Raw genomic sequence first — 105770 nt, forward strand, 5'->3', positions numbered from 1 at the left:
CTCGTTTTGACAAATTGGCCAGGAACTTCTTGAGTTTTCTCTATCTCGTCAGTGCTCTCTTTTGGCTCAAATGAAAGATCAACACAACCTAGTGAGGAGGTGGTCTTGCTGTGGAGTCTTGCCGGTATGGCCCTCAGAGCCTCTAGAGCTACCCTGCGGTTGAGGGTGGGGGGAACCCAAACTCTGCCATTTCGTCTGGGCAACAGAGGTTCTGTCTGGGAGGGGATCCCTCCGCTGTTGCTGTTGTTACAACCTATGGATGCCTATGGATGCTGCCCTCAGCGACATCAGTGGCCAGCGCTGGTCCGTCTTGGTGAAGAACGTGCCTGTGCGGCCCGAAAAGCTCGCTGATGCGGATCTGGTGCTGCTCTGTCAGCAGGGATCCCAGCCCCATCGGGAGGCTTTTGCCGAGCTGATGCGTCGCCATCAGGCCCATGTGGACAAGGTGCTCTATCATCTTGCCCCGGACTGGCAGGACCGGCATGACTTGGCCCAGGAAGTTTGGATCCGGGCCTACCGCCACCTGAAACGCCTACAGGAGCCGGCAAAATTTCGCAGCTGGCTGGGGCGGATCGCCACCAACCTGTTTTACGACGAGCTGCGCAAGCGCAAACGACAGCAGCAGCCCCTTTCTCTGGATGCGCCGATTCAGATGCGGGATAGCGAGATGGAATGGGAGCTGCCCAGCGAGAGCCCCAGTCCCCATGAGCACCTCGCCACCTGCGAGTTCTACGAGCGATTGCACCAAGCCGTCCGCGACCTGCCGCAGGCCTTTCGCCAGACAATCCTGCTGCGGGAAATTCAGGGAATGGCTTATGAGGAAATTGCCGAGATCACAGGGGTGTCTTTGGGCACTGTTAAGTCTCGCATTGCCCGCGCCCGCGCCCGCCTACAATCCACCCTAAAACCCTACCTTAATGGTGAATGACCATGGTTCGCGGCAACCCCAACCCCGACCCCAGGGATCCCCAGCAAGAGCTGCCGGTGGTGGATGAGCGCTTTGAACAGTTGAGCGCCTACTTGGATGGGGAATTGTCGTCTCAAGAGGCGCGGCAGGTGGAAGATTGGCTGGCCAGCGATCCTCAGGCGCGGCAACTGTACAGCCAACTGGCAGCTCTGCAGGCCGGTTTGGCCAATCTCAAGGCCCCCACCTTGGATCCCATCCAGACGGAGCTGTTGATCAGCCGTGTGTTCGCTGAGCTGGATCGGCGGCCAATGCTCGACCTGGGCTGGCGGCAACGTAAGGGCACCCCTTGGGGACGGGTGGCAGCGGCTGTAGTGGCCTTGGCAGGGGCGGGCTGGGTGGGATGGCGTTGGTCTCATCCCCAGCCTTTGGTATCGCTGGAAGATCCGCCGGTGCGCGTGGCCATCGTGCCTGCCTCTGCTCGTGTTGCCCAACGCTATCTTTTCGAGCCGGGGCAAAAGCAAGATGCCTACTCGATTTTGTTTGAGACAATCCCCAACCGTGGATCTCGCCCCGCCAACGGGACCGGAGCCGTTCGCATCAACGGGACGGAGTCCTTGGTGGGCTGGGAATGACCTGAGCAGGCTTGAGAAAGACTGAGGAGCGCAGGGTGGAAAAAGCAGTTCGCTGGGCTTGTGGGCTAGGAGTCTGCCTTTGGCTATGCAGTCTGGGATCCCTGTCGGCCCAGGCAGATCCCAGCAGTAGCCATCTGGCAGCGCCGTCCGCGCCGGCGGGACGGAGTCCGAAGCAGTTGCACTCCTCTCCCAGTGGACAGGAGCCTGCCCCCCAGCCCACAAACCTGCCTTCGCCCGGATCCCGTCTCACCCGTCCGGTGGCTCGCCCTCAACCCCCCGCCCCCGATCAAACAGATCCATTGCTTTTTCCGGATTTCCCCCTCCTCAAGGAGTTGGATCCGTCCCCGCCAAGCTTGGCCGACCTGGGCATCCATTGGGATCGCTTGGCCCTGCTGCCGGATCCCGAGCTGGCAGAGGAAATGGATGTGGAGTTCAGCCGCCGTCTAGCCCGCCTAAACCGGCAAATTGCCAACCAACAAGAGCGCCTCTACCGCCTTTTGCAAACCTGGGACTCCGACGAGGCCGATATCCGCCAAATTCAGGCCCAACTGAGCCAGTTGCGGACAGAACGGGATCGCCTAGCTCTGGAACACCTGTTGATGCTGCGGCAGCTGCAAGAGAACTTCGCCCTACCTCTACCCGACCGCTCGGCTGCCAGCTCTCCCTGAGGATCCCTTGGGTTCAGGCTATGATTGAGCAAGGGCAGACGCAACCCCCAACGGAGCTGAGCGATGGCCAAAGTGCCCAGCAACCCAGAAATTGAGCAATTGGCCGCTGCCATTGGCAAGGAAGTTTACATCGATGTGGCCCGCTGGCATCTTTACCTGCGCGATGCCCACCTGCATACCCTTTTGGCGGAGCGACTGGCACCCCAGGTGATGGCAGGCAAGGTGGATGAGGACGCCGTCACGGAGATCTTGCAAGGGATCCCGGTGAAAGTGGGGGGTGGGCGCAAAGAATTGCCCCTGGCCGATCTCCTGCCGATGCAAAGCCTGCTTAACCTGCTGGATGTGCTGGAGGAGTTCAGCCGCAAATGGGCCCAATAGAGACCAATAGAGAAAGGTAGAGCGGTGCATCATCAGTCTAGACCTATGCGGCCTGGCCCCTGGCTCAAGCTCGGCAGCCTTATTCCGCTGCTCTGGCTGTTGTCGGCCTGTCAGGGAACCGAGTGGGGAGAACGGCTGGAGCGCGCTGTACGCCCAGTAGGTCTGCCCACAGCCCAACCTGAGCTGCCGGCATCTCCCTCGCCTCAACCTTTGCCGGGATCCATCCCGCCCTCTATCTCCGCTCCCCCTGCTCCCACCCCTTCCTCACCCCTGCCCAGCCCGGACAGCAGCCGCTTTGCAGACCTGGAGCCGGGATCTCTGGTGGCCCGTTCGGTGGGATACCTGGATCGGTTGGGAGTTTTTGCCGATATCCCCGGCAGCGAATTTCAGCCGCAGCGCAGCGTTCGTCGCGGAGAATTTGCCCGTTGGCTGGTGCTGGCCAACAACGCCATCCACGCCGACGAGCCCAGCCGGCAGATCCGCCTGGGATCCCCCTCGGAACGCCCCCTCTTTTTGGATGTGCCGGAAGAGGATCCCAACTTTCGCTACATTCAAGCCCTGGGAGCTGCCGGCATAATTGCCGGAGATGCCAATCGAGAGTTTCGCCCCAACAGCCTGCTGTCGCGGGCGGAGTTGATCCGCATGAAGGTGCCTCTGGACTTACCTCCCGGCCAGATCAAGGGATCCCGAGCGGAGCTGGAGGAGCGCTGGGGGTTCACCGATGCGGCGCAAATTCCTCCTGAAGCCATTCCTGCTCTGGTAGCCGATCGCAGCCTAGAGAATGCCTCCACCGTGCTGCGCACCTTTGGCCCCATCCGCACCTTCAACCCCTTCGAGCCGGTTAGCCGCGGGGAAGCCGCCATCGCCCTGTCGGCTTTTGGGGAACGAACGGCCCAAGACGCCCTACCCCAGCCGCCAGCCCTGCCAGACCCAACCCCTGAGCCTCAGCCTTCTCCCCCTGCCGCAGAACCGGAGCAGACGGCTTCTCCCGAGCCGGATCCCAACCCTGCCTCTCCCTCGAATGCCGTTGATGAGCCCTCTGCGCCGGCCCGCCCCCGTTCCTCGGAAGTTGCCCCAGGGGAGGGCAGGATCGTTACCCCACGCCAAACCCAACCCTGAGGTGAGAGGGATCCCATCGGCGTATACTGTCCAGGTTTTATCAGCAGATGGAACACCTCAGAGCTCCAGCAGGGATCCCTGCTACGGCTCTTACAAGGAGCAAAAGGAGCCATAACAATAAAAACTATCCCTAACTCCCTTCGGGAGAGGGGCTGTACAGCGCAGAGGACTTCCGCCCCCATTCCCCAGGCGGCTCTAGCTCTTGCCAGTCCCCTGAGCGCCCCTCTGCTGGGGAAAACCCTTGCCGCCCATAGCCTATAGAATGGGGGAAGCCAGCCTTGGAAAACCTGCAGGGATCCCAACTGTGTCCGCCATTGTTCCTGAAATCCGTTCTGCCGATCTGCTGCGCTACACCGTGATTGGGTCGCGGCGGCCCAGCGTGTACTTTTGGGCGGTGGCGCTGACGGGGGGAGGGCTGGGCTTTACCTTGGCCGGCCTTTCCAGCTATCTCCACCGCAATTTGCTCCCCTTTTCCGATCCCGCCAGCCTGGTGTTTATTCCCCAGGGCATTGCCATGCTCTTTTACGGGGTGCTGGGATCCCTGGCGGGGCTATACCAGTGGCTGAGTTTGTATTGGAACTTGGGAGGCGGCTACAACGAGTTCGACCGGCGCACGCAAAAGATAACGCTGGTGCGCCAGGGCTTTCCGGGCAAAAACCGTGAAGTCCGCCTGGAGTATGACTTTGCCGATGTGCAAAGCTTACGGGTGGAGCTGAGAGAGGGGCTTAACCCCCGCCGAGCCATCTACTTGCGGGTGAAAGGACGTGGCGACATCCCCCTCACCGGCGTAGGCCAGCCACCTCCCCTGACGGAGATCGAAAACCAGGCAGCCGAGATCGCCCGCTTTCTCAACGTCAGCCTAGAGGGCATTTGATTCCCTGCGGTGCCATTGCTTTGACCCCGCCCTGCTGGTCGCTTGAGCGAGACGGAATCCCATCCTTGGGCAACAGTGAAACCATTGAGGGGGATCCAGAACTGTGGAGTCGAATAGAGAGTTGTCGAGATTGTTTTCAATGTAGCGGGATCTCTTCGAGGAATGATCTACCCTTGATGCCAGCGCAGTTGTTGCCTGGGAGAAGCCTGTGATGGCCAACCTGAACCCCTTCATTCCCCTACAGGCCAAGAAGCTGGGGTCTATTCTGTTTCGCCTCTGGCTAACTCTTCTGCTCTCATTGGGCTTGGCCTTGCTCACGCTGCTGCTGACCTCCCATTCCGCCCATGCTGCTCGCGGGCCCCTGTATCGCTTGGGCCGCCCAGAGGGGGCGGTCTCGATTGTGGCCTGGGCAGGCTATATCGAACGGGGAGAAACGGATCCCGCCTATGACTGGGTGACCGAGTTTGAGAAAGAAACCGGCTGCCAAGTCAGCGTTAAGGTGGCGGCAACCTCCGATGAGATGGTAGCCCTGATGAATGAGGGCGGCTTTGATCTGGTGACGGCCTCCGGCGATGCCACCCTGCGACTGATCAAGGGGGAACGGGTGCAGCAGATTAACCCCCGCCTGATCCCCAGTTGGGAGACCATCGACCCGCGCCTGCAGGATGCTCCCTGGCATACTGTGGATGGCAAGCATTACGGCGTGCCCTACCAATGGGGATCCAATGTGTTGATGTACAACACAAAGGTTTTCCCGGAACCCCCCACCAGTTGGGATGTGGTGTTTGAAGAGAAAACCTTGGCAGATGGCAAATCCAACAAAGGCCGCATCCAAGCCTACGATGGCCCCATCTACATTGCCGATGCCGCCCTCTACCTGAAAGCCCACCGCCCAGAATTGGGCATCACGGATCCCTATGAGCTAACCCGTGAACAGTTTGATGCCGCCCTAGATCTGTTGCGACAGCAGCGGCAACTGATTGGACGCTACTGGCACGATGCGGCGGTGCAGGTGGATGACTTTGTCAACGAAGGAGTGGTGGCCTCCGGCTCTTGGCCCTTCCAGGTGAACCTGTTGCAGTACGAGGAACAGCCCATCGCCAGCGTGGTACCGGAAGAGGGAGCCACCGGCTGGTCTGATACCACCATGCTCAGCGCTACCGCCAAACACCCCAACTGTGCCTACCTGTGGATGGAACATTCCTTGAACCCGAAGGTGCAAGGGGATCTGGCGGCTTGGTTTGGGTCGGTGCCGGTGGTGCCAGCCGCTTGTCAGGCCAGTGAGCTGCTGGGGCCGGAAGGTTGCCAAACCAATGGCATCGACAATTTTGAGCGCATTTCCTTCTGGAAGACGCCGGTGGCCGATTGTGGGGATGGCCGGATGGATTGTGTGCCCTACTACGAATGGGTGACCAACTACATCGCTGTGATTGGCGGGCGCTAATGGAGCAACCTTAACGAGATCCTAGACTCTTCTTAAAAATTTATTAACTGTAATATGACATAAATACAAATGAATGAACCATCTCAATGAATTTGAGATGGTTTTTGCTTTTCAGGCAAGACTTCTAGGGCCTAGAGGAGGAATTTTTACCTCTTCTGGGTTCGTCAGATGCTCTTGTTGATTGCCATAGTTGGGAGCTTTTATTCATGATGACACTATCTTCTTTTGGAACTCGGATCCCGTTGGGAAAGCTGGTGATGGGAGCTGGATTGGCGGGAGCTGTCACCTTGGGGTTGGGCAGCAGCCTTTCTCAGGCTCGTCTAGACTGTCCCCGCCCTCCTCAAATGGATGCCCGCTACTGTGATCGGGTGGGGGATCTGGTTGCCGATTTGCCGGAGGATCCCTCGGAGTGGGTAGATCCGGAAGTGCTGTTGGTGTCTTATACCTCCTCAGAAGAGCCAGCTGTCTATGCCAATACCTGGGCTGAATTCACCGCTCACTTAGAGGAAGTCACCGGTAGACGGGTGCAATTTGTCCCTGCCGATTCTCAGGCTGCTCAGTACGAGGCAATGCGCGCTGGACGTCTACACATTATGGGTACCTGCACAGGCTGTACTCCTGTAGCCGTGAATGTTGCCGGCTTTGTGCCCTTTGCCATTTTCCAACAAGAAGATGGATCCATCGGCTACGAGATGGAAGTGATCACTCATGTGAATAGCGATATTCAAGCCCTCGATGATATTGCCGGTCGTCGTGTAGCTTTTACCCATCCTTCCTCCAACTCCGGTTATATCAGTGCTCGCATTTTGATCAAACAAGAGACAGGCTTGGATGATGAGGCAGGAGACTACATCGCCGAGTTTTCTGGCAGCCACCAAAACTCCATTTTGGGTGTGTTCAACGAAGACTACGATGCCGCCCCCATTGCCAACGATGTGCTTAATCGCATGTGCCTCAACGAGCAAGTGGATTGTAGCCAGTTCCGCAGCCTCTACAAATCGGAGACCTTCCCCAGCGGCTCTTTCGGCCATGCCCACAATCTCCACCCTGAGCTGGCAGAAAGGATCCGAGAAGCCTTCTTTACTTTTGAGTTTGAGGGCACAGCCATGCGACAAGCTTTTGACCGGGTAGCTTTTGCACCGATTACTTATCAAGAAAACTGGGAGATCATCCGTCGCATTCAGGAAGAAGAGGGCGTGGAATATACGCTTTAGGCAGTCCTCAGGGATCCCCTGCCCAGAGAGGATCCCTGATTTACATAGTTCTGAATCTAGAGCTGAATCTAGAGAAATCGCACTGGCTGGTTCCGTCCATACCCCATCTCGACGAGTATGTGATAACCCACTCTTAACTTCCTATTAAACCTGTCTTAACTCTACAGGGGTCAAACAGCGCTACTATATTATTAAGTTTCGTTAGGCGACGTGAGTTTTGCAGATCTTCTTTGGGTTCTGTAGCTTATGAATTCACATCAAGTCTCTTGATTAGCTGGATCTTCTCGCCCACTTTTGTGTTTTTTAGCTGATAACGGTTTGCTTCATCTTGCATTCGGGGGTTTTTGCAATGTTGGCGTTTTGCTCTGTGGCTCGTCTGTTATCCAAAAGCCTTGCCCTGGCTGGTTTGGTTGCTGTGCTAGTGGGTTATCAATCTGCTCAAGCTCAATCTTGCCCTCGTCCGGCAGGCATGGATGAGCGCTATTGTGATGCCGATGGGGATCTGGTGGCGGATACTCCGACGGATCCCGCTCAAATTGTCAATCCTGACACTTTGCTCATCTCCTACACTTCTTCCGAGGATCCCGCCGTTTATTCAGAAACCTGGCAGGAATTTACCGACTACCTCAAGCAAGTGACCGGTAAAGATGTGCAATTTGTGCCAGTTGATTCCGAGGCCGCCCAAACCGAGGCAATGCGGGCCGGACGTTTACACATCATGGGCACCTGCACCGGCTGTACCCCCCGCGCTGTGAACCAAGCAGGCTTTGTGCCTTTCGCCGTTTTTGCCAAGGAAGATGGTAGCTTTGGCTACGAAATGGAAGTGATCACTCGCATCGATAGTGGCTTGGAAAAACTAGAAGACATCAAAGGCCGCCGCATTGCTTTCACCCAGCCCTCCTCCAATTCCGGCTACATCAGCGCCCGTATTTTGATCGAGGCGGAAACTGGCTTTAAGGACGGTGTGGACTACGAAGCCACTTTCTCTGGGGGGCACGAAAACTCCATTTTGGGTGTGTTCAACGGAGACTACGATGCGGCCCCCATTGCCAACGATGTGCTCAACCGCATGTGCATCGCCGGACAAGTGCAGTGCGATCAGTTTCGTACCCTCTACAAATCGGCTACTTTCCCCAGCGGCCCATTTGGCTATGCTCACAATTTGGATCCACAGCTGCAGGAGAAAATCCGCGAGGCCTTCTATACCTTTGACTTTGCAGGCACTAAGTTGGCAGAAGCCTTTGACCGAGCTTCCTTTGCTCCCATCACCTACAAGGAAGATTGGGAAGTGATCCGGCTGATTCAAGAAAATGCCCCTCCCCAATAGGTGGGCTGAACAGAATCGGGATCCCTTGTTCAGGGCAAGCCATAGGGGATCCCTTCTGATTTCAAAATTCTCTCAAGATTGCAAACATCTGGTTCTAGAAGGCCCGCAATTGCAAATGTCCACTTCAAGTAGGTTATCAAGATGCTACGTATCGACTCCCTCAGCAAACGTTACCCCACAGGCGATATGGCCCTGAAAGGGGTGACCTTAGAAGTTCCCGATGGGCAGGTGATGGCCTTGATTGGTCCTTCGGGTGCTGGGAAAAGTACGCTGCTCCGTTGCATCAACCGCTTGGTGGAGCCGACCAGTGGCAGCATTTGGCTCAATGGAATCGACCTCACTCGCTTGAACACCCGGGAGTTGCGGCAAGCACGACGCAAAATCGGCATGATCTTTCAGGAATATGCCCTCGTGGAGCGCCTGACCGTGATGGAAAATATTCTTGCGGGTCAGTTGGGCTACGTCAATTTTTGGCAAAGCTGGTTCCGCAAGTTTCCCCAAGCCACCATCGACGAAGCCTTCCGCTTACTGGATCGAGTGGGATTGTCGGACTTTCCCGATAAGCGGGCAGATGCTTTGTCTGGGGGGCAACGGCAACGGGTGGGAATCGCCCGGGCTCTCCTGCAAAACCCAGAGCTGCTATTGGTGGATGAACCGACCGCCAGTTTGGACCCGAAAACCTCCCGCCAAATTATGCGCCTGATCAACGAGCTGGCTTCAGAGCGGGGCCTATCGGTGATCATCAGCATTCACGATGTGCCTCTAGCGCAAATGTTTGCCCAGCGGATCGTCGGTTTGCGGTTTGGGGAAGTGGTGTATGATGGCCCCCCCAATCGCCTCACCCCCAGCGTCTTAAACGAAATCTACGGCGAAGAAGATTGGAATGCTTCGATTGGAATGCTTCTGGCCCAGCCCAAGACTCCGAAGAAAACGAAGCCGTCTCGGCTGGAGTAGCCACCCACTAAGGGATCCCTTGCAGAAGTCAGTAGAAGTCAATAGAAGTCAGTAGTGCGGAGCACACCCATGGCACAGGCAACGACACTGAGCGGGCGCCAATGGTCGCCACCACCTTTGATTAAAAATCCTTGGGTTCGCTGGGGACTGATTCTTGGGGCGGTCATTTACCTGATCTTTGCGCTTTCTACTCTCAATTTCGATCCAGCCCGGGTAGCCCGCGGTATGCAGCGTAGTGGCCGTCTCTTGTTGGCCTTTTTGCATCCCGATTTCACCACCCGCGGCAACTTGATTTTCACCGGGATGCTGGAAAGTGTGACCATGGCCGCCATTTCCACCGTGGCAGGATTTATTGTCGCGGTTCCGGTGGGGTTTGGGGCCGCACGCAACTTGGTGCCAATGCCGGTCTACCTGGTTTGTCGTGGCCTGATTGCCCTGTCGCGCACCTTCCAAGAGGTGATCATCGCCATTTTGTTTGTGGTCATGTTTGGCTTTGGGCCTTTTGCTGGAGTGCTCACCCTCATCTTTGGGAGTTTGGGTTTTTTCAGCAAGCTTTTGGCAGAAGACATCGAAGAAATTGATGCAGTACAGGTGGAGGCGATTCGCTCCACGGGGGCTTCTTGGCTCCAAATGGTCAGCTACGCGGTGGTGCCGCAGGTGTTGCCCCGCATGATCGGCTTGACTCTGTATCGTTTCGACATCAACATTCGGGAGGCGGCCATTCTGGGGATTGTCGGTGCCGGTGGGATTGGCTCTACCCTGAACACCTCCTTACGTCGCTACGACTATGACACGGCCTCTGCCATCATCCTTGTGATTATCGCTCTGGTGATGGTGGTGGAATTGAGTTCTGGTTGGATTCGCAAGAGGGTGCAATAATGCCTGTTCTGGAAAGCAGTGGGATCAAGACCTGGCAGTGGCGCAATCAAAAGCAAACTTTGCTTGAGTATGCCTTCTGGTTGGCTCTGCTGTTACTGATGTTTGCCTGCGCTAAGTTCATTGCAGACCGTACCACCTGGGGCTTTGTGCTGGATGCACCGCGCCAGGGAAGAGAAATGCTCTCGCGGGGGGTACCGCCCCGTTGGGACTACATGTCACAGCTTTGGCGCCCCCTTTGGGATACCCTCACCATTGCCACATTGGGTACGGCCCTTTCCTTTGTGATTTCGGTGCCGGTGGCCTTTTTGGCAGCCCGCAACACCACTCCCAATTTGCTGGTGCGCTACATCGCCCTGTTCATCATCGTCGGCACCCGTTCGGTTAACTCCCTGATTTGGGCTTTGATCCTGGTGGTTGTTCTTGGGCCAGGGGTCTTGTCCGGAACCTTAGCCATTGCCCTACGCTCTGTCGGATTTATGGGCAAGCTGATCTATGAAGGCATCGAAGAGATTAACGAAGAACCAGTAGAAGCGATCCGTTCCACGGGGGCTAGCGGTGCCCAGGTACTGAGCTATGCCATTTGGCCGCAGGTGATCACCAACATCCTCGGGGTAACAATTTACCGTTGGGATATCAATTTGCGAGAGTCTACGGTGGTTGGATTGGTCGGTGCCGGTGGAATTGGCCTACAGCTAGATGCTTCCATCAACACCCTGCGCTGGAATCAGGTGAGCATGATCCTGCTTGTGATCTTCGTTTCTGTGTTCATCAGCGAGTGGATCTCCGCCAAGGCCCGGCAAGCCCTGACTTAGCCCAGGGATCCGGATAGGCTACGGTGAAGGGCAGTTTGCAACAGCACAACTGTATGACTCATGACGGAAGAACTGTTTCGGGCGGAGGCCTATCTCACCACCTGCCAGGCTCGGGTAATTGCCCTTGTGGATAACGGGATCCAGTTGGATCGGACGGTATTCTATCCCACCGGCGGTGGACAACCCGGCGATACGGGATCCCTGATTACATCGGACGGTCGTGTCATCCCGATTGTCGATACCCAAAAGGGGGAAATGGGCATCCTCCACATCCCGGCAGAGGGATCCCCACCCCTCAGTCTGGGAGAGTCAGTCAGCGCCAGCATCGACTGGGAACGTCGCTATCGGCACATGCGCATGCATACGGCTCTACACCTGCTCTGTGCAGTGGTAGAAGGTGGCGTTACGGGGGGTCAGGTGGGTGAAAGCAAAAGCCGATTGGACTTTAACATCCCTGGAGAAAAACCCGACAAAGAAACCCTGACGGGTGCGTCTCAATGCTTTGGTACAAGGTAACCACGCCGTGAACCCCCGCTGGGTTAGCGATGAAGAACTAAAAGCCAATCCCAGCCTGGTGCGCACCATGTCGGTCAAGCCCCCCACCGGACAGGGGCAAGTGCGCTTGCTGGAAATTGAGAATGTGGACTTGCAACCCTGCGGCGGCACTCATGTACGGGCGACAGGAGAAATTGGCAAGTTGGTGGTGAGCAAGATCGAAAGCAAAGGCAAGCAAAACCGACGCATTGTGGTCAGCTTGGTGGATCCCTGAAAAACTACAGACTACCCTTGGCTGGGCTGAGTCAATGAACCCAAAGATCCATCGACTGCCACCTGAAGACTCGCCGACTCTGGAATGGGCGCTTGTGCTGTCGGGAACCCTAAGAACGGGCTTTGCTCCACCGCCTGGATGGACAAGGTAAACAAGGGGTTGGAGAGAATCCCGGCAAAGATGGTGGCCACCAGAGTCAACACCATACCGACCCGCAGAGCAGGCATACCTTCTGCCTGCCAGTTGGTCTCGGGGTAATTTTGCACCGAAACCGACATCTCTTGCGGCTCTTTCACCACAATCGTTTTCACCACCCGCACGTAGTAGTAAATGGAGATAACACTGGTGACCAACCCCACCAACACCAGGGTATAGGCCCCCGCCTGCCAACCGGCCCAGAACAGATACAGCTTGCCGAAGAAGCCCGCCAGAGGCGGCAACCCACCCAAGGAGAGCAAACAAATGCTCAAGCACAGGGTGAGGAAGGGATCCTTCTGGTAAAGGCCGCTGTACTCGTTGATTTCGTCGGTGCCGGTCTTCAGGCTGAACAGGGTGATGCACAAAAAGGCCCCCAAGTTCATGGCCAAATAGACCATCAAGTAGAAGATCAAGCTGGCATAGCCGGCCTCAGTGCCCGCCACCAAGCCGATCAAAACAAAGCCCGCCTGTCCAATGGAAGAATAGGCCAGCAGCCGTTTGAGGCGGGTTTGGGCAATGGCCACCACATTCCCCAGCACCATGGTCAAAATGGCCAGCACCGAGAGCACCGCCCGCCACTCTTCCGTCATGGCCGGAAACACGGTGGCCAGAAAGCGCACCGCCAAGGCAAAGCCTGCTGCTTTGGATCCCACTGACAAAAAGGCCACCACCGGCGTTGGGGATCCCTCGTAGACATCAGGAGTCCACTGGTGAAAGGGCACTGCCGCCAACTTAAACCCGATACCACCAATGCAGAGGACCAAAGCGATGATCCCTGCCAAGCCGGCATCCCCCATAGAGGAGGCAATGGCTTCCAGCTTCGTTTGCCCACCCGAAAGGCCGTAGAGCAGCGACATGCCGTAGAGAAAAATGGCTGTGCTGCTGGCCCCGATCAAGAGATATTTCAGGGCTGCCTCGGAAGAACGCGGATCCCGCTTGGTGTAGCCGGCCATCAGGTAGCTGGCGATGCCCAGCGTTTCTAAAGATACAAACACTAGGATCAAGTCCGTCGCCCCGGAGAGGAACATGCCCCCCAAGGTGGCCGTGAGCAGCAACACATAAAACTCGCCTGTGGGGGCTCCCGACTGGGCGATGTAGCGTTCTGCCATCATCACCGTCAGCACCGCCGTCCCCACCACCAGGCCACGGAAGAGAATGCTGATGGGATCCGCCGCAAAGCTGCCCAAGAAGCTCTCCAACTGGGGCTGCTGCCACTGCAACACCAAGGTCACCAAAGCCCCAATCAAGCCAAAGATGGAGAGGGCCGGAAGACTTTTGCGCGCCGCCGAACCACCGACCAAATCCACCACCAAGACGAGCAAGAGGGTGAGGGTAACCACCACTTCCGGCCAAATGGCACCGGCATACAGGTTTCCGGTTGGGGCAAAGACATCCATAGGAGAAGACTATGAAGAGAGATTAAGGGGATCCACAGCCAGCATACCGCGATTTCCGGTCTCTCTTTCCGCTTCAGGCATCTCTTCTCCCAATCGTCTCCATCAGCGCTCTCAATCTACATGCTCAGTAGAGCTTGGCGCTGGAGGTGAGCACCAACTTCAGGCGGGCGTGGATCAGATCCAAGTCCGCCAGCCCCAGGTCGATCTCCCCATCGATGACGATGCCGGTGTGGATCAGGCGATCCAAGAGTTCCAGCACGGATCCCTCGCGGTGGGGTTGTCCAGGGTAGTAGTCCCCCTGGCGGGGCAGGAGGGTGCCCAGATCTCCGAGATCCAGGTTTAAATCCGCCGGGTCAATCTCCAACAGGCTGCAGATTTGTCGAATTTGCTCCCGCAAGGCTTGTAGGCTGCTGCCGGCCCGCTCAATCTGCTCTGCAGAAAGGCGCTCGGCCTCCATTTGCCGCACCACCTGCGCCTCCATCAACTGCCGCAACAGCTCCACCAAGGTCAGCACCAGAGAGGCCAAACCGGCTTCCGGGCGTTTCCGGCCAGGGGTGGGCCGAGCCTGGCTCAAGTCTTCCGAGCTGGCGGGACTGATCGAAAAGCGCGGCGGGGGAGAAGGGGCAATCCAACGGTCAAAGGGCTGGCAAAGCTGTTCCAGGCTGAGCAAATGGAGACGGGGATCCCGAGCGGCCTCTTCCCTTTCCTCTGGTAGGTTGTAGCCCCAGTCGGCCAAAAACAAGAGAACCTGCTCCAGCTCCGGCACCCTCTGCACCTGGCGCAGCGTTTGCAGGCGATCCTCCACAAACCACAGCTCCTCAGCCGGCAGTTGGGCGGCAGCCAGTAGCCGCTGTAAAGTGGTGGCCTTGGGGGCGCGCACTTCCTTGCCCAGAATGCGGTGGCGCGGCAGTTGGATCCCTGCTCGGCCCAAGAGCTGCTGGATGAACCGTCCCTCTTTGGTGCTGAGGATGGCCAAGCGCGGCTCCCCTGCAGCCTGAACCTGGCGTAGCCAAGCCGCCACCCCCGGATAAAACCGGTGCAGCCCCAGCCACCCCTGCAGATCCTCTGCAATCCAACGATCCCGCACCCGATCCAACGCTTGGATTAGAGAGAGGGCAGGGATCCCTGACTGCTGCAACAACCGCTGCCGCCAGCTGGGCCAGTCTTGGCGCAAGTCTTCCTCCCGGATCCCTTGCTGCAGCCCCCACAACAACAAAGGCATCTCCCAGCCGGTCTCAATCAGCGGGCGCAGACGGTCGAAGGCAGGACGCAGCGGCTCTAGCTGAGCAGGAGCCAGGCCCCACACCTGAGCACAAACGCGGCAGGAGGAAGCAAAATACTCCGCCCGCCCATCGCAGAGCACACCATCAAAATCCAGAGCCAGAATGCGGGGGGACATTCGCCGGGGCCTAGCGAACTCCATACCTGAGTCCCCCTGGGGGCAAGTTGCAAAAATGGGGCCAGAGGCCAAGTTAATTCAACCAAACTGTTCCACCCGATTGGCCCAACCTAATTGGACTCCGAGATACGAACGGACTGGATCTCCACTGGATTCAGCGGGCGATCCTGGGGGCCGGTGGGCGCAGTTGCAATTTTATCCAACACATCCTCTCCCTCGATCAATTGCCCGAAGATCGTGTAGTTGGGCGGCAGCGGATAGTCGGCGTGCATGATAAAAAACTGGCTGCCGTTGGTGTTGGGGCCAGCATTGGCCATCGCCAAAGTGCCGCGGCTGTAGGGACGTTGCACCGGCTCATCGGGAAAGCGGTACCCCGGCCCACCCCGCCCCGTGCCCGTGGGATCCCCGCCTTGGATCATGAAGCCCCGAATCACGCGGTGAAAGATGACACCATCGTAGAAGTGGTCGTTGGCCAAAAAGACGAAATTGTTGACGGCGAGGGGAGCTTCTTGCGGGAACAGCTCCAGAACCATTGTGCCGGCGGTGGTCTCCATCGTGGCCGTGTAGGACTTGGCCGGGTCGATCACCATCGGCGGGGGACTGTTGTAGGTTTTCACGGGTTTGCCCAATTGTTGTGCCAGGAGCAAATCGCGAGAAGAATGCGGGCGGGCCAAGACAGGGAGAGCACTCAGCCCCACCCAAAGCACCACCATCAGCACAGCTAACTTCACCAGGCTGGCCAACTCAGATCGCACACGCACGTTTCTTGCAGGAAAGCTCCACCCCTATCCTACCAGGATTCTGTCCTAGCCTAATTTTCCCCGGACTTGGATGGAGGCTTGGCTCGCCGCACCAGCCAATAACTCACCGAGAGGGCCAACGTTGCTGCCCCCAACCCGATGAGATCTAACCCCCCCAGCTTCTCGAAATCGAAAATGATGATCTTGCGGGCCACCGCGATCAAAGAGGTGACGATTACCAACTCCACCTGTACCACTTGCTTTTGCAAGTAGGCGGTGATGTTCTCTAGAATTTCCAGCGCAATCAGAATATTTAAAAAGAGGCCGAAGATCTCGATCAAAGTGGTGGAGAAAAACCCAGTTGGCTCCATCAACAAATCTGCCACCAAGAACCGGGCCAAGTCCACCACTGCTACTGTGATTAGCCCGATCATCAAAATTGACAGTAGCTTCGAGATCAGGCTTTCCAGGCGGGTGATGGCCCGCAAAAAGGGATCCTCCTCTTCTGTCTCGTGGGGATTGTGCAACAGCCACTTGAGAAACCGCATCGCCAACTCCGACGGGCCCAAACCCCTGTGTTCTGGTCTCAACGACAACATTATCCGTCCCAACCGTCTTGCCGGGAAGCAGGCAGGGATCCCTTGGGGCGATGATTGCGACACCGCTCAGAACAGTATTTCACCTCCGACCAACAGTCGGCCCACTTTTTGCGCCAGGTGAAGGGTCGCTGACAGGTGAGACAAATCTTGCTGGGCAAATCCGATTTCTTCCGTTGGCGTGGCATGGTGCACTGCAAAACAAGGTCAACTCTGTAGTCAGTTTAACAATCCTACCGGATGCTGACCGTTACCATCACGGAAGTGTTTAGTCTGCGCCCCACCTTAGCAAAAGCTGAAGTCTGAACCTAGAGAAATCGAGTAGCCTCTTGAAATCCGGCGAGATCTCTGCCCTGTGTCTGCAGGGATCCCTGAAGGAAGTTGGGTTTGCTGAAAGGTTAGCCGCCTCCATCCTGTACTGAGTAAAGTTCTTAACACCCGCTTGTGAACTTGAGCTTGAGTTTGTATGAAATCTCAACCAAATGGGACGAATGTAGCTGTTCAGAACTCTCCTCCTCCACTGAAGCGGGTTGAGGTACGGCTCAGCAAACCCGGCAACCGAGCGACCCAAGCCTCGCTTTCGGAAGACTCAGTGGGCGTATTTTTGCGGGAAATGGCTCGCTACCCACTCCTCAATGCCGAGCAGGAAGTGAAATTGGGACGGCTGATTGCAGAGGGGGGAGCCGCCGGGGAACGGGCGAAACGGGAATTGGTTAGGGCCAACCTGCGCCTGGTGGTCTCGATTGCCAAAAAGTACTTAAATCGCGGTGTGCCGTTTCTGGATCTGATTCAAGAAGGCACCATTGGCCTGATCCGAGCCGCAGAAAAATTTGAGTACGAACGCGGCTACAAGTTTTCCACCTACGCCTACTGGTGGATTCGCCAAGGGATCACCCGCGCCGTTGCCAATCAGGGGCGCCTGGTGCGGATCCCGGTGCACATGGTAGAAAAGCTCAACCAGGTGAAGCGGATCCGGCGAGATCTGACCGAAGCCCTAAACCGTCGCCCCACCCAAGCAGAGATTGCCAAAGCTCTGGAGATTTCCCCCGACAAGCTGGACGCTCTCTTAACCCTCTTGGAAGCCGGTCGCCAAACTCTTTCGCTGCATACTCCGGTCGGCAAAGAGGAAGATACGGAGCTGATGCAGCTTATCGAGGCCGCCAACGGCCCCACTCCCGAATCGCAAATGGACTTGCACCTGCTGTCTGCCCAACTGGAAGAAATGCTGGAGCAGCTCAGCCCCCGAGAGCAAGAAATCCTCAAGCTCCGCTATGGGCTGAAAGATGGCCACCTGCACACTCTCTCCGAAATTGGTCAGCTCTTCGGCCTGTCTCGAGAGCGCGTCCGACAAATTCAAGCACGAGCCATGCGCAAACTGCGCCATCCACGCCGACAGGAAATTTTGGCAGATTGGATGACCTCGTTTTAGGCAGTAGGCCACGGCTGCTCCACAGGCGAAACCCAGGATTCCGCAGCAGTTTATGTTCAGCAAAGCTCTGCAGAACCAGGACCAGAGGCGTGCCCCCACTTTTGGACAAGGGATCTGTCAACTAGCCCATCTTCTGCAACTGCAGGGGGTGAGGCTGAGGGCGGCTGCGCAGGGCAGCTTCGATCAACCCCAAAAAGAGGGGGTGGGGGCGGTTGGGGCGGGAGCGAAACTCCGGATGGAACTGGGTGGCGATGAAAAAGGGGTGGCTGGGCAGCTCGATAATCTCCACCAAGCGGTTATCCGGCGAGACTCCGCTGATGATATAACCAGAGTCCAGAAAAAGGCTGCGGTAGGCATTGTTAAACTCATAGCGATGGCGGTGCCGCTCGTAGATGATGGCCTCACCGTAGAGCTTGGCCGCTAGGGTATTGGGCATGATGCGACAGGGATAGAGGCCCAGCCGCAGGGTTCCCCCCAGATCCTCTACATCTTTCTGCTCCGGCAGCAGGCTGATGACAGGGTGGGGGGTATCGGGGTCAAACTCGTAGCTGTTGGCCCGCTCCAGGTGGGCAATGTGACATCCCCAGTCGATCACCGCGCACTGCATGCCCAGACACAGCCCTAGGAAGGGAATGCCTTGCTCGCGCACGTAGCGGATGGTAGCCACCTTGCCCTCGATGCCGCGATTGCCAAACCCCCCTGGCACCACCACTCCATCCACGCCGGAAAGCAATGCCTCTGGTCCCCGCTCTTCGATCTCCTCAGAAGAGATCCAGCGCAGCGTGACGCCGGCATTGAGGGCCAACCCGGCATGGCGCAGGGCCTCGGCCACCGAAAGATAGGCATCCGTAAGGCGCACGTATTTGCCGACAATGGCAATCTCCACCCGCTCTTGGGGGTGGTGCAGCCGCTTCACCAAGAGCTCCCACTCCCGCAGGTCGGGCTGCTGGGGATCCAGGTTGAGGATCTCCAAAACCCGCTGCGCCAACCCCTCCTGCTCGAGCACCAAAGGCACATCGTAGATACTGGGGGCATCCTGAGCCTGAATCACACATTCCACCGGCACATCGCAAAACTCGGAGATCTTCTCTTTGATGCTGCGGGGCAATGGCTGTTCGCAGCGGCACACCAACACATCTGGCTGGATGCCAATGGAGCGCAGCTCCTTGACCGAGTGCTGGGTAGGCTTGGTTTTCATCTCCCCTGCCGCCTTGATCAAAGGCACCAGGGTAACATGCACATAGGCCACGTTGGCCCGGCCCACGTCCTTGCGAAATTGGCGAATGGCCTCCAAAAAGGGCAGAGACTCGATATCCCCCACCGTGCCCCCCACCTCCACCAGCACCACGTCGGGGTTGGTCTCGCGGGCCACTCGCCGGATCCGCTCTTTGATCTCTTGGGTGACGTGGGGGATCACCTGCACCGTGCTGCCCTGGTAATCGCCGCGCCGCTCTTTGTGGATCACGGCCTGGTAGATGGAGCCGGTGGTGACGTTGTTGAGCTTAGACATGTTGGTGTCGGTGAAGCGCTCGTAGTGGCCCAAGTCCAGGTCGGTCTCGGCGCCGTCGTCGGTGACGAACACTTCTCCATGCTGGTAGGGACTCATGGTGCCGGGATCCACATTGATGTAGGGATCCAGCTTCAAAATCGACACCGTGTAGTTGCGGGATTTGAGGAGGCGACCCAAGCTGGCCGCTACAATGCCTTTGCCGATGCTGGAGACCACTCCACCGGTGACGAAGACAAACTTGGTCATGGCCTGGATCCCTTGCCTTTTTTTGATTATGCCAGGGATCCCTTAGCGCAGAGAGCGGATGGGGCCGTTGTAGAGGATGGTGGTTTGAAAGGTGCGCCTGTCTACCCGCACCTGGGTTTCGATGCTGGGCTGGACGAAGCCGGGCTCTCCCCCCCGGAAGGTGAAGATCCAAGCATCTTCAAACTCTTCAAACGGCGAGTCGATGGCTGCCCCGTGCATGGAAGCTTCGGCGCGATAGCGCTGTAGGCCCCCATTGGCGATCTCGGCAGCTTGACGGGCCAGGTTTTTGGCGCGGTTGAGATCCCGGAAGTAGCGGCTGATCTCCTCAAAACTCCCCCTGGGCAGCGGTCGCTGGGGAGCGGGGGTTGCCGGCACAGGCCGGGGATCCGGCACAATGGGCAGGGTGGGAATGTCCGGGCTGGGGGGCAAGGGTTCGACGGGGATGGGAGTTCCAGAGGGGAAAAGAGGGGTGATCACCTGCGCTTGGGCAGCCCTTCCAGCCAGAAGGGATCCCCACAGGAGAGCCATACCGACGGAGCTGACAGTAGAGACAAGAAAAGTGGGCTTCATGGAGCCATTCCTCGCAAAAGTTCTGGGTTGAGAGACGCTGCAGCTCTTGAATGGGATCCTATCGATTCAGTTCCTTACAACAGCAGAGTCAAAAGCCTCTCCTCTCCTTCCAACCCCGGTCACAGGCTTGGGTCGTTCACGCAACCTCGGCTGCTGTCAGCAATGTCTGCTAGATTTTTGGAGAGGATCCCTGGCCACAGTGGGAGGATCGGGGTTCAGCAGGAGCAGCCATGGAGTTCGTCACCCTCGCAGATGCAGGGCTAAGGTTGAGCCGGGTGGGCCTGGGCACTTGGGCGATGGGCGGCGGCTGGTGGGGCCCTTCCGACCGCCAGGAATCTTACACCACGATTCGCAAAGCCATTGATTTGGGCATAACCACCTTCGACACCGCTCCCATCTACGGACTGGGTGTTTCGGAGGAAGTGCTGGGGCAAGCGATCAAAGACTCAGGTTGCCGCGATCGGGTGGTTCTCGCCACCAAAGCGGGACTGGAGTGGACAAACAACAAAGTGGTGCGCAACTCCAGCCTGCCTCGCTTGGCCCAAGAACTGGAGGATTCTCTGCGCCGCTTGCAAACAGATGTGATCGATCTCTACCAAATTCATTGGCCGGATCCCTTGGAACCGATCGAAGAAACGGCGGCGTTTCTGGGGCAGTTGCTGCAGCAGGGCAAGATCCGCGCCATTGGGGTCAGCAACTTTTCCCCCGAACAGATGGATCGGTTTCGCCAGGTGGCTCCTCTGCACACCGCCCAGCCCCCCTACAACCTGTTCGAGCGGCAGATTGAAGCAGAGGTCTTGCCCTACTGTCGAGAGCACGGCATTCACACCTTGGTGTACAGCCCCCTCTGCCGAGGTCTGCTGAGCGGACGGATGACGCCACAAACCACCTTCCCTTCAGGGGATATGCGAGCCGGGATCGACCCCAAGTTTGTTGAACCGCGCTACTCCCAGTACCTAAAGGCGGCAGAGGCATTGAGCCGGTTTGCTCAGGATCGCTATGGCAAGACCTTGGCTCAGTTGGCGGTGCGCTGGCTGCTGGATCAACCAGGGGTGAGTGTGGCGCTGTGGGGGGCACGCAAGCCCTATCATCTGGAGGCAATATCCGGCCTTTGGGGCTGGTCGTTGGATGCGGAAGCGATGCAGACCATCGAGGATATTTTGCAAAGGTATGTTCCCGAGTCCATTCCCCCCAGCTTTATGTCCCCGCCTGCCCGCGCTGCCTAGTTGTTGCTTTCTGTTCCCTTGCCGTTTGCGTTAGCGGTGGGGAGCACTTTGTCGCCGGGATCCCAGTCCTACGATTGAGTTTGGCAAAAAATGGGATGTAGAGCCCTGTCCTACCGCAGCCAGTAGGGCCAGGAGTCTGTCAACCACGGGAGGACAAAGATGGCCATTACAGATGCAATTGCGTCAGCGGTGCGGAGCACTCTGACCCATAAGGCCCATAAGGCAGACAGGCCAAGGGATCCGGCTGACCAGAATGGGCCCACAGCGCCTTCTCAGGCGGGATCCCTGATTCTCCACGTGGGGGGCATGAGTTGTGCCGGCTGCGTTCGCACCGTTGAGCAGGCCCTGCTGAGACAGCCGGGGGTGGTTAAGGCCAGCGTTAACCTGGTTACCGAGTCGGCCCTTGTGGAGTTTGCCCCTGGGATCCGGCCCGACCCGCAGCACCTGGCCCAGATTTTGACAGAGGCAGGGTTTCCCAGCCGCTACAGTTCAGAGGGTGAGGCCCTCTCCGGCGGGAGTTCCGTTCGCGTCAGCGGTGCGGAGCACTCTCAAGATCCCTCTTCCCCTCCCGGTGGGTGGGAAGAAGCCTTGGATGTGCCTGCGGATCCCCTCTCTCGGCAGCGACAGCAGACCCGACACCACATTCGCCAAGCGCTCACCGCCGCTTTTTTGCTGCTGATTTCTGCCGCCGGACACTTGGATCTCTTCGCCCGTCTGGGCTTGCCCCTCCTTAATGATGTCTGGCTGCACTGGGGCTTGGCGACCTTGACTTTTGTCGGCCCAGCTCGCGGCATTGTCCTGGATGGTTGGAGAGGGGCGCGGCGGCTGGCCCCCAACATGAACACCTTGGTTACCTTGGGATCCGGATCGGCCTACCTGGCCAGTCTGGCGGGGTTGTTGGCCCCTCAGGTGGGCTGGGAGTGCTTTTTCGACGAGCCCGTCATGATGCTCAGCTTCATCCTGTTGGGACGGGCCTTGGAACAGCACAGCCGCCTGCGGGCGGCCAGCAGCCTGCAATCGCTGGTGAGCTTGTGTCCCAGTTTGGCTCGGCGGGTTCAGCCTGCAGAGAAGGCGGGATCTCTGGCTTCCAGCCCAGAGGGGAACCTGGATCTGGGATCCCAAACCGGAGAATGGTGCCCTGTCGAACAGGTGCGAGTGGGGGATTGGCTCCAAGTGCGGGCCGGCGAACAGATCCCGGTGGATGGAGAAGTCATTGCCGGCCAGGCCACGGTCAACGAGGGGATGCTGACAGGGGAACCCTTGCCGGTGCTGAAACAAGCGGGGGATCCCGTGGTGGCGGGAACGCTGAACCAATCGGGGTTGCTGCTGTGCCGGGCGACGCGCACCGGGAAAGACACCACCTTGGCCCAGGTCATTCGCCTGGTGGAAGAGGCCCAAGCTCGCAAGGCCCCCATCCAAGGGATAGCCGACCAGGTGGCGGGCTACTTCACCTATGGGGTGGTCACGCTGGCCATTCTCACCTTTGGGTTCTGGTACTGGATTGGGATCCCGCTTTGGGGGAGCGGCGGTGCGGAGCACTTCGTCCTGGCGGGGTTCAGCCTGCACGCCCATCTGCATCTGGGTGACCATCCCCCTCACCCCACACCCCTGCTCAGCAGCCTCAAGATGGCCATTGCCGTTTTGGTGGTGGCCTGCCCCTGTGCTTTGGGATTGGCTACGCCGATGGCCATCCTGGTGGGTACCGGGCTGGGAGCCGAGCGGGGCTTGCTCATCCGAGGGGGAGATGTTCTGGAGAAAGCCCATCGCTTGCAAACGGTGGTCTTCGACAAAACCGGCACCCTCACCCAAGGGGATCCCCACCTGACGGACTGTCTCAGCCTTGACCCCTCCCTGGATCCCAATCGCCTACTCCAACTGGCGGCCACAGTGGAAAGCGGCACTCGCCACCCTCTGGCGCAAGCCATTTTGCAAGCCGCCCGCACCCAGGGTTTGCCGTTGCTCTCCGCCGGCGAGTTTCAAACCCAGCCGGGGATAGGGGTTGCTGCCCAAGTGGAAGGGCAGGCAGTGGTATTGGGATCCCTGGATGGTCTGGCTGCTTTGGGGATCCCGCTGTCCCAGGAGACCCAGGCCCAGGCCGAGGCGCTATTGGCAGCCGGCAAAACAGTGGTGGGCGTGGCTGTAGAGGGATCCCTGGTGGGGCTGCTGGCAGCCCAGGATCCCTTGCGGCCCGATGCGCAGGCAACGCTGCAACAGCTCCGGAAAATGGGCCTGCAGGTGGTTTTGCTAACCGGCGATCGGGCGGAGGTGGCCCACCAGGTGGCTGAGGCTCTGCAAGTGCCAGGTCTCCGCGTTATTGCCCAGGTTCACCCGGCAGACAAAGCTCAAGTCATCCGAGATCTGCAGGCCCAGGGTCAGAGGGTGGCCATGGTGGGCGATGGCATCAACGACGCTCCGGCTTTGGCCCAAGCCGATGTGGGCATCGCCCTGCATTCCGCTACCGATGCCGCCCTTGAGACCGCCGATATCATTCTGATGCGCAACCACCTCTGGGATGTGGTGCAAGCCATCCGCCTCAGCCGCGCCACCTTCCGCAAGATCCAGCAGAACCTCCTCTGGGCCTTTGGCTACAACCTGGTGGGGATCCCAGTGGCAGCAGGCGTGCTCCTACCCCCCTTTGGCATTGGGCTTAGCCCGGCAATCGCTGGGGGTCTCATGGTCTTGAGTTCCCTCAGTGTAATCCTCAATTCACTCCTCTTGAGGCGAACTTTTGTACCCCGTAGATCTTCGAGTAGCCGCAGCTAAAAAAGTGTTAAAAATTACGAATGACTAAATATCGATCGTTAAGTCTTCCGAGGTTTTACCGAGCTTCTGACACAATTTCCGCTGCGTCCAAGCCAAAAATTCGGCAACTTCGTACATTTGACTATACATTTAATTAAAAAGATTAATCCGCTTTAACTTTTGAGGATTTGGTTGTAAGATTAGGCCGAAACCAAGCTGTAAGCGCATCTTCTGGTTTCTTGCTTAGCAAAGCAAAAACCGTGAAAATACTGAGAAAGCGCATCTTGCAGCGGTGAAGGGAGCAAAAGTATGGCGATGCTTGGAGATCTTCAGGAATTTTCCTTATGCGACCTGTTACATTTAATGGAAAAGGGTAAGAAAGCAGGGCAATTATCCATCTGGGCACCCAATGGCATTCAGCGGATTTGGTTTTACCAAGGTCGGGTGGTCGCCGCCCTCACCCCTGAAGAAAAGCATCGTTTGGAAAGCCTGCTGACGCGCTTTGGCTTGGTGGACGAGCAGGTGGTCAGCCAGTTGGTCGCTAGGGGCTTGGAGGAGCCTCTGGGGCGTTGCCTGCAGCGGCAAGGGTTGATCTCGCCCGTAGATTTGGCCAAGCTCTTTCGCCATCAACTGCAAACCGGCCTCTACAGCCTCTTCGCCCTCGAATCCGGCCAGTTCAGCTTTTTGCCCAATGTGCCGTTGCCGTATCAAGAGATGACTGGCTTAAGCAAGGAAGCTTCGGCTGTAGTTTTGGAAGGGCTGCAGCAGCTCAAGAGGGATCAACGTTGGGAAGAAAACTTGCCCCAGCCGGACAGCTACTTCTGTCGCACCAGCTTTGAGCTACCTCTGTACAAGCTTTCACCGCTGGAGTGGTCGATCTTGGAGCAGGTCTCCCCTTCCCGCAAGCTGGCCGACCTGGCACGGGCACTGGGGGCAGACCTGCTGGAGGTGCGCTATGCCTGCGCCCGTCTGGCGAAGCTGGGGTTGATCAGCCCTTGTGAGGGGCCAACGGTTCTGGCTCGGTCTGGTCACTTGGAGCTGTCCAAGTCGATTGCTGAGGAGGTGAATCCCGAGCCGGTGAGGGAGAGGCTGGGGGCAAGGGTGCCTGGTCTCCAGGATGAGGGCGGCCCCGTCAAGCCTTCTCTGGTCAGTCGATTGGCCACCCTCCTCAAGGGCATGCGCGAAAAGTGAGGTAAACCTAACGGAAAAAAACAATCTTCTGGCTTTGTAAAGAACTTGGAAGGGTCTATAACTTTTCTCTAACTTCCGCTCACAGAGAAAGCAAAAATAGGAGTTCTATCTTACGAAGCGACATGATCCAACACAAAGCTGAAACAAAGGAAACTAGAACTCTTCTGTGAAGGGCTTCCGAGTGCTGCCTAATTGTATTCCTTGATAGATTTTCCCGGATAGTAAGTGTAACTGCTGGCGCGCAGAGTACCTAGCTACAAAGAACACAGCCGTTGATACACGGTTGTTGTCCGAGAGTACATGTACAAGAATGGGGATGTCTGAAATGTTACTAAGGCATTGATTTCCACTTATCCCACCGAATCAGAGGCTCGAAAAAATCTTATGGCCATAGTTGGAGACCTCCAAGAATTTTCCTTGCCTGATTTGTTGCAACTGATCGAGAGGGGCAGCAAAACAGGACAGCTCTGTATTTGGGCGCCCAGAGGTATCTACAGGATCTGGTTTTACCAAGGTCGGGTCATTGCTGCCCTACCACCTCAGGAAGAACACCGCCTGGAGAGCTTGCTGGCCCATTCCGGCTTGGTGAGCGAGCGGGTGGTCGAGAAGCTGGCTTCCTTTTGCGGCTCGGAAGAGCCTCTGGGGCGTTGCTTGCAGCGGCAAGGGTTGATTACCCCAGCAGCCCTGGCCAAGCTCTTCCGCCATCAACTGCAAACCGGCCTCTACAGCCTCTTTGCCCTCGAATCCGGCCAGTTCAGCTTCCTGCCCAACGTGCCCATGCCCTACCGAGAAATGACCGGCCTGAGCAAAGGCGCCACCGCTGCTGTCCTGGAAGCCCTGCAGCAGCTCAAGCTAGACCAGCGCCCCGAAAAAGACCTGCCAGAGCCTGATAGCTGCTTTTGGCGTACCAGCACCGAACTGCCTCTGTTCAAGCTTTCTGCGCTGGAGTGGGGGATCCTGGAGCAGGTGTCGCCTTCTCGCAAGCTGACGGCTTTGGCTCAAGCACTGGGGGCAGACCTGCTGGAGGTGCGCTATGCCTGTGCCCGTCTGGCCAAGCTGGGGTTGATCAGTCCCTGTGAGGGGCCAACGGTTCTGGCTCGGTCTTCTTCGGCCAGTCGCTTAGAGCTGTCCAAGTCAGTGGCTGAGGGGGTGAATCCTGAGCAAGTGAGGGAGAGGCTGGGGGCAAGGGTGCCCGGTTTTCAGGATGAGAGCGGCCCGGTCAAGCCTTCTCTGGTCAGTCGATTGGCCACCCTCCTCAAGGGCATTCGCGAAAAGTAAAAGCATAAGGACATTTGCGGTCATGTTTTCGGTTTTCGGGTAGAAACATTAGAAATAGGGAATCAGCAGGGAGATATAGGATGGCTAATCTGTCCTCTTTGCAGGCGATCCTCCAGAGCTATGTTGCCAATACGCCAGAAGTCCAGGGAGCAGCAGTGGTCACCCCTGACGGGTTACCTTTGGCTTCCACATTGCCTGCGGGTATGGATGAAGAGAGAACCTCTGCTATGTCGGCTGCCATGCTTTCTTTGGGAGAACGGATTGGAAAAGAGCTGGGGCGCGGAGCCATAGAGAGGGTTTTTGTACAGGGAGAAAAAGGGTACGGGGTTTTGGCCAGTTGTGGCCCCGATGCTGTCTTGCTGACAATTGCCAGTCATGAAGTCAAGCAGGGCTTGCTTTTTTTGGAAATTAAGCGAGTCGCGGCAAGCATTGCAGAGGCGATGAAGTAAGAAAACCAAATGTGGAGGCTAAGTTTTTGATTCTGTACTGACGTTGAGGGAAGTATGGCCATTAAACCTTCTGAGCTGCTCCAAGTCCTGATCTCACGCACGCAATTCACAGATGATGACAAGAAAATTTTGCAGCAAAGCGCCGACTGGGGCAGCAGCATTGCTGCAGAAATGTCGGATACGTTTTACAACTACCTGGATCGCGATGCTGAGATGGCAGCTGTCATTGCCAAGCATAACCGGCAGCGGCTGGGCCAAACTTTTGCTGACTGGTTCAAGGAAATGTTCACGGGCATGGACAATTGGGGCCCCCAGTATGCGGATCGCCGCTGGAAAATCGGCATAGTTCATGTGCGCGTTGGCATCGGCCCCCAACATGTTGTACCTGCTATGGCCACAGTTGTGCAGGAGGTGAGTCGGCAGTTGGCGAAAGAAGGCAAGCCTGAACAGTTGCGCACCAGCTTGAGCAAGGTTTGCATGATTGACCTCTCTTTTATTGAGCAAGCTTACCTTGAGGTGGCCTATAACGCCGTGCAACAGGAAACAGGCATGAGCGAGGCTTTATTCAAACGGTTAATTGCCAATGGTGCCAACAGTTTAATTTGAGTTGTTTGAGTTAGAGTGGGCTCTTGCTTACTCTACTTGCTTAATTTCTCTACCTTCTTGGGCTGAGGTGCTTGAGTTTCTGGGATCCCTCTGGAGCAGAGCTGGCGTTGGTATCTTTTTTAGAAGATTATCTTAGAAGCAACCTGGAGATAGCTTTACCTCCCGTGCGGCACATCGGTGCACTCCCCCGAGTTTTATTCAGCTTTGTCGCTAGAGCTTAGTCTGAGGCCAGTTTATGGGAAATATCTTGCGAATTGTTGTAACAGGGCCGGTGGGAGCTGGAAAGTCTACCTTTATTCGCACGATTAGCGAGATTGAGGTAGTAGACACCGATTGCAAAGCAACGGACGAGGTGGCAGAGCTGAAGAAAACCACGACGGTAAGCATGGACTTCGGCCGCTTGAGAATTGGAGAGGAGGAAGAAGAGATGTGGCTGCATCTCTACGGCACTCCCGGCCAGTCTCGCTTTAACTTTATGTGGGATATTTTAATTAAGCGCGCCCACGGCTATGTTCTTCTGGTGCCCGCGCACCTGCCGGGTCAATTTCGCAATGCCCAAGCCATTCAATCTTTTATGAAGGCCAGGACGAGCGCCCCCTACGTGATTGGGATCACCCACGTCGATCAACCCAATGCCTGGGATCCAGAAGACATTTTGTTAATTTTGGGGAATCAAGATGGCGCGATTCCCCACACCACTTTGAATGCTCAAGAGCCGGCTTCTGTTGCCAACACGTTGCTTCTGTTGGTTGAGCAAATGATGCCCCAGGTGGTTGTTTGAACAGATTTTCAGGTATCCAGCAGGCTACAGCTTTTTTTAGCAACATCGACCCCAGCCAACACAGGCGTATCTTTTGTGGGACAGGGATCCCTCCCGCAAAGCCGGAAAAGGGGAGACTGGATTCTGTGGAGATTCGCCGGATAATAAAATGTCCTGAGTGCTCTTTCTGGCCAGCCATTGAACCAAGGGGATCCCTGCTGTGTTGCTGCTCGATTGCTCTCCCCTGACCCTTTCCCCAGAAGAAGCGCGGGAGAAACTGTTGTACCTCCTTGCCCAACTGGCCTACCGAGAAGGCTCCTTTACCCTCACTTCTGGACAGAAGAGCCCCTACTACATCAACTGCAAGCCGGTCACCCTCCATCCCCAAGGAGCTTATTGGGTGGGATCCCTGCTGCACCGACTGTTGCCGCCCGAAACCGAGGCAGTGGCCGGAATGACGCTGGGGGCAGATCCGCTGGTGACGGCGGTGAGTTTGGCCTCTCTTGGTGCTGAGCCTGCCAACCTCGCGGCCTTGATTGTGCGCAAAGAGCCCAAGGGGCACGGCACGCAAGCCTGGATCGAGGGGCCGGAGTTGCCGGCGGGCAGTCGGGTGTGGATCCTGGAAGATGTGGTGACCACCGGCAGTTCTGCCTTGAAGGCGGTAGAGCGGGTGCGGGCAGCCGGCTATCGGGCAGAAGGGATCCTGGCTTTGGTGGATCGGCTGGAAGGGGCAGAAGACCGCTGCCGCGAAGCAGGGATCGCCTTTCGTCGCCTATTCACCCTTCCAGAAGTGCAGGCTTGCCATCGGGCCTTGACCTCAGGAAAATCAAAGGACTAGCCTGCCCCCTTGGTGAGCATCAAAGCTTTGGAGAGCGGACATGCTGCCCCCTGCCTACTCAGCTCTGCCCAGCCGAAATCTGCCGAGCCTACCGGATCAGGCGCGAGTGGCCGTGTACGTGGTGATGAACATTGAGCACTTCACCTTTGGCAAGCTGGGCACAGCCATTCAACCCCATCTCACCAGCTCCCCTGAGATCGCCAACTACGGCTGGCGGGACTACGGCAACCGGGTGGGCATTTGGCGCCTGTTTGAGCTGTTTGCCGAGCTGGGGATCCCGGTGACGGCGGCCTTGAATGCGGAAATGGTGGATCTTTACCCCCCCATCATCGAAGGGATCCGCCAATACGGCTGGTCGGTGCTGGCCCACGGCTGGAACAACTCCACCGGCCACAGCGGCCTGGCCCGTGACGTCGAACAGGAGCTCATTGAGCGCAGTTTGTCCCTTTTGGAGAAGGTTTCCGGATCCCGACCCTGGGGCTGGCTGACGCCGGGGTTTTCCGTTAGCGAGAACACCTTTGACCTGCTCAAGGCTGCCGGGATCCGCTACACCACCGACTGGGTAAACGACGACCAACCCTACTGGCTGCAGACTGCCGCCGGCCCTCTCTTGGGGATCCCCTACACTCTAGAGGCCAACGACATCAGCCTTTGTCTGAGCGCCCGCCTGCCGGCAGAAGCCTTTGCCCAAGCCCTCATCGACCAGTTTGATCAACTGTGGCAAGATGGGGAACGCTCCCCCCGCGTCATGGCCATCGGCCTACATCCTTTCATTGTCGGGCAGCCTCTGCGGATGGGATCCCTGAAAAAAGCCTTGCAGCACATCCAATCTCGCCCTCATACTTGGCTCACCACCGGCGATGGCCTCTACGACTGGTATGCCCAAGCCTGCCCTGCTCCTGAGACGCCCTGACGGGATCCCCTGGCCAGAGGGAAAAGCGCGTCTTGGCCTTGGATCCTGCTCATTTTTTAACTTTGTTCTAATTTTGTCTTGTCTGGAGCTGTCCACCGTGGCTCCAGAAGTGACAGCATAGGCGGTGAAACCACCTAGGGCAAAAGGGCTTGGCCATGCGCATGGGCAGACTCAGCGGGATCCTCTTGCACCCCACCTCGCTACCGGGGCCATTTGGTATCGGCGATCTGGGGCCATCGGCTTATCGCTTTGTGGACTTTCTGGTGGAGAGCGGCCAACGCCTCTGGCAGGTTCTTCCTCTTGGGCCGACCGGCTGGGGCAACTCCCCCTACATGAGCTTTTCCTCCATTGCCGGCAACCCGCTTCTCATCAGCCCGGAGCTATTGGTGGGGGCCGGTTGGCTAGAGCCCGACAGTTGGCAGGACCTGCCCCAATGGCCAACGATCCAAGCCGGGTCTGCCGAGCGGGTGGACTACGAAACCGTGATCCCCTTCAAGCTGGGCCTGCTGCACCGCGCCTGGGCAACCTTCAAAGAAAAAGCGTCCGCCGCCGACTGGGAAGCCTTCCAAGCCTATTGTGCTGCCGAAGCCGATTGGTTGCCCGACTATGCCCTGTTCATGGCCCTCAAGGATGTGTACGGCGAGCAAGAGTGGAACCAATGGGATCCGGCCTTGGTGCGACGGGATCCGCCGGCTTTGCAAGAGGCTCGCGATCGCTATGCCGATGCCATTACCGAGCAGATGTTTTGGCAGTATCTGTTTGCCCAGCAGTGGGGATCCCTAAGGGAGTATGCTCATCGGCATCAAGTGCAGCTCATCGGGGATGTGCCCATCTACGTTGCCCCCAACAGTGCCGACGTGTGGGCCAACCGGGAGCTGTTTCACCTGGATGAACAGGGACGGCCTTTACAAGTAGCCGGTGTGCCGCCGGACTATTTCAGCCCCACCGGGCAGCGCTGGGGCAACCCCCTCTACAACTGGGAAGTGCTCAAGGCCCGTGGCTACGACTGGTGGATCAAACGCATGCAGGCCATTCTCAAGCAAGTGGATTGTGTGCGCATCGACCACTTTCGCGGCTTCGAGAGCTACTGGGCCATTCCGGGCGATGCGGAAACGGCTGTGGAAGGGGAGTGGCAAAAAGGGCCGGGAGCAGATTTCTTTCAGGCCCTGGCCGACAAGTTGGGGGAAATCCCGGTGATTGCCGAAGATCTGGGAAACATTACGCCGGAGGTGTTGCAACTGCGGGATCAATTTGGCTTGCCCGGCATGAAGGTGTTGCTCTTTGCCTTCGGCTCTGGGCCCGATAACCCCTATTTGCCCCATGCCTATGAGCGCAACTTTGTCGTTTACACCGGCACCCACGACAACAACACGGTGGTGGGTTGGTTTAATGACCCGGATCGCTCGGAGTGGGAAAAACAAAACCTGCTGCGCTATTTGGGCTGCCAGGGATCCGGGGGCATCCATTGGGATCTGATCCGCTTGGCCCTTTCTTCCGTAGCCGACCTGGCCATCATTCCCCTGCAGGATGTGATGGGGCTGGGGGCAGAGGCGCGCATGAACTTCCCCGGCACCACCGAGAACAACTGGGCCTGGCGCTACCGCGAGGAGATGCTGCGCCCAGAGCTGGCCCAGCGGCTGGCCGAGATGAGCGTGACCTATGGGCGCATCTCTCCTCAAGAGTTGGAACAACGGCGAGCAGCCCTAGCTGCTCTTCGGTGGCTTCTTCAGGCGTGAGTTCTCCCACCAGGTGGCCCTCATGGATCACCAAAATGCGATCCGACAAGCTGATCACCTCATTCAAATCCGCCGACACCAGCAGCACCCCCATGCCCTGATCCCGCGCCTGCAGGATGCGCCGATGAATGGCCTCGATGGCCCCCACATCCACCCCCCGCGTCGGTTGGGCAGCCACCAGCACCTTGGATCCACAGGAAAGCTCCCGCCCCACAACGATCTTCTGGGCATTGCCGCCAGAATAGCGGCGGGCCGTCAACACGGCCGTCGGCTGGCTTTTCTTTAGAAAGGGACATTCAGGCCCTTTCTTGAGCTCCCCGGCATCTGGGATCCTCAAGTTCTGAAAACTCCACTGCCCTCCATTGCCGCAACCGGCTAGTTGAGCGCCTGCACCTGATCCAGGAAGTCTGCCACCGTCAGGGATCCCAGCTCCTGTCCATGGCGCTGGCGCACGCTCACCGTTCCTGCCGCCTGTTCCTGTTCCCCCACGATCAGCATGAAGGGGATCCGGGCCTTCTCGGCATTGCGGATTTTCTTCGGCAAACGATCGCTGTCGGCATCGATGTGGACGCGGATCCCCTGCTCTCGCAGCTGATCCCGCACCTGGGTGGCGTAGCCCAGATACTGATCGGAAACGGGCAAAATGCGCACCTGTTCCGGGGCCAGCCAGAAGGGAAAATCCCCAGCGTATTCTTCGATGAGAATGCCGATGAGTCGTTCCAGCGAGCCAAAGGGAGCGCGGTGGATCATCACCGGGCGTTGCCGGGATCCGTCCTCAGCTACGTATTGCAGATCAAAGCGCTGTGGGTTTTGGTAATCCACCTGCACCGTGCCCAGTTGCCACTCCCGATCCAGGGCGTCGCGGAAAATAAAATCCAGCTTTGGCCCATAGAAGGCTGCTTCGCCGATCCCTTCAAAATGGGGCATCGAGAGCTTCTCTACAGCGCGACGGATGGCATTCTCGGCCCTGTCCCAGTCCTCAGGGGATCCCAGATATTTGTCCGACTTGGGATCCCGGAAGCTGAGGCGGGCGCGAAAATCTTTGAGTTTAAGCTTGTCGAAGACCACCAAAATGAGATCGACAACCTTAAGAAACTCCTCCTCCAGCTGATCGGGCCGGACAAACAGGTGGGCATCGTCCACCGTAAAGCCACGCACTCGCGTCAGACCTCCCAATTCCCCCGATTGCTCATAGCGATAGACGGTGCCGAATTCGGCATATCGTAGGGGCAAATCGCGGTAGGATCGCAGCTCGGATTTGTAGATTTGGATGTGAAAAGGACAGTTCATCGGCTTCATGACAAAGCCCTGTTCGGCTGCGCGATCCTGCTCATTCTCCGCCATCATGGGGAACATATCTTCCCGGTACTTTTGCCAGTGGCCGGAGATCTTGAACAAGTCCACACGGGCAATATGAGGGGTAACCACCGGCAGGTAGCCCCGCTTGAGCTGCTCCTGCTTGAGAAAATCCTCCAGCACCCAGCGTAGGGTAGTTCCTTTCGGAGTCCAAAGGGGCAAGCCCGGACCCACTTCATCGGAAAACAGGAAGAGACCCAGTTCTTTGCCCAGCTTGCGGTGATCCCGCCGTTTGGCCTCCTCCAGCCGCCGCTTGTATTCCTTCAGCTCCTCTGGAGTTTCCCAGGCGGTACCGTAGATGCGTTGGAGCTGCGGCTTGGTCTCGTCCCCCCGCCAATAGGCGCCGGCCACGCTGAGCAGATCGAAAGCTTTGGGGTTGAGCTCTTGGGTGTTTTCCACGTGGGGACCGGCACAGAGATCCCACCATTCATTCCCCAAGTGGTAAATGCTGATGACCTCCCCTTCGGGAATGCTGTCTAAGATCTCCAGCTTGTAGGGTTCTCCGAGGGCTTCGATGCGGCGCCTGGCCTCTTCACGGCTCACCTCCTCGCGGATCACCGGCAGGCCCTTTTTGATGATTGCCTGCATCTCTTTTTTGATGCGGTCGAGATCCTCAGGCGTAAAGGGTTCGGGATGGTCAAAATCGTAATAGAAGCCGTAGTCGGTGGTGGGGCCGATGGTCACCTGGGCCTTGGGAAACAGCTTTTGCACCGCCATAGCCAGGACATGGGAAGTGGTGTGGCGGATGCGCTCCAGTTTGGGAGACTCGTGAGTGCGCAGCAGTTTGAGGGTGCTGTTGGCCTTCTGAGGTGATTCGGCTGGCTGAGACATCGGAACCTGCTTCGACAACAAAGAAAGAACAGTGAAGAAATGGATATCCGTGTCCCTATCTTAGGCTGGGGCGAGAACGGCAGGGATCCCCAGCTAATCAATTCCCCTGTTTGCCGAGTCAACCGCGAACCTCACCTCACGACTCGGCCCGGAACAAGGGGGGAAAGTACACAGTATCCTAAAGGGGTTGACCCCCTTACCCGAGCCATGATCTCTTCGCCCACCAACTTCACGGAACGCTCTGTCACCTCTGCTTCCCCAGTTTCCGAAACCAGCCCGGCTTCTCGTTCTGAATCTTGGGCGGCCCCCGTTCTGGCGGCCATCGATGTGGGCAGCAACTCTCTCCACATGGTGGTGGTGCGCATCAATCCCCGTATCCCTAGCTTCACCATCATCTCCCGCGAAAAAGCCACCGTCCGGCTGGGGGAGTTTTGCAGCCAGACGGGCGCCCTCACGCCTGCAGCTATGGAACGGGCCCGGACGGCTCTGGAGCGGTTTTGCCGCATTGCTGAGAGCTTTCAGGTGCAGGATATTGTTGCCGTGGCTACCAGTGCTGTGCGCGAGGCCCCCAATGGGCTGGAGTTTTTGAAGCGGATTGAACGGGAGCTGGGCCTGCGGGTGGAGTTAATCTCGGGGCAGGAAGAGGCCCGCCGCATCTACCTGGGGGTGCTCTCGGCGATGGAGTTCCACAACCGGCTGCACGCGGTGGTGGATATTGGTGGCGGCTCCACCGAGCTGATTTTGGGCAATGGCCAAGAGCCGGAGTTTCTGCGCAGCGTCAAGGTAGGGGCAGTGCGTCTGACCCAGGCTTTTTTGCACCACGACCCGCCCACTTCTGCCGAACTGCAAGCCCTGCGCCAGCACATCCGCGGCATGCTGGAATCCCCCATCGAGCAGATGAAACGGATCGTCGCATCTTCACAACAACAGGGATCCCTGCCTTTGGTGGGCACCTCTGGCACCGTCGAGTGCCTGGCCCAGTTGGATGCCCGCCGTCGGTTGGGCGCTCTCCCCCATCGCCTGCAGGGGTATGAGTTCAGCCTGGAAGCCCTGCGCGGCTACATCAAAGAGCTGCGCTCCCTCACGGTGGCCGAACGGCAAAAGCTGACCGGCCTGGGGGAAAGGCGGGGGGAGATCATCCTAGCCGGGGCGGTCATCTTGGAAGAAGTGATGACCCTGCTGGGGGTGGAGCGGATCCAGTTTTGCGAACGGGCTCTGCGGGAAGGGCTGATCGTGGACTGGATGATCGGCCAAGGGCTGATTGAGGATCGGCTGCGCTACCACAGCTCGGTGCGGCGGCGCAGCGTCCTCAAGTTGGCGGAAAAATACCAGGTGGAGATCCCCTATGCCGAGCGGGTGGCCGAGTTTGCCCTCAGCCTTTTCGATCAAACCCGCGGCATCCTGCATGGCTGGGGATCCCGGGAGCGGGCTCTTCTCTGGGCGGCGGCCATGCTGCACAACTGCGGCCACTTCATCAGCCATGCCGCCCACCACAAGCACTCCTACTACCTGATCCGCCATGGAGAACTCTTGGGCTTCAACGAAGAAGAGGTGGAGGTGATCGCCAACTTGGCCCGCTACCACCGCAAGTCGCCCCCCAAGAAGAAGCACGAGAACTTCCAGCGCCTCAGCGACGAGCGGGATCGCCAAGTGGTGCTGGAACTGAGCCCCCTGCTGCGCATAGCCTGTGCTTTGGATCGCCGCCGCCTGCAGGCCATTCAAGCCCTGCACTGCCGTTTTCAGCTCCTGGGAGAAGGCCCCCGCCGCATGGAGTTGATTTTGGATCCCAGGCATCCCAAGGACGACTGTGCCCTAGAGTTGTGGAGCTTAAACGAGAAGAAAAAAGTCTTCGAGCAACAGTTCAACCTGCAGGTAATCCCCAAGCTCTCTACCCAGATCCAGCGCAGCGCCGATCCCTTTGAGGCAGCAGTTTAGCCTTCTCGGGGATCCTAGCTAAGGGGCGATGGTAATGGGCGAGGGGCTGGTTTGGGTGGTCTTTTGGCCCCCTCTTTGCAAAATCACCTCGATGATGCCGTTGTTGACCGGCTGCATGTTGAAGGGCAACTGCTGCTGGGTTTCGTATAGGCCCGGCGCCACCTCCCGCATTTCGACTTCCGGCGTTACCCCAACAATCCGAAAAGCAGCCCGCCCCCCCGGATCCCCTCGCATGGTGACTTTGAGAATTTCTCCCATGCGCAGATTGGTGCTGTTGGTGGTGACACTGAAAATCTGGGGCAGTCCCGTGGCGACGGGTGCGGAAACCGGCTGAATGGTGGAGCGGGTTCCTCTGGAGCCATCGATGGAAAAAGGAAAAATCTCCCGATGTTCCTGGCTGAGGCCGTCCTTGGTGAGCACAATCCTCAAGGTGGGATTGTTGGCCTGGTGGGTGGGGGCTACCACGTAGGTGCCTTCGTAGTGGTTGGGTCGTACCTCCCGCATCGGCTGGTTCAGGGCCAGATTCCCCAGATCAAACTGGGCGATCCCTCCAGATTCCCCCCAAATGGCAATGGTGAGAATGTCCCCTTCCACCAAGTCGCGCTGGGGATCCAAGCGAATGGCCTCAATGCGCGGATAGCGATTGCCGGCTGCAGTCAAAGGGGCAGGGGACGGCTGCGGCAGAGGAGCCGGGGGCGGAAACACCGACTCCACCGGCGGGGGAGCGACATTGCCCAAGGCCAGTTGAGGTAGCCGCCGTTGAACGCGGGTACTGACGCCATTGAGGGTCAATTGAATGCTGATGTCGGGGCTGAGGGCGCTGTCCTGAGGGCTAAGGCTGTAAACTGCGCGGTAATAGCCGGGCTGCACCTCTTGCATCGGCAGACCCTGAACCACGCCGCCGATATCGACCGTAGCCCTGCCGTTGGGAGTGGCCTGCGCTTCAATGGTCAAGGTTCCCCCTGCAGGAACACTTCCTCCCTCGGGAGTGATCCGCGTTCGGAAGATTTCGGGTTGGACGGTCTCGGCCACCGGAGCCGGGGAAGGACGCAACTGGGCCACAGGGGGTGGCAAGGGCGGAAGCTGACCGCGATATACCAGGGCCTGATGCAACAACACTGCCCCTTCTGCTCGCCTCAGCACCCGATTGGGCTGAAGACGGGCCGGATCCGGCACATTCACCAGCAGCCCCGCCTCGCCTGCCATGGCCACAAAAGCCCGCCCTACCTCCGGCACATCAGCCGCATCGGTGTACAGAGCCATCCAGCGCTCAATATCGGCCTGAGTGGGAGCAGGCAATTGCAGAGCCCGCACCAAAATGGCCAGGGCTTCTAGGTGGGTAATGTCCCCTTGCGGGCGAAACTCGTTGCCCTCGTATAGGCGCATGGCCCCCGCCTGTAGCACGGCTTGGGCAGTCCAATAGTCGGGGGTGTTGGGCTCCAGGTCGCGAATCTCCTGCACCTGGTTGGGATTGGGGATGTAACCGAAAAACTCCGTCAGCCACTGGGCCAATTCCAAGCGGGTCAGGGTGGCCGACAGAGGTTCTCGGGTGATCACCACATCCGTCTGACGCTCCAGAGCCGCCACATAGGCATCGGCCCAGGCCAGCGAGGCTTGCTGCTCCACCCCTTGGGACCAAGCCGGCAAGCTGACACCCGACCAGCCCAGCGTCCAACACAAGCTCAGAGCTAGGGGCCACGAGCACCGCATAGCTGTCACTCCTGTTCCAACAACATCCCCTCAGGGCCAGCTTATCTCAAACTTCCGCTCCATCCTCAAGCCCTCGATGCCCCTTGGGATTGCGCCCTTTGGCAGTGAGATTCTGAAAACTCGGGTAAGAAGGTTCGCCGCAGGGATCCCTTAGGAGATTTTACCTATGCAAGACGGGATCCGGCTTGACAGCAAAGGGCCTAAGCAAGGGTCTCGTAACTTGTAGTTGTGCATCCAAATCCTTATCATTGTGTTATAGACTCAGAAAGTTCAGAAAGCACTTTTGCCCCTACCCTAGGGAGGAGTTTCATGGCTGGCAGCACCGGAGAGCGACCTTTTGTCGATATCATTACCAGTGTCCGCTACTGGGTTATTCACGCCCTGACCATTCCCGCTTTGTTTTTGGCAGGCTGGCTTTTTGTGAGCACTGGCCTGGCCTATGATATTTTTGGCACCCCGCGCCCCAATGAGTATTTCACGGCAGAGCGCCAGGAGTTGCCGATCGTCAGCGATCGCTTCAATGCTCTGGAGGAGCTGGAGAGGCTGACTCGCTAAGGGTGGCTGTGGGCAAGTGGTTCATGCATTGTTGCAACTTGTAAATTGATTGAGCTTTTTGCGTAGGGTGATATCTATGGCCAGTAAATCTGATGAACCCGTTTTTTACCCTGTTTTTACCGTCCGTTGGCTGGCGGTGCATACCTTGGCGATCCCAACGGTTTTCTTCTTGGGAGCCATTGCTGCAATGCAGTTTATTCAACGGTGAACCCAATGGCTGATCAACCCGAAAGGAATCCCAACTCCCAACCGGTGGAGCTAAACCGCACTTCCCTTTACCTGGGTTTGCTGCTGGTGTTTGTGGTTGGGCTGTTGTTCTCCAGCTACTTTCTCAACTGAGGCCAGGATCCCACTCTGCTCTTCTTAGAGTTGAAAGGGGCTGGCAAGGGATACAGTTGGCTTTTGGCCAGCTTTTGTTCCCTTATTACCGAAAATGTAATTGCTGCTAGTTCCGTCTTTAGTTCTTTTGGAGACCAGTTGCTATGACCAGTCAAGCAAGGATCCCTTTGTGGATAGTGGCTGTGGTTGCCGGTTTGGGTGTGATCACGGTAGTTGGGCTCTTTTTCTATGGCTCCTATGTGGGCCTAGGCTCTAGTCTGTAGGTTTGAGGTTTTCGGTCTGGTAGTAGCCCCCAATAGGTAGGGGTAAAGGGTCCCATGGTTTTTACGACCTAGCCGAATTCAGTTAGGCTTTGTTGACCCATGGCCAGTGTATCTACCACTTTTTTCGGGGCTACCTACCACAGCGCAATATCGATCCCTTGCCCAGCAGGGATCCCACTTCATTGCAGACCTTAATACTCAACTTAATACTCAATACACAGTCCGAAAAAGCTGCCGCTATTCCTCACCACTGGTTACAACCAGGCGGTGAACCTGGCAGGCGGTGAATCTGGACTTCTCTCTTCTCCCCCTGGAGAGGGTGAAGTTCGCGTTAGCAGGTCAGGGATCATGGGCAAGAGCGCGAATTGCTGAGGACAGGTTCTGCGAGGGAATGTCTCAAACTTATTTAGAAGAGCTATCTCTGTGTTAAGCGAGCATGAACTTTTTTAACGATCCGGGTGGTGGTTGCCGAGAGGGTAACTTAGGCCCCGTAGAATGAATCGCAAAATTCCAGGCAGGACATTCGGACATGGATTACATTCGCACCTTTAACGACGATCCCTGCGAGGGGCATCTTTCGACGCCCATCAGCGATTCTCCTGTCACCCGTCTGTTTATTAACAATCTCCCCATCAACCGTCCTGGCTTATCGCCGCTGTTGCGGGGTCTAGAAATTGGGCTGGCCCATGGCTATTTCTTGGTAGGGCCAGAAATTGTGCTGGGGCCGCTGCGGGATTACCCTGAGGCAGCTAACTTAGGCGGGCTGGTTACGGCGATGGCGATTGTGCTGCTGGGAACCGCCTGCATGTCGGCCTATGGCAGCGTTACCTTCGGAAACAAGCCGGAAACACCGGGGGCCGCTCCTCTGGCTACAGCTCGGGGTTGGGGGGATCTGACGGCAGGATTTTTCTTGGGAGGTATGGGTGGCGTGTTCGCTGCCTATTTCCTGCTGGAGAACTTTGCCGGGATCGACGCCATCTTTCGAGGGCTGGTGAATTAGTTGTCAAGTTTGTCAAGTCACTTGAGAGGAGCAAAATCATGACCGGTTCTTACGCTGCTGCTTATCTTCCTTGGATTTTTATCCCCATTGTTGGTTGGCTGCTTCCTGCAGTGGGCATGGCAGTGCTTTTTTTGTACATTGAGCGGGACTAGTCCCGGAGTGCTTTGATACTCATTAGTGCTGATTAATTTCAATTATTTCAGGCTAGAGATCAACCCCAGATATTGAGGCAGGGATCCCTTTCTTAGGGATCCCTCTCTTTTGGTCAGGATGATTTCCATCCGCGCTACCAGAGTCCCGAAAGGCGAAGGCTGTCCCCTCACCTCTTTTTTTTAGGAAGGGAGCATTTCCAAAGAACTTTAGATTGGAGCAGGATCCGGCGAGCTGATCCCAAGCCAACAAGGGGAAGGGCAGCTTCCGCAATACCCTTGCAACTTCAACGAGAAGGAGGAGTCGATGGCCAGCCTTAACTTTCCAACCCTGCGTATAGGCGATCCCATTCAAGAGGGCAGTTTCCAGGTTTTCCCTCTCTTTTCTCAGGGGGAGCAGGAAGTTGCCTATCGCCTTCCAGATCTGCAAACCCAGGAAGCAACCATCACCGAGGTGAGCGAGGCCGGAGCAGTACCGCACCTGGTTGTGGAAAACCCAGTGAGTTCCTATTGCTGCTGGGAGTACCGAGCAGAGTCCCAGCGGGGCGACCAAGGCTCAGCTCTGTTCCATGACGGGAAGGTGGTTTATCTTTCAGCAGTCTCTCGGCAGTAGTGCCAGGCTTCTCACCTAAGCTGGTTCCCCCTTTGGGGGATCCCTAGAAATTGGAAAAAGATTGGAAAAAGAAAGAAATTGGAAAGAAAAAACATCCTGAGTTAGCTCGGTCACCGCCTGTTTGGCTTCCTGGCGGCCTCGGCAATACCGCTCTAACCGCTCGCTAACGGAGATGGGATCCCCGACGGTCACGTGAACCCCCCGCCAGCCTAGGCGAGGGCGGGCTGGGTAGGATTCCCCTCGAAGGCGGGCCAGCACATCAAATAGAATGAGGGCAGTTTCTGCCAGCCGCTCAAAAGAGGGTTTGCTCAGCAAATACTCTTCCTGGACGGCTACACAGCTTTCCACCAAGCGCATGTGCTGCAGGTAGAGCGTTGCCTGGTGGGCTTTCCAGTCGAGCAACCCCCGCTGCAGGGGAGACAGGGATCCAGGATGCCGCAATTCTTCTCGGTAAATCTGGATCCAGGCGACTTCTTCAATGCGGCGGCAGCGGCTGTTCCAATCCCCCTGGGGAGATAGGCCAAAGTAGGTCTCTGCGGTTTCCAGGGCTCTGTGGAGCAGCCGCTCCAGGCGAGCGTTAAAGTGGCCAGGGGCTAGCCTCTGCTCTATCCGTGGTTCTTCTTCATCTCTCCCAGAGATGAAGGGAGGTAGGTCGTAGAAAGCTTCCAGTTGTCCCAGGAGATGCTGGGCTAGGCGGCAGATCCGCTGGGTGTAGCGAAGGTTGGGGCTCCTGGAGGATCTTGGCTCTGGCTTCGGAGGCGTCAACCCACTCAGGTGCTCAAGGCGCGCCAGCAGGCGCTCCAGCTTCGTCCAGGAGGGATCCGTGTAGTAGTACCGAATGCCAATGGGCAGCAAAATGACGGTCTCTGAGCGACCAGCTTTGGCCAGGTCCTCGGCGCACCAAAAGCACAGCTGAGCCATTCCCGGTTCCAGGGGATTGATCCGTTCGCTGTGGCCGTTGGTGGCTCCTTCTGGGGCGATTGCAAAGGGAAATTGCCCATCCAGGAGCAGTTGCCGGGCCGCCTTTAGCGCCACCCGATCCACCCTCCGACCGCGGCGTATAGGGATCCCGCCCAGGCGAGACAACAGCCACCCCAGCCATTCCCCTCCCCAGAGGGGCATGCCCCGGTCGTAGAGAAAATGGGCGTGAAGGGGTTCTCGAAGGCGGATCCCTTGTCGACGGGCGGCTTCGGGCACCAGGCGAGATAGAACGTACAGGCCCACCAGCGGGTCATCCACCTCCACATGTCGGAAAGCCAGGACTAGGCGAATTTGACCCTCCTGGAACTGGTGGTAGAGCCGCGCCAAGATCTCCGCCCCTGTGGCCTCGATTTTGGCAATGCCGGAAGGAAGCCAGCGCCGCACCCTCACCCGCAAGAGCAGGGGCAGGATCCCGTGGACGAGCCGTAGCACCCAGGCGCTATAGGCGGGCGGAATAAAGTCGAGGGGAGGACGGGCAAAATGGGGCGGTGGTGACAAGAGCAAGATTTGTTCCCAAGGTAGCTCAAGAGAAGAAGTGTAGTTAAACGCAAATCAGATTCATATCCCATCGCTCAGATTATTCATCAAGTCGCTACAGAGATCACTGGATATGCAGCCATTCTCAATCAATAATCAATATCAACAATATCAATGATTGAGATCCTTCCCCTGAGACCCCACGCCGTCGGCGCAACCGCTCTCTACTCTCCTCAAGCCCCCGACCCCTCTCTCACAAGGGGAGATGAGAGTTGGGAATCGTGGCCATGTCGTGCCCTTTACATTGCTTTCTTTGTCTTCCGTTGCAGTGAAGACGCTCTCTTCTCTCTACTTTCGTCTCTTAACTCAAGGTGGCTACAGGCTGGGCCTCTGCCAAGAGCGCCTGAGTTTGCAGGTCGGTGATGGTGACCAACAAGCGCCGCGAGCTATCAATGGCAAATTCGACGCGAAGGCGATCCTCTCCCACGCGGCCAGGGGGCTGCAAACGGGCCAGACAAATTGGTGATGACTCCGTCGAAGTAGCGCGAACGGTTGGGGATCCAAGAGGAGCTAGGGATCGGAAATCGGTTTGCCGGGTGAGTTGACGGCTGCTCATCCGCCCCAGCTCGTCGTAAACCACCTCCGATTGGGCCACCTGGGCCACTTCGCCCACCTCCAGGCGAATCTCCGTTTGTCCGTCGTTGGCCACTTGCAGGATCAAGGGCTCAGCCCGTCGGCAGGGATAGGGGCTGCCCTGTTCGAAGAGGGGGTAGTAGATGTAGCTTTTCTGCAAGGGATCCCAGAGGCGGAGGGCATAGCTGTGGTGCAGGCGATCCTCCAACTTCACCTGGCGGCCCACCTGCAGGGCGCCCAGGGCCACGGCATCGAAGGGGCGTTCGCAGCGCACTTTCTTTTTGCCAAAGTAGGAGCGCAGCAGATCTTGTACTACTGGCAGTTGGGAGCTTCCTCCCACCAAGAGCACCTGCTCAATTTGGTTTTTGCCCAATCCCCTCGCCTGGGCGGTGAGAAGAACGTCGTCCAAGCATTGGCGGATTTGATCCAAAAGCTGGTGGGTTTCCAGGATCTCCTCCAGCTCCTGCCGGTTTAACTTCAGCTCATAAGCGGTTAGGGCTTCGTCGTCAAACCAACTGCCCACCGCTTCCATCTGAGTGGAAAGGGCGATCTTGAGCTGTTCCGCCTGCTCCAGGAGGTTGAGCCAGCCCAGAGCTCCAATTTGCTGTCGGCTTAGCCCCAGTTGCTGCAGTAGGTAGTCGGCAATCCAAATGTCGATGTCCACCCCGCCCACATAGGCATCGGCCTTGGCGATCACCTCCGCTTTGAGGACAGGGCTACCCGCTTGGGGAGCGAGGGTGCGCACCAAGCTGAGATCCAAGGTACCGCCGCCGAAATCCACCACCAGCACTAGGGATCCCGGCTGGCCAACCGCATAGCCCAGGGCTGCTGCCGTGGCTTCATCGACAATTTGAACGGGATCCCAGCCACAGGCACTGGCCACTCCCCGCAGCCAATTGAGGTAGCGCTCAAAAGAGCCGACAGGGGCGGTGAACACCAGCTGTTGCGGCTGCAGGTGTTCTTTCGGGACAGCTTCCATCACCGTCTGCAAAAAAGCTTGGGCCACCCTCTCGGCATCGTAGCGCTCTCCATCTAGAACTCGCGGCGGAGGGACAAACTCCGCCACCAAGTCCCGCTTAAACCCCTGAAACAGCCGTTGCGGATCCACTGCCCCCCACCGACCGGCGCGCACGGTTTCCCCCACCAGGAGCTGGCCTTTTCCCTTCACGTAGACCAAGCTGGGAATAGCCGAGTGGTCTGGGCGAGAGAGGCCGGGAAGAGTGAGGAGACGGGGCACTGCTTGGGCGGGATCCCAAACTGCCACCACCGTGTTGCTGGTGCCAAAATCAATGGCTAGGGTCGCTTTGGGGGCAGGTGCCATCAGCTCAATCCTCCAGGCAGGGAACGGCTGACTTTGGCCGGGCAAAGGATGTGGTCACCGCGGCGGTAGCCGACAAAGCGAATGTAAACGGGATCCCCCTTTTGAATATCCAGCTGATCCGGTTGATGCAGTTGCGGATCAAAGGGGACGGACTCCAGGGGGTTGCCGATGGGCTCATACCCCCAGCGCTGCAGCAGAGCGTCTAAGGAGCGAAACAGAGCTGTCACGTTTTGGGCCGGCCAATCGGGCTTGCGCTGGGCAATCTGGCGGACGGTGGGGTAGCTGGTGAGCAACGGCTGCAGCAGAGAGAAGAGGACTTCTGATGAATCGGTGGATTCCATTTTGTCATTCCCGTTGAGGCGCAGTAGGGATCCCAAATCCCACTGCAGAGCGGCAGCCAACTTTTGCAGTTGCTCCAGGCGCAGGGATCCCCACTTCCCTCGGCGCACCTGATCAAGGGCGCGGCGGCTGATCCCCGCTTGGGCCTGTAAAGCCCGCCAAGAAGACAGGCCAACAACCCGCATCCGCTCCAGCAGGCAATCATCCAGAGGTTTCTTCACCATCGTTTTTGCCAGGGATCCCTACCGATCTTGTCCCAGATTCGGGGCTTGGCTCAGGGATCGGCAAGGCGCAGGGAACGGGCTATAGCTTCCACATCTCGGTCATAGCGCTCGCGCCGGCTGGCCGGGTACACGAACTCAAAGCCAGCTTGCAGCGAAGGGCGGACAACTGTTTTGAGATAGAAAATCCGCTGGCCAAAGGGGTCCGCACCGCTGACACGAACGGGCTCGTAGCCGGAGACCACAAAGAAATCCCGGCCAACAGCTTGGTAAGTAACCCGGCGTTGGTTTTCCCGGCTGCGGCGAAGTTCTTCCTGCAGGGCGCTGGCGGGCGTTGCTTGAAAAATGTTGTACCCACCCCAAACGCGCAGCTCAGCCCCGTCTTGACCGAGAAACACTTGGCCATCGCCGTTGTCGGATTCCCCTTGCGGGATAAAGTCTGCCGGGTAGTCGATGCGGTAGCCGAAACGGGCATTGAGATAGGGCCGGAAACCGGCTTGGGCAACGGGAAGGGCGGGGGCGGGAGCAATGACGGGGATCCCCGCTCCTAGGATCAGTCCGGCAAGCAGACAAGCTAGGCGAGCAGCAGACTTCATGGTTTTGATTGCTCTAATCTGTAGCTATCCTAAGCTCTCTCACCTCCAGCCCCTCTCCTAGGGGGACAGAATTTGGTTTTTCCAAGCTCTTTCCCAAAAGACAAAGGGAATAGGAATCCAAGTTTCACTGCCGTTGAGAATGGGTCGGTTGCGCCGCTTGTATCTGGGTGCCACTTGAAATAGTAGGTATAGCATCTTTTTCGAGAGTTTGAAATAAAATACCGATTTTTGGGCCACTATTTTGTTTTGTCGACCAAGTTTAAGTTTGCCGATCAACATCAGGGTTTTGGCCGGAGCGCAGCCGTTCGATTTCTTCTCTTGCCCGCTGGATAGCGCTGCAATTGTCTACCGCTGCCCAGGTAGAGGCCAGAAACAGCCCAGGGAGAGAAACCTCTCCTTCTTCGTCGCTAAACAACACGCCGATGAAGAGACACCACCCCAGAAAGATCATCAGAGCTTTCCACCGCCGCGTGTAAATGTAGGCTGCAAAAGCAAGCAGAATGGAAAAAAAGATCGCCACCCCCTGAGACTTTTGAGAAAGGGCATAGGTACGACGAATTTCTGCATCCGCTCTTTTTTGATCTTCTTGCCGCAGCAACTCTTGTAGATGTTCGTCCATAGGCCACCCAAACCTGACGGCCTCATCTTAAAAATCCTTGGAAGCCCCCTGTTCAAAGACAATTGTTCGGGATCCCTGTTGGGGGAGAACGGCAGGAAAAGAGAGGAGAGGTTGGCCACCCCCCCTTCTCGAGTTCCCAACTTCTGTAGAATGGGAAAGCTCGTCTCAATCTCTTATTGCAGGCTACAAGGCCCGGACGGACTCTGCCATGACCTCAGCTTCTTTTGCTTTTTCCCCTCGTGTTTTGGATCCCCTTGACCCGCAGGTGCGTCCGGATCCCCAGGGGCGGTTTGGGCCGTTTGGGGGTCGGTTTGTGCCGGAAACCCTGATGAGCGCCCTAACGGAGCTGGAGGAAGCCTTTGAGCATCACTGGCGGGATCCCGATTTTCGCGCTGAGTTTCACAGCCTGCTGCGGGATTTTGTCGGGCGGCCCAGCCCTCTCTACTTTGCCCAGCGGCTAACCGAATACTACGGCGGCCCGCAGATCTACCTGAAGCGGGAAGATCTCAACCACACCGGCGCCCACAAAATTAACAACGCCCTTGGCCAAGTGCTGCTGGCGGTGCGCATGGGCAAGCGGCGGATCATTGCCGAGACTGGCGCCGGCCAACATGGGGTGGCCACGGCAACCGTGTGCGCCCGCTTTGGCCTGGAATGCGTTATCTACATGGGGGCACTGGATATGGAGCGGCAGGCCCCCAACGTGCAGCGAATGCGCCTGCTGGGTGCTGAGGTGCGGGGGGTGGAGGCGGGCACGCGTACCCTCAAAGATGCTCTGTCGGAGGCGATCCGCGACTGGGTGACGAATGTGGAGACCACCCACTACGTCATCGGCACGGTGGCGGGGCCCCACCCTTACCCGAAGCTGGTGCGGGCCTTTCACGATGTCATTGGCCAGGAGACGCGGCAGCAGTGCCAGGAAAAATGGGGAGGGCTGCCGGATGTGTTGCTGGCCTGTGTGGGGGGTGGATCCAACGCCCTGGGCCTGTTTAACGAGTTTGTCCGGGATCCAGGGGTGCGACTGATCGGCATTGAAGCTGCCGGAGAAGGGCTGCACACGCCCCGCCACGCTGCCACCCTCAACCGCGGTCGGATTGGAGTCCTGCATGGAGCCATGAGCTACCTACTGCAGGATGAAGAAGGGCAGGTGCAGGAGGCCCACTCCATCAGCGCTGGCTTGGATTATCCTGGCGTGGGGCCAGAGCACAGCTACCTAAAAGAAATCGGGCGGGCCGAGTACTACGCGGTTACTGACGACGAAGCGGTGGAAGCGCTGCTGCTGCTGTCGCGGCTGGAAGGGATCATCCCCGCGCTGGAGACGGCCCATGCGCTGGCCTACCTGAAAACTTTGGCCCCACAGCTCGGATCCCAGCAACGGGTAGTGGTCAACTGTTCTGGGCGCGGCGACAAGGATTTGAACACCGTTTTCAAGTATTTGCAGCAGAGAGGGCGTAGCTTTTAGAGTACGGTTGTTGTGACCACCAACGGGATTCTCTTGGGTGTTCACCTGCCGAGTTCACTTCACGGTTCGATTGCTGGGTCTTCAAGGACTCCGTCCCGCTAACGCGATTGGACTCCGTCCCGCTAACGCGATCGGCCTGCTCCTGGCTGCGGGGCTGGGCTTGTGGACGGGATCCCTGCCGCAGCCTTCTGAGACAACTGCCCCTGTTCCTCCGCCGGAGTCCATGGGTGCCTCGCACCGCTTACGGGATCGCACTGGCGGGACGGAGTCCGATTCAGAAGGGATCCCCTCTCCCAGCCGGCGACAACCTCTCCCTGACACCCTGCCGGCGCTGGCGCGTCAGGCCATTGCCTACTACTTCGCCACCGGCCAGGTGCTGCCACCTCCAGAGGAGATCCCGCCCCACTGGCGGCGCTCTGCGGGGGTTTTTGTAACGGTGAGTACAGAGGGTCGGCCCCGTGGCTGCTGGGGCAGCTTGGATCCCAGCGGCGAGGACCTGGTCAGGGCCACCATCCGGGCGGCGGTGGGGGCAGTCACCCGCGATTGGCGCTACGTACCTCTGCAACCCGGGGAGCTGGAGTCGGCCTCCATTCAGGTAGCCATTGTGCGGCGGGTGGTGCCCATTGCGTCGGCGGGACGGAGTCCTTTTGCCGCTGTGGAGCAGGTGGATCCCACCCGCATGGGCCTATTTGTCCGCTCTGGAACCCGGGGAGCGGTGTTGCTGCCGGGAGAGGCTTTGACGACAGAATGGCAGCTTGCTACCGCTAAGAGGTTGGCCGGGATCCCTGCCGACCAGCCGGTGGAGCTGTTTCGCGTGGAGGCAGAGCTGTTGCATGAGTTTTGAGGAGGGGGCAGATCTCAACGCTTCGCACTGTTGTCGTGAGTGGCTGGCAGCCGTGCTGGGCAACACTCACGTGCGCTGGGGTTGGTTTGTGGAGGAGACCCTGGTGAAGGTGGAGCGGTTTCCTGCTCACCAGCCCTTGTCCTGGCCGCAGCAGACAGAGCTGTGGCTGGCTCCTGTGGGCTCTGCCCCCCTGCCGCCAGCATCGCCCTGGGTGCATCAGTTGGAGCTGTCGCAGGTGCCGCTGCGGGATCCCTACCCAGGGCTGGGGCTGGATCGGGCCTTGGCCTTGTGGGCTGCCGGGATCCACTACGGCTGGCCCTGTTTGGTCATCGACGCGGGTACTGCCCTGACCCTCACAGGAGCTGACTCTGAAGGATCCCTGGTGGGAGGGGCCATCTTGCCCGGCCTAGGGCTGCAGGCGCAAGCGTTGGCCGACTACACTGCTCGGCTGCCCAAAATCCACTGGGATCCCTGCTCTCCCTTACCCCCTCGCTGGGCCAACGACACCGTGGCTGCCATCCGCAGCGGCATCCTCCACACCCTCTTGGCTGGCTTGCGCGAGTTCATTGCCGACTGGCGTCGCCGCTTTCCCCAAGGCCCCCTGCTGCTGACCGGCGGGGATGGGAAGTGGCTCCACCCTCACTTGGGCCCGCTTGACCCAGAGCTGCGCTGGGATCCCCACCTGGTGTTGCGGGGAATTGCCGGCTGCCGCCAGCTGCACCGCACTGCCCGCCACTCCCCTAGTGCAGAATAGAAAACAGTCTCTCCCAGCCGCCTGCGAGTAACGGCTTCTTGCTTGGGGATCCCATGGCCAACGGCAACTCCTTCGGTGTCCTGTTTTGCGTGACCACCTATGGCGAGTCCCACGGGGGGGCGGTGGGGGTGGTGGTGGATGGCTGCCCGCCGCGGCTGCCCTTGAGCGAGGCCGACATTCAGGCAGAGCTGGATCGGCGGCGTCCTGGCCAGAGCCCCATCACGACGCCCCGCCAGGAAGCGGATCGCTGCCAGATCCTCTCCGGGGTTTTTCAGGGCTTTACGCTGGGCACCCCCATCCACATCCTGGTGCGCAACCAGGATGCCCGCCCCCAGGACTACCAGGAGATGGCCACCACCTTCCGCCCTTCCCATGCCGATGCCACCTACCAGGCCAAGTACGGCATCCGCAACTGGCAGGGGGGCGGACGGGCCTCAGCGCGAGAAACCATTGGCCGGGTGGCGGCAGGGGCCATTGCCAAGAAGATCCTGCGCCTGGCGGCAGGGGTGGAGATCCTGGCCTACGTGCAGCGGGTAAAAGACGTGGAAGCCCAGGTGGATCCCGCTTCGGTGACGGCAGAGCAGGTGGAAGCCAACATCGTCCGTTGCCCCGATCCAGAAGCGGCAGCAGCGATGATCCAAAAAATCGAAGAGGCGGCGCGGGAGGGGGATTCCCTAGGGGGTGTGGTGGAATGTGTGGCCCGCAACGTGCCCCGCGGACTGGGATCCCCGGTGTTCGACAAGCTGGAGGCCGATTTGGCCAAGGCGGTGATGTCCCTGCCGGCCAGCAAAGGGTTTGAGATCGGCTCGGGGTTTGCCGGCACCTACTTGACGGGTAAGCAGCACAACGACGAGTTTTACATGACCCCTGCCGGCTGGCGTACCCGCAGCAACCGCTCCGGCGGCATCCAGGGGGGCATCAGCAACGGAGAAGATATCCTCCTAAGGGTGGCCTTTAAACCCACCGCCACCATTCGCCAGGCCCAAAACACCGTCACCCTCGATGGGCAAGAGACGGTTTTGGCGGCGCGGGGACGCCACGATCCCTGTGTGCTGCCGCGGGCGGTGCCGATGGTGGAGGCGATGGTGGCCCTGGTGCTCTGCGACCACCTGCTGCGCCACCACGCCCAGTGTGGATCCCTGGTCTTGCCGGAGGTGCCCCTCCCTGTCGCCGCTGCTCCCCAGGCCTAGGAGTCCCCGGCTATGGCCAAGGCCAAAACCGTCTGGGAGTGCAGCCAGTGCGGCGAGCGCTATGCCAAGTTTTTGGGCCGCTGCGACCATTGCGGCGCCTGGAACACCCTGACGGAAGTGGTCGTCGCCCCAGCGGCCAAGTCCCCACGGGCCCAAGCCCTCGCTCCTAGGTCCAACCGCGCCAATGGGATCCCCCAGTCGGCCCTCCCCCTCTCCCAGGTCTCCTCAGATCGCCACCCTCGCCTCTCCTCCGGCTATGGCGAGTTTGACCGGGTGTTGGGAGGTGGCATTGTGCCGGGATCCCTGGTGTTGATTGGCGGGGATCCGGGCATTGGCAAGAGCACCCTGCTGCTGCAGAGCGCTGCCCACCTGGCCAAGAGCGGGCCCATCTTATACGTGTCGGGGGAAGAATCAGCCCAGCAGATCAAGCTACGCGCCGAGCGGCTGGGGGTGGAAAGCGAGCAGCTCTACCTCTTGGCCGAGACCGACCTGGAGGCCATCGTGGCGGAGATCCAGGCTCTGCAACCGCAGGTGGCGGTGATCGACAGCATCCAAGCCATCTTCTGGGGGCAACTCACCTCGGCGCCGGGATCCGTTTCCCAGGTGCGGGAATGCACCGGCCTGTTAATGCGGCTGGCCAAAAAACTGGGGGTGGCTCTGCTGATTGTAGGCCATGTTACCAAAGACGGATCCCTGGCCGGGCCGAAGGTGCTGGAGCATTTGGTGGACACGGTCTTGTACTTTGAGGGGGATCGCTTCCAAAGCCACCGCCTATTGCGCGCCGTCAAAAACCGCTTTGGGGCAGCCCAGGAAATGGGTGTTTTTGAGATGACCGCCTCTGGCTTGGTGGAGGTGGAGAACCCCTCGCAGCTTTTCTTGAGCAGCCGGGATCAGGCCACACCCGGAACGGCCACCATCGTCGCCTGCGAGGGCACCCGTCCTCTGGTGGTGGAAGTGCAGGCCCTAGTCAGCCCCACCAGCTACAGTTCCCCCCGCCGCACCTCAACCGGCATTGAAATCAACCGCTTTTTGCAGATCTTGGCTGTGCTGGAAAAACGGGTGGGGATCCCGCTTTCCAAATACGATGCTTACATCGCCTCTGCCGGCGGCATTCAGGTAGCCGAGCCAGCTGCCGACTTGGGGGTAGCAGTGGCCGTGGCCGCCAGCTTCCGGGATCGCCAAGTGGATCCTTTTACAGTCCTGATTGGCGAGGTGGGACTGGGGGGGCAGGTGCGCCCGGTGGCCCAGTTGGAGCAGCGCTTGAAAGAAGCCAGCAAACTGGGGTTTCGCCACGCCATCATCCCCAACAGCCCTGTGTTGTCGGATCACGGCCTGCGCCTGAGTCGGGTGCAGCGGGTGTTGGAAGCCCTGCTGGTGGCTGTGCCCGGTTCCCAGAGCGCAGAGTGAACATCCCCTTGCCTTCCACCCGTCGCCGGCTGCTGGGCTCTGCTGCGCCTATCTCCAAAGGCCAAGCAGGGACTCCGTCCCGCTAACGCGATCGGCATCCGCTGCTTCGGTGGCATGTCCATCATGTTCCCGAAAACTTTTGTTACCCTCGAAAAAGGCTACGCCTGCTGGGCAAACAGCTCGGCAGCCTTAGCTGAGCCCTAGTCCGTAGTTAGCAACACCAGCAAGGGATCCCGGTGAGCATGGTTTCCGCACCCTCCAGCCCAGTCCAGCCCTCGATACCAGAGACGGCATTTCCTCCGCCACCGGATAAAGGCTACACCCGCTGCGCGAACAGCGACCTGGTCATCGAGGATGATGAGCCCGCGGACAGCATTCTCTCCAAAAAGCTGCAGCGCCTGCTCACCAGCGCTCTCTACGCCTCCTTCCAGCCCAAGGCCGAAGACACGGGGGAGCTGATCCCCTTTTTGGCCACAGCCAATATTGGCCTGTTCTCTGCCCTCAAACTGCCCCCCCTGATGCCCGATGTGACGCTCAGCCTGGAGGTGGCTCCCCCCGCCAGCTTTGAGCGCAAGGAAGATCGCACCTACCTGGTCTGGGAGATGGGTAAGCCGCCGGATGTGGTCATTGAGATTGTCTCCAAGCGCAAAGGGGAAGAGCTGGGCCGCAAACGCAAAGACTATGCCCGCGCCGGCGTCAGCTACTACGCGGTCTACGATCGCACAGCGGGCGTAGCCTCTCCCTTGCGGCAACTAAGGGAACTGCAGGGATCCCCTCTGGCCCTTTTTCAGCGGCGGGGGGGTGAGTTTGTCCCCTTCGCGTCCACATGGCTGGAGGATATCGGGTTGGGCTTGACCCTCTGGCAGGGATCCTTCGAGGGCGTGAACACGGAATGGCTACGCTGGTGTGATCGGGAAGGGGAGGTGTTGCCCACCGGGGAAGAGAAGGCTGCTTTGGAACATCAACGGGCCGAAAGAGAACGCCAACGGGCCGAGGCAGAGTATCAACGCGCCGAAAGAGAACGCCAGCGGGCTGAAGCCCTTCTGGAGCTGCTGCGTTCCCACGGCAAAGGACTCCGTCCCGCTAACGCGAAAGGACTCCGTCCCGCTAACGCGATCGCACCGCCGGCAGCCTGAAAAATCCCGTCCCTAACGGGGCTTCCATTGTCCATTGCCTATCCACCGCCATGTCTACCCTCCCCAGCAGCAGCGAAGCCGCCCAACGGGCCGCCCGCCTGGAAAAAGCCCAACACCTGCGGGAACAAGGGATCCCGCCCTATGCCTATTCTTTTCCTGTTACCTATCTGGCTGCCGAGCTGCAGGAGCAATTTGCCGACCTAGAGCCCGGCGGCGAGCGGGAGGATGTGCAGGTGGCGGTGGCCGGTCGGATCCGGGCGCGGCGAGTCATGGGCAAGCTGGCCTTCTTTACCCTGCAGGATCGCTCTGGCACCATTCAGCTTTATCTAGACAAGAAACGGCTGACGGAGCAGATGGGGGAGCTGGCCTTCAAGAACCTGGACAAGCTCATCGACGTGGGCGATTGGCTGGGGGCCAAGGGCTGCCTCAAGCGCACCGAAAAAGGGGAATTGTCGGTGCGGGTGGACGAGTACCAGGTGCTAACCAAGGCGCTGTTGCCGCTGCCGGACAAGTGGCACGGCCTGCGGGATGTGGAGAAACGCTACCGCCAGCGCTACGTCGATCTCATCGTCAACCCTGAGGTCAAGCAGACCTTGCTCGACCGCGCCCAGATCATCCGCTCCCTGCGGCAGACTCTGGAAGAGCGAGGTTTTGTGGAAATTGAGACGCCAGTGTTGCAGGTGATCCCCGGCGGGGCGGAGGCGCGGCCTTTTGTTACCCACCACAACGCCCTGGATCTGGATCTCTACTTGCGCATTGCCACCGAGCTGCACCTGAAGCGGCTGGTGGTGGGCGGGATCGAGCGAGTCTATGAAATTGGGCGGGTCTTTCGCAACGAAGGCATCTCCACCCGCCACAACCCGGAGTTCACCTCTCTAGAGGCCTATCAAGCCTTCGCCGACTACCACACCATGATGGAGCTGACGGAAACCCTGGTCTGCAACGCCGCCCTGGCGGTGCGGGGATCCCTGCAGCTCACCTACCAAGGGGAAGCCATCGACCTCACCCCTCCCTGGCGACGGGTGACGATGCAGGAGCTGGTGGAGGAGGCCACTGGCATTTTCATCGATGTGGAAAAGGGATGCCCTGAAGAGCTCTTGCCGGCCTTGGCCGCCCAAGGGATCCCCGATCTCTCCCCCCAGGACTCCCCCGGCCAGTTGCTGGTCAAAGCCTTTGAGCACTGCTGCGAGAGCCGCCTGCGCCAGCCCACCTTTGTTCTGGACTACCCCCTGGATGTGTGTCCCCTCACCAAGCCCCACCGCAGCAAACCGGGGTTGGCCGAGCGCTTCGAGCTGTTCATCGTTGGGCGGGAGACGGCCAACGCCTACTCCGAGCTCACCGATCCGGTGGATCAGCGGCAGCGGCTGGAGGCCCAGGCAGCCCTGAAGGCAGCCGGAGATGAGGAGGCCCACTTTCTGGATGAAGACTTCCTCACGGCCTTGGAATATGGCCTGCCCCCCACCGGCGGCCTGGGCGTGGGGATCGACCGCTTGGTGATGCTGCTGTGCGACGCTCCCAGCATTCGCGATGTCATTGCCTTTCCGCTGCTGCGGCCCGAGACGGGAGAAGTGGCGGAGGAGGCTTGAGCCGATCCCTCTAACTGTCCATTCAAATCCCATCGATTTCTAAGAGAGGTTGGAGGTGGCCGCGGCGACGGCGCGGAGCCTTTGGGAAGTGTCTCAACCTATTTTGAAATAACTAGCGATAACGTCTTCCAAAAGCCGACCTTCGTACCCTTGCATCTGGAGGGCAGCCTGGAAATCCTGGCAGGCTCTCTGCCAATCCCCAAGGGCAGTCCGGGCCAGGGCGCGGTTGAGGTGGGCCTTGAGGTGGCAGGGATCCCCCTCCTTCGCGTCAGCAGGGTGGAGCATGATGGCTTGGGTGTAGTCGCGGATGGCCGCTGAGAAATCCCCCTGTTGGGCATAGGCCCAGCCGCGGTTGTTCAAAACCCAGACCCGCTCCTGGGGATCCAGCTCCAGTTGCAGCAGTCGGGTGTAGTCTTCTATCGCTTTGTCCGTCTGTCCCTCGCCATCCCACAGGAGAGCTCGGTGGAGCAAAGCAGAGTGCTCCTGGGGGTTCAAGGCCAGGGCCTGCGTGTAGTCGGCAATGGCCAGCTCAGGGCAATTGGCCTGCCGGTGTAGATCCCCCCGTTGACGGTAGGCCAGGGCAGCATCGGCCACCCCCCAGTTCTGGTCGAGGCTCAGAGCTTGGTTGAGATCCGCCAATGCCGCCTCTTGATCCCCCAAAGCCAGATGCACCCTTGCCCGCAAAGCAAAAGCCTGAGAAGCCTGCGGTTGCTGCTGGATCAGCGCCGTGAAATCGGCCAACGCCCCAGCCAGATCCCCCCTCTCTTGGCGACACAAGCCCCGATACAACAGGGCTTCGGTGACCAGCACTTCTGGATCCCCTGGGCTGGCCAGCTCCAAGACCCGATCCCAATCGGCTATTGCCCCCTCCAGGTTGTGGCGCAGGCGGCGGACTTGGGCCCGCTTCAGGTGGGCCTCCAGATAGAGCTGCCGGGACTGTTCCCCGTCTTGGGCTTGTTCTTGGATGACTTGGTCGAAGTCGGATTCGGCCTGCTCCAAGGCTACGCCCGCTGCAGGAACGGTGCCGCGCACTGCCAACGTCAACAACAGAGAGCCGCGGGCCAAGCGGGCCATCCTGTGTTGGGGATCCTGCTGCAGCAAGCGGTTGAGATCTTGCAAGGCCGCTAAGGACTCCCTCCCGCTTTCGCCAACGGTCTGACCCAACTGCTGCAGGGCCTGTGCGCGGTGCCACAGCGCTTCCCTGTGGTCAGGATCCTGCTGCAAAACCCGGCTGAGATCCTGAATGGCGGAATCCCAGTTGCCCACCTGTCCATGGGCCATGCCCCGTCCCAGCCAAGCCGTCCAGTCCTGAGGATCCTGCCGCAACACCTCGTCGTAGTCGGCAATGGCCTCTGGCCACCGGCCTAGCCGTCGGCACAACTCAGCTCGCTCTTGGCGAAGATCCCGCCGTTCCGGCTGCAAGCGCACCGCCTCGTTCAACTGCTCCAAGGCCGCCTGCAGATCTCCCGTCTGGATTTGGGCCCGCGCCAGATCTCGGCGGATATCCGCCTGGGCCACTGCCGCCCCCAGGGCCAAAGCCTGGTGGTAATCCTGGATGGCCCCCGGCCCATCTCCCAGAGCAGCCCGCACCCGGCCGCGATGGAAATAAGCCAAGCCCGACTGAGGATCCCCTTGCAGGACTTGGTCGAAATCGGCCAACGCCCCCTGCCAATCCCCCAGCCGTTGCCGTGCCATGCCACGGCATAGATGGGCATTCAACAGCAGCTCCGGCCCGCGTGGGATCCCAGGCCTCGCCGCCCACTGCAACACCTGCGAGAAGTCCTCACAGGCTGCCGGCCAATCTTCCCGCTCAACATGGAGTTGGCCGCGGTTGAGGTAGAGCTGAGGGTTCTGCGGATCCCGCTCCAGGGCAGCTGTATAATCCTGCAGAGCCGCCAGGGGATCCCCCAACAGCCAATGGATTCGCCCGCGGCTGCTGTAGGCACTGGCATCTTGGGGATCCAAAGCAATGGCCTGGCTCAAGTCCGACAAAGCCGCTTCAATGTTGCCCAAGTCCAGGTGGGCAATGCCCCGGTTGAGGTAGGCTTTGGCCATTTGGGGATCCAGCTCCAGGGCGCGGTTGAAGTCTGCCAGAGCGCCGCCGGGATCCCCCAGCCCCTGGCGAGCCAAGCCCCGGCAGAGATAGGCCCGCGACAGCTTAGGATCCAGGCGGAGAGCCTGTTCACAATCCGCCAGCGCCGACTCCAGGGCGTTGCTGCTCAGGTAGGCCATGGCCCGCTGCAAGTAGAGATCCGCCTGGGCTGCCGCCTCTGCCTCAGGTAGCTCAGTGGCCTCAGCAGACCGTAGGGATAGGGCCTGAGAAAAATCTTCAACAGCCCCCTGGGGATCCCCCAACGCTTGCCGGGCCAGTCCCCGGTGGTAATAGGCTTTGCCGTGGCGAGGATCCAACTGCAGCGCTTGGGTGTAGTCCTCGACGGCCCCTTGCAAATCTGACAACTGGACCCGCGCCACTCCCCGGTTGAAGTAGGCTTCCCCGTCCTGAGGGTCCCGCTTGATCACCTCGGAAAAATCGGCTGCTGCCCCCTGCGCATCTCCCAGATGGCCGCGCACCACGCCGCGGTTGAAATAGGCCCGCACATCTTCCGGGTTGAGCTCAATGGCCCGCGAATAGTCTTCGATGGCCTGCTGCTGCTGATTGAGTTGCCGGTAAGCATTGCCGCGGTTGTAGTAGGCCACCGCCCATTGTGGGTTGAGGCCGAGAGCCTGGGTGTAGTCGGCAACAGCTCCCTCGTAGTCCTCCAGCCGGTAGCGGGCAATGCCGCGGTTGAAATAGGCGCGGGCGTCCCCTGCCAGTTGAATAACTTGGGTGTAATCTGCGATGGCCCCTGCCAAGTCCCCACTTTTGTAGCGGGCGCTGCCCCGCTGGCTGTAGGCGCGGCTATTTTGGGGATCCAATTGAATGGCCAACGTACAGTCGGCAATCGCCCCCTGGAAATCCCCTTGGCGGGCTTTCTCCTGTCCGCGGGCCAACAGGCGCGTCACCAAAACCTGATCCACCGAAACATCGCCGAGCGTCGCCTCTTGGGGAAAAGGCAACAGGGGCCGCAGCGCCTCCAACACTTCAGCAGCGGACTGGAAGCGCTCTTGCCAGTGGGGGCAGATCAGGCGATCCAAAATCTCGGCCAGCTCCTCGCTGACCTGAACCAAATCCCGCCAGAGCAGTTGGCCGGTGCGGGGATCATCCCGGATCTTATGGGGAGGACGACCGGTGAGGGCTTGGATGGCCAGCACCCCTACGGAGTACAGGTCGCTGCAGGGCTGGGGCTTGCCGTTGAGCTGTTCGGGCGCCATGTAGCCAACCGAGCCAATCACCGTCGCCAACTGAGTTTGGCCGGGGGCATGGCTGACCAACCGCCCCACTTCCTTGACTGCCCCAAAGTCGATCAACACCAACTTGCCATCGGCATCGCGGCGCATCAGGTTGGCCGGCTTGATATCCCGATGGACGATCTGGTGGGCGTGTACATGGCGCAGGATCTCCAAAATATCCCACAACAGTTTCAAAACCTCGGCCTCGCTCAGCGGCTTGCCCGGGATCAGCTCCTGGCTGAGATCATGCCCGGCAACAAACTCTTGCACCAAGTAAAAATCCTGATCCTGCTCGAAGTGGGCCAAAAGGCGGGGCACCTGGTCGAAGTGGTTGAGCCGGTTGAGAACCTTGGCTTCCCGTTCAAAGAGCTTGCGAGCCGTGGCCAACGTATAGGGATCCGTGGAGAGGGGGCGAAGGCGCTTGACGACGCAAGGGCTATCGAAGGTGTCTTGATCCACCGCCTTGTAGGTTACGCCAAACCCTCCTTCCCCGAGGGGATGGAGAATGCGATAGCGTCCCCTGAGCACACTTCCCGCTCTGATCTTGTCTTCCATGGCCAAGTCAGTCCCTGAGCGGCGCAGCCTTTTGCCACTACGAGCTGGCTCGATTCTGCCACAGGCCGACGCCCTTGGGCGGAGCAACCCACAGCTCCTATCCAGGGTCTTTTTCTGCTTTTTCTTTTCGCGATCTTCAATGACTTGAACGATTGGGTCGGAGAGAAACTGCAATCTGACCTCGCCGCTCTTCAAAATCGCTGATCAGCAGTCTCACCTCGATCTGCCATTCCCCCGCCAGGGCTAGGGGCACATTTTCCACCACAAATTGGCCAGGCCCATCCGGCGCTACAGTGCGGCGTAGAGGGGGGATCCCGTGTTCTGGCAGGGAAAACCCAAGGGTCAATTCCTGGGCCGGGACTCCCTTCACCTCAGCCCGAATTTGATTTTCCCCAGGACGACAGGGCAGAATCCTCAGGTGCAGGCTGCCTTCCGGCCAGTTCAAGCTCTCTTCACAACTGGTCTGCCAACCTGATTCCAGGGGGGATCCCATGCCGTGCCTTCCATGACTGGGAGGAGCCTGGGCCACCAGGAAGCTGGTCAAGGCCAGCACCAGCATCAGCCCCACCAACTCCAGGCGGACGATCCGGCGCAGCGACCGGCCCACCGTCTGCCCACCCTGTTGCAATGCCGGCACCAGCCGAAACTTGTTGTGGGCGCCCAGCCCCACCATCATCAGCACCAGCAGCAGCTTGGCCCAGAGATACTGGCCGTAGGGATGATCCCAGTGCCAGCCGCGGTGGATCCCACCCATCCCCACCCCCGCCAGGATAAGCCCCGGTACCGCCCAGGTGGCCACGTCAGAAAACCGTTGGATGATGCCTACAGATGGGTAGGGAGCAGATTCCTTGCCCAGCAGGCGCTCCAGCCCCCACAACCCTCCCAACCAGAAAGCTGAACCGGCCAGATGCAGCCCCAGCAGCGCCATTGTCCCCATCGGATGCTCACTGGTGAGAGCATGGCCAATGGGCAAAAAGGAGCCGAGCACCAACACCGACCCCATACCGCTGGCCCAGACGGCACCTCCCTCACAGGCCCAGATCAGGATCCCTAGCCCCACCAGCCGCAGTCCTGTACCCCAACCGTAGGGAGAAAGCATCACACGCAGCAGCTCTCGCCCATTAAAGTAAGGGTAGAGCTGGGCCAAATGCAGACTGAAGGCCACCACGGTCAAGCTGAGGGTGATCCAAGCTGTCGCAAAAGCCCAAGATAAGGGCTCCGCCCCGCTGACGCGATCGGAATCGGCGAAACTGCTCCGCTGCCCCCGCAACAGTCGCCACCAGCCCAGCACCCCCACCACAAAAAGGCTGCCCAAGTAGATCCCCCAGCGTACCCCCACCAGCGGCCAGTACAAGGGATCCCTTCCTTGGGCGTGAGCTGTCCTCGCCGCCTGCAATTGCCCAGGATCGGCTGCCCCCACCTGGAAGGCAAACGATCCACTCACCGGATGGGAATCGGCAGAAATGGCCCGCCAACTGACGATGTAAACTCCCTCGGGGATCCCCTGCGGCAAATCCCCCTGCGGTGCCTCACCTCTGGTCACCCGATTTTCCAAGGGCAGAGCTCGTCCGTTGCTGTCTAAAACCTGGAGCTGTGTGATCTGCACCGGCTCATTGAAAACCAGCCGCACCTGTGTCGGCGCTTCCTGCAGCACCGCCCCATCCTCTGGGAAGGTGGAGAGCAAGCTGGCATGGGCAAAAGCGGGCGGGATCCCGGCCACCCACAGCAAGGCGCAGAGGATCCCAGACCAAATCCAAGCAAAACCCCTTTTGGGATGAAACATGCTCCTAAGCAGACCGCTTAGCGGGTACCGTGACCATGCCCATGTCCATGCCCGTGACCGTGACCCTGTCCACTGTCTCCACCCGTCAGCTTCAGCAGCGGAGCCGGCTGCGGCAAACTCTTGGGATCCTCGCCAGGCTGAGCCACCTGAATCCAGCGGTACATGCCCTGCTCGCACTCCTGAATCACTGGGATGGGGATGACCTCACCGGGGCGATTCGGCAGCTTGAGGCTGATGCTGAACTCATCCATGAACTCATCGGGCAGCGAGCCGCCGCTCCAGATCACCTCGGCAACCGTTTCGGTAATCATCTTCCCATGCGACTCATAGGGGGTCTCCAGCGGCTTTTTGACCGTCTCGATTTTCCACAGGGGATGCACCATCGGCTTCACAGAGACGAATCCCTCCGGGATCTGCACCCGCAGGCGCACGGTCGGGGATCCATCGCAGCCATGGGGCACCCGAAAGGTGAGCTTGGCAAAGCTGCCCGCCGGGGCCTCTTTGGGATGGACGGTGACATGGGCCCAGGCAGAGGAAAGGGGTAAAAAACTCATTCCCAGGGCCAGCAGAGATTTCTTGGCCAGGGTCAAGTAACTTTGCAGACTGAACATTCGCAGATGCTCCTTACAAGCCTGTAGAGAAAGAGAAAAATGCAGTGTTTGTTGGTCAAAACCTAGGGGTGGTGATGGGATCCGTGGGATTCCGTTACGCTCATGCTGTGCTGTCCCCAACTGGCTAGGCCCATCGACACCAGGCCGGCGCTGGCCAAACCCATCGACACCAGCCCGAAGGAGAGCGCTCCCATAGCCACCAGGCCAATGGAGAGGATGCCGTGGGTCACCACGCCGATGGCCACTACCCCATGGGCAGAAATGCCCACCGCCACCAAGCCATGGGCTCCCACGCCAACCGACAAGATTTTGCGGCGGGATCCCTGTCCTTCACATCCCTGCTCGTGAGGCAGCCGCTCCGCCGGGCTTTCCTGAAGCAAGGCTGGATCTTGAGTCCTCTCTTTGGACACTAGCCTCTACTCCAGTTGTGCTCAGCGCGATCCAAAACGTAGGCCGCCACCGCCTCGATCTCCTCCGGCTTGAGAATCTTGGCAAAAGCCGGCATGGCCCCTTTGCCGTTTCTCACTTGGGCCTGGATCAGCTCAGGGGTGTCTACGTGGTACTCATGAAGAGCCGCCAGAGAAAGGTTTTTCGCTGCCACCAAAGTGTTGCGCCCGTTCAAGTGACAACCCACACATTTGGCCTGAAAGACCTTGGCTCCCAAGGCCAAATCAGGCTCAGCAGAAGCCATTTGCGGGCCTAAAAAGAGGGCAAATACTGCCACCAAAAGCCCGATAAAAAGGTTGATCATTCGCATTTTCATCTCAGGGACTGACCGAAAACTAGCCTTTAAGGCCCGCCCATTATCCCAAGCCCGTTGGGCCAGGTCAAAAGACGGCCTGTCGAGCTTCCCCCGGCTACCATAAGGTCAGGATCCCCCGAAGCCATGAGCGGTCTGCCCCCCGATTTCATTCAGTTGGTGCGCCAAAAGGCCGACCTCGTGGAAGTGGTGGCCGAAAAAGTGGTGCTGCGCAAGCAGGGAAAGAACTTCGTTGGGCTTTGCCCTTTCCACAACGACCACAAACCCAGTTTTCAGGTCAGCCCCAGCAAGCAGATCTACAAGTGCTTCTCCTGCGGGGCAGGGGGAGATGTGCTGCGCTTTGTCATGCAGACCGAGCATCTCTCCTTTGCTGAGGCCGTGCGCCACTTGGCGCGGCGATACCACATACCTCTGCCCACCCGCAATCCCGAGGCGCAGCCCTTGGGATCCCTTGATGAGCGGGAGCTCTCCCACCGGGAAAAGCTGCTGGAGATTTTGGCCATGGCTGCCGATTTTTATCGGCATGCCCTCCGATCCCAACTAGGATCCGCCGCCCGCCAGTACCTGCACAGCCGCCACCTGAGCGAAGAAACTTTGCAAAAATTTCAAATCGGCTTTGCTCCCCCCGGCTGGCAATCTCTCTACGAATACTTGGTCAACCACAAGCGCCAACCGGTCAAACTTTTAGAAGAGGCTGGATTGCTGGTTCCCCGCCAGCAGGGATCCGGCCACTACGACCGCTTTCGCAACCGGATCATGCTGCCCATTTTCGATGTGCAGGGGCGGGTGATCGGGTTTGCCGGCAGAGCCTTGGGGGAGTCAGGACAGCCCAAGTACCTCAACTCTCCAGAAACAGAGCTCTTCAACAAAAGCCAGGTGGTCTATGGTCTCAACTTTGCCCGCGATGCCATTGCCAAGGCCGATCAAGTCCTGGTGGTGGAAGGCTATTTCGATGTCATCGCCCTGCATCAGGCGGGAGTTGCCTATGCTGTAGCGGCCATGGGCACTGCTTTGACACCCCACCAGGTGAAGACCCTGCTGCGCTACACCCAGTCGAAGCGGCTGATCCTCAATTTTGATGCGGATCGGGCCGGTTTGAACGCCGCCAACCGAGCCATTGAAGCCGTTGAAGAACAAGCGCGGCGCGGAGAAATTGAGCTGCGCATTCTCACCCTTCCTGAGGGCAAAGATGCCGACGAGTTTTTGCGGGAGCACAGGGGCTCCGCCCCGCCGACGCGAGCGGTTTCTGAACTGCAAACCCTGATTGAGCAGGCCCCCCTGTGGCTGGATTGGCGAATTGAACAGGTGTTGGCCGGTCGGGATCTGAGCCGGGCCACCGATTTTCAGCAGGCCCGTCAAGCCCTTGTGCAACTGCTGGCCGGTTTGGGTGGACAGTGGCGCTCTTTGTATTTGCACAAAGTGGCAGAACTGCTCAGTCGGGGCAATGGTCGCCTCAGTCGAGATTTGGAAGAAGACCTGCGCCGAGCCGTGCGGCAGTACCGCTGGGCCAAACCCCAGCAACCTTCCCTCAATAAGGGATCCAAACTCTTGCAATCTGAGTCCCATCTTTTGCAGATCTTTCTGCATTTTGGCGAGTATCGCCACGAAATTCGGCAAACTTTGCTGGAGCGAGAGCTGCAATTTAGTTTTCGCCCCCACCGGGAGCTGTGGCAGCGGATCTTGGAGCTGATCTCGGCACAGCCGGAGCTGGAAGACCGGGGAGAGACTTTGCTGACGGCTTTGCGCACCCTCTGTGCCCAAGATGAGCAGCTCAACGAGCGCCTCAGCCATCTGCTTTGGCTGGACGAAAACACCCGCGTAGCCCTGATGCGTCCACGGATGGTGGTGCGGGCCGCCATTGCCAACATGGAGCTGGAAATTCGCCAGAAGCGCTACCGCTACTGGACCCAACTGTGGGATCAAGCCTTTTCCGAAGGCAACACCGCCCTGGCCGCCCAGTACCAGGCCAGCATCCAGCAGGAATACCAGGCGATTCAGGCGCTGCAGCGGCAGGTGCAACTGAGCCTGGAAGACACGTCGGAAACCCCACTGGCCGAAGATTTATAGTCATTTCGATTCAAACTAGGACACTAAACCCATAACCCCATACGCGGCCAGAAGGCTTCTCTCTATAGCCCGAGTGTCTCACCCTAAACTGAACAGCACTCTAAACTGAACGACTGTAGTGGCTGATGGACGGCCTGTTGGTGCTCAAAAGGGCTTCGCTCCCCTAGCGCGAGATCAGCTCCGCTTGCAACCGCTCCCGGGCCACCTGCAAAGCCTCTGCCAATTTCTCCGGCTGTTTGCCCCCAGCTTGGGCCAAGTTGGGCCGTCCGCCACCACCGCCCCCAGTCAGTTTGGCGATCTCGCCGATGAAGGATCCCGCCTTCAGGCCAAGTTGCTGCACAGCAGGGCTAAAGGCAGCCACCAGGCTGACCTTACCGGCTTCCGGCACCGATCCCAGCACCACTGCCCCTTCCCCCAGCTTGTGGAGCAGATGCTCGGCAGCGGTTTTGAGGGCCTCAGGGGTGGTGGATCCCAGCTCGGCCACCAGCACCTTGAGATCTCCGACGGCAACCGCCTGGGCCAGCAGACCTTCGGCCTGTAGCAAGGCCAACTGGCTGCGCACCTCTTCCAGTTCCTTCTGGGCAGCTTTCAGCTCCGCCTGTAGGGCGGCAACCCGCTCCGGCAGTTCCTGGGGCTTGGCTTTAAATTGAGCGCTCAGCTCCCGCACCACCCTGTCCCGTTCGTTCAGGTATTCCAGTACAGCCGGCCCGGCCACGGCCTCGATGCGGCGGATCCCAGCAGCCACTCCCGTCTCGGCGATGATCTTGAACAGGCCAATCTCAGCGGTGTTGTTGACGTGGGTGCCGCCACACAGCTCCATCGACACCCCCGGAAAGTCGATTACCCGCACCTCGGCGCCGTATTTTTCCCCGAACATGGCCACAGCACCTCTGGCTTTGGCTTCGGCCAGGGGCATGATCGCCACTTGAGCAGCATGGGCCTCGGCAATCCAGGTGTTCACCAAGTTCTCGATCTGTTCCAGCTCCTCAGGGGTGACTGGCCGGGATAGGGTGAAATCAAAGCGCAGCCGGTCAAAGGCCACCAGGGATCCCGCCTGACCAATCGAGGGATCGACAATTCTTTTCAGGGCTGCCTGCAGCAGGTGGGTGGCGGTGTGGTGGGCTTGGGCGCGCCGCCGACAGGCCAGGTCGATTTGGGCTTGGACGGGATCCCCCACCCGCAGGATCCCGCGTTCCACACGGCCAAAGTGAACGAACAGATCCCCTTGCTTTTGCACATCTTCAATCCGCACCAGCAGGCCGTCCCCAGAAAGGTAGCCCCGGTCGCCAATTTGCCCGCCGGACTCGGCGTAGAAGGGCGTGCGATCCAAAACGACCTGCACTGCTTGCCCTGCCTCCACTTGGGGCACCGATTTTCCCCCGACCAGCAGGGCCTCGACCACGCCGCGGGCAGAAGATTGGCTGTACCCCAAAAACTCCGTTTGGCTGAGGAAATCCGCCAGCTCGTCCAGGGATCCCTGGGCCGTGAGATCGATGGTTTGGTGGGCGGCGCGGGCCCGCTGCCGCTGTTTCTCCATCTCTTGCTCAAAGCCCTCCAGATCCACGCTGAAGCCGTGTTCCTGGGCAATTTCTTGGGTTAGCTCCAGCGGAAAACCGTAGGTATCGAAGAGCTTGAAGGCGTCGGCGCCGGAGATCTGCTTTGGCGAGCCGCTGTCACGGCGGGAAGATTCGACGGCAGTAAACAAATCCAGCAGTAGCCGTTCCCCCCGCTCCAGGGTTTTGAGAAATTGCTCCTCCTCCCGTTGCAGCTCGGTCTTGATCAGGGTTTCTCGCTCCCGCACCTGAGGATAGGCAGCCTCGGCCAACTGAATCGCGGTCTCGATCACCGGGATGGTGAAAGGCTCGCCGATCCCCAGCAACCGACCGTGGCGCACCATCCGCCGGATCAGCCGCCGCAGCACATAGCCCCGATCCACATTGGAAGGGAGCACCCCATCGGCAATCAAGTGCATCACTGCCCGCGCGTGATCCCCGATCACCTTCAGAGAGATCTGCTGCTCCGGGTTGGCCTTGGAGTAGTTCAGCCCGGCGATCCCAGCCGCCGTCTGAATGATGGGAAAGATCAAGTCCGTCTCGTAGTTGTTGGGCACCCCCTGCAACACTTGGGCCAACCGCTCCAACCCCAGGCCGGTGTCGATGTTTTGCTTGGCCAGCGGCATCAGGTGACCTTCGCTATCCCGGTTCAGCTCCATGAACACCAGGTTGTAGATCTCCAGAAAGCGGGAGTCATCCTCCAAATCGATCCGCTCATCCCCCAGCTCTGGCTTGAAGTCGTAGTAGATCTCAGAACAAGGGCCACAGGGGCCGGTGGGGCCGGCAGCCCAGAAATTATCCGCCTCTCCCATGCGCTGGATGCGGTGGGCCGGGATCCCTATCTCATCTCGCCAGAGGGCAAAAGCCTCCTCATCTTCGCGAAAGACGCTCACCACCAGCCGTTCCGGGGGCAGGCCGAAAACCTCCGTCACCAGCTCCCAGGCCCAGGCAATGGCCTCTTTTTTGAAGTAGTCGCCAAAGCTGAAGTTGCCCAGCATCTCGAAGAAGGTGTGGTGGCGCGCCGTTCGGCCCACGTTCTCGATGTCGTTGGTGCGCACACATTTCTGGGCCGTTGTAACCCGTGGGTACTCCGGATCCCGTTGCCCCAGGAAAATAGGCTTAAAGGGCAACATGCCAGCAATGGTCAGCAGCACCGTTGGATCTTCTGGCACCAAGGAGGCGCTGGGCAACACCTGGTGGCCCCGCTGGGCGTAGAAGTCCAGAAAAGTTTGCCGAATGGCGGCACCGGAAAGCGCTGGAAACATGACAGGCGAAGATGGCTGTATTCATCAATTCTAAGTTTTCCCTCTGCAGGGCAGTCCAGCCCTTGTTGTTCTCCTCTGTTCCACCAAACCCCATCCGCCGAAAACCTAAGCGATTTGCCCGATTAACCTCAGGGCGGGCAGACGCTAAGATCAGCCTATCTGAGGCAGTTGTGCAAGATTTGTTTCTTCTTGGTCTAACCTGTATGTATCTCTCACAACTTGCCTGCCGACTTCTTGGCTCCGTCTCGGTTGTCCGGATCGCCAGCCGGTAACCCCAAACTGGTATGCCCACTTGCTACTGCCTTAACCCTGCCTGTTTGCAACCGGAAAACCCGGCGGACGCTTCTACCTGTGTCTCCTGTGGCCATCCCCTGCTGCTGCGCAATCGCTACCGGGCCTTCAAGCGCATCGGCCAGGGGGGATTTGGCTCTACCTTTTTGGCGCGGGATGAGGACATGCCCTCCAAACCTTGGCGGGTGATCAAGCAGTTGCGCCCGGTCGAGGGATCCCCGCAACTGGCCAAGCTGGCGGAGGAGCTCTTCAATCGCGAGGCCCAAGTGTTGGAGCGCCTGGGCGAACATTCGCAGATCCCCAAGCTCTACGCCCACTTTCAGGAAGGCGGCAAGTTCTACCTGGTGCAGGAATTTATCCAGGGCACCACCCTCTCCCAAGAAATGCGTCGCAATGGGCCCTTCTCCGAAAAACAAACCCGGCAGGTGATGCAGGAGGTGCTGCTGATCCTCAGCTATGTCCACAGCCACAACACGGTTCACCGAGACATTAAACCCGCCAACCTGATTCGTCGCAAAGAAGATGGCCGATTGGTGCTGATCGACTTTGGGGCCGTAAAGGAACTGGGGCCAGCCCAGGAGCAGGCGGCAGAAGTGACAGCAATCCGCTCCCTTGGCTTTTCTCCCCCGGAGCAAGTAGCCGGCCAGGCGGTCGGTCCCTCTAGCGATCTCTATGCCTTGGCTGCCACCTGCATCAACTTGATGACGTTAGAATCTCCGGCCAAGTTTTATAACCATGAAACGGGACAGTGGGATTGGTCGGATTGCCTGCGGCTCAGCCCGGAATTCGACGCCATTCTGCACCGCATGTTGCAGCCGGCCATCAATCAGCGCTTTGCCACCGCCACCGAGGTCTTGCGGGCGCTGCAAGGGATCCCGGTGGAAGAGGCAGGCGGCCCGATCTCTCAGCCGATTGTGTTGCCCAACTCCCCCCTGTCTGCCAATCCCAGCACATCGGTGATCTCCGGCTACTGGGCCAAGCGCCGCTCAGGCGGTTTCTCGCCCACACCCCTACCTCAGTTCACTGCAGGGGGAATGACAGCCAGCAGCCCGCTATCCATCCCCTCTGAGTGGGGGAGCACCACCGGTTTTACCCAACTGGGCCGAGCCAGCAGCATCACAGGCGGCGGACGGATCAAGCCGGCTACCCCACCGCGGATCCCTTCCATGGCGGGAGCGGATCTGCGGGGAAAGTCCTTTGCCAACCAAAACCTAGCCGGCTATGATTTGCGCCAGGCCGATCTGCGGGGGGCCGATTTCTCAGGGGCCAACTTGCAGGGGGCGGATCTGCGCGGCATCCTCTTCAACACCCCTCAACCCCATTGGCTACGGGTTTTGAGCCAACTGTCTGGATCGGCCAAAACATTGGGAGGGATCCTGACAGGCTTGGGGGGGCTGCTGGGCTCAGGGATCCTGGCCTTTTTGCTTGTCCGCCTGACCACGGGCAATTTGGTTTATGCGTTAGGAGCGGCTGGGATCGCCTTGGTGGTGGCCAGCTCGGTGATCTGGTCGATGGGCGGTGGGGTTCGTTTGGCTCGATACCCAGAAGAAAAGAGCAAGCGCTTTACCAACTTTTGCAAAGCAGATCTGCGGGGGGCACGGATGGACGAGAAGCTGCGGAAGTTTGCCCGCCGACAGGGGGCCATCTTGAGTTGACGCAGGGCGGATTGCGGATCTGGCGGATCTGGAATTTTGCGTTGCGATCTTTAACTTTATAGATCTTTAATAGTTTTATAGTTGTTTCAGGTTAGGATGAGACCTCTGGGCTACTGCTCGCGCCAGCGGGACGGAGTCCTTAGAAAAGCCTTCTGGCCCTCCGCATTCAACGCTTTGTCCTAGTTTGAATCGAAATGACCACAAAACCATAAAAGAGAAAAGTTCAAGAGCTCAAGCCATTGAAGGGGGTGGAGAGGCCCATCTGCGAAGCGATTGATTGACCTGTTCCATCAAAGCTCGGCAGGCTACGGTTTTGCCCTGTTGCCGATCCCCAGCTTGGTCGTAAAAGACAATACCATCGGCCCGAGAAAGGCCCAACGCCAAGAACAACAGCTCCAAGACCCCAAAAGAAGCGGTTTCCAGCTCCGGCGCTCGATCCTTAAGCTCTGCCAGCGTGGTGTGGGCATCTTCCAGGTGGCCGAAGGCCGGGATCCACAGATGGGTCGTCGGCTGGGATCCCTCTGAGGATGAGTCGCCAGCAGCAGGATCCTCGACCACCCGCACCGTCAGCCAGCCGCCATCGGGGTAGCGCAAGGTGGTGTATTGCAGGTGATCCAGGTGTTGGGCCACCTGAGTGAGCACATCCGCCACCTGTTGCATCGCCGCCGTTGGGATCCCATTTTGCGGAGCGGTATCCACAAGGGTTGCGGCCTGTGCTGCCAAACTAACCACCATGATTGACAACAATCCTCGTCCACATCCAGAATAGATATTCGCAGCGATTGGGGCTGTAGTTCAATTGGTTAGAGCACCGCCCTGTCACGGCGGAAGTTGCGGGTTCGAGCCCCGTCAGCCCCGTACTCCTAAAACACTCTAGCTTAGTCGCTCCCCTGCAGCCCTCACATTTCCAGACTGATCTGATTTCTTGATTTCTGACGGTGACTGCTGCACAATGCGGCCGGCTCAGGGTTCAAGTTTCGGCGGTGGGGTATGGAAAGCCCGCCCTAAAATGGGGCTTAGTCCAGGGGAAAAACCATGCAGTATCGCAGATTTGGGCGTACCGAGCTGTCTATGCCCGTGCTGAGCTGTGGTGGCATGCGCTATCAACACAGTTGGCAAGATACTCCTTGGTCAGGGATCCCAGCGGCAAGCCAGCAGAACCTGGAGGCGACGATTCGCCGGGCCTTGGAGGTGGGCATCAACCACATCGAAACTGCCCGCGGCTATGGCACTTCTGAAATGCAGTTGGGCCGCATTTTGCCGCTCTTTCCCCGGCAAGATCTGATTGTGCAGACGAAAATTGGCCCCAGCGCCGACCCGCAGCAGTTCCTGGCCAAGTTCGAGCAATCGATGAGCTACTTGAACCTCGATTATGTGGATCTGCTGGCCATCCACGGGTTGAATACCTGGGAAGACTTGGAGCACAGCCTGCGTCCAGGGGGGTGTCTGGAGGTGTGTCAGCGCCTAGTACGGCAGGGACGGGTGCGTTTCGTTGGCTTCTCCACCCATGGGCCAACGGAGTTGATTGTGGAAGCCATACAGTCAGGGGGCTTCGATTACGTCAACCTGCACTGGTATTTTGTCAACCAGACCAACTGGCCTGCCATTGAGGCCGCCGCTCAGCAGGATATGGGGGTATTCATCATCAGTCCCTCGGATAAGGGGGGCAAGCTTTACGATCCGCCCGCCAAGCTGGTGCAGTTGTGCCAACCCCTCAGCCCGATGGTCTTCAACGACCTGTTCTGTCTGTCCCATCCCCAGGTTCACACCCTCAGCATTGGGGCGGCCCGACCCAGCGATTTTGATGAGCACCTGCGGGCGGTGGAGCTGTTGGATCGGGCTGATGAGCTGTTGCCGCCGATCCTGGCCCGCCTAGAGCAAGCTTTGATCGAGCAGGTGGGGGAACACTACGCCAAAACTTGGCACCAGGGCCTGCCTCGCTACGACCAAACCCCCGGACAAGTGAATATCCCGTTCATTCTGCTGCTGCGCAATTTGGTCTTGGCCTATGACTTGGTGGACTATGCCAAGAGCCGTTACAACCTGTTGGGCAATGCCGGCAGTTGGCTCCCCGGCCAGCGGGCAGACAAAGTGGATGCCGAAGCCCTGCGACCTTATCTTATCCACAGCCCCCACCGCGACCGGATCCCGGCTTTGTTGCAAGAAGCCCATCGCCTGCTCTCTGGAGCTGAGGTGAAGCGCCTATCTCAGAGCTAGCTTGCTCAGGGATCCCCCCGTTTGACGGTCGAGATCCGGTGGAGAAGATGATATGGCAAGGTTTACTCTTTAACCGCAGGAAAAAAAGAGTTGTCAGTTCCCGCCAGCGGCTCCTTATCTCATTTGGGTAGCTCGTGTTAGAGTCTGAGCATGCGTTGAGACGGCTGCAGCAGCGACAAGAGATCGCAAGCCAGTGGATCGAGAGAGTTCTGAGCTGCCCTGACTACGTACAAGTGGATCCCAAAGATCCTCAGCTCAAGCAAGCCTATGGTCGAATTCCGGAGTACGGCAATCGCCTCCTGAAGATTGTTTACGATGAATCAACGGATCCTTGGACAGTGGTGACTATCTTTTTTGATCGAACAATGGGGAAAAAGCTGCCATGAGACCTTTCATCGAGTTTGATCCTGATGTGGATGCTGGATATATTCGTTTGACAACAGCTCAAGTCCAAAGCTCAGAGGAGATTGCCCCTGGGGTTGTTTTGGATTTCGACAAGGAAAATCAACTGGTTGGAGTTGAGGTTCTCTCTGTTCATCGACAAATGGATAGCGACATTAAAATGCTTCCGCAAGAGATTCAAGACTACATCGTTTTATTGAGAAACTCCGTGTTGCAAGAACAGTTACTGAGTTAGATGAGAGTCTGGCAACACTAGCCCCACCGCATCTGTAGACGCAAGAGGAGTACCATTGCGATGGCCAGCCTTTTACTGTGGCCTGTTTGGCATGGTTGTAGGTGATTGAGATAACAGTCGCCGACCTTTCGGATTGCCAACGGATGTGCCGTCACTTTTATCGGATAGGCCGCACTCTCTTGGATCTGGACGCTGCCAAAACCGTTCGGGATCAACCCACCTGGTTTGAGGCTCCATCTTAAGGTCAGGGGCAGGAACCTGTTTGCCAGCAGCCTCAATTCCCTTGGACAGAGTGCTCTCAGCCACCCAACCCCATCGCTTCAATTTGATGAATGTAGTCGGGGGGAAGCCCATGCTCTCGTGCCCCCTTCAAGATTCCTTGAAGATATCCCTCGCTTGGGATCAATGAATCATCAATGAATGAATCTCCCGCCACGTAAGTCATTGCTTCGATCACTTCACCCTCATCGCTTCGAACCTGAACCTGCTGGCGACGGTAATGACCTCCCGGAATTCCTTCATACCGATCCATCCTCTCCAGCCTGTCCGAGCTGCACAGATAGGCAACTCCCCACACAACCCCAGAGGGATCCCGGACAATGTTGGCCTTGCCGGTTCCATCGTTGCCGCGCTTGTTGAACGTCAGGCGGTATCCCTGCAAACGAGCACGCCTAGCTTCCTTGAAATCAACAGCACGGTGTCCCATCTGCTGGGCATCTAGGTTACTTCCGTATGCAAAATACCACTGCTCACTCATCTCTAGTTCCCTTGGTGTCGGGTGAACCCGCCTACCCAGAATTACACTGAGATATTGAGCACATTAGCATCACGGGATCCCGCCCCTCCATGAGCTACTTGGTTATCGACACCGAGGGCAACCCCAACCTGGAAGAGATCGCCCTTATCGACAGCAGCGGCAAGCTTATTTACCATGCCTACACCCAAGAATACTCGCCCCACCACCCCCAGCCCAAGCCCCTGACCCAGATCGTTGCGGATCTACAGCGCTTGACACAAGGTAAAACCCTTGTTTTCCACCATGCAGATCACGACCTAAAAATCCTTAAACAAGCCTTTGACCAAGTTAACCAAGATTGGCTTCCTAACCCCATCTTCTGTACTTGGTCAGCCGCCAAGCAATGTTTTCCCAACCTCGCCGGTTACGGACTCGAGTACCTGAGCAAACATCTTGGGATCCAACTGGAGAGCGGTTACTTCAACTCCAAACTGGCCCACGACGCCAGCTACGATGCCCTCTTTACCTACCACCTCTATCGCCACCTCACCCACGCTCAGCTCAAAGCCCAGAATGTTCCCAATCCTTTCGCCAACAGCAGAGTTGACAATCCCTTTCAGCATTATCCCGACGAGACCACCATCTATCAGCCTCAGTACCAGCAGCTCACTGCCACCCTACAGGACATCCAACGGGATCCCAACCACCAGAGCCGAGGGGTTGTCTTACTGGGAGAACCTGGATCCGGCAAGACCCACCTGATCATGCGGGTGGCCCAAAACCTCCTGCGCCACAACCGTCTCCTGTTTATCCCTCAGCCCACTCATCCCGACAACATCTACCACCACATCTACAGCCACACCCTGGAATCCCTGCGCGAACGGGTAGATGCCCATCACCACACCCAGCTCGACTACTTGATTGCCAAGACCTTTGTGGAAATCTTGAAAACCTTCCCCCAAACCTCAAAAACTGAAGAGCTTCTCTCCCTTCTCACGGCGGATCCCCTCAACCTCTTTCATCGCCTGGGAGCAGAAGGCACCGAGCGTCGTCGTCAACAATGGCAAGCCATTGAAAAACAGGTTCTGCGCTGGTGGGCAGAGCAAAACTTCCTTACCGGTTCCACCGAAAACATTCTCAAGGGCATCATCAAATACTGCAGCTACAGGGATCCCAACCGCCGTCAACAGATCATCCGCTGGCTCAGCGGTACCGACCTGGATCCCGAGGATACCGGCTTGATTGGGTTGCCCCCCTGGAGTGCAGATCTCGACCGCAACACCTTTGCTCTAGAAGGAATGAAAGTCATCGGCAGGCTCTCGCTGCTTGACCGACCTCTCATTATTGTCTTTGACCAATTGGAAGCTTTGGGCCGAGAAGAAAATCGAGATATCCTCCTCAACTTGGGCGATGCCCTGAAAGAGCTTTTTACCCGTATCCCCAACAGTCTGTTTATCCTCAATCTGTTCCCCGACCGTTGGCAACATTTCCAAACCCAATTTGACCGGGCTACCGTCGATCGCCTCTCCCAAACCGTCCTCTCCCTAGATCTCCCCTCTCTTCCCCAGCTTCAAGCCCTTCTCCAGAGCCGCCTGCCTTCAGGGATCCACCTCCAAGCTCTCTTTACCGCCGATGACCTCAGCGATATCCTCAGCCAACCCTCCATCCGGGCCATTCTCAACCGGGCCTCAGCCTACTATCGCCACTACATCAACGGGATCCCTCTCCCCCCACGGGTACAAGCTCTGCCCACTGCCAGCAATCTAGCCGCCCGTGTCCAGCGGCTCGAAACTGAGCTGCAAACCCTCAAACAACTGCTCATCCCCCTTCTGCCTGCCCACGGCCCCTCCATCGTTCTATCTCCACCCCTTCGGGATCCCAGCCCATCTGCCGATCTTGTTGAGACGCTGGATCCCTATCTCCGCACCACTGAGGCTCAGCTCCGCGCCGCCTATCCCCAAGAGGCGATCATCGACAGCACAGCCGATATCGGCAAATTGCGCACCATCGGCAATGCCCTACAAGGGATCCATCCTGTCCCCATGAGTGCCCTGAAGCTGGGCAAACACAAGCTTCCAGATCACCTCTATTTCCCCAGACAAAAGCGGGTGATTGCCTTTATCCAAGTGGATCCCGGCAGCATGTATGGGCAGGTCAATAACTTCAACCAATTGGTGATTGCTCACCCTAAGCTTCAGTTTCTCTTGCTGCGGGATGCCCGCCTCAAGCCTCCTTCCAAAAAGGCTACCGCCACCCAAGCGGCCTTGGCCGCCCTCAACAACAGCCCCAATGGCAAGTATGCTCTGCTCACCCAAGACGACCGCATCCATCTGGAGCTTATGCACAGGATGATCACCGACATCCAAAACCGCGACCTGGAAATCGACCTGACCCAAGCCGTTCGGTATTATCTTGACCACAGGGATCCCCCCCTTATTGCCTGGATCCTGGGCCGTGATTAAGCGCTCCAGATCCGTCGAAACCCCATGTTGTTCAAGGTCGGCTCCGCATCGGGATCCAGCACCGTAAAACCGGGAGCCCATATTGTCCGGCCAAGCTTGTGACCTGATTCTTAAGGCTGCCGATCAACGGAGCCAATGGCAAGGGATTGACAGCGGAGCCAAAGTACCTCAAAGTTTCCGGCATAGTGGGCTTTGTCCGGCTCAAGCCCTCCCCTGATTACTCAGTATCGGAGCGGCGGGATTTGAACCCACGACCCCCACTACCCCAAAGTGGTGCGCTACCAAGCTGCGCTACGCCCCGACGCACTTACGGGTAGAAGCCCATGAAGTGCCTATCTAGTCTAGCATCGGATCGCGGCCAGAGTTAACCCCAAGCTGCGGGATCCCGTGGAAAACATGCTAGCCTGGTTAAGCTGTTAAAAAATCACACGCCTGAACCACCGGGTGTCCTTACAGCCCTTTCGCGGTTTGCTGCAACAGCTCCTGAGCTCCTTGCCAATGGGGGTAGAGCGCTCTGTGCAGGTAACCGGCGGGAAGGCCGTAACTGGGATCCGTTCGGGCGGAGGCTAACCCGTAGGAGAGGAAAAACTCATGAGCGTAGTCAGTTTGCCTCAACTGTTGGAGGCAGGGGTTCACTTCGGCCACAAGGCCAGCCGCTGGAACCCGAAAATGCGGCCCTACATCTTTACCGAGCGGAACGGCATCCACATTATCGATTTGGTGCAGACGGCCCGCTATCTGAACGAAGCCTACGAGTATGTGCGGGATGCTGCTGACAGGGGTTGGCGCTTCCTGTTTGTGGGCACCAAACGGCAAGCTGCCGGGATCATCGCTCAAGAGGCTCGTCGCTGTGGCAGCTACTATGTCAACCAGCGCTGGTTGGGGGGTATGCTCACCAACTGGGCCACCATCAAAACCCGCATCGACCGCCTCAAAGAAATTGAGGAGATGGAGAGCAGTGGTCTTCTGGATCGCCTGCCCAAACAAGAGGCCAGCCGTCTGCGGCGAGAGTTGGCCAGGTTGGAAAAGTACTTGGGCGGCATTAAAACCATGCGCAAGCTCCCCGATGCGGTGATCATCGTCGATCAGCGGCGGGAGGCCAACGCCGTTCAGGAATGTATTAAGCTGAACATCCCGATCATCTCACTGCTGGACACCAACTGCGACCCCGATCTCAGCGATATCTTCATTCCCTCTAACGACGATGCCATTCGAGCGATTAAGCTGATTGTAGGCAAGTTGGCGGATGCCATCTACGAAGGGCGGCATGGGCAGCTCGACACCGTTGAGGAGGATGAGTACGACTACGAAGGGGCGATGGATCTGGACGACGACATTCTGGAAGACATGGAGGACGAAGAAGAAGGAGAAGCCGAGGAAGGCTAGACCGAGGGCAGGGATCCCGTGCAATCCGGACACTTCCCTGCCTGTTCCCTATCCAGAGGCGTGTATTCTTGAAATCTAGGTTTACAATTCTACCGAAGCCCGCTCATTCTCACTCATATCCCGCCACATTCTTCCCGTTCTTTCATTCGAGGAGCCCTCATGAGCATTGATGCCAAACTGGTCAAAGAGCTGCGCGAAAAGACGGGCGCAGGCATGATGGACTGCAAAAAAGCCCTGGAAGATTCCGGTGGCGATATGGAGAAAGCCATCACCTGGCTGCGACAGAAAGGGTTGGCAGGGGCAGCCAAAAAGGCCAGTCGCGTCGCGGCAGAGGGGGCAGTTGACAGCTACATCCACTTCGGCAATCGAATTGGGGTGTTGGTGGAAGTGAACTGCGAGACGGACTTCGTGGCCCGCAACGAAGATTTCAAGAAATTGGTGCAAGACATCGCCAAGCAGATTGCCGCCTGCCAAAACGTAGAATACGTCAGCGTTGACCAGATTCCTGCCGAAGTGGTGGAGCGGGAAAAAGCCATTGAAATGGGCAAAGAAGATCTGGCCAATAAGCCGGAGAACATACGCGAGAAGATCGTGCAAGGTCGCATCGAAAAGCGCCTGAAAGAGTTATCCCTGTTGGATCAACCCTTTATTAAAGATTCCTCGATCACGGTGGAGGAATTGGTCAAGCAGCACGTTGCCAAACTGGGGGAAAACATTCGGGTGCGGCGGTTTGTGCGCTTTGTCCTGGGAGAGGGGATCGAGAAAGAAGAAGTGGATTTTGCTGCTGAGGTTGCCGCTCAAGCCGGTCTCAAGCCGGCAGAGGCCCCCAAAGTGGAAGAGACTCCACCCGCTCCTCCTGAAGAACCTGCCCCAGAACCGGCCCCTGCTGCCGAGAGCAAGCCGGCCAAAAAAGGCTCCGCCAAGAAAAAGAAATAGCCGGTCAAGGCTGAGCTGTAGGGCCATGTCGGCGGTGCAGAGGCGTTGAAACTGCGTTATGGAGAGTGTGGGCACCTGATACATTTACGCTGAACACTGCTGAACATCACTGTTCAACTATGCAGCGATAGCATTCTGTTTGTTTCCAAACAGAATGGCGGTATCCCGCAAAGCTTTGAGTAGAATACCCAAAGCGCAGTTTCCGTGTCGTCTTACTACCAATTTTCTGCTTTGCTTTGGCTACCATGTTGGCAGACTCGAAAGTAAACAGAAAGATCAACTGGTAGTAATCCGTACTGAACATATTATACATTATTTTCAGTATAGTTGAGCTTATTATTGATTAGAGTCATGCTCTATGTCGGCAGTTCTATAACCACTACGCTTGGGTATCCCTTGGGGGAAAGGCTAGGTTATGCATGCAAATGTTCTGATCCTCCCGCCTTGGCAGGGTTAACTCCAGCACGCTAAGGTAGCGGACGGCCTTTTTGGATCCCGGGCATGAGTTTTATCTTACGCAATGCGTTAATTCCCACCGCCACCGGCTACGAAACCGCAGATGTGCGAATCGAGGGGGAACGGATTGCTGCTATAGGCAGAGGGTTACCTGCAACGGGCGCAGACAGCCTGGAACTGGATGCCAGTAACCAACTCTTGCTGCCGGGCTTTGTCAATGCCCACACCCATTCTTCTGAAATGTGGCAACGAGGGATCATACCGCCCTATCCGCTGGAGCTGTGGCTGGCACAACTGCACGAGTATGCGCCGCCGGATCCGGAAAAAATCTATCTCAGCGCGCTGGGGACGGCGGTGGAAACCCTGCTGACGGGGGGCACCTCGGTGGTGGATCATCTGGTGCTGATCCCTGGCCAAGAGTTGGCCACCATTGAGGCGGCGGTACGGGCCTACCGAGAAGTCGGGATCCGCGCCTTCGTGGGCCCCTTGATCCAGGATCAGGCTCTCTCTCGGGGGTTGCCCAGCAGCTCCTCTTGGGATCGGGAGCCGGAAACCTATCCCCTCTCCACAGCAGAGGTGCTGGCCATTGTGGAAGAGGCGGTGCAGCGCTTTCACCGGCCAGAAGAGGGCATTACCCTCATGGTGGCTCCCACAGGGATCCAACTGTGCTCAGACGAGCTGTTCAAGGGCTGTGCGGAGTTAAGCCAGAAGTATGACCTACCCCGCCACGCCCACCTGTTGGAAACCCGCGCCCAGCAGATGTTGGCCCAGGAAAAGTACGGCTGTAGTGCTGTGGAGCATCTGGAGCGCTTGGGCTACCTAGACCGGAAAACTTCCTTGGCCCACTGCGTCTGGCTCAGCGATGCCGATATCGAGATCTTGGCCCGCACCGGCTCTACCGTTGTTCACAACCCCCTGAGCAACCTGCGCCTAGGCAGCGGCATTGCCCCCATCTTGAAATACCGCCGGGCAGGGGTGAACGTGGCCTTTGGCTGCGATGGGGCTGCCAGCAACGATTCCCAGGATCTCCTGGAGGCCATCAAAATCGGCACCATCCTGCACAACATCACGGATCCCGACTACCGCCACTGGATCTCGCCCCGCGAGAGTGTGGAGATGGCCTCCCGCGGTGGGGCAATCGGCTTGGGCCTGGGGGATCAGATGGGATCCCTGGAAGTGGGCAAGCAAGCGGATCTGGTGCTGTACGATCTCACCCAACTGTCGCTGTTGCCCCGTACCGATCCCATTGGGCTGCTGGTGTTGGGTCGGCCCACCCAGGCAGTGCATAGCGTTTGGGTGCGAGGAAAACAGGTGGTGTCCGGCGGAGCCGTGACGACGGTGGATGTGGCCAAGCTGCGGCAGGATCTGTTTGCCCACAGCACCTGGGATCCCTCCCGCCGCTCCCAGCAGGTGGCACAGCTGGAGGCCCGCTACCGCCGCGTGATGGGTTTGCCGGCATAGCCATGGCAGGGATCCCTGCGGGTTCAGAGGTCGACTGGGCCAGAGCCACTGCGCAGGTGAAACGACAGGCCCTGGCCCTGGGTTTTGACAAAGTCGGCATTGCCAGCATAGAGGATCCCCCCGACTTGCGGGGCCTGCAAGCTTGGCTGGCTGCAGGCATGGCCGCCGACATGGCCTGGATGGCGGATCCTAGGCGAATGGATCCAGAGCGGGTGCTGCCGGGGGTGCAGTCGTTGGTCTGTGTGGCTTTGAATTACTACACCCCCATCCGCCACAGCCAGGATCCCGGCAAGGGCAAGATCTCCCGCTACGCCTGGGGGCGAGATTATCACCGCGTGTTGGGACGGCGGCTCAAACAACTCCACCTCTGGATGCAAGCCCAGTTCCCAAATCATACGGGTCGATTCTACGTGGATACCGGCCCGGTGGCGGAAAAGCCCTGGGCCATGCAGGCGGGCTTGGGTTGGATCGGCAAAAACAGCCTGTTGCTCACCCGCGAGTACGGCTCCTGGGTGTTTCTGGGAGTGATCCTGACCACCCTGCCGTTGCTCCCTGACCAGCCCCACACCGCTCACTGCGGCACCTGTACCCGCTGCCTAGAGGCTTGCCCCACGCAGGCCATCGTCAGCCCAGGGGTGGTGGATTCCCGCCGCTGCGTTGCCTACCACACTCTAGAAAGCCACGCCGAGCGGATCCCTGCAGAAATTGCCCAAAACCTGCACAACTGGGTGGCCGGCTGTGACATCTGCCAGGAGGTCTGCCCTTGGAACCAACGCTTTGCCCAACCCAGCCGGATCCCGGATTTTCAGCCCTACTCTTGGAATGTTGCCCCTGATCTCCAGGAGCTGGCCCGGATCGATGATCGGGAATTCGACCACAAGTTTCCGGCCTCTGCCCTGCGCCGGCTCAAGGCCCACCGCCTGCGCCGCAACGCCCAAGCAGCCCTGGAAGGCAATTCCAGCTCTGCAGCTGGCAGCAACGATTTGGAAGCCCCCTCTACTTAACTTGGATACGCTTTCCTAGCAGGATCTTGCGGCCTCGAGGCCGGCGCCAGAAAATGGTGGGGCTATTGTCGCTGGGCCAGGGACGCAAGCTAACATACATGCCCTACCCTCTTTCTGAGGCCACAGTGCTGGGCCGCCATGGTCTTGCTCTCGTGGGAGCGGTTTTGCGCAAAGGACGTGTGGACTTGGTGCAGGAGTTTACCCACCGCTTTGTTTGAGCTGGATCGACTCAAACACAGTAGCCCCACCTAAAACACGGTCATTTCAAGCTAGATTAGGACACTCCGTAAACTGCCCGGCTCCGACCGCTAAGCGGTACGGAGCGGGCTTTCAGTAGCCCTGAGCCTGTTCTGCTCTACCAGAGAACAAAACAAGCCCGGACCTCTAGGCTGGTTTACGGCAGCCCCCAAGAGCGCAATCACATTCGCACCATTCAAATCCGCATCCCCTTCCCATCCACAGTGCCCACACTTGAACGACTTGCCACTGCGGTAGGATTGCGCAGGGTCGGGATGGATGTGCAAACACCGGTGGCAGGTCTGCGACGTGTAGGCGGGCGGCACAAGAATCAGAGAAACCCCTGCAACCCTCGCCTTGTACTCCAGAAACTGACGTAGTTGGTAGAACGCCCAACTGTTGGTCCTACGCCGCTCGGCTTTGCTGCGGGGTTGTTGATTGACCCTTTCCCGGATCCCTGTCAGGTCTTCCAGAGCAAGAGCGCTGTTGGTAGCTTTTGCCCTAGAGACAATAGCTTTGGAGATGCGATGATTGACCCACGTTTTTGCTACGCAACGCTGACGCGACTGAAAGCGTCTCTCCTTGCCAGACAGCCGTTGCAACAGTTCTCTGCATCTGCGCCGCGAACTGCGTGTGCCCTTACTGGCTTTGCGTTGGAGTACCGCCCTCAACCGGGAGTAGTGGTCGCGGACTCTGTTCAACTGCTGTCCATTCCAGTTGTCCCCCTCTGACGTATGGGCAATATCTGTCCTTCCCAAGTCCACCCCGATCACCTTGTCGGTATCTTGTTGCCTGGGTGGTTTTTTCTCTACGCAAATCTGGATGTAGTAGGAGCCATCCTTCCGCTGGACTAGGGTGGCCGATTTGGGGTTAGAGCCAGCCAGCATTCCCCTCTGGTAGTTACCAATGGCTAGCTCAAAGCGTTCTCTCCCTTCAACCGTGGTCAGCGACACCGTCCAGTCTTTCTCGCGAAATGAGAAGATACGTGCATCGTAGGTAACGAACCTACGCTTGAACTCTTTAACCGGACGGTTGCGCTGTCTCGCCACTTTGCGAGCGCCCGCCACCCGTCTGCACACCTGTTGAGCCAAGTTACTGGACAAGCCGAACCGAGCTCGAATCTCGTAGTAGCAAAGGGATTGCAGTTTAACCGCGTTGACGATCTTCTCCGGCGTGTTCTGGTTGACCCAGTTCAATGCCTGCACAAAGACATCCATCGTCGCGTCCAATTTGGCGGCTTGTGACGGGAACGCCTTGAGCTTACAGGATATGGTCAGGACTTGGCTCATAAGTTCATTGTACTTCATCAAAGCGCATTCCTCCCGGCACTGACCCTACGGGTACAGTGCGGGGCTCCTGCGATTTCTAGCTGAGATGACCTTGAGAGTTTTGGACTAGAGCTGGGTGGAGCTCTCCTAAGACTAGGTAGCCCGTAGCTGCACCGGCATAACCAAATAACAGAGCCGCATTGCCCCAAGGGGCTTCCAGATGGCCGGCTGCGTGGCGCCGTTTAGCTCCAGGCTCACCTGCTGCGTATGAAACACCCTGAGGGCATCCAGCAGGTAACGCACATTGAAGGCCAGCTCCAGGTCAGGGCCGGACATTTGCACCGGCAACGATTCCTCGCCACTGCCCACATCGGGCGCCTCGGTGCTGATGCGCAGGGTTTGGGTTGCGGCAGAAAGATTGAACTTGACGATGTCGTTTCTTTGGGCAGCAAGTACTCCCACCCGTTCCAGCGACTCAATCAAAGGCCGACGCTCCAGGGTTATCTGCCGCTCAAATTGCCTGGGAATCAGGCGGTTGTAGTCGGGATATTGGCCCTCCAAAAGGCGGCTGGTGATCCGCTGTTGGCACTGCGTTTTGCTGGCGCGAGGAGGCAGCACAAACTGCACCTGGGATCGGTCAAACCGCAATTCCACCGTAGAGGCCGCGGTCTGGGTGCCGAGGATGCGCTCCACCTCTCGCAAAGTGCGAGCGGGAATGGTGAAATCCAACCCTATTTCCCCATGGGCCGAAGCAACCGGGATCCCTTCGGCCTCCACCTGCACCATCGCCAGACGGTGCCCATCGGTGGCTGCAAACTCCAGGCAAGGGGGATCCCCCGCCAAGAGCTTGACATGCACCCCTGTGAGCACCTGCTTGGTCTCATCTCCAGAGGCCGCAAAAAGGGTTTGGCCGATCCCTTGCAACAGGCTCTCGATGGGCAGCTCCAGGGCCTGAGCTGTTGGGCTTTCCTCCCCCACAAAATCGCCATCTGCGTCGGCGGTGCGGAGCGATATTTCCGGTAGGGTGGGGTACTCTTCAGCCGACATGCTGCGCACTTGGTACTGGCCGGCTGCCGACATGAGAATCACAGGGGCACTCTCCTGGGCTTGGCTGCTCGCGTCAAGAGTCACTGGGCCGCTGGGCAGACGGCTGACGATGTCGCTGAGCAGCTTGGCCGGCAGGGTGGTGCAACCGGATCCCTTGACCTGAGCCTCGAACTCGCTGCGAATGCACAAGTTCAAGTCAAAGGCAGTGAGGGCAACCCGTTGAGTTTCCGCATCGACCTCTACCAACACGTTGGCCAAAACGGGCAGGGCGGGGCGGCTGGCCACAGCCCGTCCAACGGAAGCGAGGTGGTGGCTGAGATCGGCTTGCTCGCAGGTGAAGCTGAAACCCTCCGGAGACGAGTCCACGGCCCCGTCAAGGTATCCCTCCCCACGCTGAGGAGCTGCAGTCTTGCTGCTGCGCAACACTGCCGCAAATGACTCGGCCTCGAGTTCTCGATCCACAGGACGTTGAGCTTGCACCATGGGGGGCACTTGAGGGCTGCACACGCAGATCCTACACCGACTGCCCCGGTTGGATCCCTGCCCTTGCAGACAAGTTTTGGAAAATTTGCCTCGCGCGTAGGACAGATCTGAAATTTCGATCCCTGCCTAATTTAATTTTTTGATCTAGTAGTAGTAGGGGCTGTGGAAACTGTGGAAAGTGATCGTCAACACCTTGCGCCATGAGCTTTTGAGCCTATTCCCCACCTGTGGAAAAACTGTGGATAACTTGGCCACTTTTCCACAGGGTATTTATACCTGTTAATAACTTGGGGGGTTTTTCCACAGGTTTTCCACAGATTTTCCAGGTTTTTCCACAGGTTTTCCACAGGCTAATGTTATGGTTTTCTGACAAATTCATAAAAATTAACGCACAGTCAGTGTGAGATCCCCTAAGGTAGTGAATCCTTTCCCCTAGATATGGCTGGGGATTCCACCGGAGCTGGGGCGGGCTTCGCTGGATTTCCACAGGTTTTCCACAGGCTGTCGAAGAAAGCCTGGGATATTGCTCTGGGCTTGTCGGCCTTGCCTGGCCACCTGTGAGCTGACACGGGATTTTTGGCAAGACCCCAGAGGAGCGGGAAAGCGCTCTGCGCACCAGAAGCGGCAAAGGAGGTCAGGATGAGGATGGGACAGCGCCTGACCCAAAATTGGGCTGCTGCAGGAGCGAGTCGCAATAGGGATGCGGTCTAGAGTCCGTACCCGCGAAGGGCCAGGCGTAGGTCAACGGGATCCGTTTTGGTGATGGCGGGAGCGCAGCACGATCACGTCAGAAAGCTGGCGCAGTTGACTTTGAACCTGGGTGAGCTGTTTCTTATCACGTACATCGATACAGAGATCGATCAGGGCGGTGCGGTTGGCAAAAGTTTGTACCTTAGCATTGCGAACATTAATGCCTTGATCCGATAGACGGGAAAGAATGTCCCGCAGCACCCCAACGCGGTCGATAACCTCCAGATGCAGTTCTACCGGGTAGATCTGGGTGCTCTGCCGCAGTTGCTCTTCGTTCCAGCGTACTGGCACCAGGCGTTCCCCCGAAACCTGAGCCACCCGTGGACAGTCCTGATGGTGGATACTAATACCCTTAAAGCGGGTGACTACGCCCAAAATCGGATCCCCCGGCAGCGGATTACAACACTTGGCCAACTGGTGTTTCAGACCCTCCACCCCCAGAATGGGAGATTGGGATTTGATAGAACTGGGAGCCGCAGAAGCCCGCGGCAACAACAGCTTGGATCCCTCAAGCGATTCCTCCTCTGTAGGGGGGGATACTGCCGGTTTGCTGACCTCCTGTAGCCGATGGATCACCAGCGTGGGGGTCGTCTCGCCATAACCCAGAGCGGCCAACAAATCCTCTACGCTGGCGTAGTTGAGCTTTTCGGCTACCTTCTGCATCCGCTCTGATTTGAGCAGGGCATCAAAGCCCGTTTTGCCAAGTTCCCGCTCCAGTAAATGCCGGCCCCGCGCGATGTTTTGCTCACGATTTGAGCGCTTAAACCATTGGCGAATGCGATTGCGGGCAGAGCTGGTGGCAACGAAATTGATCCAGTCCAGGCTGGGATGGGCATTTTTGTGCGTGATGATCTGCACAATGTCGCCGTTGCGCAGGCGGGTATCCAGGGGCACGATCTTGTTGTTTACCCGCGCTCCTGCACAGTGATCCCCAATTTCGGAGTGGATGCGATAGGCGAAGTCCACCGGACAGGATCCCTGGGGCAGGGCCAGCAAGTCCCCCTTGGGCGTGAAAACGTAAACCTCGCTCTCAAACAGATTCTCGCGAAGGGTGTCCAGATACTCTTTGTCGTCTTTGAGGTCGTTTTGCCACTCCAAGAGCTGTCGCAGCCAGGTGAAGCGCTCCTCGTCGGGCTTGACAGTGGTGCTGCCGGCCTCCTTGTACTTCCAGTGGGCGGCGATCCCGTACTCAGCCACGCGGTGCATCTCTTCGGTGCGGATCTGCACCTCCACCGGTCTTCCCTGCGGGCCAATCACCGCCGTATGCAAAGATTGGTAACGATTGGCCTTGGGCAGACCAATGTAGTCTTTGAAACGCCCAGGGATGGGGCGAAAGCAGTTGTGAACGACTGCCAGCACCCGATAGCACTCGCTGTTGGTATGTACGATTACCCGAACTGCTGAGAGATCGTAAATCTCGTGAAATTCTTTGTGCTGCTGCTGCATCTTGCGATAGATGCTGTACAAATGTTTGGGCCGTCCGCTGATCTCAAAGCGTTCCAGTCCCGCTTGAAGAAGGTTCTGCCGCAGCTCTTCGATAAAAGCTTGGATCTCGGCCTCTCGCTCGGCGCGCTTGGCGTTGACCAATTCCTGAATCTTCCGGTAAGCCTCGTAGTCCAGATACTTAAAAGCCAAGTCTTCCAGTTCCCATTTGAAATGCCAGATCCCCAGCCGGTTGGCCAAAGGGGCGAAAATTTCCATGGTTTCGGCTGCAATTTGCCGTTGCTTACTGGGGGAGAGATACTGCAGCGTGCGCATGTTGTGTAAGCGATCCGCCAGCTTGACCACGATGACTCGAATATCTTTGGCCATGGCCACAAACATGCGGCGGAAATTTTCCGCTTGCTGCTCGGTTTTGCTGGAGAAATTGAACTTAGAGAGTTTGGTAACTCCTTCTACCAGTAGGCGAACTTCAGAGCCAAATTCGGCTTCCAGGGCCTCTAGAGTAACTTCTGTATCTTCGACAACATCGTGCAAAAGGCCGGCTGCCACTGTCACCGCATCTCCCCCCAGCTCCCGCAGGAGAGTAGCCACGGCTACCGGATGGGCAATGTAGGGATCCCCCGATTTGCGTTTTTGGCCCTGATGCAAACAATAGGAAAACTCAAAGGCATGGCGCAGCAGATCGGCTTCTTCAGCCGTGTAGGGCCGCAACCCATCGCCGGGATCCTCGGCACCGGAAAGCAGAGCACGCAGCCACCCTGGCACCTCAAAACCGAGGCTATTCAGGTCGAGACCTCCATCTGAGGTGGCAATGACAGCCGTCTGACCCATGCGAACCCGGCGAAAAGGGATGTTTGATTACTGACTATAGTTCATCCAGCTTAACCGCCGACAGATTAGAGGAGGAAAAAACGGCTGGAATAAAAAGAGGCATTGGCTGTCTGCCAACGCCGACCGCTTGCCATCCTCGGCAGATCGAGGCTTAGTCTTCGCTCCACTCCTCGCAGTTGCCGATCAAATCGCAGAGGGGATCCGAGGGGCAGTAGTCTTGCAACTCCAGCTCTTGGGCAATCGCCTGCCACTCCCGCTGCGGGAAAAAGGGTTGCAGGTGGGCAATGGCTGCAGAGCGGCGTAAGACCCCCTGCTGAATGAGGCGACGAGCTTCCTCCTGGATGGCCTCAACCGCATAGTGGGTGGCTTGTAAAGTGGGCATAGCTTAACCTACACGTGGAATGGATGGGACGCACCGAAGGGTCAGGGAAAATCTTGCCTCGCTACCCCCATCATAGAACTGGGTCTCGTTTCGTAGCAAGAGATACAAGTTTGTATTGCAGGCAACCTTAAGGCCCGCTTAAAAGCCCAAGCCATCGGCTCCTGCGGTCACTATGCCTTTTTCTGGGTTCAGAGTGACGATAGATCCATCCCGGATTAAGCGGGTAGCATCCTTGACCCCCACCAGCACCGGCACCCCCAGCCGCAGGCCAATGACCGCCGCATGAGAGGAGGCTCCCTCTTCTTCGGTAATCACGCCGGCTGCCTGTTTGATGGCCTCCACATAGTTGGCGTCGGTGGATTGGGCAACCAAAATGTCTCCGGCGGTGATTTTGCCGGCATCGAGGCTGGATCTCAGGATGCGGGCCGGGCCGCTGACAATGCCCTTGCCAAACCCTTTGCCTTGAGCCACCACCGCTTTCACCACATCCACCTTGATCAGGTCGGTGGATCCCGCAACCCCTGGCAGGGTTCCTGCACTGAGCACCACCAAGTCGCCGTCCTTGAGCAAGCCATCTTCCTGAGCCAAGCTGATGGCCGCTTGAAAGGTCTGGCGGGTGGTGGCCAAATCCATAACCAACAGCGGATGTACCCCCCAAACCAACTGCAGCCGCCGTGCCACTTCCACATGGGGGGTTACGGCTAGGATGGGAGTGCGGGGGCGAAACTTAGAGACATTGCGAGCAGTAGCCCCTGTTTTGGTCAGGGTCATCACGGCTACGGCATCCAACTCTTGGGCGATCTCCCCCACGGCGCGGCTAATCGAGTCGGTGATCAGGGTTTTGGGCCGCATCCCGGCAGGACTGTTGCCGTTGTTTTGGCTCAGCTCCTGCATGGCAAGGGTGCGAAGGCGTTGTCGTCGGTCGGCGGAGGTCAGGTCAAAGTAATCGCGCTCGGTGCGCACGGCAATGCGGGCCATGGTGGCAACGGCCTCGACAGGGTATTTGCCCACAGCCGTCTCGTTGGAGAGCATGACGGCATCGGTGCCATCCAAAATGGCGTTGGCCACATCGGAGATTTCGGCACGGGTAGGCCGGGGGCTGTGCACCATGCTGTCCAGCATTTGGGTGGCCGTAATTACCGGGATCCCCAGGGAGTTGGCCAGGGCGATCACCCGCTTCTGCAGGATCGGCACCTCTTCCGCAGGCAGCTCTACCCCCAGATCTCCCCGCGCCACCATCACACCGTCGCTGAGGGCCAAAATCTGGGGCAGCTGTTCAATGGCCTCGTGTTTCTCGATCTTGACGATGATGGGTACCCGCTTGTCGGCTGAGCCGGAAGAAGGCCGTTTGGCTGAGGCAATGAGCTCCCGCAGCTCCAGCACATCAGAGGGATCCCGCACAAAGCTGAGGGCCACCCAATCCACCCCTTGGTTGAGGCCGAAGTAGAGATCTTCTTTATCCTTTGGGGTCACGGCGCGGATGCTCAGGCGCACACCGGGGAAATTGACCCCCTTGTTGTTGGAGAGGGTACCCCCGACAATGGTGCGGCAGAAGAGTTCGCCCGCTTCCGGATCCACGGCTTCCACCCGCATCTCCACTCGACCATCGTCGATGAGGATCGTCGCTCCTTCGGGCACTTCTTGGGCCAGCTTGTCGTAGGTGACCCAGCTGCGCTCTTGGGATCCCAAGACAGGTTTGCTGGTCAACACAAAGGGATCCCCTGCCTTGAGGGTGATCGAGCCTTCGGCGAACTTGCCCAGGCGGATTTTGGGCCCCTGCAGGTCTTGCAAAATGGCGACCTGGATGCCCAGATCCATCGCGGTTTGGCGGATCAGGCGAATGCTGCGGCGGTGTAGCTCGTGATCCCCATGGGAGAAGTTCAGGCGAAGGGTGGTTGCCCCTTGCAGGATCATCTCCCTGAGAATGGCTGGATTTGAGCTGGCAGGGCCGATGGTGGCAACAATTTTGGTGCGTCGAAAAGAATCCCTCAAATGCATGTCCACTGTTCCCAAGGGAGAGCAGCCCAGATCCTTCCCCCACATAGGGATCTCTCTGATTACGATAACCCGTTATGTCTTTTTTGAGGCACCGCTTTTTTAAAATCCCCAGCGAGAGAGGATGGGAAAATAGGCAAAGCAGAGTGTAGAGATCCATCTGGAGTCGAGCGATGCCGGTTGCCCCCGAATACGCCTTCCCCTTCGAGCACCATCAGAAGTTCTCTCTGGATAACCCCACCATCTCCAGCCCAGGGGTTTCCAAGCGGGAATACATAGCCAGCAGAGTACTGCAGGGTATCGTGAGCAATCCCCAGACTCCCGTCGGCGATTTGTCTCCTGAGCAACGACAGGCTTTGGTCTATACGGCTGTGTTGTTGGCAGATGATTTGTTGGCGGCCCTCGGCGCTCAGTAGAGAGGTTCTTGAGATTGCAGCGCACCCTCTTGGGGTGAGGTTTAGGCCGAGGTTGACCGTTCGCGGCGGGGGGCCGTAGGCTCTGCTACTACATACGCCGCAGCCGTTGAGTCAACTCTTCCCCCAAGCGCATCCATTTTGCTATCTCTTCGGGATTCACCTGTCGGTCATTCTGCCAGAGAATGAGGTGGGCGCCGGCCCCTTCGGCACAATAGTTGGGATATTGCTCCAAAAAACTGAGGACGCCGGGATGAAAACGTAGCCGAACTTGGGCTTCATCCTGTCCTCGCAAGAGATAGCTCCGAGAAAACTTAGGGTGGCTCTCGAAATTGATATCTTGCATGCCAAAAGCTTTGGCGATGCCATGGAAAAGGGCATTTTCGGGGTGCAGCCGAAAACGGGGCAGATGAAGATCCTCGTGATAGGCGTAGAAGACGGACTGGCGATAAGTGCTAGAACTCTTGCCACTGCCGCGGGTGTATTGGTAATCAAAAACGGTAATCTCAGTGCCATCGATCAGCCGCTTGGACATCGAATTATAGAAACGCCGCCCATGGCCTCGTTCAAACAGTCCAAAGCCTGCTTGCAACAAGCGAGATCGAATCTCTTCAGGCAACTGGGCAGAAAAGCGCATTCCTAGCTGTGCAGCTACCCGCTCCAGAGCTTCTCGACGTTTCTTTTCGTGGTAAAGGGCTAGAGCCAAGATCCCGGCAGCCAGAGCTAAAAACAAGATAAAAATAAGCAACCCCATACCGTCTCCCTCGGCTTACAGACTGCAGCGCCCATCCCCACAATACCTGAGCAGATTTCCAAAAGGATCCCTGCCTTCGACCATTCAGCCGAGCGGTCTCCTCTTGTCTTTTGTAGAGAAGTGACCCAATACAGCTGAGTGTGTCAAAGTTTGACGAAATTGTAGGGAGCGGTGAAGTTGTTGTAGCGAATGCGCAGCCGCCCCTGGAAGGTCTGGTCTAGCTCCTCTACTTTTTGGGCAAAAACCGGCTCATCTTCCCAATTGATCAAAAACGAGCCGTTGTAGGCCATGTTTTCGGTGAGCAGATCTCCTTCTACGCGGTCGCTGGCCAAGGGGCTGAGGGCTGCTGTAAAGGTCTGGGCAATGCGCTGACGTCGCTGCTCTAAGAGCTGCTCCAGAGCCCGTCCGATCTCGACTACCGCGTCCAGCCCCAGAGGAGCGCCGGCCATTTCGTCTCGCCGAGCTTTGAGGGCAGGGTTTTCCTCTAGCCCCAGCTTGAGCTCCTGCTCGGGATCCCAGAAGACTTTGACTCCCACCTCCCGCTTGCCCTCCAGGCGCTCCAGCAGAGCCAGCAGATCCGCCAAGCGGGGCTGCACCAAGTCCCGTTCCACCTGCTCCCAGCCGCTCACCACCAGGCCAAATTGCAGAGGCAGCAGAGCCCGGTGTCCCTCGTTCATCACTTTTTCCAGCACGGCCTCATGGGCGAGCAAGTTGGCCCGGCTGGCCAGGTAGCGCTCCTGTCGAGCCTGGGAGTACAAGAAGGCCAGGGATCCCAGCCCATGAACCTGCACCGGCTGCTTGTCCAGCCCCACCACACTCAGATGACGCGGGCCAGGGGCAGCGACGATCCCGTAGAGGTAGAGGGCGCTATGGGGATTTGCCGTTGGCATTGCTGCGGGCATCTCCGATCAGCCACGTGAGGTTGGACTCTTCGGTGTCGATGGCATTGCCATCCGAGGAAATGCAGTAGCGACCCATCACCATCTGGTGGCGTAGGGTCACGCCTGCCGCAATCTGGGTGTAGTTAAAAATCAAGCTGCCATCCAGCGTACACCCTTCATTCAACACACATCCGTAGCCAATTGCCGTGGGGCCGATGAGTTTGACCCCGTCCGCCAAATGGCTGCTGGCCCCGATGTAGACCGGTGGCTCGATGTGGATGCGATCCCAGTTGGCGCGGATGTTGATCCCCGTCCATACGCCGGGTTGAATCTGGATCCCAGGCACCTTGACCCCCTTGATCTCGCCGCGCAGCACTTTTTGCACTGCCAGCCAGTAGTCGTGGGTGCGGCCAATGTCCACCCACTGAAAGTCAGCCGTGATCCCATAAAAGGGGGCACCCGCTTTCACCAAGGCCGGGAAGAGATCGCTGCCGATGTCGTAGGGGCAGCCAGGGGGAATGTAGTCGAACACTTCCGGCTCGAAAACATAGATGCCGGTGTTGATGGTGTGGCCGAGGGCCTCTTCCCGCCTAGGCTTTTCTTGGAAAGCAGTGATGCGACCCGTCTCGTCGGTGACTACCACCCCATAGCTGGAGACCTGGCTGGGATCCACCTGCCGCAGGACCACAGTGGCCAGCGCTCCCTTGGATTTGTGGAAGTTGACGATCTGCGTGAGGTTCAGGTCGATCAGGGCATCCCCACAGAGCACCACAAAGGTACTGTCGAAAAATCCGGAGAAATCCTGGATCTTGCGCATACCGCCAGCGGAGCCCAGAGGTTCGGCCACCGGCTGGCCGTTCTCAAAATGGCCTTCGAAGGAAAAGCCGATGTGAACCCCCCATTGCTGCCCATCTCGAAAGTAGTCTTCGATTTGGTGGGCCAAGTGGCTGGTGTTGACCATGATCTGGTCGAAGCCGTGTTCCCGCAGCAGCTCCACCAAAAATTCCATGACAGGCTTGTGCAAAATGGGGATCATCGGCTTCGGCATCATGTAGGTGATGGGCCGCACCCGCGTGCCTTTGCCTGCTGCCAGGATCATGGCTTTCATGCCGTCGTCACTCCTCCGGGCTAACCGTGCTCTGACTTTATCATCCCAGGATCGGCATTCCAGAGAACCGGCGGGGCTTTCAAGAGGCTGGGGAATCGCTGCTGGGATTCCGATCCCCTACAATCAAGGGGGCTTGCTCTTCTGGGCATTTCGCCAAGGGTTTCCCCTGAGCCCCTCGTTTTGCCCCGTCTCTCCTGAGAGTTCCACCCGGCAGACGGGGATCCCAGCATTCTTACATTGATTGCTCCTGGCCCAAGATTCAGACGGATGTATCAGAACAAATGTAGTAGATCCTGAAAAAGATGCTGGATGGCCGTCCCGACAGCCCACCCATCACGATTGCTCTGGCCAAGGGGGCCTTGCTGCCTGAGGCCATTCAATGCCTGCAGCAGGTGGGGATCGATTTCAGCCGTTTTTTGGATCCCGGCAATCGCCTGCTGCGGATTGAATCCCCCACCCGGCTGAACGGACAACGCTACGAAGCGCTGCTGGTGCGCACTCACGATGTGCCGGTGTACGTGGAGTACGGGCAGGCGCAGTTGGGCATTGTCGGCTACGACGTCTTGCGGGAGCGCTATGCCGGCACCGAAGCGCGGGTGGCCCACCTGTTGGATCTCCAATTTGGCCACTGTCGCATGTCGGTGGCCCTTCCCCAAGATAGCCCCTACCACTCGGCAGCTCAGTTGCCTGCTCATGCCCGCGTGGCTTCTAAGTTTGTCGGCTGCGCCCGGGAGTATTTTGACCGCCTGGATTTGCCGGTGGAGCTTATCTCTCTCTATGGTTCGGTGGAGTTGGCCCCCCTCACCGGCATGGCCGATGCCATCGTCGACTTGGTAGCCACAGGGCGCACCCTGAGGGAAAACGGCCTGATTGAGCGAGACTGCCTATTCGAGAGTACAGCTCGCCTGATTGCCCATCCCATCAGCTACCGTGTCAACCAACAGCCTATCCGCGAGTTGATCACCCAGATTCGGGAACGCTGGCTGGGATCCCTGTTGGTGGGTGGCTAATTTTGAGGCACTTCCTCTGAGGGGGATCACGATTGCGTACAATGGGGGCATTCGGGCTTATTTCCCCCAGCAGCGTTCAGATTCAAAAAAGGTTTTTCGAGGTTGATTATGCGGTACCGTCCACTGCTCGCCATCCTGTTGGCGCTTTGTTTGAGCGTCTTTGCTGTTCCGGCTAAGGCTGCCAAGGCGCCGCTGACCTATGACCAGATCCGCAACACCGGCAAGGCCGCCATTTGCCCTTCGGTCTCGGACAATGCCCGGGGCCGTATCGAAGTGCCTAGGGGGGGATCCCTGAAGCTGACGGATGTCTGCTTCCAGCCGGTGCAAATTGAGGTGGAAGAGGAAAAGCGGAACGGCGAGAAAGAGTTCATCAAGGCCAAAAACATCATGATCTCAGCGGCCACTCTGGGGCCGATTAAAGCTGAGGTGACTCCCAAAGACGGTGCGCTGGAGCTCAAAGTGGTGGATGGGATCACCTCTCAGCCGACCACCGGCCAAATGCCCCGCCGCGAGCTGGTGCCGTTTCTGTTTAGCGTGAAAGACTTGGTCGCCACTGCCCAGGGCTCCGCTATTGACCCTTCGACCGATTTTGAAGGGGAGTTCTTGGTGCCCGGCTATCACAGCAGCACCTTCCTCGACCCGCGCGGGCGGGGATCCAACACCGGCTACGACACTGCGGTAGGTCTACAGGCTGCCAAAGATGATTTTGCCACCAACCGCAAGGTGGACGAGGTTTCCCAGGGGAAAATGTCCCTGCGGATTGCTCGCGTGGATGCCAGCACTGGCGAAATGGCGGGATCCTTTGTTAGCATTCAGCCTTCCAGCACCGAGCAAGGGGCGATGGAACCCCACACTGTTCGCATTCAAGGCCTGTTTTACGCCCGCCTGGCGGGAGAGTCTTGAAAGCGCCTGAGGGCAGAGAATAACCCGCCTCAAACCAGGATGGGCAGGGATCCCGGAGATCTCCGCCCGTTTCTGTTGGCTATGTTCTCTGTCCAGGTTGGCCCCTTTTGCCTGTTGGGGAAGTGTGCAGCGATAAAGTCTGGGCCAGATGCCGCCACAGGTTCATTTGCAGATGGCCGATGCCACTAACCTGCCTTTTATGTTGACTCTGGACCCAAGGGGACTCTCAATCTGGACTCAAGGAAGCCCTTTGTGAGTTCCGCTTCAGCCAGTACCGCCACCAGTGCGGATCCGAGTTCTGCTGCGCTCGCTACCCCAAACTGAGCCTCTTTGCCGCAAGATGAGGTTCAGGGCAAAGAGGGAAGTGATGGCCAACTACGACTGGATTCTGATCGGCGGTGGGATTACCGGGGCAGCCCTAAGCTATGAACTGGCCCGCCAGGGGGGATCCGTTCTGCTGATGGAGAAAGATGGAGTGCTGAACGGAGCAACCCGCTACAGCTACGGGGGCTTGGCCCATTGGGCGGGCAAAACGCCGCTGCTCAAAGCTCTGGGGGAAGAAGGGATCCAACGCTACCGCACCCTGTCAGAAGAGCTGGAGGCAGATATTCAATTTCGCGAGCTGGATCTGCTCATGCCCATTGCCCCCGGCTACGATGCAGAGGCCGTTGAGGCGGATCTGGCCGACTGTCGCATCCCACCCCGGCGGATTTCGGTGGCGGCAGCCTGCGAGCTGGAGCCGCTGCTGGATCCGGCCGCTCTGGAAGTAGTCCTCTGGGCTCGGCATGGCCACATCAACCCCTTGTTGACGGCGCTGGCCTTTCAAAAAGCCTTTCAACGATTGGGGGGATCCCTCTTGATCGCAACAGCAACGGCCCTGCGGCGGCAGGGAGCGCGCATCACGGGCGTAGAGTCCGGAGCCGACTGCTACGGAGCAGGCCAGGTGGTGGTGTGCGCCGGCGGCTGGACACGGGCTCTGTTGCGCCAAGCGGGAATCCGGGTGCCCATCTACTACACCCATGCCGAATCCCTGGAGCTGGAGCCCTCGGATTTGCAATTGAAAGCGTTGGTGATGAGCGTGCCCGTGCAACGCTTGGAACTGGAACGACAAGCCGCCCATCCCGATCGGGATCCCCTTTGGGACGAGCCAGGGCACGAGCTTTGCCCGCCGATTCTGGATGCCGGGATCCTGCAATTTGTAGATGGCAGCATTCGCATGGGCCAGATCAGCCGGGTATTGACGGATCCCCATGCCGAGGTGGATGCAGCCGCCAGCGAAGCCCAGATCCGGGCACAAGCCGGTCGCTACCTGCCCAAGTTGGCCCACCTGCCTGGACGGTGGTATCACTGCTTGGTGGCCTTCAGCGCTGATCACCAGCCTCTGGTGGGATCCCTGCCCGGCTGGGAAGGCTTACAACTGTTTTCCGGCTTCAGCAATCCCCTGCCCATCCTGCCCGCTTTGGCCCGTCGCTTCGCCCAACAAGCCTATGGACAAGCGGATGAATGGATCCCTGCTCTGTCGCCGGCGCGGTTTGCCCAGGTTTGGAGTTGATGCCTTGCCTATTCTCGATGACCATCGCCAACAAGTCTGGAATACGGCTATCCCGTCTGCAGCATAATGAAAGCCGGAAGTTCTCTGCGTCGGATCTATGCCCAACAGCTTGCCCAGCTCCGTCGATCTCAGCCAGAAGCGCATTTTGCTCACAGGGGGCAGCGGCTTTTTGGGCAAACATGTGCTGCAACAGTTGCAGGTGCTGGGGGTAAAGCCGGAGCAGGTGCGCATCCCGCGCTCCCGCACCCAGGATCTGCGCCGTTGGGAAGTCTGCCAAGAGGTGGTGCAAGGGCAAGATATCGTCATCCATTTGGCCGCCCACGTGGGTGGCATCGGCCTCAACCAAGCCAAGCCGGCAGAACTCTTCTACGACAACCTCATCATGGGATCCCAGCTCATCCACGCCGCCTACCTGGCCGGGGTGGAGAAGTTTGTCTGCGTGGGCACCATCTGCGCCTATCCCAAGTTCACCCCCGTTCCCTTCAAGGAAGAGGATCTCTGGAACGGCTACCCAGAGGAGACCAACGCCCCCTACGGCATCGCCAAGAAAGCCCTGCTGGTGCAGCTGCAGGCCTACCGGCAGCAGTACGGCTTCAACGGCATCTACCTCCTGCCGGTGAACCTCTACGGCCCCATGGACAACTTCGACCCCGAAAGCTCCCACGTCATCCCAGCCTTGATCCGCAAAGTGCACGAAGCGCAGCAACGGGGCCAAAACTACGTCGAAGTGTGGGGGGATGGCAGCCCCACCCGCGAGTTTTTCTACGCTGAAGATGCGGCCCGCGGCATTGTCATGGCCACCCAGCTTTACGACGGGGCGGATCCCTTGAACCTGGGCACCGGTGAAGAGATCTCCATCCGGGATCTGATTGCCCTCATCTGCGAGCTGATGGAGTTCCGGGGAGAGATCCGCTGGCAAACGGACAAGCCCAATGGCCAACCCCGCCGCTGTCTGGATGTCTCCAAGGCCCGAGAGAGGATGGGTTTTGTGGCCAAAGTCGGCTTGCGGGAAGGGCTGCAGCGCACCATCGACTGGTACCGCTGCCACGCCTGTGCTGGGCAAAGCTAGGCAACGGCTTGGCTCTCCAGCCGGCCATCTTCCATGTGCAGCACCCGATCTGCAATGTCCAGGATGCGGTTGTCGTGGGTCACCATCAGGATGGTGCAACCCTGCTCCCGCGCCAACTTCTCCATCAGGGTCACCACCTCGCGGCCCGACTTACTATCTAGGGCTGCCGTGGGCTCGTCCGCCAGCACCAGCTTGGGATGGCTAACCAAGGCGCGGGCAATGGCCACCCGCTGCTTTTGTCCGCCGGAAAGCTGTTCCGGGTAGTAGTGGACGCGATCCCCCAGGCCCACCGCCGCCAGCATTGCTTCCGCTCGCTGCTGGGCTTCCTGAGGAGAGAGGCCGTTGTGCAGCTCCAGGGCCATGCGCACGTTTTGGGCTGCCGTCAGGGATCGCAGCAGGTTATGGGCTTGGAAAATGTACCCGACCTGGCGGCGGATTTGAATGAGAGTGCTCGGCTGAGCTCCCCGCAGCTCCTGTCCCAACACCCGCAAGCTGCCCTCCTGCACCGAGCGCAAGGCCCCCAGCAGCGTCAGCAGGGTGGTTTTGCCGGAGCCGGAAGGGCCAGTCAGCAGCACGATCTCCCCTGGCTGCAGGGCAAAGCTAATGTCGAAGAGAATCTGCTTGCGCAGGGATCCCTCGCCGAAATAGTGGTTTACACCTTCGGCTTTCACCACTGGCTCAACGGCATTCTGGGCAGAAGCAAGGGCAGCTTGATCGAGAAGAGGAGTCAGCATAGGAAACTCAAAATCTCAAAACTTTGCGTTGACAACTCATTGACCACTTAGGCCGTCATTTGGAGCGTTGAGATGAGACCATTTAGAAACCTTTGGCCGGAGAGCGTTGATGAGGATCCTAGAAGTTTTTAGACAGCCTAGCTCAAACCCTTCACCATCCATCCGATCCCCTTTGGCAGACTATTGACTTACCAACGCCCCGGCGCCCTGCCCACAGCCAAAACTCTAGAAAATGTCGGCAGGATCGGCTGCCCGCAGCCGTCGCACGGCAATCGCTCCTGAGATGAAACACATGCTCACCGCTAGCCCCAGCACCAGCATCGCCCGGTTGAAGGTCATGGCAATAGGCAGCAACGTGGCATTGGCCGTCAAATCGTAGAGCAAAACCGACAGGGCAAAGGCAGGAATGTACCCCAAGCCGGCCAGCAGGAGCGCCTCCTGAAATACCACCCCCAGCAGGTAGGTATCGGTATAGCCCATGGCTTTGAGAGTGGCATATTCCGCCAGGTGATCCGACACATCGGTGTAGAGAATTTGATAGACAATCACAATGCCGACAATAAAGCCCATGCCCACCCCCAGGCCGAAAATAAAGCCGATGGCTGTGCCCTCTTCCCAGTAGGTTTGCTCCATATCGATAAACTCCGCCCGTGAGAGCACCCGCACATCTTCCGGCAGCAAAGCCCGCATCTGCCGCACCAAGGGATCCGGATCCACCCCCGGCTGAAGCTGCACCACGCCGATATCCACCAGGCCACGCCCCCGCTGCGGAAAAATGCGCAGGAAATTGAGGTCGCTGGTGAGGATGGTGCCGTCGGCTCCGAAGGTGGCCCCCATCTCGAACAGGCCCCCCACCTGGACGCGGCGGTTTCCCACCTCAGTAACCACCTCTCGCCCGGACTCAAACCACTCTGGGATGGGGCCAAACTCGCTGCGGGAGCGGCGGTCAAACAGCACCACGTCCGCCTTTTTGATCTCTTCCAGCTTGTCCGGCGTCAGTTCCGGCAAGTCCAACAGATCAGCCGAGGGATCCACTCCTACCACAAAAATGCTGCGGGTACGGCGGGTCTCTGGGTTTTTCCAGAGGGCAAAGCCTACATAGACAGGCGAGATGGCCCGCACCCCCTCAAAGCCCAAAGCCTGATAGAGTCGCCGCTGGGAGAAGGTGTTCATGGCAATCAGGGCGTTGGACTGAGGGCTGACCAGGAAGATCTCTCCCTTCAGGGCCACGTGGAAGCGGATGGCACTTTCCAGCAGGCTGTCTTGGAAGCCCAACTGCATGAACATCAAGATGCAAGCAAAGGCAATGCCCGCCAGGGCCACCAGCAGGCGGATCTTCTCCCGCGTCAACTGCAGCCAGGCCAACGGGATCCGATGGGCGATAAAAGCCACACTGAACAGGCTGTACATGGGCTGAGCCTACCCCTCGACATCGATGGCCACATTCACCTGCAGGTTGGTCAGGCCAGCCACGCGGGCGCTGCTCTCCGGATCCAGGCGGATATACACCTCTACCACACGGGCATCCACATCGGCAGCTGGGTCGGTGTTGAGCACATCTTTCTTGCCAATCTGCAGGCCCACCCGCTCCACTCGGCCCTGCAGGGTTTCTGGCAGAGCGCGGTTGCTAATGGTGGCCTGCTGGCCTGGCCGAACCCGCAAGATGTCTGTTTCGTAGACCTCGGCCACCACCATCATTTGGTCAGTGTTGCCCAGCTCGAGAATGCCCTCGCCGGCGGGGATGACCTCTCCAGGGCGGGTGTGGATCTTGAGCACCTGTCCAGCACGGGGAGCGCGGATGAGGGTGCGCTCTAGGCGAGCTTCTGCCAGTTCCAGATTGCGGGCCAGGGATCCCAGTTGGACTTGGGCTTGGGCCAGACTCAGTCCCGCCTCGGCAGCTTGGACTTGGGCTTGGGCATTGAGCAGATCCCGCTCACGGGCCAGGCGCAGTTGGCTCAGGGTGGCCTCGGCAGCCCGCAAGTCCTCCTGTCGTTGCCGCACCAGCAGCCGGCGTTGATCCAGCTCTTGTTGCGAGATTGCTCCTTCCTGCCAGAGCTCCTGAAAGCGGGCCAGATTGGCCTCGGCATCGGCCAGTTCTGCCCGGATACGTTCCACCACCGCTTCCTGGGAGCGGATTTGCATCTGTTGCGGCTCGTCCAGACGGCTGAGGCGGGTGCGTGCCTCTTGGATTTGGGCCTGACTGAAACGGGTCTCGGCCTGCAACCGGGCGCGGGCCTCTTGAAGTTGGGCGGCAGCGTACTCTCGCTCCGCCAACCGCTCGGCGTAGCTTTCCAAGCGGGCTAGCACTTGGCCTGCCACCACGCGATCCCCCTCGGCCACCAGCAGCTCTCCCAGCCGTTCTCCGGGGGAACCGGCAATGCGCAGCACTTCCCCCTCCGGCTCCAGGCGACCCAAAGCACCAACTTGCGGAGGCAGCCGCATTTCCACCGTTGCCTCTGCACTTCCCGATACCGACTGTGTGGCTCCCTGTTGGCTCAATCCCAGCCATGCCAGACCGGCACAACCGAGCAGCCCGACTCCTGCCAGCGACCAAAGCGCTCGTGGGTTCATGGCCTTTTACCCGCTGTGGCTTTGCAGACGGCAAACGCCGCCTCTTTTTCTTAAATAAGTGTAAAGTTTTTGGGATGAAAATGTCCAGCCGTATTCTATGTTGCTTGTCTTCACCGTATTTTCACCCCCTGTGGGTTCCCCAAGGTGCCGGTAGATCACGGCAACCGGTGGGGCGCAGCCTACCTAGCTCTGGGGATTCCTGATATGATGTGGCCTGTTCGAACCTGTTTGTAGTCAGCAGAACGCAGTCCTTTTTTTGGAGTGTGGCGGTTTTAGGAGTGGGGTGGAGTTGCGATGGTGGAAACAGTTGGAGGAGGGGATCCCATCCCGCCGTTGCCGGTTCGGTCTCAGCCTCCGCCCCTGCATTTGGATCCCCTAGATCCCTTGCTTTCCACCTATCACTTTGTGGGCATTGGTGGAGTGGGGATGTCGGCCCTGGCCTATATCCTGGCTAAACAAGGGTTTCGCGTTTCCGGATCCGACATTGTCGCCAATGGCCGTACCCGCCGCCTGGAAGCTTTGGGGGTGCGCTTCTTTCAGGGCCACAGCTTGGAGGGGTTGGTCGGGGATCCCCAGGTGGTCTATTCCAGCGCCATTCGCCCCACCAATCCAGAATTGGCTGCTGCCCTGGGCAAGGGATTGACGGTTTGGCACCGGGCAGACTTGTTGGCGGCTCTGTTTAACCGTCGCTCTGGCATTGGGGTGGCCGGCACTCACGGCAAAACCACCACCAGCAGCATGATCGGCTATGTGTTGCTCTCGGCGGGCTGGGATCCCACCTTGATTATCGGCGGGGAAGTGGATGCCTGGGATGGCAATGCCCGTCTGGGTAAGGGGGAGTATTGGGTGGCCGAGGTGGATGAGTCGGATGGATCCTTGGTGCGGCTCTATCCCAAGATTGGGGTGATCACCAACATTGAGCTGGATCACCCCGATCACTACGCCGATTTGGGGCAGGTGATCCGGGCTTTTCAACAGTATGGGCAGCAAAGCCAAACCCTGGTGGCCTGTCTGGACTGTCCCAACGTGGCGGCTCACCTGAGGGTGGATGTGGGCTACAGCCTGACCGGTCATCCCCAAGCCCAGTACCAAGCCCGTCAGATCCTCTACACTGCCAATTCCACCTGCGCTGAGATCTGGGAAAAGGGATCCCTCCTCGGACAGCTTCGCCTACAGGTGTTGGGATCCCACAACCTCAGCAATGCCCTGGCGGCGGTTGCCGTTGGGCGACAGTTGGGCTTGGAGTTTGCGGTGATTGCCTCAGCTTTGGCGCAATTTCGGGGGGCGCATCGCCGCTTTGAGCACAAGGGGGAAGTGGGTGGAGTCACCTTTATCGACGACTATGCCCACCATCCCAGCGAGATTCGGGCCACCCTGCAGGCAGCACGGCTACAGCAGCGGCGGGTGGTGGCGGTATTTCAGCCTCATCGCCACAGCCGTTTGGCTGCCTTGTTCCAGGATTTTGCCCGCTGCTTTGGGAATGCGGACGTGGTGGTGATCGTGCCCACGTATGGGGCAGGAGAGCCGGCGCCTGAGGGTTCCGACAGCTTGCGCTTGGCCGTGGCGGTGGCGGAGCACCATCCCCATGTGCGCTATGTGTCGTCTTTGCCGCAATTGCCGGAGGTGTTGCCGTCCGTCCTGCAGCCTGGAGATCTCGCCGTTTTTTTGGGCGCAGGGGACCTAAATCAGCAGATAATCGCTACGATGCGGGCATATGCGGCTCAGGTGAGGGAACAGCCTGGGCAAGCCAAAAATCCAAACTTCAGCTGAAAAGGAAAGCCAAAAATCCAAACTTCAGCTGAAAAGATAGCTGCTTCTGAGGTATTGAATCATGACGACGGCTCCGGTGGTGCCTCAGCGGGACGGTTCCTGTGAGTCTGAGGCGGCAAGTCTTACCGCTGAAGACAGGCTTCTCCCCCGCGGGCCGGCGGCTCTGCTATCTGGACGAATTCAATCGGGGATCCCGTTGGCTCCTCTGACCACCTTTCGCGTGGGCGGCAAGGCCGAGTGGTATTGTGAGCCCCGTAGCCACCTGGAGCTGCAGCAGTGTTTGGCTTGGGCGCGAGCAGAAGGGATCCCCACGACGCTGTTAGGGGCAGGCAGCAATCTGCTCATCAGCGATGCGGGGTTGAAGGGGCTGGTGATCGGTACCCGCCGTCTGCGGGGGATCCAACTGCTGGAAGGGGGGAGAATTTGGGCCGCTGCCGGAGAGCCTTTGGTCAATCTGGCGCGGGCAGCCGCCAAGCAAGGCTGGAGCGGTTTGGAGTGGGCCATCGGGATCCCGGGCACCCTGGGGGGAGCCGTGGTGATGAATGCGGGTGCCCACGGACGCGCCATGGCGGATGTGCTGGTGGAAGTGCAGATTTTGGACGAGGAACAAGAGCCCTGCCGCCTAGAACCTGCCGATCTGCAATTTGGCTATCGCCGCTCTCGCCTACAGGACTCCCCCTGGACGGTGACAGGAGCGACGCTGCAGTTGATCCCAAGCAGGGATCCGTCCCAGGTGCAGTGGGAAACCCAGCGCTACCTCAACCAACGCCTGAGCTCTCAACCCTACCATTTGCCCAGTTGTGGCAGCGTCTTTCGCAACCCAGAGTCTCACCCTGCCGGCTGGCTAATCGAGCAGGTCGGCTTGAAGGGGTACCGCATGGGTGGGGCCCAAATTTCAGAGCGCCATGCCAACTTCATCCTCAATTGCCATCAGGCGAGTGCCAAGGACATTTACCGCTTGATTCGCTTGGCCCAGGAAAAGGTCTATCAACAATGGTCGGTGCTTTTGGAGCCGGAAGTGCGCATTCTGGGATCCTTTGAGGATTAGAGGAGCATTGGGCAGACAATTTGGACTGTTTTCTTTTGGTGATTTTGATGATTCTGCTCTTAAACTGTTCTTACCAGCTTAGATGCTCGTCGATTCTTTCCTATCGGCTTATGAGTCAAGATGCAGCCACCTTACGTCGTTTAATTCGACGGCTCAATCAGTCCCACACCACTGCGGAAGAACGCCGCTATTTGGTGGAGATCGGCAGCTTGGCTGCTTTGCTCACCCCGGAAGAGGCTGCCGCTTTGGCCCAAGATCCCAAGCAACTCACCGCCGAGCAGCACTATCGCATTTGGGACTGGGTGCATCGCTGGGAACGGGAGCACCGCCACGAAGATCTGGACTGGGATCCCTCTCTAGACCGACACAACGACTAGAACTCGAAAGAATCCCGTCCCGCTATCACGAACAAATCCCGGCCAGAGTCTAAGACAAAAGCCATCTCCAAGTCTCATTTTTGAACAGGATCCACACCCCCAAGCCCATGAGAATCCAGGGCACCCAGCGCTCTCCCCGCTCGGCCAAAACCTTGGCTACTTCAGGTTGCATTGTCAGTTTTTGAGCCATTGCAAACCACAATCCCTTCATCAGAAAAAAGATCGTGGAAAAAAGGGCCAACTGAGGAGGGGTGCTGCCGGCAAACAAAGGAACGTACAGGCTGACATTATCTCCACCATTGGCAAAGGTGAGGAGCATGGACATCAGGGCTGGTGGGGGCAAAAAAACTGACCAAGCCTTTTGGGTTGGGCGCTCTTGCAGTTCTTCCAGCTCTTCTTCCAGGGCTTCTTCCAGCTCAGGTTGCCACAATTTCCAACCGCCTACCGCAATCGGGATCAACCCCAGCAGCCCAATCGCAGGTGGCGGCAACAGCAGGCCCCCCAGGTATCCCAGAGAGCTGAGCAGGATCAACCCTGCCAAGCCCAAGTAGCCTCCCAGCCAAATGTGCCAGCCCTTCCACAGGGGTTGCAGCTGCGCCTGGGCAAACAACAGAACCAGCAAGAAAAAGTCGTCGATATGGGTGGCAACAAAAGCGAGGATCCCTTCGACTAAAGTTGCCCAGAAAATTGCCAGCGGCATAGGGTTAAGAAATGGGGAAGATGGCGCTGATATCGACGAGGTGAAACTGAAGCAGCCCAACAATTGCCGAAGTATAGGCGGTAGAAGAAGCCAGCCCAATCAAGAGATCGCGTTTCATATTGCGGGGTTTCTCGCCTTTCTCGACGACATCCGTAGCGCCAAACTGCATCATGAGAATGCCTATCAAGTTGGAGAGCCAGTACCCCACGAGGGTTCCGCCCAAAAACCACTGTGGCTGCCACAGGCTACAAAGGTAGCCAAACCCGTAGGCAATCGGCAGGTTGAAAAACAAGTCATTCCACCAGGAAAGGGGAGACAGCATAAACCCCAAAATCAGTAAAATGCCACCTCGGAGCTTCTTCCCCATAGGTCTTGCTCTCCAGCGTTACGTCCTCACAATCTTAGCTTCACATTGCTTCATGAAAACCCAAAAACAATGTCTGGCTCTCCACCTGGGAGTGTGGCACGGCCTCTTCTCCAACTATCGACCCACCGCCGGCGGCTGGGAGCTGGGGGGCCAAAAGCGCAGCCTCATCACCTTTGAGGCCTTGGCTCCATCCTCTTCTTCAGGAAGTCCGGCGGCAGGGAGCGCGATCCGCCAAACCAACGCCTACTACCCCCTACAGGGATCCCCCACTCCCGAAAGCTCCCAGAGCTGGGTCTACCAGGATTTCTCGCCGGGATTGCGCTTTTTCCCCGATGGATCTTTTTCCAATGGGCGGCTGCAGCTGGCGCCGTTTAGTGATTTTGCCGTCGAGCAGGGCTTTCTCTGGGGGGATCGCAAGGCGCGGCTGGTGCAACAGTGGGATGCCCAAGGTCGTCTGGTAGAGGTAACCGCGATCCTGGAGCGGCGCGGCCAAGCTTTGGATCCCGTTGCAGACTGTGCACCCCTGAGCAGAGAGCAGCTGAGAGCCTGCCTCCAGGGGAGATGGCGGGGGATCGCCCAGAGCTTTGCGGTTGCCGAGGGCCGGTTTGCCGAAACCGAGGTGGACTCCTCGGGGGCAGAGTGGTTGAGTAACTGGGATCCCTTGCCTGGGGGGCTGTGGATTGGCGGGCCGGATCCCTTGCCCATCCCTACCGCCCACCGGGATCGCAGCTTTTCGGTGAGCCTGAGCTGGTTTCCGCAATCGGAAGACTGCCATTGTCTCTTGCGTTTGAGCCGAGACTACGATGCCCGCGGTGCTTGGCAAGGGGTTACGCTGATCCGGGCGCAGAGGGATCCTGGTTGAGGAAGGCGCAAACCTGGGCAAACACCGTTTCCCGCTCGCAGTCCAAAGTGAGGATGTGGTCGGAGTGCTCCAGCCAATGCAAGATCTTCTCCTCGGATCCCAGCTCTTGATAGAGCCACGCTGCCTGTTCAGGATCCACTACTGTATCTTGGCGAGATTGCAGGATCAGAGTGGGAACCCGGATGCCGGCCACCTCTCCCTTGACCCGCTCGATCAGCTCGAGGGCGCTGCGCACCGCCGACAGATTGAAGCTGCGAAAATAGGCTACCTTTTCCGCCAAAGCGCGGACATCCCCGTCCCGAATGGGCAGATGGAAGCGGGGGACATCCTCCAACAACCACCCCAGGCTGTTCAGGTACTGCTCTGGGCGAAAAAGATAGTACCAGTGGTGGCGAATGGCGAAAAACGGCGCCAGCAGCACCAATTTGTAAACAGGATGGGCAAAAGCCAGGTGCAAAGCCAGCAGACAGCCGGTGGAAAAGCCCACCAAGGAAACGCGCGGGTACTCCTGCCGCAAAGCCAGGTAATGCTCCAAAGCCCGCCCGTACCACTCCGTCCAGCGGGAAGGGGGCATGCGATGGGCCGGGCGGTCATGGCCAGGATAGTTAAATCCCTGCACCGTCAGGCCAGCCGCCAACAGCCGCTCTGCCAGCCATTGCAACTCGTAAACACCGCCCCCCAATCCATGTAGCAGCAGACAGGCGTGTTCCCCTGCTCCTCGCCACAAAAAGGGTTCGTTACTCAACATAAAAAAATAAAACTCCGTTCCACTTCGCGACGGGATCCCTTGCTAGCCCAAGGTGATATCCAGCAACATCATCACCACAAACCCACTGATGACCCCAAAGGTGCCCTCCCGCTCCAACCCCTGCCGGTGCGACTCAGGGATGATCTCATCTGAGATGACAAACAACATCGCCCCTGCCGCAAAAGCCATGCCCCAGGGCAACAAGGGCTGCGCCAGAGAAACCACCGTTGCTCCCAGGATGCCGCCGATGGGCTCCACCAGCCCGGTCACCAGGGCAATGGCAAAAGCAAACCGCCGCGAATACCCTTGGCTTGCCAGCGACAAAGCCACCACCAGCCCCTCTGGAATGTTCTGCAAGCCGATCCCCAACGCCAACGCCAACCCATCGCCGACTTGGCCGGTAGCGAAACCCACTCCCACCGCCAGTCCTTCCGGGAAATTGTGCAGGGCGATGGCAATGATGAACAGCCAAATCCGTTTCAAATGGGCGCGGTTCTCCCCTTCCACCCCTTTGAAAAAGTGCTCGTGAGGAAAGAGGCGGTGGGCACTCTCCAGGAAGATCGCCCCCAACAACAGGCCTGCCACCATCACCACAGCCGCCCCAAATGGGGAATACCCCAGCGCCATGGCTGCCTCGGTGCCCGGCACCAGCAGGGAAAAAGAGGTGGCCGCCAACATCACCCCACCCCCAAACCCCAGCAGGATCCCTTGCGCCCTTTCCGAGAGCGAGGGGAGAAACAGAGCGGGCAAGGCCCCTAACCCGGTTGCCAACCCGGCGATCAAGCTGGCCAGGGATCCCATCGCGATTGGATGCACAAGCCCCTCTCCACAAAGGCCGAATGCTTCTCAATTCTCCTCCCTTTCCAACGTTGTGTGAACATTGCTGGCTCGAGCGGCATAGGCGAGGTTCTGAAAGTTGGCTTGGAGCGCCAGATTTTGTGCTTACAAGCAAGGTACCTAAGAGCAAGTCTGAAGGAGCTATTCCCCAGTTGGAGCTTGCCATCTGAGGCAAGGTTTATTCCCAACAGTGGTAGATTGCGTGGGCGCAGAAGCATCCTAAGCAGCAATTTGACCAGGCTATGCTATACTCTAGGTCGTGTTGATCTTATGTTAGGATAGAGAGAATAATTTATAGAGGAAAGAGGATGAAGTTGGTTTTTTTAGATGAAAACAAATGGCAGAAG

97 protein-coding genes, 2 tRNA genes and 1 pseudogene are annotated in these 105770 nt (G+C 58.5%); 61 read left to right on the plus strand and 39 right to left on the minus strand.

Annotated features, from left to right (window positions below; translation table 11 throughout):
- The first annotated feature begins 265 nt into the window (after window positions 1-265).
- From ACVWY8_RS10330 to ACVWY8_RS10395, 14 genes are all read left to right on the plus strand, one after another.
- A complete protein-coding gene (locus tag ACVWY8_RS10330; RefSeq protein ID WP_414399934.1) occupies window positions 266-928 on the plus strand; it encodes a sigma-70 family RNA polymerase sigma factor in 663 nt (220 codons plus the stop codon).
- A 2-nt stretch (window positions 929-930) separates the two neighbouring features.
- Window positions 931-1539, plus strand: a complete 609-nt coding sequence (locus ACVWY8_RS10335; protein WP_457397076.1) for an anti-sigma factor family protein — start codon at window positions 931-933, stop codon at window positions 1537-1539.
- Window positions 1540-1574: 35 nt separating this feature from the next.
- Entirely contained in the window at window positions 1575-2207 is a 633-nt protein-coding gene (locus ACVWY8_RS10340) for a hypothetical protein (RefSeq protein ID WP_457394612.1), read from the plus strand.
- Window positions 2208-2270: 63 nt separating this feature from the next.
- On the plus strand, window positions 2271-2585 hold the full coding sequence (locus ACVWY8_RS10345; RefSeq protein WP_414357902.1) for a DUF3181 family protein: 315 nt from the start codon (window positions 2271-2273) through the stop codon (window positions 2583-2585).
- A 45-nt stretch (window positions 2586-2630) separates the two neighbouring features.
- Complete coding sequence (locus tag ACVWY8_RS10350; RefSeq protein ID WP_457394615.1) at window positions 2631-3704, plus strand: S-layer homology domain-containing protein; 1074 nt, start codon at window positions 2631-2633, stop codon at window positions 3702-3704.
- Window positions 3705-4008: 304 nt separating this feature from the next.
- Entirely contained in the window at window positions 4009-4578 is a 570-nt protein-coding gene (locus tag ACVWY8_RS10355) for a photosystem I assembly protein Ycf4 (RefSeq protein ID WP_011433078.1), read from the plus strand.
- 211 nt (window positions 4579-4789) lie between these two features.
- On the plus strand, window positions 4790-6022 hold the full coding sequence (locus ACVWY8_RS10360) for an ABC transporter substrate-binding protein (protein ID WP_457394617.1): 1233 nt from the start codon (window positions 4790-4792) through the stop codon (window positions 6020-6022).
- Between the two features lie 257 nt (window positions 6023-6279).
- A complete protein-coding gene (gene phnD / locus ACVWY8_RS10365) occupies window positions 6280-7236 on the plus strand; it encodes a phosphate/phosphite/phosphonate ABC transporter substrate-binding protein (RefSeq protein WP_049749639.1) in 957 nt (318 codons plus the stop codon).
- Window positions 7237-7585: 349 nt separating this feature from the next.
- On the plus strand, window positions 7586-8563 hold the full coding sequence (gene phnD / locus ACVWY8_RS10370) for a phosphate/phosphite/phosphonate ABC transporter substrate-binding protein (RefSeq protein ID WP_457387127.1): 978 nt from the start codon (window positions 7586-7588) through the stop codon (window positions 8561-8563).
- Window positions 8564-8704: 141 nt separating this feature from the next.
- Window positions 8705-9517, plus strand: coding sequence for a phosphonate ABC transporter ATP-binding protein (gene phnC / locus ACVWY8_RS10375; protein WP_457394619.1), 813 nt, complete (start codon window positions 8705-8707; stop codon window positions 9515-9517).
- Between the two features lie 69 nt (window positions 9518-9586).
- The gene (phnE, locus tag ACVWY8_RS10380; protein WP_457384349.1) at window positions 9587-10396 is read left to right on the plus strand and encodes a phosphonate ABC transporter, permease protein PhnE; all 810 of its coding nucleotides are present in this window, start codon (window positions 9587-9589) and stop codon (window positions 10394-10396) included.
- Window positions 10396-11208: a phosphonate ABC transporter, permease protein PhnE gene (phnE, locus tag ACVWY8_RS10385; protein ID WP_011433084.1), complete on the plus strand. Its 813-nt coding sequence runs from the start codon at window positions 10396-10398 to the stop codon at window positions 11206-11208. The genes phnE (ACVWY8_RS10380) and phnE (ACVWY8_RS10385) overlap by 1 nt, the downstream gene beginning before the upstream one ends.
- Window positions 11209-11268: 60 nt before the next feature.
- Window positions 11269-11724, plus strand: coding sequence for an alanyl-tRNA editing protein (locus ACVWY8_RS10390; RefSeq protein WP_457394622.1), 456 nt, complete (start codon window positions 11269-11271; stop codon window positions 11722-11724).
- A gap of 7 nt (window positions 11725-11731) precedes the next feature.
- Entirely contained in the window at window positions 11732-11977 is a 246-nt protein-coding gene (locus ACVWY8_RS10395; RefSeq protein ID WP_202943694.1) for an alanyl-tRNA editing protein, read from the plus strand.
- 11 nt (window positions 11978-11988) lie between these two features.
- On the opposite strand, the gene ACVWY8_RS10400 is transcribed toward ACVWY8_RS10395, so the two are convergent.
- The 5 genes from ACVWY8_RS10400 to ACVWY8_RS10420 form a co-directional block, all read right to left on the minus strand.
- Window positions 11989-13572, minus strand: coding sequence for an NAD(P)H-quinone oxidoreductase subunit N (locus ACVWY8_RS10400; RefSeq protein WP_457384346.1), 1584 nt, complete (start codon window positions 13570-13572; stop codon window positions 11989-11991).
- A gap of 124 nt (window positions 13573-13696) precedes the next feature.
- A complete protein-coding gene (gvpJ, locus tag ACVWY8_RS10405; protein ID WP_457394626.1) occupies window positions 13697-14971 on the minus strand; it encodes a gas vesicle protein GvpJ in 1275 nt (424 codons plus the stop codon).
- Window positions 14972-15081: 110 nt separating this feature from the next.
- Complete coding sequence (locus ACVWY8_RS10410) at window positions 15082-15561, minus strand: peptidylprolyl isomerase (RefSeq protein WP_011433087.1); 480 nt, start codon at window positions 15559-15561, stop codon at window positions 15082-15084.
- Between the two features lie 221 nt (window positions 15562-15782).
- Window positions 15783-16259 (minus strand): phosphate-starvation-inducible PsiE family protein, encoded by a 477-nt coding sequence (locus tag ACVWY8_RS10415; protein ID WP_457394629.1) that lies wholly within the window; start codon window positions 16257-16259, stop codon window positions 15783-15785.
- Between the two features lie 50 nt (window positions 16260-16309).
- Window positions 16310-16495 carry a DUF2256 domain-containing protein gene (locus ACVWY8_RS10420; protein WP_041437321.1) on the minus strand — a complete coding sequence of 62 codons (186 nt, stop codon included), beginning with the start codon at window positions 16493-16495 and terminating at the stop codon, window positions 16310-16312.
- 278 nt (window positions 16496-16773) lie between these two features.
- Here ACVWY8_RS10420 and ACVWY8_RS10425 point away from each other — a divergent pair, with 278 nt between their 5' ends.
- Entirely contained in the window at window positions 16774-17736 is a 963-nt protein-coding gene (locus ACVWY8_RS10425) for a sigma-70 family RNA polymerase sigma factor (protein WP_457394631.1), read from the plus strand.
- A 121-nt stretch (window positions 17737-17857) separates the two neighbouring features.
- On the opposite strand, the gene ACVWY8_RS10430 is transcribed toward ACVWY8_RS10425, so the two are convergent.
- Entirely contained in the window at window positions 17858-19492 is a 1635-nt protein-coding gene (locus ACVWY8_RS10430; protein WP_457394634.1) for a CTP synthase, read from the minus strand.
- 42 nt (window positions 19493-19534) lie between these two features.
- On the minus strand, window positions 19535-20062 hold the full coding sequence (locus tag ACVWY8_RS10435) for a hypothetical protein (protein WP_414329187.1): 528 nt from the start codon (window positions 20060-20062) through the stop codon (window positions 19535-19537).
- Window positions 20063-20292: 230 nt separating this feature from the next.
- On the opposite strand from ACVWY8_RS10435, the gene ACVWY8_RS10440 reads away from it, so the two are divergent.
- From ACVWY8_RS10440 to malQ, 10 genes are all read left to right on the plus strand, one after another.
- A complete protein-coding gene (locus ACVWY8_RS10440) occupies window positions 20293-21288 on the plus strand; it encodes an aldo/keto reductase (RefSeq protein ID WP_457394636.1) in 996 nt (331 codons plus the stop codon).
- A gap of 159 nt (window positions 21289-21447) precedes the next feature.
- Window positions 21448-24051, plus strand: coding sequence for a heavy metal translocating P-type ATPase (locus tag ACVWY8_RS10445; protein ID WP_457394639.1), 2604 nt, complete (start codon window positions 21448-21450; stop codon window positions 24049-24051).
- 342 nt (window positions 24052-24393) lie between these two features.
- On the plus strand, window positions 24394-25221 hold the full coding sequence (locus tag ACVWY8_RS10450; RefSeq protein ID WP_457394641.1) for a DUF4388 domain-containing protein: 828 nt from the start codon (window positions 24394-24396) through the stop codon (window positions 25219-25221).
- A 417-nt stretch (window positions 25222-25638) separates the two neighbouring features.
- On the plus strand, window positions 25639-26499 hold the full coding sequence (locus tag ACVWY8_RS10455) for a DUF4388 domain-containing protein (protein ID WP_414408101.1): 861 nt from the start codon (window positions 25639-25641) through the stop codon (window positions 26497-26499).
- An 80-nt stretch (window positions 26500-26579) separates the two neighbouring features.
- Complete coding sequence (locus ACVWY8_RS10460) at window positions 26580-26948, plus strand: roadblock/LC7 domain-containing protein (RefSeq protein ID WP_414399343.1); 369 nt, start codon at window positions 26580-26582, stop codon at window positions 26946-26948.
- Window positions 26949-27002: 54 nt separating this feature from the next.
- Complete coding sequence (locus ACVWY8_RS10465) at window positions 27003-27554, plus strand: protoglobin domain-containing protein (protein WP_457394644.1); 552 nt, start codon at window positions 27003-27005, stop codon at window positions 27552-27554.
- Between the two features lie 235 nt (window positions 27555-27789).
- Window positions 27790-28335 (plus strand): GTP-binding protein, encoded by a 546-nt coding sequence (locus tag ACVWY8_RS10470; protein WP_457394647.1) that lies wholly within the window; start codon window positions 27790-27792, stop codon window positions 28333-28335.
- A 199-nt stretch (window positions 28336-28534) separates the two neighbouring features.
- Window positions 28535-29152 carry an orotate phosphoribosyltransferase gene (gene pyrE, locus ACVWY8_RS10475; protein ID WP_457394650.1) on the plus strand — a complete coding sequence of 206 codons (618 nt, stop codon included), beginning with the start codon at window positions 28535-28537 and terminating at the stop codon, window positions 29150-29152.
- Between the two features lie 40 nt (window positions 29153-29192).
- On the plus strand, window positions 29193-30065 hold the full coding sequence (locus ACVWY8_RS10480; protein WP_457394653.1) for a polysaccharide deacetylase family protein: 873 nt from the start codon (window positions 29193-29195) through the stop codon (window positions 30063-30065).
- 155 nt (window positions 30066-30220) lie between these two features.
- Window positions 30221-31801, plus strand: a complete 1581-nt coding sequence (gene malQ, locus ACVWY8_RS10485) for a 4-alpha-glucanotransferase (protein WP_457394655.1) — start codon at window positions 30221-30223, stop codon at window positions 31799-31801.
- Here malQ and ACVWY8_RS10490 read toward each other — a convergent pair.
- Both ACVWY8_RS10490 and thrS read right to left on the minus strand, forming a co-directional pair.
- Window positions 31761-32069 (minus strand): annotated as a pseudogene (locus tag ACVWY8_RS10490) (heme ABC transporter ATP-binding protein); the annotation flags it as partial. The gene malQ and the pseudogene ACVWY8_RS10490 sit on opposite strands and share 41 nt — an antisense overlap.
- A gap of 107 nt (window positions 32070-32176) precedes the next feature.
- On the minus strand, window positions 32177-33988 hold the full coding sequence (gene thrS, locus ACVWY8_RS10495; protein WP_414406755.1) for a threonine--tRNA ligase: 1812 nt from the start codon (window positions 33986-33988) through the stop codon (window positions 32177-32179).
- A gap of 207 nt (window positions 33989-34195) precedes the next feature.
- Between thrS and ACVWY8_RS10500 the strand changes: the two genes are divergently transcribed.
- Window positions 34196-35923 (plus strand): Ppx/GppA phosphatase family protein, encoded by a 1728-nt coding sequence (locus tag ACVWY8_RS10500; RefSeq protein ID WP_457394657.1) that lies wholly within the window; start codon window positions 34196-34198, stop codon window positions 35921-35923.
- 18 nt (window positions 35924-35941) lie between these two features.
- Here the strand turns inward: ACVWY8_RS10500 and ACVWY8_RS10505 are convergent, their stop codons facing one another.
- The gene (locus ACVWY8_RS10505) at window positions 35942-37633 is read right to left on the minus strand and encodes an S-layer homology domain-containing protein (RefSeq protein WP_457394660.1); all 1692 of its coding nucleotides are present in this window, start codon (window positions 37631-37633) and stop codon (window positions 35942-35944) included.
- A gap of 309 nt (window positions 37634-37942) precedes the next feature.
- On the opposite strand from ACVWY8_RS10505, the gene psbE reads away from it, so the two are divergent.
- The 7 genes from psbE (at window position 37943) to ACVWY8_RS10540 (ending at window position 40552) form a co-directional block, all read left to right on the plus strand.
- Window positions 37943-38188, plus strand: a complete 246-nt coding sequence (psbE, locus tag ACVWY8_RS10510; RefSeq protein ID WP_011433109.1) for a cytochrome b559 subunit alpha — start codon at window positions 37943-37945, stop codon at window positions 38186-38188.
- Between the two features lie 76 nt (window positions 38189-38264).
- The gene (gene psbF / locus ACVWY8_RS10515) at window positions 38265-38396 is read left to right on the plus strand and encodes a cytochrome b559 subunit beta (protein ID WP_414356645.1); all 132 of its coding nucleotides are present in this window, start codon (window positions 38265-38267) and stop codon (window positions 38394-38396) included.
- Between the two features lie 5 nt (window positions 38397-38401).
- Window positions 38402-38527: a photosystem II reaction center protein L gene (locus ACVWY8_RS10520; protein WP_011433111.1), complete on the plus strand. Its 126-nt coding sequence runs from the start codon at window positions 38402-38404 to the stop codon at window positions 38525-38527.
- Between the two features lie 143 nt (window positions 38528-38670).
- Complete coding sequence (locus ACVWY8_RS10525) at window positions 38671-38790, plus strand: photosystem II reaction center protein J (RefSeq protein ID WP_011433112.1); 120 nt, start codon at window positions 38671-38673, stop codon at window positions 38788-38790.
- A gap of 529 nt (window positions 38791-39319) precedes the next feature.
- Window positions 39320-39790 (plus strand): photosystem I reaction center protein subunit XI, encoded by a 471-nt coding sequence (locus tag ACVWY8_RS10530; protein ID WP_011433113.1) that lies wholly within the window; start codon window positions 39320-39322, stop codon window positions 39788-39790.
- A gap of 38 nt (window positions 39791-39828) precedes the next feature.
- Window positions 39829-39942: a photosystem I reaction center subunit VIII gene (locus tag ACVWY8_RS10535; protein WP_011433114.1), complete on the plus strand. Its 114-nt coding sequence runs from the start codon at window positions 39829-39831 to the stop codon at window positions 39940-39942.
- A gap of 304 nt (window positions 39943-40246) precedes the next feature.
- Window positions 40247-40552 (plus strand): ARPP-1 family domain-containing protein, encoded by a 306-nt coding sequence (locus ACVWY8_RS10540; protein WP_457394663.1) that lies wholly within the window; start codon window positions 40247-40249, stop codon window positions 40550-40552.
- Between the two features lie 15 nt (window positions 40553-40567).
- On the opposite strand, the gene ACVWY8_RS10545 is transcribed toward ACVWY8_RS10540, so the two are convergent.
- The 5 genes from ACVWY8_RS10545 to ACVWY8_RS10565 form a co-directional block, all read right to left on the minus strand.
- The gene (locus tag ACVWY8_RS10545; RefSeq protein ID WP_457397083.1) at window positions 40568-42037 is read right to left on the minus strand and encodes a 1-acyl-sn-glycerol-3-phosphate acyltransferase; all 1470 of its coding nucleotides are present in this window, start codon (window positions 42035-42037) and stop codon (window positions 40568-40570) included.
- Window positions 42038-42371: 334 nt separating this feature from the next.
- The gene (locus tag ACVWY8_RS10550; protein ID WP_457394669.1) at window positions 42372-43964 is read right to left on the minus strand and encodes an Hsp70 family protein; all 1593 of its coding nucleotides are present in this window, start codon (window positions 43962-43964) and stop codon (window positions 42372-42374) included.
- Entirely contained in the window at window positions 43964-44527 is a 564-nt protein-coding gene (locus ACVWY8_RS10555) for a helix-turn-helix domain-containing protein (RefSeq protein ID WP_457394672.1), read from the minus strand. Before ACVWY8_RS10555 ends, ACVWY8_RS10550 begins: the two co-directional genes overlap by 1 nt.
- 50 nt (window positions 44528-44577) lie before the next feature.
- The gene (locus ACVWY8_RS10560) at window positions 44578-45120 is read right to left on the minus strand and encodes a hypothetical protein (RefSeq protein WP_457394674.1); all 543 of its coding nucleotides are present in this window, start codon (window positions 45118-45120) and stop codon (window positions 44578-44580) included.
- Between the two features lie 259 nt (window positions 45121-45379).
- Window positions 45380-45739: a hypothetical protein gene (locus tag ACVWY8_RS10565; RefSeq protein WP_457394677.1), complete on the minus strand. Its 360-nt coding sequence runs from the start codon at window positions 45737-45739 to the stop codon at window positions 45380-45382.
- A 208-nt stretch (window positions 45740-45947) separates the two neighbouring features.
- On the opposite strand from ACVWY8_RS10565, the gene trpB reads away from it, so the two are divergent.
- The 7 genes from trpB to lysS all read left to right on the plus strand — a co-directional run bounded on the left by trpB (window position 45948) and on the right by lysS (window position 54118).
- On the plus strand, window positions 45948-47201 hold the full coding sequence (gene trpB / locus ACVWY8_RS10570) for a tryptophan synthase subunit beta (protein ID WP_457394679.1): 1254 nt from the start codon (window positions 45948-45950) through the stop codon (window positions 47199-47201).
- Window positions 47202-47424: 223 nt separating this feature from the next.
- The gene (locus ACVWY8_RS10575; protein WP_414407326.1) at window positions 47425-48045 is read left to right on the plus strand and encodes an AMMECR1 domain-containing protein; all 621 of its coding nucleotides are present in this window, start codon (window positions 47425-47427) and stop codon (window positions 48043-48045) included.
- Window positions 48035-48799, plus strand: a complete 765-nt coding sequence (locus ACVWY8_RS10580; protein WP_457394682.1) for a pantothenate kinase — start codon at window positions 48035-48037, stop codon at window positions 48797-48799. Before ACVWY8_RS10575 ends, ACVWY8_RS10580 begins: the two co-directional genes overlap by 11 nt.
- Before the next feature lie 53 nt (window positions 48800-48852).
- On the plus strand, window positions 48853-49989 hold the full coding sequence (gene aroC / locus ACVWY8_RS10585; protein WP_457394685.1) for a chorismate synthase: 1137 nt from the start codon (window positions 48853-48855) through the stop codon (window positions 49987-49989).
- Between the two features lie 12 nt (window positions 49990-50001).
- Complete coding sequence (radA, locus tag ACVWY8_RS10590) at window positions 50002-51396, plus strand: DNA repair protein RadA (RefSeq protein WP_457394687.1); 1395 nt, start codon at window positions 50002-50004, stop codon at window positions 51394-51396.
- 242 nt (window positions 51397-51638) lie between these two features.
- Window positions 51639-52532: a Uma2 family endonuclease gene (locus ACVWY8_RS10595; protein WP_457394690.1), complete on the plus strand. Its 894-nt coding sequence runs from the start codon at window positions 51639-51641 to the stop codon at window positions 52530-52532.
- 50 nt (window positions 52533-52582) lie between these two features.
- Window positions 52583-54118, plus strand: coding sequence for a lysine--tRNA ligase (gene lysS / locus ACVWY8_RS10600; RefSeq protein ID WP_457394693.1), 1536 nt, complete (start codon window positions 52583-52585; stop codon window positions 54116-54118).
- A gap of 93 nt (window positions 54119-54211) precedes the next feature.
- Here lysS and ACVWY8_RS10605 read toward each other — a convergent pair whose 3' ends face one another.
- The 5 genes from ACVWY8_RS10605 to ACVWY8_RS10625 all read right to left on the minus strand — a co-directional run bounded on the left by ACVWY8_RS10605 (window position 54212) and on the right by ACVWY8_RS10625 (window position 61148).
- Window positions 54212-58003: a tetratricopeptide repeat protein gene (locus ACVWY8_RS10605; protein WP_457394696.1), complete on the minus strand. Its 3792-nt coding sequence runs from the start codon at window positions 58001-58003 to the stop codon at window positions 54212-54214.
- A 136-nt stretch (window positions 58004-58139) separates the two neighbouring features.
- Window positions 58140-59786, minus strand: coding sequence for a copper resistance CopC/CopD family protein (locus tag ACVWY8_RS10610; protein WP_457394699.1), 1647 nt, complete (start codon window positions 59784-59786; stop codon window positions 58140-58142).
- A gap of 17 nt (window positions 59787-59803) precedes the next feature.
- Complete coding sequence (locus ACVWY8_RS10615) at window positions 59804-60397, minus strand: YcnI family protein (RefSeq protein WP_457394702.1); 594 nt, start codon at window positions 60395-60397, stop codon at window positions 59804-59806.
- A 62-nt stretch (window positions 60398-60459) separates the two neighbouring features.
- Entirely contained in the window at window positions 60460-60777 is a 318-nt protein-coding gene (locus tag ACVWY8_RS10620) for a hypothetical protein (RefSeq protein ID WP_414331212.1), read from the minus strand.
- 29 nt (window positions 60778-60806) lie between these two features.
- The gene (locus tag ACVWY8_RS10625; RefSeq protein ID WP_011433133.1) at window positions 60807-61148 is read right to left on the minus strand and encodes a c-type cytochrome; all 342 of its coding nucleotides are present in this window, start codon (window positions 61146-61148) and stop codon (window positions 60807-60809) included.
- 135 nt (window positions 61149-61283) lie between these two features.
- Between ACVWY8_RS10625 and dnaG the strand changes: the two genes are divergently transcribed.
- Window positions 61284-63224, plus strand: coding sequence for a DNA primase (gene dnaG / locus ACVWY8_RS10630; protein WP_457394705.1), 1941 nt, complete (start codon window positions 61284-61286; stop codon window positions 63222-63224).
- A gap of 163 nt (window positions 63225-63387) precedes the next feature.
- Here the strand turns inward: dnaG and alaS are convergent, their stop codons facing one another.
- Entirely contained in the window at window positions 63388-66042 is a 2655-nt protein-coding gene (alaS, locus tag ACVWY8_RS10635; protein ID WP_457394708.1) for an alanine--tRNA ligase, read from the minus strand.
- Window positions 66043-66326: 284 nt separating this feature from the next.
- Between alaS and ACVWY8_RS10640 the strand changes: the two genes are divergently transcribed.
- Window positions 66327-67988, plus strand: coding sequence for a protein kinase domain-containing protein (locus ACVWY8_RS10640; RefSeq protein WP_457394711.1), 1662 nt, complete (start codon window positions 66327-66329; stop codon window positions 67986-67988).
- A 231-nt stretch (window positions 67989-68219) separates the two neighbouring features.
- Here the strand turns inward: ACVWY8_RS10640 and ACVWY8_RS10645 are convergent, their stop codons facing one another.
- A complete protein-coding gene (locus tag ACVWY8_RS10645; RefSeq protein WP_414342275.1) occupies window positions 68220-68723 on the minus strand; it encodes a hypothetical protein in 504 nt (167 codons plus the stop codon).
- A 49-nt stretch (window positions 68724-68772) separates the two neighbouring features.
- Here ACVWY8_RS10645 and ACVWY8_RS10650 point away from each other — a divergent pair.
- The 4 genes from ACVWY8_RS10650 to ACVWY8_RS10665 all read left to right on the plus strand — a co-directional run bounded on the left by ACVWY8_RS10650 (window position 68773) and on the right by ACVWY8_RS10665 (window position 70842).
- Window positions 68773-68846: transfer RNA gene (locus ACVWY8_RS10650), tRNA-Asp, on the plus strand.
- A 177-nt stretch (window positions 68847-69023) separates the two neighbouring features.
- Window positions 69024-70205, plus strand: a complete 1182-nt coding sequence (locus ACVWY8_RS10655) for an aldo/keto reductase (RefSeq protein WP_457394714.1) — start codon at window positions 69024-69026, stop codon at window positions 70203-70205.
- A gap of 134 nt (window positions 70206-70339) precedes the next feature.
- Window positions 70340-70591, plus strand: a complete 252-nt coding sequence (locus tag ACVWY8_RS10660; RefSeq protein ID WP_457394717.1) for a DUF4258 domain-containing protein — start codon at window positions 70340-70342, stop codon at window positions 70589-70591.
- On the plus strand, window positions 70588-70842 hold the full coding sequence (locus ACVWY8_RS10665) for a DUF2283 domain-containing protein (RefSeq protein ID WP_011433140.1): 255 nt from the start codon (window positions 70588-70590) through the stop codon (window positions 70840-70842). The genes ACVWY8_RS10660 and ACVWY8_RS10665 overlap by 4 nt, the downstream gene beginning before the upstream one ends.
- Before the next feature lie 298 nt (window positions 70843-71140).
- Here the strand turns inward: ACVWY8_RS10665 and ACVWY8_RS10670 are convergent, their stop codons facing one another.
- Window positions 71141-71599 (minus strand): gamma-glutamylcyclotransferase family protein, encoded by a 459-nt coding sequence (locus ACVWY8_RS10670; protein ID WP_414342279.1) that lies wholly within the window; start codon window positions 71597-71599, stop codon window positions 71141-71143.
- 89 nt (window positions 71600-71688) lie between these two features.
- Here ACVWY8_RS10670 and ACVWY8_RS10675 point away from each other — a divergent pair, with 89 nt between their 5' ends.
- Entirely contained in the window at window positions 71689-74040 is a 2352-nt protein-coding gene (locus tag ACVWY8_RS10675) for an AAA family ATPase (RefSeq protein ID WP_457394719.1), read from the plus strand.
- A gap of 227 nt (window positions 74041-74267) precedes the next feature.
- Here the strand turns inward: ACVWY8_RS10675 and ACVWY8_RS10680 are convergent.
- Window positions 74268-74341: transfer RNA gene (locus ACVWY8_RS10680), tRNA-Pro, on the minus strand.
- 290 nt (window positions 74342-74631) lie between these two features.
- Between ACVWY8_RS10680 and rpsB the strand changes: the two genes are divergently transcribed.
- The 5 genes from rpsB to ACVWY8_RS10705 all read left to right on the plus strand — a co-directional run bounded on the left by rpsB (window position 74632) and on the right by ACVWY8_RS10705 (window position 79501).
- The gene (gene rpsB, locus ACVWY8_RS10685) at window positions 74632-75426 is read left to right on the plus strand and encodes a 30S ribosomal protein S2 (RefSeq protein WP_011433146.1); all 795 of its coding nucleotides are present in this window, start codon (window positions 74632-74634) and stop codon (window positions 75424-75426) included.
- Between the two features lie 144 nt (window positions 75427-75570).
- Complete coding sequence (gene tsf / locus ACVWY8_RS10690) at window positions 75571-76362, plus strand: translation elongation factor Ts (RefSeq protein WP_457394759.1); 792 nt, start codon at window positions 75571-75573, stop codon at window positions 76360-76362.
- A gap of 501 nt (window positions 76363-76863) precedes the next feature.
- Window positions 76864-78279, plus strand: coding sequence for an amidohydrolase (locus ACVWY8_RS10695; protein WP_457394722.1), 1416 nt, complete (start codon window positions 76864-76866; stop codon window positions 78277-78279).
- Between the two features lie 2 nt (window positions 78280-78281).
- Window positions 78282-79283 (plus strand): tRNA epoxyqueuosine(34) reductase QueG, encoded by a 1002-nt coding sequence (gene queG / locus ACVWY8_RS10700; RefSeq protein WP_457394725.1) that lies wholly within the window; start codon window positions 78282-78284, stop codon window positions 79281-79283.
- Window positions 79284-79309: 26 nt separating this feature from the next.
- On the plus strand, window positions 79310-79501 hold the full coding sequence (locus tag ACVWY8_RS10705; RefSeq protein WP_414380595.1) for a hypothetical protein: 192 nt from the start codon (window positions 79310-79312) through the stop codon (window positions 79499-79501).
- Between the two features lie 90 nt (window positions 79502-79591).
- Here the strand turns inward: ACVWY8_RS10705 and ACVWY8_RS10710 are convergent, their stop codons facing one another.
- The 5 genes from ACVWY8_RS10710 to pyk all read right to left on the minus strand — a co-directional run bounded on the left by ACVWY8_RS10710 (window position 79592) and on the right by pyk (window position 87722).
- The gene (locus ACVWY8_RS10710) at window positions 79592-80809 is read right to left on the minus strand and encodes an RNA-guided endonuclease InsQ/TnpB family protein (RefSeq protein ID WP_457394762.1); all 1218 of its coding nucleotides are present in this window, start codon (window positions 80807-80809) and stop codon (window positions 79592-79594) included.
- Between the two features lie 132 nt (window positions 80810-80941).
- Window positions 80942-82318: a DNA polymerase III subunit beta gene (gene dnaN / locus ACVWY8_RS10715; RefSeq protein ID WP_457394728.1), complete on the minus strand. Its 1377-nt coding sequence runs from the start codon at window positions 82316-82318 to the stop codon at window positions 80942-80944.
- Window positions 82319-83059: 741 nt separating this feature from the next.
- Complete coding sequence (locus tag ACVWY8_RS10720) at window positions 83060-85342, minus strand: RelA/SpoT family protein (protein WP_457394730.1); 2283 nt, start codon at window positions 85340-85342, stop codon at window positions 83060-83062.
- Between the two features lie 151 nt (window positions 85343-85493).
- Window positions 85494-85724, minus strand: a complete 231-nt coding sequence (locus ACVWY8_RS10725; protein WP_414342658.1) for a DUF4327 family protein — start codon at window positions 85722-85724, stop codon at window positions 85494-85496.
- Between the two features lie 138 nt (window positions 85725-85862).
- Window positions 85863-87722: a pyruvate kinase gene (gene pyk / locus ACVWY8_RS10730; protein ID WP_414383314.1), complete on the minus strand. Its 1860-nt coding sequence runs from the start codon at window positions 87720-87722 to the stop codon at window positions 85863-85865.
- Window positions 87723-87892: 170 nt separating this feature from the next.
- On the opposite strand from pyk, the gene ACVWY8_RS10735 reads away from it, so the two are divergent.
- On the plus strand, window positions 87893-88135 hold the full coding sequence (locus ACVWY8_RS10735) for a hypothetical protein (RefSeq protein WP_414351871.1): 243 nt from the start codon (window positions 87893-87895) through the stop codon (window positions 88133-88135).
- A gap of 88 nt (window positions 88136-88223) precedes the next feature.
- Here ACVWY8_RS10735 and ACVWY8_RS10740 read toward each other — a convergent pair whose 3' ends face one another.
- The 3 genes from ACVWY8_RS10740 to ACVWY8_RS10750 all read right to left on the minus strand — a co-directional run bounded on the left by ACVWY8_RS10740 (window position 88224) and on the right by ACVWY8_RS10750 (window position 90875).
- Window positions 88224-88886 (minus strand): hypothetical protein, encoded by a 663-nt coding sequence (locus ACVWY8_RS10740; RefSeq protein WP_457394733.1) that lies wholly within the window; start codon window positions 88884-88886, stop codon window positions 88224-88226.
- Between the two features lie 143 nt (window positions 88887-89029).
- Window positions 89030-89776, minus strand: coding sequence for a GvpL/GvpF family gas vesicle protein (locus ACVWY8_RS10745; RefSeq protein ID WP_011433160.1), 747 nt, complete (start codon window positions 89774-89776; stop codon window positions 89030-89032).
- The gene (locus ACVWY8_RS10750) at window positions 89754-90875 is read right to left on the minus strand and encodes a sugar phosphate nucleotidyltransferase (RefSeq protein ID WP_457394736.1); all 1122 of its coding nucleotides are present in this window, start codon (window positions 90873-90875) and stop codon (window positions 89754-89756) included. The genes ACVWY8_RS10745 and ACVWY8_RS10750 overlap by 23 nt, the downstream gene beginning before the upstream one ends.
- 302 nt (window positions 90876-91177) lie before the next feature.
- Here ACVWY8_RS10750 and hisG point away from each other — a divergent pair, with 302 nt between their 5' ends.
- The 4 genes from hisG to ACVWY8_RS10770 all read left to right on the plus strand — a co-directional run bounded on the left by hisG (window position 91178) and on the right by ACVWY8_RS10770 (window position 95409).
- Window positions 91178-91885 (plus strand): ATP phosphoribosyltransferase, encoded by a 708-nt coding sequence (gene hisG / locus ACVWY8_RS10755; RefSeq protein ID WP_011433162.1) that lies wholly within the window; start codon window positions 91178-91180, stop codon window positions 91883-91885.
- A 108-nt stretch (window positions 91886-91993) separates the two neighbouring features.
- Window positions 91994-92788: a photosystem II manganese-stabilizing polypeptide gene (locus ACVWY8_RS10760; protein ID WP_457394739.1), complete on the plus strand. Its 795-nt coding sequence runs from the start codon at window positions 91994-91996 to the stop codon at window positions 92786-92788.
- A 367-nt stretch (window positions 92789-93155) separates the two neighbouring features.
- On the plus strand, window positions 93156-94340 hold the full coding sequence (locus tag ACVWY8_RS10765) for an NAD(P)/FAD-dependent oxidoreductase (RefSeq protein ID WP_457394741.1): 1185 nt from the start codon (window positions 93156-93158) through the stop codon (window positions 94338-94340).
- A gap of 97 nt (window positions 94341-94437) precedes the next feature.
- Window positions 94438-95409 carry a GDP-L-fucose synthase family protein gene (locus tag ACVWY8_RS10770; protein WP_457394744.1) on the plus strand — a complete coding sequence of 324 codons (972 nt, stop codon included), beginning with the start codon at window positions 94438-94440 and terminating at the stop codon, window positions 95407-95409.
- On the opposite strand, the gene ACVWY8_RS10775 is transcribed toward ACVWY8_RS10770, so the two are convergent.
- From ACVWY8_RS10775 to ACVWY8_RS10785, 3 genes are all read right to left on the minus strand, one after another.
- A complete protein-coding gene (locus ACVWY8_RS10775; RefSeq protein ID WP_011433168.1) occupies window positions 95406-96143 on the minus strand; it encodes a DevA family ABC transporter ATP-binding protein in 738 nt (245 codons plus the stop codon). The two genes, ACVWY8_RS10770 and ACVWY8_RS10775, sit on opposite strands and share 4 nt — an antisense overlap.
- Window positions 96144-96368: 225 nt before the next feature.
- Entirely contained in the window at window positions 96369-97553 is a 1185-nt protein-coding gene (gene devC / locus ACVWY8_RS10780) for an ABC transporter permease DevC (RefSeq protein ID WP_414427300.1), read from the minus strand.
- Between the two features lie 9 nt (window positions 97554-97562).
- Entirely contained in the window at window positions 97563-98714 is a 1152-nt protein-coding gene (locus tag ACVWY8_RS10785) for an ABC exporter membrane fusion protein (protein WP_414329074.1), read from the minus strand.
- A 294-nt stretch (window positions 98715-99008) separates the two neighbouring features.
- On the opposite strand from ACVWY8_RS10785, the gene murC reads away from it, so the two are divergent.
- The 3 genes from murC to ACVWY8_RS10800 all read left to right on the plus strand — a co-directional run bounded on the left by murC (window position 99009) and on the right by ACVWY8_RS10800 (window position 101909).
- On the plus strand, window positions 99009-100484 hold the full coding sequence (gene murC / locus ACVWY8_RS10790) for a UDP-N-acetylmuramate--L-alanine ligase (protein WP_457394747.1): 1476 nt from the start codon (window positions 99009-99011) through the stop codon (window positions 100482-100484).
- Between the two features lie 61 nt (window positions 100485-100545).
- On the plus strand, window positions 100546-101532 hold the full coding sequence (gene murB, locus ACVWY8_RS10795; RefSeq protein WP_457387200.1) for a UDP-N-acetylmuramate dehydrogenase: 987 nt from the start codon (window positions 100546-100548) through the stop codon (window positions 101530-101532).
- A gap of 110 nt (window positions 101533-101642) precedes the next feature.
- Window positions 101643-101909 carry a hypothetical protein gene (locus ACVWY8_RS10800; RefSeq protein ID WP_414418112.1) on the plus strand — a complete coding sequence of 89 codons (267 nt, stop codon included), beginning with the start codon at window positions 101643-101645 and terminating at the stop codon, window positions 101907-101909.
- Window positions 101910-101958: 49 nt separating this feature from the next.
- On the opposite strand, the gene ACVWY8_RS10805 is transcribed toward ACVWY8_RS10800, so the two are convergent.
- Both ACVWY8_RS10805 and ACVWY8_RS10810 read right to left on the minus strand, forming a co-directional pair.
- Complete coding sequence (locus tag ACVWY8_RS10805; protein WP_457394750.1) at window positions 101959-102609, minus strand: cadmium resistance transporter; 651 nt, start codon at window positions 102607-102609, stop codon at window positions 101959-101961.
- Window positions 102610-102613: 4 nt separating this feature from the next.
- Complete coding sequence (locus ACVWY8_RS10810; RefSeq protein WP_414383331.1) at window positions 102614-102976, minus strand: hypothetical protein; 363 nt, start codon at window positions 102974-102976, stop codon at window positions 102614-102616.
- A gap of 52 nt (window positions 102977-103028) precedes the next feature.
- Here ACVWY8_RS10810 and ACVWY8_RS10815 point away from each other — a divergent pair, with 52 nt between their 5' ends.
- A complete protein-coding gene (locus tag ACVWY8_RS10815) occupies window positions 103029-103838 on the plus strand; it encodes a DUF3598 family protein (RefSeq protein WP_457394753.1) in 810 nt (269 codons plus the stop codon).
- On the opposite strand, the gene ACVWY8_RS10820 is transcribed toward ACVWY8_RS10815, so the two are convergent.
- Window positions 103804-104586 carry an alpha/beta hydrolase gene (locus ACVWY8_RS10820; RefSeq protein ID WP_457387206.1) on the minus strand — a complete coding sequence of 261 codons (783 nt, stop codon included), beginning with the start codon at window positions 104584-104586 and terminating at the stop codon, window positions 103804-103806. The genes ACVWY8_RS10815 and ACVWY8_RS10820 overlap by 35 nt on opposite strands.
- A 42-nt stretch (window positions 104587-104628) precedes the next feature.
- The gene (locus tag ACVWY8_RS10825) at window positions 104629-105402 is read right to left on the minus strand and encodes a ZIP family metal transporter (protein ID WP_457394756.1); all 774 of its coding nucleotides are present in this window, start codon (window positions 105400-105402) and stop codon (window positions 104629-104631) included.
- Window positions 105403-105770 lie beyond the last annotated feature (368 nt).

This window comes from Thermostichus sp. OS-CIW-32 (assembly GCF_054060415.1).

Excerpts from the sequence above, each read along its gene's own strand:
- psbE (WP_011433109.1), top strand. The coding sequence starts at position 37,943 with ATGGCTGGCAGCACCGGAGAGCGACCTTTTGTCGATATCATTACCAGT.
- ACVWY8_RS10655 (WP_457394714.1), top strand. The coding sequence starts at position 69,024 with ATGCAGTATCGCAGATTTGGGCGTACCGAGCTGTCTATGCCCGTGCTG.
- ACVWY8_RS10360 (WP_457394617.1), top strand. The coding sequence starts at position 4,790 with ATGGCCAACCTGAACCCCTTCATTCCCCTACAGGCCAAGAAGCTGGGG.
- psbF (WP_414356645.1), top strand. The coding sequence starts at position 38,265 with ATGGCCAGTAAATCTGATGAACCCGTTTTTTACCCTGTTTTTACCGTC.
- ACVWY8_RS10560 (WP_457394674.1), bottom strand. The coding sequence starts at position 45,120 with ATGAAGTCTGCTGCTCGCCTAGCTTGTCTGCTTGCCGGACTGATCCTA.
- ACVWY8_RS10785 (WP_414329074.1), bottom strand. The coding sequence starts at position 98,714 with ATGAACCCACGAGCGCTTTGGTCGCTGGCAGGAGTCGGGCTGCTCGGT.
- ACVWY8_RS10615 (WP_457394702.1), bottom strand. The coding sequence starts at position 60,397 with ATGTTCAGTCTGCAAAGTTACTTGACCCTGGCCAAGAAATCTCTGCTG.
- ACVWY8_RS10390 (WP_457394622.1), top strand. The coding sequence starts at position 11,269 with ATGACGGAAGAACTGTTTCGGGCGGAGGCCTATCTCACCACCTGCCAG.
- ACVWY8_RS10330 (WP_414399934.1), top strand. The coding sequence starts at position 266 with ATGGATGCTGCCCTCAGCGACATCAGTGGCCAGCGCTGGTCCGTCTTG.
- ACVWY8_RS10720 (WP_457394730.1), bottom strand. The coding sequence starts at position 85,342 with ATGGGTCAGACGGCTGTCATTGCCACCTCAGATGGAGGTCTCGACCTG.
- ACVWY8_RS10740 (WP_457394733.1), bottom strand. The coding sequence starts at position 88,886 with ATGGGGTTGCTTATTTTTATCTTGTTTTTAGCTCTGGCTGCCGGGATC.
- ACVWY8_RS10425 (WP_457394631.1), top strand. The coding sequence starts at position 16,774 with ATGAAATCTCAACCAAATGGGACGAATGTAGCTGTTCAGAACTCTCCT.
- queG (WP_457394725.1), top strand. The coding sequence starts at position 78,282 with ATGGCAGGGATCCCTGCGGGTTCAGAGGTCGACTGGGCCAGAGCCACT.
- ACVWY8_RS10695 (WP_457394722.1), top strand. The coding sequence starts at position 76,864 with ATGAGTTTTATCTTACGCAATGCGTTAATTCCCACCGCCACCGGCTAC.
- aroC (WP_457394685.1), top strand. The coding sequence starts at position 48,853 with ATGGCCAACGGCAACTCCTTCGGTGTCCTGTTTTGCGTGACCACCTAT.
- ACVWY8_RS10530 (WP_011433113.1), top strand. The coding sequence starts at position 39,320 with ATGGATTACATTCGCACCTTTAACGACGATCCCTGCGAGGGGCATCTT.
- ACVWY8_RS10450 (WP_457394641.1), top strand. The coding sequence starts at position 24,394 with ATGGAAAAGGGTAAGAAAGCAGGGCAATTATCCATCTGGGCACCCAAT.
- ACVWY8_RS10605 (WP_457394696.1), bottom strand. The coding sequence starts at position 58,003 with ATGGAAGACAAGATCAGAGCGGGAAGTGTGCTCAGGGGACGCTATCGC.
- hisG (WP_011433162.1), top strand. The coding sequence starts at position 91,178 with ATGCTGGATGGCCGTCCCGACAGCCCACCCATCACGATTGCTCTGGCC.
- phnC (WP_457394619.1), top strand. The coding sequence starts at position 8,705 with ATGCTACGTATCGACTCCCTCAGCAAACGTTACCCCACAGGCGATATG.
- ACVWY8_RS10575 (WP_414407326.1), top strand. The coding sequence starts at position 47,425 with ATGGGTGCCTCGCACCGCTTACGGGATCGCACTGGCGGGACGGAGTCC.
- ACVWY8_RS10400 (WP_457384346.1), bottom strand. The coding sequence starts at position 13,572 with ATGGATGTCTTTGCCCCAACCGGAAACCTGTATGCCGGTGCCATTTGG.
- gvpJ (WP_457394626.1), bottom strand. The coding sequence starts at position 14,971 with ATGTCCCCCCGCATTCTGGCTCTGGATTTTGATGGTGTGCTCTGCGAT.
- dnaN (WP_457394728.1), bottom strand. The coding sequence starts at position 82,318 with ATGGTGCAAGCTCAACGTCCTGTGGATCGAGAACTCGAGGCCGAGTCA.
- malQ (WP_457394655.1), top strand. The coding sequence starts at position 30,221 with ATGCGCATGGGCAGACTCAGCGGGATCCTCTTGCACCCCACCTCGCTA.
- ACVWY8_RS10335 (WP_457397076.1), top strand. The coding sequence starts at position 931 with ATGGTTCGCGGCAACCCCAACCCCGACCCCAGGGATCCCCAGCAAGAG.
- ACVWY8_RS10440 (WP_457394636.1), top strand. The coding sequence starts at position 20,293 with ATGGAGTTCGTCACCCTCGCAGATGCAGGGCTAAGGTTGAGCCGGGTG.
- ACVWY8_RS10665 (WP_011433140.1), top strand. The coding sequence starts at position 70,588 with ATGAGACCTTTCATCGAGTTTGATCCTGATGTGGATGCTGGATATATT.
- ACVWY8_RS10735 (WP_414351871.1), top strand. The coding sequence starts at position 87,893 with ATGCCGGTTGCCCCCGAATACGCCTTCCCCTTCGAGCACCATCAGAAG.
- phnD (WP_049749639.1), top strand. The coding sequence starts at position 6,280 with ATGGGAGCTGGATTGGCGGGAGCTGTCACCTTGGGGTTGGGCAGCAGC.
- ACVWY8_RS10675 (WP_457394719.1), top strand. The coding sequence starts at position 71,689 with ATGAGCTACTTGGTTATCGACACCGAGGGCAACCCCAACCTGGAAGAG.
- ACVWY8_RS10435 (WP_414329187.1), bottom strand. The coding sequence starts at position 20,062 with ATGAAGCCCACTTTTCTTGTCTCTACTGTCAGCTCCGTCGGTATGGCT.
- ACVWY8_RS10465 (WP_457394644.1), top strand. The coding sequence starts at position 27,003 with ATGGCCATTAAACCTTCTGAGCTGCTCCAAGTCCTGATCTCACGCACG.
- alaS (WP_457394708.1), bottom strand. The coding sequence starts at position 66,042 with ATGTTTCCAGCGCTTTCCGGTGCCGCCATTCGGCAAACTTTTCTGGAC.
- ACVWY8_RS10775 (WP_011433168.1), bottom strand. The coding sequence starts at position 96,143 with ATGCTGACTCCTCTTCTCGATCAAGCTGCCCTTGCTTCTGCCCAGAAT.
- ACVWY8_RS10550 (WP_457394669.1), bottom strand. The coding sequence starts at position 43,964 with ATGGCACCTGCCCCCAAAGCGACCCTAGCCATTGATTTTGGCACCAGC.
- lysS (WP_457394693.1), top strand. The coding sequence starts at position 52,583 with ATGTCTACCCTCCCCAGCAGCAGCGAAGCCGCCCAACGGGCCGCCCGC.
- phnE (WP_011433084.1), top strand. The coding sequence starts at position 10,396 with ATGCCTGTTCTGGAAAGCAGTGGGATCAAGACCTGGCAGTGGCGCAAT.
- ACVWY8_RS10800 (WP_414418112.1), top strand. The coding sequence starts at position 101,643 with ATGAGTCAAGATGCAGCCACCTTACGTCGTTTAATTCGACGGCTCAAT.
- ACVWY8_RS10765 (WP_457394741.1), top strand. The coding sequence starts at position 93,156 with ATGGCCAACTACGACTGGATTCTGATCGGCGGTGGGATTACCGGGGCA.
- ACVWY8_RS10460 (WP_414399343.1), top strand. The coding sequence starts at position 26,580 with ATGGCTAATCTGTCCTCTTTGCAGGCGATCCTCCAGAGCTATGTTGCC.
- ACVWY8_RS10610 (WP_457394699.1), bottom strand. The coding sequence starts at position 59,786 with ATGTTTCATCCCAAAAGGGGTTTTGCTTGGATTTGGTCTGGGATCCTC.
- ACVWY8_RS10770 (WP_457394744.1), top strand. The coding sequence starts at position 94,438 with ATGCCCAACAGCTTGCCCAGCTCCGTCGATCTCAGCCAGAAGCGCATT.
- ACVWY8_RS10445 (WP_457394639.1), top strand. The coding sequence starts at position 21,448 with ATGGCCATTACAGATGCAATTGCGTCAGCGGTGCGGAGCACTCTGACC.
- ACVWY8_RS10640 (WP_457394711.1), top strand. The coding sequence starts at position 66,327 with ATGCCCACTTGCTACTGCCTTAACCCTGCCTGTTTGCAACCGGAAAAC.
- ACVWY8_RS10505 (WP_457394660.1), bottom strand. The coding sequence starts at position 37,633 with ATGCGGTGCTCGTGGCCCCTAGCTCTGAGCTTGTGTTGGACGCTGGGC.
- ACVWY8_RS10420 (WP_041437321.1), bottom strand. The coding sequence starts at position 16,495 with ATGCCACGCCAACGGAAGAAATCGGATTTGCCCAGCAAGATTTGTCTC.
- phnD (WP_457387127.1), top strand. The coding sequence starts at position 7,586 with ATGTTGGCGTTTTGCTCTGTGGCTCGTCTGTTATCCAAAAGCCTTGCC.
- ACVWY8_RS10480 (WP_457394653.1), top strand. The coding sequence starts at position 29,193 with ATGCTGCCCCCTGCCTACTCAGCTCTGCCCAGCCGAAATCTGCCGAGC.
- ACVWY8_RS10815 (WP_457394753.1), top strand. The coding sequence starts at position 103,029 with ATGAAAACCCAAAAACAATGTCTGGCTCTCCACCTGGGAGTGTGGCAC.
- ACVWY8_RS10415 (WP_457394629.1), bottom strand. The coding sequence starts at position 16,259 with ATGCGGTTTCTCAAGTGGCTGTTGCACAATCCCCACGAGACAGAAGAG.
- ACVWY8_RS10805 (WP_457394750.1), bottom strand. The coding sequence starts at position 102,609 with ATGCCGCTGGCAATTTTCTGGGCAACTTTAGTCGAAGGGATCCTCGCT.
- murC (WP_457394747.1), top strand. The coding sequence starts at position 99,009 with ATGGTGGAAACAGTTGGAGGAGGGGATCCCATCCCGCCGTTGCCGGTT.
- ACVWY8_RS10565 (WP_457394677.1), bottom strand. The coding sequence starts at position 45,739 with ATGGACGAACATCTACAAGAGTTGCTGCGGCAAGAAGATCAAAAAAGA.
- ACVWY8_RS10725 (WP_414342658.1), bottom strand. The coding sequence starts at position 85,724 with ATGCCCACTTTACAAGCCACCCACTATGCGGTTGAGGCCATCCAGGAG.
- pyk (WP_414383314.1), bottom strand. The coding sequence starts at position 87,722 with ATGCATTTGAGGGATTCTTTTCGACGCACCAAAATTGTTGCCACCATC.
- ACVWY8_RS10580 (WP_457394682.1), top strand. The coding sequence starts at position 48,035 with ATGAGTTTTGAGGAGGGGGCAGATCTCAACGCTTCGCACTGTTGTCGT.
- ACVWY8_RS10500 (WP_457394657.1), top strand. The coding sequence starts at position 34,196 with ATGATCTCTTCGCCCACCAACTTCACGGAACGCTCTGTCACCTCTGCT.
- ACVWY8_RS10540 (WP_457394663.1), top strand. The coding sequence starts at position 40,247 with ATGGCCAGCCTTAACTTTCCAACCCTGCGTATAGGCGATCCCATTCAA.
- ACVWY8_RS10710 (WP_457394762.1), bottom strand. The coding sequence starts at position 80,809 with ATGAGCCAAGTCCTGACCATATCCTGTAAGCTCAAGGCGTTCCCGTCA.
- ACVWY8_RS10670 (WP_414342279.1), bottom strand. The coding sequence starts at position 71,599 with ATGAGTGAGCAGTGGTATTTTGCATACGGAAGTAACCTAGATGCCCAG.
- ACVWY8_RS10345 (WP_414357902.1), top strand. The coding sequence starts at position 2,271 with ATGGCCAAAGTGCCCAGCAACCCAGAAATTGAGCAATTGGCCGCTGCC.
- ACVWY8_RS10645 (WP_414342275.1), bottom strand. The coding sequence starts at position 68,723 with ATGGTGGTTAGTTTGGCAGCACAGGCCGCAACCCTTGTGGATACCGCT.
- ACVWY8_RS10760 (WP_457394739.1), top strand. The coding sequence starts at position 91,994 with ATGCGGTACCGTCCACTGCTCGCCATCCTGTTGGCGCTTTGTTTGAGC.
- devC (WP_414427300.1), bottom strand. The coding sequence starts at position 97,553 with ATGTACAGCCTGTTCAGTGTGGCTTTTATCGCCCATCGGATCCCGTTG.
- ACVWY8_RS10750 (WP_457394736.1), bottom strand. The coding sequence starts at position 90,875 with ATGAAAGCCATGATCCTGGCAGCAGGCAAAGGCACGCGGGTGCGGCCC.
- ACVWY8_RS10820 (WP_457387206.1), bottom strand. The coding sequence starts at position 104,586 with ATGTTGAGTAACGAACCCTTTTTGTGGCGAGGAGCAGGGGAACACGCC.
- ACVWY8_RS10810 (WP_414383331.1), bottom strand. The coding sequence starts at position 102,976 with ATGGGGAAGAAGCTCCGAGGTGGCATTTTACTGATTTTGGGGTTTATG.
- ACVWY8_RS10470 (WP_457394647.1), top strand. The coding sequence starts at position 27,790 with ATGGGAAATATCTTGCGAATTGTTGTAACAGGGCCGGTGGGAGCTGGA.
- ACVWY8_RS10625 (WP_011433133.1), bottom strand. The coding sequence starts at position 61,148 with ATGATCAACCTTTTTATCGGGCTTTTGGTGGCAGTATTTGCCCTCTTT.
- ACVWY8_RS10350 (WP_457394615.1), top strand. The coding sequence starts at position 2,631 with ATGCGGCCTGGCCCCTGGCTCAAGCTCGGCAGCCTTATTCCGCTGCTC.
- murB (WP_457387200.1), top strand. The coding sequence starts at position 100,546 with ATGACGACGGCTCCGGTGGTGCCTCAGCGGGACGGTTCCTGTGAGTCT.
- ACVWY8_RS10410 (WP_011433087.1), bottom strand. The coding sequence starts at position 15,561 with ATGGTGATCGACCCGGCCAAGTCCTACACGGCCACGATGGAGACCACC.
- radA (WP_457394687.1), top strand. The coding sequence starts at position 50,002 with ATGGCCAAGGCCAAAACCGTCTGGGAGTGCAGCCAGTGCGGCGAGCGC.
- trpB (WP_457394679.1), top strand. The coding sequence starts at position 45,948 with ATGACCTCAGCTTCTTTTGCTTTTTCCCCTCGTGTTTTGGATCCCCTT.
- dnaG (WP_457394705.1), top strand. The coding sequence starts at position 61,284 with ATGAGCGGTCTGCCCCCCGATTTCATTCAGTTGGTGCGCCAAAAGGCC.
- ACVWY8_RS10595 (WP_457394690.1), top strand. The coding sequence starts at position 51,639 with ATGGTTTCCGCACCCTCCAGCCCAGTCCAGCCCTCGATACCAGAGACG.
- rpsB (WP_011433146.1), top strand. The coding sequence starts at position 74,632 with ATGAGCGTAGTCAGTTTGCCTCAACTGTTGGAGGCAGGGGTTCACTTC.
- ACVWY8_RS10745 (WP_011433160.1), bottom strand. The coding sequence starts at position 89,776 with ATGCCAACGGCAAATCCCCATAGCGCCCTCTACCTCTACGGGATCGTC.
- ACVWY8_RS10555 (WP_457394672.1), bottom strand. The coding sequence starts at position 44,527 with ATGGTGAAGAAACCTCTGGATGATTGCCTGCTGGAGCGGATGCGGGTT.
- ACVWY8_RS10535 (WP_011433114.1), top strand. The coding sequence starts at position 39,829 with ATGACCGGTTCTTACGCTGCTGCTTATCTTCCTTGGATTTTTATCCCC.
- ACVWY8_RS10520 (WP_011433111.1), top strand. The coding sequence starts at position 38,402 with ATGGCTGATCAACCCGAAAGGAATCCCAACTCCCAACCGGTGGAGCTA.
- phnE (WP_457384349.1), top strand. The coding sequence starts at position 9,587 with ATGGCACAGGCAACGACACTGAGCGGGCGCCAATGGTCGCCACCACCT.
- ACVWY8_RS10525 (WP_011433112.1), top strand. The coding sequence starts at position 38,671 with ATGACCAGTCAAGCAAGGATCCCTTTGTGGATAGTGGCTGTGGTTGCC.
- thrS (WP_414406755.1), bottom strand. The coding sequence starts at position 33,988 with ATGTCTCAGCCAGCCGAATCACCTCAGAAGGCCAACAGCACCCTCAAA.
- ACVWY8_RS10430 (WP_457394634.1), bottom strand. The coding sequence starts at position 19,492 with ATGACCAAGTTTGTCTTCGTCACCGGTGGAGTGGTCTCCAGCATCGGC.